This window comes from Paenibacillus sp. J31R98, from assembly GCF_056269245.1.
The window spans coordinates 749,310-864,652 of record NZ_JBWDNO010000001.1; the positions used below are offsets into that span (position 1 = coordinate 749,310).

107 protein-coding genes and 1 riboswitch (2 of these 108 cut by a window edge) are annotated in these 115,343 nt (G+C 52.0%); of the genes, 92 read left to right on the forward strand and 15 right to left on the reverse strand.

What is annotated here, in order from left to right; translation table 11 throughout:
* The 5 genes from AC0YNX_RS03405 to AC0YNX_RS03425 all read left to right on the forward strand — a co-directional run.
* Positions 1–85: the 3' portion of a glutamate synthase subunit beta gene (locus tag AC0YNX_RS03405; protein ID WP_475814225.1), read on the forward strand. Its footprint begins 1,403 nt before the window's first position; the window shows 85 of its 1,488 coding nt (coding positions 1,404–1,488); its start codon lies beyond the left edge, outside the window; the stop codon is at positions 83–85.
* 80 nt (positions 86–165) lie between these two features.
* The gene (locus AC0YNX_RS03410; protein WP_475814226.1) at positions 166–483 is read left to right on the forward strand and encodes a hypothetical protein; all 318 of its coding nucleotides are present in this window, start codon (positions 166–168) and stop codon (positions 481–483) included.
* 62 nt (positions 484–545) lie between these two features.
* Positions 546–1,664 carry a hypothetical protein gene (locus AC0YNX_RS03415; RefSeq protein ID WP_475814227.1) on the forward strand — a complete coding sequence of 373 codons (1,119 nt, stop codon included), beginning with the start codon at positions 546–548 and terminating at the stop codon, positions 1,662–1,664.
* A 19-nt stretch (positions 1,665–1,683) separates the two neighbouring features.
* Positions 1,684–4,029: a DNA topoisomerase 3 gene (locus tag AC0YNX_RS03420; RefSeq protein ID WP_475814228.1), complete on the forward strand. Its 2,346-nt coding sequence runs from the start codon at positions 1,684–1,686 to the stop codon at positions 4,027–4,029.
* Positions 4,030–4,062: 33 nt separating this feature from the next.
* Positions 4,063–5,037, forward strand: coding sequence for an N-acetylglucosamine kinase (locus AC0YNX_RS03425; protein WP_475814229.1), 975 nt, complete (start codon positions 4,063–4,065; stop codon positions 5,035–5,037).
* A gap of 138 nt (positions 5,038–5,175) precedes the next feature.
* Here the strand turns inward: AC0YNX_RS03425 and AC0YNX_RS03430 are convergent, their stop codons facing one another.
* Complete coding sequence (locus AC0YNX_RS03430) at positions 5,176–5,916, reverse strand: HAD family hydrolase (protein WP_475814230.1); 741 nt, start codon at positions 5,914–5,916, stop codon at positions 5,176–5,178.
* A 126-nt stretch (positions 5,917–6,042) separates the two neighbouring features.
* Between AC0YNX_RS03430 and AC0YNX_RS03435 the strand changes: the two genes are divergently transcribed.
* Positions 6,043–6,180 carry a hypothetical protein gene (locus AC0YNX_RS03435; protein WP_475814231.1) on the forward strand — a complete coding sequence of 46 codons (138 nt, stop codon included), beginning with the start codon at positions 6,043–6,045 and terminating at the stop codon, positions 6,178–6,180.
* Between the two features lie 113 nt (positions 6,181–6,293).
* Here the strand turns inward: AC0YNX_RS03435 and AC0YNX_RS03440 are convergent, their stop codons facing one another.
* On the reverse strand, positions 6,294–6,515 hold the full coding sequence (locus AC0YNX_RS03440; RefSeq protein ID WP_475814232.1) for a hypothetical protein: 222 nt from the start codon (positions 6,513–6,515) through the stop codon (positions 6,294–6,296).
* Between the two features lie 175 nt (positions 6,516–6,690).
* Between AC0YNX_RS03440 and AC0YNX_RS03445 the strand changes: the two genes are divergently transcribed.
* The 12 genes from AC0YNX_RS03445 (at position 6,691) to AC0YNX_RS03500 (ending at position 18,494) form a co-directional block, all read left to right on the forward strand.
* Entirely contained in the window at positions 6,691–7,416 is a 726-nt protein-coding gene (locus tag AC0YNX_RS03445; protein WP_475814233.1) for a phosphonate ABC transporter ATP-binding protein, read from the forward strand.
* Positions 7,413–7,934 carry a GNAT family N-acetyltransferase gene (locus AC0YNX_RS03450; protein WP_475814234.1) on the forward strand — a complete coding sequence of 174 codons (522 nt, stop codon included), beginning with the start codon at positions 7,413–7,415 and terminating at the stop codon, positions 7,932–7,934. Before AC0YNX_RS03445 ends, AC0YNX_RS03450 begins: the two co-directional genes overlap by 4 nt.
* Before the next feature lie 49 nt (positions 7,935–7,983).
* Positions 7,984–8,595, forward strand: a complete 612-nt coding sequence (locus AC0YNX_RS03455; RefSeq protein ID WP_475814235.1) for a DUF3298 and DUF4163 domain-containing protein — start codon at positions 7,984–7,986, stop codon at positions 8,593–8,595.
* A 16-nt stretch (positions 8,596–8,611) separates the two neighbouring features.
* Positions 8,612–9,169 (forward strand): response regulator, encoded by a 558-nt coding sequence (locus AC0YNX_RS03460; protein WP_475814236.1) that lies wholly within the window; start codon positions 8,612–8,614, stop codon positions 9,167–9,169.
* 128 nt (positions 9,170–9,297) lie between these two features.
* Positions 9,298–11,001, forward strand: coding sequence for an amino acid permease (locus AC0YNX_RS03465; protein WP_475814237.1), 1,704 nt, complete (start codon positions 9,298–9,300; stop codon positions 10,999–11,001).
* A 221-nt stretch (positions 11,002–11,222) separates the two neighbouring features.
* Positions 11,223–11,885, forward strand: coding sequence for an MOSC domain-containing protein (locus tag AC0YNX_RS03470; protein WP_475814238.1), 663 nt, complete (start codon positions 11,223–11,225; stop codon positions 11,883–11,885).
* Complete coding sequence (locus AC0YNX_RS03475; protein ID WP_475814239.1) at positions 11,878–12,909, forward strand: phosphotransferase; 1,032 nt, start codon at positions 11,878–11,880, stop codon at positions 12,907–12,909. The genes AC0YNX_RS03470 and AC0YNX_RS03475 overlap by 8 nt, the downstream gene beginning before the upstream one ends.
* 113 nt (positions 12,910–13,022) lie before the next feature.
* Entirely contained in the window at positions 13,023–13,940 is a 918-nt protein-coding gene (locus AC0YNX_RS03480; protein WP_475814240.1) for a polysaccharide deacetylase family protein, read from the forward strand.
* 245 nt (positions 13,941–14,185) lie between these two features.
* A complete protein-coding gene (locus tag AC0YNX_RS03485; RefSeq protein WP_475814241.1) occupies positions 14,186–15,196 on the forward strand; it encodes a 2-oxoacid:acceptor oxidoreductase family protein in 1,011 nt (336 codons plus the stop codon).
* A 46-nt stretch (positions 15,197–15,242) separates the two neighbouring features.
* Complete coding sequence (locus AC0YNX_RS03490) at positions 15,243–17,549, forward strand: thiamine pyrophosphate-dependent enzyme (RefSeq protein WP_475814242.1); 2,307 nt, start codon at positions 15,243–15,245, stop codon at positions 17,547–17,549.
* Between the two features lie 98 nt (positions 17,550–17,647).
* A complete protein-coding gene (locus AC0YNX_RS03495; RefSeq protein ID WP_475814243.1) occupies positions 17,648–17,935 on the forward strand; it encodes a hypothetical protein in 288 nt (95 codons plus the stop codon).
* Between the two features lie 31 nt (positions 17,936–17,966).
* Entirely contained in the window at positions 17,967–18,494 is a 528-nt protein-coding gene (locus AC0YNX_RS03500) for a hypothetical protein (protein ID WP_475814244.1), read from the forward strand.
* An 88-nt stretch (positions 18,495–18,582) separates the two neighbouring features.
* Here the strand turns inward: AC0YNX_RS03500 and AC0YNX_RS03505 are convergent, their stop codons facing one another.
* Entirely contained in the window at positions 18,583–19,590 is a 1,008-nt protein-coding gene (locus tag AC0YNX_RS03505) for a YpdA family putative bacillithiol disulfide reductase (protein WP_475814245.1), read from the reverse strand.
* 167 nt (positions 19,591–19,757) lie between these two features.
* Between AC0YNX_RS03505 and AC0YNX_RS03510 the strand changes: the two genes are divergently transcribed.
* The 19 genes from AC0YNX_RS03510 (at position 19,758) to AC0YNX_RS03600 (ending at position 39,743) form a co-directional block, all read left to right on the forward strand.
* A complete protein-coding gene (locus tag AC0YNX_RS03510) occupies positions 19,758–20,291 on the forward strand; it encodes an ADP-heptose synthase (protein ID WP_475814246.1) in 534 nt (177 codons plus the stop codon).
* A 471-nt stretch (positions 20,292–20,762) separates the two neighbouring features.
* Positions 20,763–22,511, forward strand: coding sequence for an ABC transporter ATP-binding protein (locus tag AC0YNX_RS03515; protein ID WP_475814247.1), 1,749 nt, complete (start codon positions 20,763–20,765; stop codon positions 22,509–22,511).
* 78 nt (positions 22,512–22,589) lie between these two features.
* Entirely contained in the window at positions 22,590–24,398 is a 1,809-nt protein-coding gene (locus tag AC0YNX_RS03520) for an ABC transporter ATP-binding protein (protein WP_475814248.1), read from the forward strand.
* 248 nt (positions 24,399–24,646) lie between these two features.
* Complete coding sequence (locus AC0YNX_RS03525) at positions 24,647–24,919, forward strand: hypothetical protein (RefSeq protein ID WP_475814249.1); 273 nt, start codon at positions 24,647–24,649, stop codon at positions 24,917–24,919.
* Between the two features lie 328 nt (positions 24,920–25,247).
* Positions 25,248–26,537, forward strand: a complete 1,290-nt coding sequence (gene serS, locus AC0YNX_RS03530) for a serine--tRNA ligase (RefSeq protein ID WP_475814250.1) — start codon at positions 25,248–25,250, stop codon at positions 26,535–26,537.
* 80 nt (positions 26,538–26,617) lie between these two features.
* On the forward strand, positions 26,618–27,583 hold the full coding sequence (locus AC0YNX_RS03535; RefSeq protein WP_475814251.1) for an AAA family ATPase: 966 nt from the start codon (positions 26,618–26,620) through the stop codon (positions 27,581–27,583).
* Positions 27,584–27,609: 26 nt separating this feature from the next.
* Positions 27,610–28,704 carry a DUF58 domain-containing protein gene (locus AC0YNX_RS03540; protein ID WP_475814252.1) on the forward strand — a complete coding sequence of 365 codons (1,095 nt, stop codon included), beginning with the start codon at positions 27,610–27,612 and terminating at the stop codon, positions 28,702–28,704.
* Positions 28,701–30,020, forward strand: coding sequence for a DUF4129 domain-containing protein (locus tag AC0YNX_RS03545; RefSeq protein ID WP_475814253.1), 1,320 nt, complete (start codon positions 28,701–28,703; stop codon positions 30,018–30,020). Before AC0YNX_RS03540 ends, AC0YNX_RS03545 begins: the two co-directional genes overlap by 4 nt.
* Positions 30,021–30,108: 88 nt before the next feature.
* Positions 30,109–30,435, forward strand: coding sequence for a hypothetical protein (locus AC0YNX_RS03550; RefSeq protein WP_475814254.1), 327 nt, complete (start codon positions 30,109–30,111; stop codon positions 30,433–30,435).
* 223 nt (positions 30,436–30,658) lie between these two features.
* The gene (locus tag AC0YNX_RS03555) at positions 30,659–31,738 is read left to right on the forward strand and encodes an XdhC family protein (RefSeq protein ID WP_475814255.1); all 1,080 of its coding nucleotides are present in this window, start codon (positions 30,659–30,661) and stop codon (positions 31,736–31,738) included.
* The gene (locus AC0YNX_RS03560; RefSeq protein ID WP_475814256.1) at positions 31,671–32,270 is read left to right on the forward strand and encodes a nucleotidyltransferase family protein; all 600 of its coding nucleotides are present in this window, start codon (positions 31,671–31,673) and stop codon (positions 32,268–32,270) included. Before AC0YNX_RS03555 ends, AC0YNX_RS03560 begins: the two co-directional genes overlap by 68 nt.
* Before the next feature lie 19 nt (positions 32,271–32,289).
* The gene (locus AC0YNX_RS03565; protein WP_475814257.1) at positions 32,290–33,189 is read left to right on the forward strand and encodes an FAD binding domain-containing protein; all 900 of its coding nucleotides are present in this window, start codon (positions 32,290–32,292) and stop codon (positions 33,187–33,189) included.
* Positions 33,190–33,191: 2 nt separating this feature from the next.
* Complete coding sequence (gene pucD, locus AC0YNX_RS03570; protein WP_475814258.1) at positions 33,192–35,537, forward strand: xanthine dehydrogenase subunit D; 2,346 nt, start codon at positions 33,192–33,194, stop codon at positions 35,535–35,537.
* A 21-nt stretch (positions 35,538–35,558) separates the two neighbouring features.
* Positions 35,559–36,068, forward strand: coding sequence for a (2Fe-2S)-binding protein (locus AC0YNX_RS03575; RefSeq protein ID WP_475814259.1), 510 nt, complete (start codon positions 35,559–35,561; stop codon positions 36,066–36,068).
* On the forward strand, positions 36,065–36,571 hold the full coding sequence (gene uraD / locus AC0YNX_RS03580) for a 2-oxo-4-hydroxy-4-carboxy-5-ureidoimidazoline decarboxylase (RefSeq protein WP_475814260.1): 507 nt from the start codon (positions 36,065–36,067) through the stop codon (positions 36,569–36,571). The genes AC0YNX_RS03575 and uraD overlap by 4 nt, the downstream gene beginning before the upstream one ends.
* Positions 36,572–36,588: 17 nt before the next feature.
* Complete coding sequence (gene pucL / locus AC0YNX_RS03585; RefSeq protein ID WP_475814261.1) at positions 36,589–37,590, forward strand: factor-independent urate hydroxylase; 1,002 nt, start codon at positions 36,589–36,591, stop codon at positions 37,588–37,590.
* Complete coding sequence (gene uraH, locus AC0YNX_RS03590) at positions 37,587–37,940, forward strand: hydroxyisourate hydrolase (protein WP_475814262.1); 354 nt, start codon at positions 37,587–37,589, stop codon at positions 37,938–37,940. Before pucL ends, uraH begins: the two co-directional genes overlap by 4 nt.
* A 73-nt stretch (positions 37,941–38,013) precedes the next feature.
* Positions 38,014–38,223: a hypothetical protein gene (locus AC0YNX_RS03595; protein WP_475814263.1), complete on the forward strand. Its 210-nt coding sequence runs from the start codon at positions 38,014–38,016 to the stop codon at positions 38,221–38,223.
* A 167-nt stretch (positions 38,224–38,390) separates the two neighbouring features.
* A complete protein-coding gene (locus tag AC0YNX_RS03600; RefSeq protein WP_475814264.1) occupies positions 38,391–39,743 on the forward strand; it encodes a beta-propeller fold lactonase family protein in 1,353 nt (450 codons plus the stop codon).
* A 65-nt stretch (positions 39,744–39,808) separates the two neighbouring features.
* Here AC0YNX_RS03600 and AC0YNX_RS03605 read toward each other — a convergent pair whose 3' ends face one another.
* A complete protein-coding gene (locus AC0YNX_RS03605) occupies positions 39,809–40,594 on the reverse strand; it encodes an alpha/beta hydrolase (RefSeq protein WP_475814265.1) in 786 nt (261 codons plus the stop codon).
* 107 nt (positions 40,595–40,701) lie between these two features.
* Between AC0YNX_RS03605 and AC0YNX_RS03610 the strand changes: the two genes are divergently transcribed.
* The 3 genes from AC0YNX_RS03610 (at position 40,702) to AC0YNX_RS03620 (ending at position 44,368) form a co-directional block, all read left to right on the forward strand.
* Positions 40,702–41,673, forward strand: a complete 972-nt coding sequence (locus AC0YNX_RS03610) for a serine hydrolase domain-containing protein (RefSeq protein WP_475814266.1) — start codon at positions 40,702–40,704, stop codon at positions 41,671–41,673.
* A 50-nt stretch (positions 41,674–41,723) separates the two neighbouring features.
* Positions 41,724–43,481 (forward strand): ABC transporter ATP-binding protein, encoded by a 1,758-nt coding sequence (locus AC0YNX_RS03615; protein ID WP_475814267.1) that lies wholly within the window; start codon positions 41,724–41,726, stop codon positions 43,479–43,481.
* Between the two features lie 83 nt (positions 43,482–43,564).
* Positions 43,565–44,368 carry a sugar phosphate isomerase/epimerase family protein gene (locus AC0YNX_RS03620; protein ID WP_475814268.1) on the forward strand — a complete coding sequence of 268 codons (804 nt, stop codon included), beginning with the start codon at positions 43,565–43,567 and terminating at the stop codon, positions 44,366–44,368.
* Positions 44,369–44,559: 191 nt separating this feature from the next.
* Here AC0YNX_RS03620 and AC0YNX_RS03625 read toward each other — a convergent pair whose 3' ends face one another.
* Positions 44,560–44,715 carry a DUF1540 domain-containing protein gene (locus AC0YNX_RS03625; RefSeq protein WP_475814269.1) on the reverse strand — a complete coding sequence of 52 codons (156 nt, stop codon included), beginning with the start codon at positions 44,713–44,715 and terminating at the stop codon, positions 44,560–44,562.
* Between the two features lie 155 nt (positions 44,716–44,870).
* Between AC0YNX_RS03625 and AC0YNX_RS03630 the strand changes: the two genes are divergently transcribed.
* Entirely contained in the window at positions 44,871–46,154 is a 1,284-nt protein-coding gene (locus tag AC0YNX_RS03630; protein WP_475814270.1) for a chloride channel protein, read from the forward strand.
* A gap of 39 nt (positions 46,155–46,193) precedes the next feature.
* Here AC0YNX_RS03630 and AC0YNX_RS03635 read toward each other — a convergent pair whose 3' ends face one another.
* Positions 46,194–46,664, reverse strand: coding sequence for a C40 family peptidase (locus AC0YNX_RS03635; RefSeq protein WP_475814271.1), 471 nt, complete (start codon positions 46,662–46,664; stop codon positions 46,194–46,196).
* Positions 46,665–46,899: 235 nt separating this feature from the next.
* Between AC0YNX_RS03635 and AC0YNX_RS03640 the strand changes: the two genes are divergently transcribed.
* From AC0YNX_RS03640 to AC0YNX_RS03710, 15 genes are all read left to right on the forward strand, one after another.
* Positions 46,900–47,433 carry a hypothetical protein gene (locus tag AC0YNX_RS03640; RefSeq protein ID WP_475814272.1) on the forward strand — a complete coding sequence of 178 codons (534 nt, stop codon included), beginning with the start codon at positions 46,900–46,902 and terminating at the stop codon, positions 47,431–47,433.
* A 111-nt stretch (positions 47,434–47,544) separates the two neighbouring features.
* Positions 47,545–47,727, forward strand: coding sequence for a hypothetical protein (locus AC0YNX_RS03645; protein ID WP_475814273.1), 183 nt, complete (start codon positions 47,545–47,547; stop codon positions 47,725–47,727).
* Between the two features lie 122 nt (positions 47,728–47,849).
* Positions 47,850–48,185, forward strand: a complete 336-nt coding sequence (locus tag AC0YNX_RS03650) for a metal-sensitive transcriptional regulator (protein ID WP_475814274.1) — start codon at positions 47,850–47,852, stop codon at positions 48,183–48,185.
* A gap of 134 nt (positions 48,186–48,319) precedes the next feature.
* The gene (locus AC0YNX_RS03655; protein WP_475814275.1) at positions 48,320–50,542 is read left to right on the forward strand and encodes a heavy metal translocating P-type ATPase; all 2,223 of its coding nucleotides are present in this window, start codon (positions 48,320–48,322) and stop codon (positions 50,540–50,542) included.
* A gap of 24 nt (positions 50,543–50,566) precedes the next feature.
* Positions 50,567–50,764, forward strand: a complete 198-nt coding sequence (locus AC0YNX_RS03660; RefSeq protein WP_475814276.1) for a copper ion binding protein — start codon at positions 50,567–50,569, stop codon at positions 50,762–50,764.
* Positions 50,765–50,913: 149 nt separating this feature from the next.
* Positions 50,914–52,848, forward strand: a complete 1,935-nt coding sequence (locus AC0YNX_RS03665) for an ATP-dependent DNA helicase (protein WP_475814277.1) — start codon at positions 50,914–50,916, stop codon at positions 52,846–52,848.
* Positions 52,849–52,930: 82 nt separating this feature from the next.
* Complete coding sequence (locus AC0YNX_RS03670; protein WP_475814278.1) at positions 52,931–53,656, forward strand: thioredoxin domain-containing protein; 726 nt, start codon at positions 52,931–52,933, stop codon at positions 53,654–53,656.
* On the forward strand, positions 53,653–54,141 hold the full coding sequence (locus AC0YNX_RS03675; protein WP_475814279.1) for a disulfide oxidoreductase: 489 nt from the start codon (positions 53,653–53,655) through the stop codon (positions 54,139–54,141). Before AC0YNX_RS03670 ends, AC0YNX_RS03675 begins: the two co-directional genes overlap by 4 nt.
* Before the next feature lie 478 nt (positions 54,142–54,619).
* Positions 54,620–57,508, forward strand: coding sequence for a 2-oxoglutarate dehydrogenase E1 component (locus AC0YNX_RS03680; protein ID WP_475814280.1), 2,889 nt, complete (start codon positions 54,620–54,622; stop codon positions 57,506–57,508).
* A 25-nt stretch (positions 57,509–57,533) separates the two neighbouring features.
* Positions 57,534–58,832 (forward strand): 2-oxoglutarate dehydrogenase complex dihydrolipoyllysine-residue succinyltransferase, encoded by a 1,299-nt coding sequence (gene odhB / locus AC0YNX_RS03685; protein ID WP_475814281.1) that lies wholly within the window; start codon positions 57,534–57,536, stop codon positions 58,830–58,832.
* Between the two features lie 129 nt (positions 58,833–58,961).
* Complete coding sequence (locus AC0YNX_RS03690) at positions 58,962–60,302, forward strand: deoxyguanosinetriphosphate triphosphohydrolase family protein (RefSeq protein ID WP_475814282.1); 1,341 nt, start codon at positions 58,962–58,964, stop codon at positions 60,300–60,302.
* 84 nt (positions 60,303–60,386) lie between these two features.
* Entirely contained in the window at positions 60,387–60,920 is a 534-nt protein-coding gene (locus AC0YNX_RS03695) for an RDD family protein (protein ID WP_475814283.1), read from the forward strand.
* Positions 60,921–60,935: 15 nt separating this feature from the next.
* Positions 60,936–61,145, forward strand: coding sequence for a hypothetical protein (locus tag AC0YNX_RS03700; protein ID WP_475814284.1), 210 nt, complete (start codon positions 60,936–60,938; stop codon positions 61,143–61,145).
* A 109-nt stretch (positions 61,146–61,254) separates the two neighbouring features.
* Positions 61,255–62,151, forward strand: a complete 897-nt coding sequence (locus tag AC0YNX_RS03705) for a hypothetical protein (protein ID WP_475814285.1) — start codon at positions 61,255–61,257, stop codon at positions 62,149–62,151.
* Positions 62,152–62,274: 123 nt separating this feature from the next.
* Entirely contained in the window at positions 62,275–62,793 is a 519-nt protein-coding gene (locus AC0YNX_RS03710) for a glutathione peroxidase (protein ID WP_475814286.1), read from the forward strand.
* A 43-nt stretch (positions 62,794–62,836) separates the two neighbouring features.
* On the opposite strand, the gene AC0YNX_RS03715 is transcribed toward AC0YNX_RS03710, so the two are convergent.
* Entirely contained in the window at positions 62,837–64,180 is a 1,344-nt protein-coding gene (locus tag AC0YNX_RS03715; protein ID WP_475814287.1) for an APC family permease, read from the reverse strand.
* A 154-nt stretch (positions 64,181–64,334) separates the two neighbouring features.
* Between AC0YNX_RS03715 and AC0YNX_RS03720 the strand changes: the two genes are divergently transcribed.
* Positions 64,335–64,571, forward strand: a complete 237-nt coding sequence (locus tag AC0YNX_RS03720; protein ID WP_475814288.1) for a cold-inducible protein YdjO-related protein — start codon at positions 64,335–64,337, stop codon at positions 64,569–64,571.
* Positions 64,572–65,131: 560 nt separating this feature from the next.
* Here AC0YNX_RS03720 and AC0YNX_RS03725 read toward each other — a convergent pair.
* Genes AC0YNX_RS03725 through AC0YNX_RS03735 form a run of 3 tightly spaced genes read right to left on the reverse strand, consistent with a single transcriptional unit; the run spans position 65,132 to position 70,059 of the window.
* Positions 65,132–66,733 carry an extracellular solute-binding protein gene (locus AC0YNX_RS03725; protein WP_475814289.1) on the reverse strand — a complete coding sequence of 534 codons (1,602 nt, stop codon included), beginning with the start codon at positions 66,731–66,733 and terminating at the stop codon, positions 65,132–65,134.
* Between the two features lie 4 nt (positions 66,734–66,737).
* A complete protein-coding gene (locus AC0YNX_RS03730; protein ID WP_475814290.1) occupies positions 66,738–68,237 on the reverse strand; it encodes a response regulator transcription factor in 1,500 nt (499 codons plus the stop codon).
* On the reverse strand, positions 68,230–70,059 hold the full coding sequence (locus AC0YNX_RS03735) for a sensor histidine kinase (RefSeq protein ID WP_475814291.1): 1,830 nt from the start codon (positions 70,057–70,059) through the stop codon (positions 68,230–68,232). The genes AC0YNX_RS03730 and AC0YNX_RS03735 overlap by 8 nt, the downstream gene beginning before the upstream one ends.
* 279 nt (positions 70,060–70,338) lie before the next feature.
* Between AC0YNX_RS03735 and AC0YNX_RS03740 the strand changes: the two genes are divergently transcribed.
* The 4 genes from AC0YNX_RS03740 (at position 70,339) to AC0YNX_RS03755 (ending at position 75,723) form a co-directional block, all read left to right on the forward strand.
* A complete protein-coding gene (locus AC0YNX_RS03740; RefSeq protein WP_475814292.1) occupies positions 70,339–71,790 on the forward strand; it encodes an ABC transporter substrate-binding protein in 1,452 nt (483 codons plus the stop codon).
* A 96-nt stretch (positions 71,791–71,886) separates the two neighbouring features.
* Complete coding sequence (locus AC0YNX_RS03745; RefSeq protein WP_475814293.1) at positions 71,887–72,801, forward strand: carbohydrate ABC transporter permease; 915 nt, start codon at positions 71,887–71,889, stop codon at positions 72,799–72,801.
* A gap of 19 nt (positions 72,802–72,820) precedes the next feature.
* On the forward strand, positions 72,821–73,663 hold the full coding sequence (locus AC0YNX_RS03750) for a carbohydrate ABC transporter permease (RefSeq protein ID WP_475814294.1): 843 nt from the start codon (positions 72,821–72,823) through the stop codon (positions 73,661–73,663).
* A gap of 20 nt (positions 73,664–73,683) precedes the next feature.
* The gene (locus AC0YNX_RS03755; RefSeq protein ID WP_475814295.1) at positions 73,684–75,723 is read left to right on the forward strand and encodes a DUF5107 domain-containing protein; all 2,040 of its coding nucleotides are present in this window, start codon (positions 73,684–73,686) and stop codon (positions 75,721–75,723) included.
* A 957-nt stretch (positions 75,724–76,680) separates the two neighbouring features.
* On the opposite strand, the gene AC0YNX_RS03760 is transcribed toward AC0YNX_RS03755, so the two are convergent.
* Positions 76,681–77,595, reverse strand: a complete 915-nt coding sequence (locus AC0YNX_RS03760; RefSeq protein WP_475814296.1) for a DNA-3-methyladenine glycosylase family protein — start codon at positions 77,593–77,595, stop codon at positions 76,681–76,683.
* A gap of 156 nt (positions 77,596–77,751) precedes the next feature.
* Here AC0YNX_RS03760 and AC0YNX_RS03765 point away from each other — a divergent pair, with 156 nt between their 5' ends.
* Genes AC0YNX_RS03765 through AC0YNX_RS03780 form a run of 4 tightly spaced genes read left to right on the forward strand, consistent with a single transcriptional unit; the run spans position 77,752 to position 79,547 of the window.
* Positions 77,752–78,321 (forward strand): bifunctional transcriptional activator/DNA repair enzyme AdaA, encoded by a 570-nt coding sequence (locus AC0YNX_RS03765; RefSeq protein ID WP_475814297.1) that lies wholly within the window; start codon positions 77,752–77,754, stop codon positions 78,319–78,321.
* Positions 78,322–78,338: 17 nt separating this feature from the next.
* Positions 78,339–78,842, forward strand: a complete 504-nt coding sequence (locus AC0YNX_RS03770; protein WP_475814298.1) for a methylated-DNA--[protein]-cysteine S-methyltransferase — start codon at positions 78,339–78,341, stop codon at positions 78,840–78,842.
* Between the two features lie 42 nt (positions 78,843–78,884).
* Positions 78,885–79,181, forward strand: a complete 297-nt coding sequence (locus AC0YNX_RS03775) for a DUF6509 family protein (RefSeq protein ID WP_475814299.1) — start codon at positions 78,885–78,887, stop codon at positions 79,179–79,181.
* A gap of 33 nt (positions 79,182–79,214) precedes the next feature.
* Complete coding sequence (locus AC0YNX_RS03780) at positions 79,215–79,547, forward strand: hypothetical protein (protein WP_475814300.1); 333 nt, start codon at positions 79,215–79,217, stop codon at positions 79,545–79,547.
* An 87-nt stretch (positions 79,548–79,634) separates the two neighbouring features.
* Here the strand turns inward: AC0YNX_RS03780 and AC0YNX_RS03785 are convergent, their stop codons facing one another.
* On the reverse strand, positions 79,635–80,444 hold the full coding sequence (locus tag AC0YNX_RS03785) for an IucA/IucC family C-terminal-domain containing protein (protein ID WP_475814301.1): 810 nt from the start codon (positions 80,442–80,444) through the stop codon (positions 79,635–79,637).
* A 197-nt stretch (positions 80,445–80,641) separates the two neighbouring features.
* Between AC0YNX_RS03785 and AC0YNX_RS03790 the strand changes: the two genes are divergently transcribed.
* The 7 genes from AC0YNX_RS03790 to AC0YNX_RS03820 all read left to right on the forward strand — a co-directional run bounded on the left by AC0YNX_RS03790 (position 80,642) and on the right by AC0YNX_RS03820 (position 91,523).
* Positions 80,642–81,520: a radical SAM/SPASM domain-containing protein gene (locus tag AC0YNX_RS03790; protein WP_475814302.1), complete on the forward strand. Its 879-nt coding sequence runs from the start codon at positions 80,642–80,644 to the stop codon at positions 81,518–81,520.
* Between the two features lie 25 nt (positions 81,521–81,545).
* Entirely contained in the window at positions 81,546–83,480 is a 1,935-nt protein-coding gene (locus AC0YNX_RS03795) for an LTA synthase family protein (protein ID WP_475814303.1), read from the forward strand.
* Positions 83,481–83,692: 212 nt separating this feature from the next.
* Positions 83,693–83,805, forward strand: a riboswitch (guanidine-I (ykkC/yxkD leader).
* Between the two features lie 56 nt (positions 83,806–83,861).
* Positions 83,862–84,584, forward strand: a complete 723-nt coding sequence (locus AC0YNX_RS03800) for an urea amidolyase associated protein UAAP1 (RefSeq protein WP_475814304.1) — start codon at positions 83,862–83,864, stop codon at positions 84,582–84,584.
* Between the two features lie 41 nt (positions 84,585–84,625).
* Entirely contained in the window at positions 84,626–85,282 is a 657-nt protein-coding gene (locus tag AC0YNX_RS03805) for an urea amidolyase associated protein UAAP2 (RefSeq protein WP_475814305.1), read from the forward strand.
* Between the two features lie 49 nt (positions 85,283–85,331).
* Positions 85,332–88,976, forward strand: coding sequence for an urea carboxylase (uca, locus tag AC0YNX_RS03810; RefSeq protein WP_475814306.1), 3,645 nt, complete (start codon positions 85,332–85,334; stop codon positions 88,974–88,976).
* Entirely contained in the window at positions 88,973–90,817 is a 1,845-nt protein-coding gene (gene atzF, locus AC0YNX_RS03815; RefSeq protein WP_475814307.1) for an allophanate hydrolase, read from the forward strand. Before uca ends, atzF begins: the two co-directional genes overlap by 4 nt.
* Before the next feature lie 106 nt (positions 90,818–90,923).
* The gene (locus tag AC0YNX_RS03820; protein ID WP_475814308.1) at positions 90,924–91,523 is read left to right on the forward strand and encodes a hypothetical protein; all 600 of its coding nucleotides are present in this window, start codon (positions 90,924–90,926) and stop codon (positions 91,521–91,523) included.
* Between the two features lie 16 nt (positions 91,524–91,539).
* Here the strand turns inward: AC0YNX_RS03820 and AC0YNX_RS03825 are convergent, their stop codons facing one another.
* Positions 91,540–92,160 (reverse strand): biotin transporter BioY, encoded by a 621-nt coding sequence (locus AC0YNX_RS03825; RefSeq protein ID WP_475814309.1) that lies wholly within the window; start codon positions 92,158–92,160, stop codon positions 91,540–91,542.
* Positions 92,161–92,257: 97 nt separating this feature from the next.
* On the opposite strand from AC0YNX_RS03825, the gene AC0YNX_RS03830 reads away from it, so the two are divergent.
* From AC0YNX_RS03830 to AC0YNX_RS03845, 4 genes are all read left to right on the forward strand, one after another.
* The gene (locus tag AC0YNX_RS03830) at positions 92,258–93,112 is read left to right on the forward strand and encodes an energy-coupling factor ABC transporter ATP-binding protein (RefSeq protein ID WP_475814310.1); all 855 of its coding nucleotides are present in this window, start codon (positions 92,258–92,260) and stop codon (positions 93,110–93,112) included.
* A 2-nt stretch (positions 93,113–93,114) separates the two neighbouring features.
* Entirely contained in the window at positions 93,115–94,845 is a 1,731-nt protein-coding gene (locus tag AC0YNX_RS03835; protein WP_475814311.1) for an ATP-binding cassette domain-containing protein, read from the forward strand.
* 72 nt (positions 94,846–94,917) lie between these two features.
* The gene (locus AC0YNX_RS03840) at positions 94,918–95,982 is read left to right on the forward strand and encodes a M42 family metallopeptidase (protein WP_475814312.1); all 1,065 of its coding nucleotides are present in this window, start codon (positions 94,918–94,920) and stop codon (positions 95,980–95,982) included.
* A 78-nt stretch (positions 95,983–96,060) separates the two neighbouring features.
* The gene (locus tag AC0YNX_RS03845) at positions 96,061–96,693 is read left to right on the forward strand and encodes a hypothetical protein (RefSeq protein ID WP_475814313.1); all 633 of its coding nucleotides are present in this window, start codon (positions 96,061–96,063) and stop codon (positions 96,691–96,693) included.
* A gap of 80 nt (positions 96,694–96,773) precedes the next feature.
* Here AC0YNX_RS03845 and AC0YNX_RS03850 read toward each other — a convergent pair whose 3' ends face one another.
* Complete coding sequence (locus tag AC0YNX_RS03850) at positions 96,774–97,703, reverse strand: DMT family transporter (protein WP_475814314.1); 930 nt, start codon at positions 97,701–97,703, stop codon at positions 96,774–96,776.
* A 204-nt stretch (positions 97,704–97,907) separates the two neighbouring features.
* Between AC0YNX_RS03850 and AC0YNX_RS03855 the strand changes: the two genes are divergently transcribed.
* From AC0YNX_RS03855 to rocF (AC0YNX_RS03915), 13 genes are all read left to right on the forward strand, one after another.
* Positions 97,908–98,051: a hypothetical protein gene (locus tag AC0YNX_RS03855; protein WP_475814315.1), complete on the forward strand. Its 144-nt coding sequence runs from the start codon at positions 97,908–97,910 to the stop codon at positions 98,049–98,051.
* A gap of 123 nt (positions 98,052–98,174) precedes the next feature.
* On the forward strand, positions 98,175–98,594 hold the full coding sequence (locus AC0YNX_RS03860; RefSeq protein WP_475814316.1) for an SRPBCC family protein: 420 nt from the start codon (positions 98,175–98,177) through the stop codon (positions 98,592–98,594).
* 1 nt (position 98,595) lies between these two features.
* Positions 98,596–98,922: an ArsR/SmtB family transcription factor gene (locus tag AC0YNX_RS03865; protein WP_475814317.1), complete on the forward strand. Its 327-nt coding sequence runs from the start codon at positions 98,596–98,598 to the stop codon at positions 98,920–98,922.
* 75 nt (positions 98,923–98,997) lie between these two features.
* Positions 98,998–99,825 carry an MBL fold metallo-hydrolase gene (locus AC0YNX_RS03870; protein ID WP_475814318.1) on the forward strand — a complete coding sequence of 276 codons (828 nt, stop codon included), beginning with the start codon at positions 98,998–99,000 and terminating at the stop codon, positions 99,823–99,825.
* Positions 99,826–99,872: 47 nt separating this feature from the next.
* Positions 99,873–101,099 (forward strand): MGDG synthase family glycosyltransferase, encoded by a 1,227-nt coding sequence (locus AC0YNX_RS03875; RefSeq protein ID WP_475814319.1) that lies wholly within the window; start codon positions 99,873–99,875, stop codon positions 101,097–101,099.
* An 18-nt stretch (positions 101,100–101,117) separates the two neighbouring features.
* A complete protein-coding gene (locus AC0YNX_RS03880; protein WP_475814320.1) occupies positions 101,118–102,038 on the forward strand; it encodes an aldo/keto reductase in 921 nt (306 codons plus the stop codon).
* A gap of 151 nt (positions 102,039–102,189) precedes the next feature.
* Positions 102,190–103,437, forward strand: coding sequence for a D-alanyl-D-alanine carboxypeptidase family protein (locus AC0YNX_RS03885; protein WP_475814321.1), 1,248 nt, complete (start codon positions 102,190–102,192; stop codon positions 103,435–103,437).
* A gap of 92 nt (positions 103,438–103,529) precedes the next feature.
* A complete protein-coding gene (locus AC0YNX_RS03890; RefSeq protein ID WP_475814322.1) occupies positions 103,530–103,817 on the forward strand; it encodes a HesB/YadR/YfhF family protein in 288 nt (95 codons plus the stop codon).
* A 15-nt stretch (positions 103,818–103,832) separates the two neighbouring features.
* Positions 103,833–104,387 (forward strand): DUF6886 family protein, encoded by a 555-nt coding sequence (locus AC0YNX_RS03895; RefSeq protein WP_475814323.1) that lies wholly within the window; start codon positions 103,833–103,835, stop codon positions 104,385–104,387.
* Positions 104,388–104,466: 79 nt separating this feature from the next.
* Complete coding sequence (locus AC0YNX_RS03900; RefSeq protein WP_475814324.1) at positions 104,467–105,342, forward strand: LysR family transcriptional regulator; 876 nt, start codon at positions 104,467–104,469, stop codon at positions 105,340–105,342.
* Positions 105,343–106,714: 1,372 nt separating this feature from the next.
* Positions 106,715–107,626 carry an arginase gene (rocF, locus tag AC0YNX_RS03905; protein ID WP_475814325.1) on the forward strand — a complete coding sequence of 304 codons (912 nt, stop codon included), beginning with the start codon at positions 106,715–106,717 and terminating at the stop codon, positions 107,624–107,626.
* A 42-nt stretch (positions 107,627–107,668) separates the two neighbouring features.
* Positions 107,669–108,859: an ornithine--oxo-acid transaminase gene (locus tag AC0YNX_RS03910; RefSeq protein WP_475814326.1), complete on the forward strand. Its 1,191-nt coding sequence runs from the start codon at positions 107,669–107,671 to the stop codon at positions 108,857–108,859.
* Between the two features lie 27 nt (positions 108,860–108,886).
* On the forward strand, positions 108,887–109,816 hold the full coding sequence (gene rocF, locus AC0YNX_RS03915) for an arginase (RefSeq protein ID WP_475814327.1): 930 nt from the start codon (positions 108,887–108,889) through the stop codon (positions 109,814–109,816).
* Between the two features lie 107 nt (positions 109,817–109,923).
* Here rocF (AC0YNX_RS03915) and AC0YNX_RS03920 read toward each other — a convergent pair whose 3' ends face one another.
* Positions 109,924–111,687: a sigma-54 interaction domain-containing protein gene (locus tag AC0YNX_RS03920; RefSeq protein WP_475814328.1), complete on the reverse strand. Its 1,764-nt coding sequence runs from the start codon at positions 111,685–111,687 to the stop codon at positions 109,924–109,926.
* Between the two features lie 223 nt (positions 111,688–111,910).
* Here AC0YNX_RS03920 and AC0YNX_RS03925 point away from each other — a divergent pair, with 223 nt between their 5' ends.
* The 3 genes from AC0YNX_RS03925 to AC0YNX_RS03935 form a co-directional block, all read left to right on the forward strand.
* Positions 111,911–112,825 carry a proline dehydrogenase family protein gene (locus tag AC0YNX_RS03925; protein WP_475814329.1) on the forward strand — a complete coding sequence of 305 codons (915 nt, stop codon included), beginning with the start codon at positions 111,911–111,913 and terminating at the stop codon, positions 112,823–112,825.
* A gap of 32 nt (positions 112,826–112,857) precedes the next feature.
* Complete coding sequence (gene pruA / locus AC0YNX_RS03930) at positions 112,858–114,432, forward strand: L-glutamate gamma-semialdehyde dehydrogenase (RefSeq protein WP_475814330.1); 1,575 nt, start codon at positions 112,858–112,860, stop codon at positions 114,430–114,432.
* Positions 114,433–114,536: 104 nt separating this feature from the next.
* Positions 114,537–115,343, forward strand: the 5' portion of a protein-coding gene (locus AC0YNX_RS03935; protein WP_475814331.1) for a Glu/Leu/Phe/Val family dehydrogenase. It continues 453 nt past the right edge of the window; 807 of the gene's 1,260 nt are visible here — the first part of the coding sequence; its start codon is at positions 114,537–114,539; its stop codon lies off the right edge, out of view.

Genomic DNA, 115,343 nt, shown 5'->3' on the forward strand with positions numbered 1-115,343 from the left:
CTTGGTTGTTTGGGCAATCAACGAAGGCCGCGAAGCTGCTCGTGAAGTGGATCGTTACTTGATGGGAACAACAATGCTGCCATAAGCTTTAGCTAAATAACAAAAGCGCCTTCGGGCGCTTTTTCTTTCGTTAGGCGAATAGATGAAGAGGGGGCAAATAAAGACATGATTCAATACGGATCGGATACGATAACACAGCTTCGATTTGTTGCATTTAAGCCGCGGTTAGAGCGCCGCGATCATCAGTGGATTGACATTGTATTGCGCGCAGAAGTCGCTGAGGAGACGCCAGTGCCAGAAGGCTTGATGGATATGTCGATTTATGTCATCTGTACGCTGAGCGGTGCAATTGCTCAGATTGTTCCATTAGACGAGGATTGCGATTGCGAGTTTCAGTTTACCTCAGATGAGAAGGAACAGATTCGCGCATTTATAGAAAGTGAAGATATTCAAGGTCAAATCGCAAAACTAGCACTCTCTTAACGCTAGCGGATTGTGGTAAAATGTACCTGATTGTAGTGCTGCGATCAGGAGGAGATAGCCCCGTGACAGGACTAGCTGCAGGTGTGCTCACACGGACAGAGATTCATAATATCCGCCATTATGTTCAGCATAAGTATGGCGACCTGCCAAGTGGGCGGCGTGCAGAGATCGTCGCTGACGCGATGCAGCGCATTGTACAGCGGCAACTGCCGGACTTCCCGGACAAGTACAAACGCCAGATTAGCACGGAACTCTTAAGAAGCATTGCAGCTGGCAAACAATTGCCGCCGATTCAAGAGAAGCATATATTCGCAGCCTGTATGTCTATTTCGTTCGAGGACGAACCGGGGCTTATTGAGGCTCTTCAGCATTGGACGGAGCGGAGTCTTGGCGTGAAGCTCGAACGCGACGTATTCCGTGGCGTTGTCGATGAGGCCAAGCATATTATTAGCCATCCTTCGCTTGCTTTGGAGGCATGGGATGCAGTTATTGGTGTAGCAGGCGTTAGAGCTGAGAATCGCGGATTGCTTGCAGAAGTAATCGAGTTACCGAATGCCTACCCGGCAAGTACATGGTTGAGGGGCCAATCCCGCCAATTTCTAATGATGGCGGTGCTGCTTGGCGCTGCAATTATAGGGTATGCTTCATATTCACTGCCGTTATCCGATTCTGAGGCTAAGCCGAAGAAGGTAATGACAGTAGAGAATAAGGCCAAGCAGCCTGAAACCAAGCAGCTGCAAGCCGGTCTCCCGAAGGAGCTTCGTTATATCGAGGTCGACCGACCGAAGCTCGTCCAATTTCTGCAGAAGAAATCATCGCTGCTTGCAGAAGAACCTTACTTAAGTGCCATACTAAGTGCGGCAAAGGCGAACAATATTCATCCGCTGCTGCTGTTTGCCATCACAGGGCAGGAGCAAGCTTTTGTACCCAAAACCTCGAAGAATGCCCGCGAAATCGCGAATAATCCGTTTAACGTGTTCCATAGCTGGCAAGAGTTTAATACAACGATAGCAGAATCGGCGAGAATCGCATGCAAGACGATTAACCGCATTAGTGCAGATCGTCCTGCGGATAAAGATGCATTCTTATGGTTGAATACGGAATATGCAGAGGATCCGAACTGGTCAAACGGAGTTAGCCGCATTATGGATACGATGGTTCGCCAAATAATGATTGAATGAACGGTAAAGAGGCGATTGGTTGAAGACATTAATTATTGCAGAGAAACCCGATATGGGCCGGACAATTGCCGCTGTTGTAGAACCGCGAGCGCAGAATAAACGATCGTATCTGGAAGGCGAGAACTATATCATTACGTGGGCGATCGGGCATTTGGTCAGCCTCGCGGAGCCGGATCAGTACGACCCGAAATATAAACGGTGGAATGCAGAGGATTTGCCGATCATTCCAGACCGCTTCAAGCTGTGGCCGAACGCGCGCACGAAGGATCAGCTGACGATGATTGCAGAGCTCTCGAAGCGCTGCAACCGTCTTGTTAACGCATGCGATGCAGGGCGCGAGGGACAGCTTATTTTTCATCTAATCAGGCAGTATTTGAAGATGCCGCAGCCGACGGACAGGCTGTGGATCTCCGACTTGACGCCGGAGACGATACGCCGAGGGTTCGATTCCCTCCGCAGCGATCAAGATTACGACCCGCTCACGCGTGCCGCACGCGCCCGTAGTGAAGCAGACTGGCTCGTTGGCATGAATGCGTCGAGAGCGTTCACGATCCGGCATAAGACGCTTCTATCTGTCGGGCGGGTTCAGACTCCGGTACTCGCGCTGCTGTATGATCGGCATAAGGAAATTACGGCTTTTGATAGCGAGACGTATTTTGTCGTGCAGGCGACATTCAGCCAAGAGGATTTCGACTATAAAGGAGTCTGGCAGGGAGATCGGATTACGAAACGCGAGCAAGCGGATCAGCTCGCAGCTAAGGTTGCGAACAAACCGGCGAAGATCATCAGCTATACGGTGAACGAATCGAAGGAGTATCCGTACCGGCTGTACGATCTGACGCTGTTGCAGCGTGAAGCGAATGGGCGATTCGGCTACCCCGCGAAGAAGACGCTGGATATTGCGCAGGCGCTATATGAGAAACATAAGGTGATTTCATACCCGCGGACAAGCTCCAACTATGTGACGGAAGAGAATATTCCAGTCATGGGCAATGTTCTTAACATGCTTAAACAATCGCCTTATGCAGATCTGGCGAATGGTGCCGACCGCAGCAGAGTACATAAAGGGAATAAAGCGGTGTGTAATCCGGCGAAGGTAGAGGATCACCATGCAATTCTGCCGACGCCGAAGCGTCCCGGTGCTCTAAGCAAGGAAGAGCAGAATATTTATGACATGATTGTGCGACGTTTCCTGTCGCATTATTATCCGCCTGCCGTGTACAACAACCATGATGTGCTGACTGAGGTGGAAGGCGAGCAATTCCGTACACGAGCGAAGGAACAGCTCGAAGCAGGTTGGCGAGTTGTGCTTGGCGGTGCGGATGATGGAGATGGTGGGGCTAAAAGCAAAGGAAAAGGCAAGAAGAAGTCTGACGATAGCACCGATGATAGCGATGATGAGCTCGTCGAGACCGACCGGCCGTTCTCTGTAAAAGCTGATGCGCCGGTCCATTGTGACGCCGCTGACGCGCTGGAGAAGGCGACCAAGCCGCCGAAGGCATTCACGGAAGGAACGCTGCTGAAGGCGATGGAGAGCGCCGGCAAGGCGATTGAGGACGAAGAGCTGCGCGATGCGATGAAGCAGACGGGGCTGGGTACGCCTGCGACACGTGCTGCTACGATTGAGCGGCTCAAGCAGGTCGGCTATATCACAACCGCTGGGAAGCGGCTGGATATTACGACAAAGGGCTGCGCGGCGATCGAGCTAATCCGCGGCGCGGGTGTTGAACTGCTCGCTTCGCCGGAGATGACAGGCCGGTGGGAGCAACGGCTCCACCAGATCTCGCGTGGCGAAGCGTCGGATGAGCAGTTCATCGCGAAGGTGAAGCAGTTTGCCGAGATGATCGTCGGCAAAGTGAAGCTGCAGCGGCCTGCGGCTGCAAGTGTCTTCGCGGAGTCTGAGTCTGCCAGAGGCAGCTCGAAGGGAGCCAAAGGCAAGGGACGAAGCGGAGCATCGAGAACGGGCGAGGCAGCAGAGAAGAAGCCTCGCGCTTCGACCAAGGAGAAAGCGAGCAAAGTGAGTGCTTCCGCTTCTACCTCCGCTTCAACAAGCCGTTCGGTGAAGGCAGCTTCTGCGAGCAGCGGTCCAGCTGTAATCGCACCATGTCCGAGGCCGGGCTGTGGCGGTGAGATCGTGGAAGGCAAGCGTGGCTACGGGTGTATGAAGTTCCGCGAAGGCTGCAAGTTTGTCATCTGGAAGGAACACCAAGGCAAGAAGGTGACAGCGGCAATGGCGAAGGCGATAGCGTTAAGTGGAGAGACTCGTAAATCAACATTCAAGCTCGATAATGGAGAGAGTGTCTCAGGGAAGCTCATTCTTGTTAATTCGTCCACTGGCGACATACAGTTTCAGCCTGCTCAATAGCAGATAGCGGCGAATCTGGCATGGGGGAGAACAATGACACGTAGCGTAGTAATTGGAATCGATAGCGGGGGAACGACGACCAGGTTGCTAGCAGTGGATATGATAAGCGGCGATGTATTGGCTTATGTAGAAGATGGCTGCGGCAATCCAAGCAATGATTCGAATGCGAAACATCATGTGCGAAGCGGCATTAATCGTGTTCTGTCAGCTGCTAACGCCAGTATTAATCAGGTTAATGCTATCGCGGCAGGCTTCGCCGGATTAGATGAAGCAAAAGATCACATGTGGGCAGCAGATTTCTTAGATGTCGAGGGTCTCGATTGCACGAAAGTCATCGTGAATGATGCCGTAGTCGCCCATTCCGGTGCCTTAATGAACAAGCCAGGCATCATTGCCATATCCGGTACCGGCTCGATTATCTTCGCTATCAATGAAGCGGGCCGGCAGATTCGCAACTATGATTTCCGACACTATGCGCCTACAGCGTCAAGATTCCTTGCCTTCGACGCGGTGTATCAGATCATTGCTGGCAACGTGACTGCTGAGGACGAAACATTCGTGCAAGAGGTCCTTCACTTCTGGGAATTAGAAGATGTTGCTGCGCTAAGCAAGTTTGGTAGCAACGGATTTATTTCGGACGATGTCGAACTCACGCTTAGGTTCGGTTTGATGGGGCCGCTTGTCACCGCTGCAGCTTCTTATGGAAGCCTACTCGCGCAACGAGTATGCGATAATGCGGTGCAATCGCTCGATACGGGCATTCGGTTGCTCGGCTCTTGTTTCGAAGCAGAGACGATCATCGTAGCTTTCATTGGTAGCGTTATTCGGGATGATTATGTCCGCGAACAGCTTGCACATGCGCTTACGCGCAGCTCCAATCGCAAGTACAGCGTTGTAGAGCCAGCTCTTTCTCCGGCTGCTGGCGCTGTTCTGCTCGCGATGGAGGCAGTAGGGCAAGCTGTAGATGAGAAGATTGTAAATAACTTGAGAACGTATCGCCAGAGCTAGCACTGAAATAAACGAAATAAGGCTTGTCCCTGTTACATGAGAGCAACATGCTCTAGTAAGGGGACAAGCCTTATTGGTGTTCAATATCGCGGTGGAGCGGCCAGCAGCAGCAATCCGATGCGCACCTGAGATGACGCATTAATTGCCGCGCTGCTGCAAATAGCTGTAGATGCTCGTAGGAATGTCTCGCAGCTGATTGAGCGTGAAGAATGCGCCCTTCGGCTCAACATCAATGCCTACAATATTGTACGCCCACTCGGTATCAGCCTTCATATGAATGGCATTGATGCCGGTCGTAAGCGCAGGGATGACGTCCGTACGGATGGAGTTGCCAATCATCCAAGTATTCGGACGGTTAAACTTGCCTTCGTGAAGGATACTCTCCATCGCTTCTGTGTTCTTCATGGAGCGAACATAGATACGCGGTCCGAAGTACCGCTCAAGCTGCATTTGTTGAATCTTCCGCTGTTGGATGAGCAGCTCTCCACCAGTGTATAGATGAAGCTCATGTCCGCGCGAAGCAAGCTCATCGAGTGTCTCCTCCATATGCGGATAAGGCTCCACGTCATGTTCATATACGCTGCGACCAAGCTTCCACAGCTGATCCTCTTCAACAGGCGAAGTGCGTCTGCCGACCAGGTTGGAGAAATGATGGTACGTTTCAACAAACGACTGAGGGAAATGATCGCTCTTAAAGCCGACAACATGAACGCCTGCGATATCAATTTCCGTTTGTTTGTCGCGGATTTCCGCAAGCGTAATGTTATACCCGCGGAACCAATCTGTCATGAGATCGGTGAACTGATCAATAACAAAGTAGAAATATTTGTTGCAATAAATGAGGGTATCATCGAGATCGAATAAAATAGTTTGTTTCATCTTAGGCACGGCTCCTTCTCCAGATGACTTCGATGTAGATACAATCTACCGCATCTTGGGATTCGCCGTCAAATCGAATAGGATTGGAACAATTTACAAATACTGTAGCCGGAGGTGAATGAAGGGATGCCAACGAACCGAAACACGAAGAGTAAAAACCGTGACAGCGAGACCGGAATGAAACAATACTACGCCAGCATTAGCGTAGAGAAACAAGCGAACAGGCCGCCGAGCTTGAACGGAATTAATAAGCAATTGCCATAAAGCGAGCATTAGTTCAGGGGTCAGTCTCTATATGTTCTCGTTAGCGCTTCCTTTGTCAACGGCGAGACCATATAGGGACTGGTACGTAACAGCATAGAGCCCGCCATTATTATTTAAGCATATTTATGAAGTTTCGCAGTCAGATCCTGCTTAATATAAGCGATCCGCTTGCGTACATAGAAATCATAGCTAGCACCTTTCAATTCACGAGGACTGATGACCACATCTGAACTGTTATCAATAATGGTCAATGAGCCGTTCGAAAAAAACTTAAACGTCAAGTCTCTGAAAGGGCGATGCGTCTCGATAAAACGATAATTTTCACAGTTGTTCATGATGGTCAGCCTCCTTATGATTGGCGAGTGGATTAGAACGTTTGTTCTTGTTTTTAGTATAGCAAACATTTGTTCGTATGGAAACTATTTTTTTTTTCCCTTAAACTAGATTCATAGATTGTACTAATTGTTAAATAGATGCAGCAGCAATCGCAATTATAAAGGAGCGCCAATCATGATCAGAGTTAGCCAGTTAACGAAACAAATTCCCGGCGGACCGAAAGTGTTAAAGGGAATCAGCTTTGACATAGAGCCAGGTGAATTCATCGCCATTAAAGGCGCTAGCGGAAGCGGCAAATCCACGCTGCTGCGCTGCCTTGCTATGAGAGAGAGCTGGACGAGTGGTTCTTACCATGTCGATGGCGTTGATATTCTGAAGAAAGGTTTCGTCGGCAAGATGAGAATTCGCCGCGAGATGGCTTACCTCGAAGCGAAGCCGGTTCTAATCCCGAACCGTTCGGCGCTGAAGAATGTCCTTATCGGCGCGGTTGGCCAGACGCCGGCTTGGCGCAGATTGACAGGCATGGTACGCAACGATGATTATATGGGCGCAATGGATATGATTGAGAAAGTTGGGTTGCTCGAAAAAGCGCATCAGAAGGGCAATAAGCTTAGCGGTGGCGAGCAGCAGCGTGTTGCGATAGCCAGAGCACTCGTTCACGGTGCGACGACGCTGCTTGCGGACGAGCCGGTCGCAGGACTTGACCCTCATGCTGCCGAGCAGGTGCTCGCTGACTTGAAGCGGATGTGCAAGATACAACGAATCTCAGTCGTCGCAGTTATGCATCAAGGGGATTGGGCGGAACGGTTTGCCGACCGTATTATCGGACTGAACAACGGCGAGCTCGTGCTTGATATTAAAGGCAGAAGATTGACGGAACGGGAGAAAATGCTGCTGTGATCCTCTCATCGAAGCTGCAAGCGAGCGGCATAGTGCTCAAGCCTATCGAACGAGATGAGCTGGATGCGGCACACGAACTGGAGCTGTCTTGCTACACACCTGAAGCGGCGGCAAGCCGCGAGGCGTTCACGTTTCGTCAGGCGCATTTTCCGCAATACTTCTGGTCTGCTTGGGATCAGAACGAGCAGCTGGTCGGTATTGCTTGCGCAATACGTACATATGCCAGCAGCTGCGAAGAAGATGAAGTCAAAGGCGCGCATAGTGCGGAGACAGGCGGCAATCACCTCTGTGTGCTATCCGTGGCTGTATCACCGTCCGTAAGGTTAAACGGTATTGGAAAGGCGCTCATGGAAGCGCTTCTCCGACAGTCAGAGCTTGATAAGCTAACTTCAGTCATCCTGATGTGCGAGCACCACCTCATACCTTTCTATGAAGGTCTTGGCTTCCGTTATATCGGACCTTCCAAATCAGCGCACGGCGGAATCGCTTGGCATGAGATGAGCAGAATCATCGGGTAGGTGAATGGCATACAATGGAGCATTAACCTATATAGGCAGGTGTTCCGTCATGGCATTTCAGTTTCCGGCCGTCGTCCAAGCGTCGCGGATTACGTTCCCTAAAGCAGAGATTTGGGTTCCCGTAGTCAGCGGGCTGCATAATGCGGCTGCGCGAAACAGCATAAACGGCAAGATCCGGCAAACCGTTCGCGAGCTTGTTGAGAATCAAGGTTCGCTGGCTGATCCAAGAGCAGACATGCAAGGCTACTTTGAAGTGAAGACGAACGAGAAGGACGTGCTCAGCCTGTCATTGTTTAATTATGCGTTTACAGGCGGCGCGCATGGGCTCACGCTTCAGGAGTCGCTCACGTTCGATACGACGACAGGGAAATCTTATTCGCTTGCAGAGCTGTTCAAGCCAGGAAGTAACTACGTGAATCGGCTCTCGGATATCATTAAGACACAGATCGCCACGCGCCAGATAGCGACGCTCGATCCGTTCCAAGCGATCCGTCCGGATCAGCCTTACTACATTGCCGATCGCTCTCTCGTCATCTATTTTGCGCTCTATGAGCTGACTCCGTATGCGTTTGGATTTCCTTTTTTCCCGATCTCGGTGTATGATTTAAGTGATATGATTAATCCGAACGGTCCACTTGGACGCATGGACGTCAACAATTAACGACAGGGAGATTCCTATGATTTATGTCCTCATTCTTCTGCCTATTGCAATTATTCTCTTAGTTGCCAAGTTCATGCAGAAGCAGCGGGAGAATAATAAGCCGGTCATTGAGCGAAGCCCACTCGGCGAGATCAATATGCAGCCCATTTCGGCTCATAGGAATGCTCCACCCGTTCAACCTGTTCTCCATAGTGATGCATCCAGAGGGACAGAGCATTCTATACTTATCGTAGATGATCAATTGGCGATTCGGATTCTGCTGCGGGAGCTCTTCGAGCAAGAGGGACTGCGGGTATACGAAGCGGCCAATGGAACGACGGCGATTGAAGTTGCAAGTAAACATCAAGTGGATTTCATTCTTCTCGATCTGAAAATGCCGGATATGGATGGAATCGAAGCGCTGGAAGAAATACGCCGGTTCAACCAAACGGTGCAAGTCGCGATGATTACCGCCTTCGGCGATCCAGAGAAGCTCGACAAGGCGAGACAGCTGGGCGTGAAGTCCTTCTTCACAAAGCCGTTCGATATTGAGTACTTACGAAGTTATGTGCTAGGGAGCTTGCAGAGTGTATAGGCTATCAGACCGAATAGAAGAGCAATAACCGCCGCAGGCCTCAGGCTATGCCGGCGGTTTTTTTTAATCTCTTGCGCATGTGCTTACGAGTGGCGACAGCTCATAAAGTCAATTAGGGGGTGGCGCTCATGCTATGGCTTGGTGTCGGGTTTATATGCTTCATAGCTCTGTGCGGAATAGCCCTCTTCCTCGCAAGAACGGCAGAGCAGCAGATGAAGCGTTCGCTCCATCAATCGCTACACAATTATTCCGCTTATGTGCGCTACATGCAAGATAAACATGACTTGAACGGAATTGGATACCCGCAGCAGCTCACCAGGCAAATGGGCGGTTTCTCAGCTTTTGGAATGGCTTTCTCGGCTATGGGTCTGATCGGCGGGACAGTGATGCTGCTGGGACCTGCTATTGCGGCTGGCGGTCCGATCACGGTTGGCTTCGGCTGGCCTATTCTCGCGCTGTTCGGTCTTGTAACGGCTTGTTCGCTCGCCTCCTTCGCATCGACGACACCAACGGCAGGGGGATGCTATCATTGGGCGCTCTCCGCAGGTGGACGGAGATTTGGGCTCTGGTCCGGCTGGCTGCATATAGCCGGTTCTCTGCTCATGCTCGTTACTACGAATCTTCTGCTAGCAGATTGGATATATGCTCTCATGGTAGAACACCTTCATTATGCAGGAGGCAAAGAACTGTTCTATATGCTGCTTCTCGCCATCTGCGTCACGCAAGCACTTGTAAATGCAAGAGGGGTTCACGCGATTAGGCGGCTTCTAGGCGGAAGCGCAGTGCTCCAGTTGCTGCTCATCGCTGCAATCATATCGTATCTGGCTTATCTTGTATGGCCTGGGATCTATCCGGTACAGGTGCTTGCAGGTGATCATAATATTTTTAGCGATGTGTCCTCGCTCTCGACATCAGAATCGGGGAGCCACTCGCTAATCATCGGCATGCTGCTGCTTCAGAGGCTCTTCATGGGCGGCGAAAGCACTGGACAGATTGCTGAAGAAACGAATGATCCGCGGGTTAACGTGCCTTGGGCGATTTACTTCTCGGCGGTTGCGACAGGCGTTCTCGGCTTCATCCTGTTCACATTTCTTCTGATGCATTACCCACTTGGCGGTGCGGCAGGTTACAACTCCTATCAAGAGATGTCCACCTGGTTCCTGAGCATGTGGTCAGAATGGGGCTCCTTAATTCAAACTATCTTCTTACTGGCAATAGTCGCGGCGTGCTGGATGAATGGAACCACGATAATGGGGGCAGCCTCTCGTACGCTATTTGCACTTGCGCGCGATGAGTCAACGCCTGGTGCCAAGTGGCTGGCGATGGTTTCGGTTCGATTCCGTGCACCAGTGAATGCCGTTATCGTTGTTTCGAGCTTGGCCGGCTTGTCGATGCTGGCGATCAAATCCGCTTCGCTTGAGATGACTTCGCCCGCTTTGCTCGTTCAGCTGACAGTTCTGTCAGTCGCGGTCATGAATATTGCCTATGCTCTTCCAATCGCTGCACGGTTGAGAGTGGAATTGCGTAGCCTCAGTAGTGGCGGGAGGACGAAACGTCATAGAGGACCATGGCAGCTGGGGAAATATAGCGAGGTCATTGACGTCATCGCTTTCTGTTGGATGGCTGCGAGCAGCGGGATTGCTTTGTTTGTGATGAATACAAGCGTGTTGCTGGGGTTAGGTGCTGCGCTTCTAACGGGCTGCGGTTATATCGAATATAAGTACCGAGCTATGCAGAAGAAGCAGCCGGTGAAGATTGTAGGCTCGACCCGATTTACGCGTAGATCCATTGATGAATGTATCAGAATTGAGAGAAAATTCCCGCAACATTGACAATTCCCCGTGAGCAATAGTTCGGAAATATTTCCTCATTTCCTTCCGATCATTTCCCGGGTAAGCGCACAAAGCAACAGGAAAAGATTGGTTTCGACATCTTTGCAATCGACGGTGTTGTCGAAAAGAGGAGATCAAGGTTAATGGCATTAAGCATTGCCAACCCTTTGTATTACGGCGTATAATTCGCCTAAGGCTTGACATGAATCGGAGGTTGAAATGTGGAACTTGGAACGGTATTGTCAATAAATGTGGGAAATTTGCAGAAGATGCTGCATGGCTCCAAGGAAATCATAACAGGCATCAATAAAGCTGCAGTCGGGAAATTTCCCATCGTATTGTCGCGGTTAGGGCTTGAAGGCGATGCCCAAGGCGACCTTGTCTTTCACGGCGGAGAGGATAAAGCGGTCTGCCTCTATTCTGCGGAGCATTTCCCTTACTGGTCCACCAAATGGCAGAGACCTGTAGAGGCAGGCGCATTCGGCGAGAACTTCACCGTGTCGCAGCTCACCGAAGCTGATCTTCACATCGGCGATATCCTTAGCGTTGGAGGCGCGATCGTTCAGGTCAGCCAGCCGAGGCAGCCGTGCTACAAGCTCGGCATGAAGCATGGCTTGCCGCAGCTAGCGATGGACGTGCAGAAGACAGGCTATACCGGGTTTTATCTGCGCGTATTGAGGGAAGGCAGCGTCCAAGAAGGAGACAAGCTGATTCTGCAGGAGCGCCATCCGGCTGGCATAACCGTTACGGAAGCGAACCGTGTCATGCATACGGATAAGAATGATCTCGCAGGAATCAACAGCTTGCTTGCCATTCCAGAGCTTGCAGTAAGTTGGCAGCAATCATTGAGTAAGAGGAAGGAGGCGCTTCGCACTAATGGCTGATCAGCAGTTGAAGGATGAATTCGCCGTTTATTTGGATGCCTATCCGCTCGGAGCGGGATGGCGTGCCGAGAAAGAAGAAAGCGGCATGAACAATACGACGCGAATGATTTATTCCGGCTACGATAAATACGTGTTGCGCGTCTATGATAATCATCAAGATCAGGCCACCGTTGCTCTCGAGCAATACTTCCTTGAACAGCTTCAAGTTTCGGAGCTGCCGATTAAGGTGCCGAAGCCTGTGCAGAATAAACACGGTGCAACGATTACGGTCGGTCCTGGAGGCAAGCTAGCCGCCATGTTCCGCTATATTCATGGCAGCCGGCCATCGCCGGAATTACCGGCACATCTTATAGGGCTAGGCAATGCGGCAGGAGAGTTATCACGCGCATTTGCGGTATTGGGAGCGAGCACGCCTAGCGAGCTGAAGCCGCTATACGAGCCCTATTATGAGCTTCGCGAAACATACGCTCATATAACTGCAGCAATATTAGAAGAGTTATGCGAGAGCACCGAAACACTTGAGGAAGAAGCTGAAAAGCTCGGATTTATTATGGGTCAGCTTGAACAGTTAACGGGATTAAGGAAGCAGTTCATAGAGCTGCCGCATCAATGGATTCATGGCGACATCGGATACACGAATGCGCTTGCGGATGGCGAGCGGATCGTTGGGATCCTTGATTTTGAATTCTGCTCAATTGACGTGCGAGCCATGGAGCTGGCAATTGTACTTAGCGGGCTGCCTAATGAGGATACCGATGAATCCTTAAATCGAATCGCGCTGTTCGTCCAAGGATACGGCGAAGCAACACGGCTCACAGAAGCGGAATTACTGCTGCTGCCATCGCTCATCAAGCTTAGAATGCTGGATATCTTTTTTCATTTTGCCGGCCGGCTGCATGCTGGTCTTGATGAAGCGGATGTCTGGCGCGATCAAATCAACAGAGTCCAGTTCGTCTGCAAGTGGGTCGACCTGCACGAGGATTCGCTTCAAGCGATCTTACGACAATATCTCTTACTACCATAAATGAGAAGACAAACCCAATCATTTCATCCTTCGTGAAGAAGCATGAACGATTGGGTTTTTCTCATATAGATAAGATTGCAGGCTTACCTTGCAAGAGGCAGGAGGGCATCCCTATGAAGAGTACCGCAGAGCGCCTTGGATATGGCCCGAATGAGAAAGTGCTAATCATTAATGCCGATGATTTCGGCTTATGTCATTCCACGAACAAAGGGATTCAGCTGCTGCTCGACAATCGCGTCGTCTCCTCCGCGTCGCTAATGATGCCTTGCGGCTGGGCGAGGGAAGCGGCGCTCTGGTGTGCCAGGCATTCTCAGATGGATATCGGGGTTCACCTGGCCACGACAAGCGAATGGGATGTCATGAAGTGGGGACCCGTGTACAGAGGCGGTTCGACTGGGTCGCTTGTGACGAGCGAGGGATATTTCCATAGGGATGCGAAGACGTTCGAGCGCCGGGCAGACGGGCAGCAAGTGAAGCAGGAATTGATTGCGCAAGTTGAGATGGCGCTTCAGCTTGGTGTTAATGTGACGCATGCAGACAATCATATGGGCAGTCTGTATGGCTTGCAAACAGGCAGGGATTTCTTGAAAGACGTATTTGATATATGCGCGGGCTTTGGTTTGCCCTTCCGGCTGCCGAGGTTCCTGTTGCTTGAGTCAGGCGACCCTGCTCCTCCCGAGCTTGCCGCGCAAGCGTTGAAGTTCGCGGAAGAAGCAGACGCTCGAGGTGTTGTCGTGCTCGATTACCTCGTTGCGCTGCCGTTTCATTCGCCTAATCCGCATGAGACCTATGTTCAGTTTAAAGCACAGATGATCTCGCTCATTCAGCGCTTAAGACCAGGCGTGACCGAGCTGTTCATCCACCCATCGCTCGTTACGGATGAGCTGACCGCTTTCCATTCGGAACCACTAAGGCGAGGCATGGAGATGGATATATTCCGAGATCCAGAAGTGCTGGAAGCGATGCGGGCCGAGAATATTATTCGCATCGGATGGCGGGAGCTGCGCCATTATCAGCGGAGAAAAGGATAGCTGAGCGCATGTGAATCGGTTGTCCAATGCTGGTAGGCAAGCGTCCTGTGCCATCCTTGTTTTATGCACACCGGACAAGCTGTACTAACACAGGCAATGGCCCGTTTTTCCTGTAATAGTCGTTTCGGAGCTCTGTTTTGGAAAGAAACGCTATTCGGCTTTTACAACTAATGGTATACTGATAGTTGTGAATTTATAAATTATTCAGTCAATTCAGCAGTCAATTCAAGAGGGGAGTGGATCGAGTGTCGGTACTTCCAAAGCAGAATGACCTGGGATTCTTCGAAATTAGACTGGAATCGATCGGCGGATTGGGCGCGAATTTGGCTGGCAAAATGTTGGCTGAAGCAGGCGTTGTTGGAAGCGGATTCAATGGTGTGAGCTTTTCCTCGTATGGTTCGGAGAAGAAAGGCTCGCCGGTAAAGGCGCATATTCGGTTCTGTGATTTGACCACGAATATCCGCGATACGACACCGGTTGAGCGGCCTCATATTGTCGGTGTGTTTCATGAAAACCTATCCAAAACAGTCAATGTCATCAGCGGAATCTACGAGGATAGTGTCGTGCTGGTTAACTCTACGAAATTGCCTGAACAGCTGAAAGAGAAGATGAATTTGTCCGCTGGTACACTTGCTGTGGTTGATGCTACAGGGATCTCCCTCGAGGAGAACAACCGGGTTAACATGGCGATGCTCGGCGGCTTGTTCCGACTCTGTGACTTCCTGGATTTTGAGCATATGAAAGGTATCATCCGCAAATCGCTTGAGAAGAAGTATCCGCAAGCAGTTGAGCCTGCGCTGCGTACGTTCCAGCGGGGCTACGACGAAGTGAAGTTCCAGACGTTCACGCTGCCGGAAGGTGAACAGATGCCGGAGCCGAAGCGCTGGGATATTCCGACGCTTGGATACGAGACACAGCCGATTGGCGGTATGATTGTCAATCCAGGCAACAGTGTGCTGAAGGATATTAGCATCTCGAGACAAGGGATGATGCCGCATTTTGACGATGAGAAATGTATTCACTGCGCCGCATGCGATACAGCATGCCCGGACTTCTGCTTCGTCTGGGATGAACTGCCGGACAAGAAGGGACGTCCGCAGATGTTCCTGCAGGGAATCGATTACCAATATTGCAAGGGCTGCTTGAAATGCGTTGTCGCTTGCCCGACGGAAGCGCTCTCATCCGAGCGTGAGACGGACGGCTATGGGGAAGCGTACCGCGTACCGCACAGATTTGTTTGGGCAAATGCGAATTAATGTCGTTGTAACTCTTACGTAATGCGAAGAGAGGAGCGGATTAGCAATGGCCATCGAGATTAACAAAGAAGTGAGTCAAGGTACTGTCGAGCAGCGAATGGTGTACGAGTCAGGCAACGAAATGGCTGCATACGCCGCGCACCAAATCAATTATCATGTGATGGGTTATTTTCCGATCTCGCCATCAACGGAGGTCGCGCAGTTTCTGGATTTGATGAAAGCGAACGGTCAGCATGACATTAAGCTGATTCCGGCAGATGGCGAGCACGGTTCCGCCGGTATTTGTTACGGCGCATCCGCTGCGGGCGGACGCGTCTTCAACGCGACAAGCTCGAACGGTTACTTGTACATGCTGGAGCAGATGCCGGTGCAGTCGGGTACACGGTTCCCGATGGTTATGAACCTGGTATGCCGCTCGGTATCGGGCCCGCTTGATATTCACGGCGACCATTCCGACCTTTATTACGCGCTGAACACGGGCTGGCCGATTCTGATGTGCCGCGACCCGCAGGCCGTGTACGACATGAATATTATGGCAATAAAGCTGGCGGAAGATCCGGAGGTTAGACTCCCGGTGCTCGTTGCATCCGATGGCTATTTCACGTCCCATCAGAAGCGCCGCGTGCAAACGTTCGCGCATCGTGCTGACGTTCATGCGTTCGTCGGCGAGCATTCGCCGGAAGGGTTCAAGCATGTGCTCGACCGCAACAATCCAGTCACGGTCGGCCCTTACATGAACGAGCCGGATTACATTAACAACTGCTTCCAACAATCCCAAGCGATGTATCGAGCGGGCAAAGTGTTCGACCGTATCCGCCAGGAATACGAGGTGCTGACAGGCCGCGATTATCCGATTCTCGATCTGTACCGGATGGAAGACGCCGAAGTGGCGGTATTCCTGATGAACTCCGCTTCGGAGATTATCAAGGACGTTGTCGACCAGCTGCGTGCCCGCGGCATCAAGGCAGGATCGATCGCGCCGAACATCATTCGTCCGTTCCCGGCACAGGAGATTGCGGAAGCGCTTCGCGGCGTCAAGGCCGTCACGATCGGCGACCGCGCAGACTCCTATGGTGCTCACGGCGGCAATATGACGAATGAGATCAAGGCTGCTCTGTTCACGCAAGGCGTGAAGGATACGCTTGTCATTAGCCGGATATTCGGCCTCGGCGGCAAAGACTTCTACGCGGAAGACGGCCATCATCTGTTCGAGCTGGCAATTGAAGCTGCGGCATCCGGCAAAGTGGATGTTCCGTTCGACTATTGGGGCCATACGCCCGGCGATCCGGACAAAGCGCCGAAGCGCGTGCTTGAACCGCTTGCTTACGAAGACTTGAAGACGGGGTTAATCACTGTTGACCGTGATGAGGCGACTGGCAAACTGAAGGTGAAAGTGCCTCCGATCCGCCAGCTGACGAAGAAGCCGAAGCGTCTTGCTCCGGGTCATGGCGCGTGTCCGGGCTGCGGTATTTTCTCCGGTCTCGAGCTGTTCTTCAAGGGCATCGAAGGCGATATTGTCGCGCTCTATCAAACAGGCTGCGCAATGGTCGTGACGACGGGCTTCCCGTATTCCTCGCACAAAGCGACGTATATTCATAACTTGTTTCAGAACGGAGCGGCAACGCTGTCAGGCGTTGTGGAAATGTTCTGGGAGCGCAAGCGGCGCGGCGAGCTGGATCAGTATGGTCTCAAGGATGACTTTACGTTCGTCATGATTACGGGCGACGGCGGCATGGATATCGGGATGGGTCCTGCAATCGGCAGCGCGCTTCGCAATCACAAGATGATTATCCTCGAGTACGATAACGAGGGCTATATGAATACAGGTGCGCAGCTGTCCTACTCGACGCCGCTCGGTCATCGCACGTCGACGTCGAACGTCGGCAAGCACCAAGGCGGCAAGCTGTTCCACCACAAGGATACGGCGCAAATCATGGCTGCAACGAACATTCCGTACGTCTTCACGGGCTCGGAATCTTTGCCGCAGGATTTGCTCCGCAAGGCGGCGAAAGCGCAGTACTACGCGCAGAACGTCGGTCTTGTATACGGTAAAATTCTCATTACTTGCCCGCTCAACTGGCTGTCCGAGGAGAAGATCGGCCAAACGCTCATTGACGAAGCCGTGAACTCCTGCTTCTTCCCGCTCTATGATGTGGAAGAAGGCGTGACGACTATCACGTACAATCCGGAAGAGAAGGGCAAGCGGATACCGCTCGGCGATTGGCTGAAGAACATGGGCAAGACGAAGCATATGACTCGCCCAGAGTACGCGCCTGCGCTCAAGTCGTTCGAGGACGAGGTCGAGCGCCGCTGGCAACGGCTCAAAGCGAAGCACGAGAACGAGTTTCTGTAAGCTGAGCGATTGATAGTTAAGGCGGAGCGAGGCGCGGGCGGCGAACAGGCGTCTGCGCCTTGTTTTATTCTAATCAGGTTAAGGTGGATGGAGCTAGAATGGCAATCGTATTGAGGCATCGGATAACAGGGGAAATCGCATGCGGCATGCTGCGCAATGTGTATCAGTTTGCATACTACGGTGCGCTCTGGTGGGAAGATATGGAGCAAGCGGAGCCGCTATACGAAGAGGCGCTTGTAAGTGCCGGCTATGCGCAAGATTCGAGCTGGGATTTGCTTGAGGTGAAGGAAGAACGCTTGAAGATATTCAATGTCAAGCTGAACAACGACCCAAGGCGCCAGCTGCTGCTTCAGAATGACGGGAGCATTACGCTGATCAAGGTATAAATTGGAGCTTATACAGGAGGGAGGCGCGAACATGCAGGTGACGGATGAAGCTGGGTTTCAGCAATTAAAGGACTTGCAGGCTGAGGAGGACATTCATTCCTTCGGTCAGCAGTTGCATGGCGGCGGGTTTACGACGCTGCGCCGTTTCCTCGATGATTTCCGGGATTACCTTCGCCAGTATGAGGATGCGGCATGTGAGCAAGCAGCTGAGTTAATGAGGCGTGCGAAGCTTGCAGTACCGGAGCCAGGCCGAACAAGTCCGTCATGGACGTATATTTGGAGCGAGTTCGAGGGCATTATTCGAACGAAACGGGAGGTATTCCAGACCATTCCATTCGCAGAGCGGGATGGTGAGTGGCAGGTGTTGCTTGATAATCCGCATTCGAACCAGAACATCGCGGTATATCCGGGTCTCACGTTCATCGAGGCTGTCTATATGTTCGCTTACTTCAGAACGGGACTGACGAATAGCGAATATATCAGGCTGCAGAAGATTGCAACCGTGATGACGTTCACTGGCGCTGAGGGGGATGGACTGCAGCCGATAACAAGCCTTTAACTGACCATACGAGAGCAGTATAAAAAAAGCTTTGATTCCAGCAACCAGTTAAGGAACGCGGTGCGAGAATCAAAGCTTTTTTTGGTGTTTAGGGCTGCAGCGTCCTGCTGCTTCTGCCCTTCTGCTGTAGATGCGCTGCGATCTTCCGTCCGTGGAATCGGCCGGATTCGATGAAGATCTCGTTCGCCTCGCGCCTTGATGCGACGACGCCAGCCAAGTAGATGCCGGGCACGTTGCTCTCCATGGACTCATCATTGAACGTCGGGTAGCCTTCTTCCTCGATCGTAACGCCGAAGGAAGAGAGGAAGCCGCGGTCGGGGTGGAAGCCGGTAAGCGCAAGGACAAAGTCATTCGGAAGCTCATCACGCTCGCCTGTTTCATTGTTCGAGATTACGACATGGCGTGGGTGGATCTCGACAACTCGCGAAGAGAATCGCATCTGAATACGGCCTTTATTCACGAGGCTTTCGAAGATTGGACGAACCCACGCCTTAATGCTGGATGAATACTGCTCGCCACGGTACACGACTGTAACATGAGCGCCAGCACGTTCCAGTTCAAGCGCCGCGTCAATTGCGGAGTTGCTGCCGCCGATAATCGCCACCTTCATCCCAGTATAAGGATGCGCTTCGCGGAAGAAGTGCGTCACTTTATCGGATTTCTCGCCAGGGATGCCTAGCTCATTCGGATGATCGAAATAACCTGTTGCGACAATAACCGCGGCAGCACGATATTGAGTAAGCCCGCCGTAGCGGTCATGGCTGTCCAGTTCGAAGCCGCCATCCTGCTGCGGACGAATCGCGGTCACTGTTTCATAGGCGTTAATGCGAACGCCATGCCTCAGCGCGACGTTACGATAATACGACAGTGCCTCAACGCGAGACGGCTTATCATTAGCAGTTGTGAATGGAATGCCGCCGATCTCGAGAAGCTCCGGCGTGCTGAAGAAGTGCATATAGGTTGGATATTGGGAGATGGAATGGACGACGTTGCGTTTCTCAATAATGAGCGGCGATACGCCGGTCGCCTGCAGCTCGATAGCAGCTGCAAGACCGCACGGACCGGCGCCGATGATGATAACTTGTTCAGCTTGCATAGTAGACAAATCAGCTCCAATACGGAATCTAGAAATTTTGAACAATCAAGCTCTATTTTATCACAGCTGGCTAGGCAATGGCTTGCTATAAAACAAGCATTTGACTCTGTGTCCTGCGCGTAGATATGTTGTATAATGAGCTAAGCTTGTATGAAGGGGGAGATGGAATGCGACGGCGATTCGTGATTGAAGCCGTAATGGTAGCAACCTATGGACAATTGCTTGTACCAAGCCGGCCTGTCGATTTTGTCTTGCCATATTCGACGATAATGGAACTTTATGACATGAAGGACGGCGCAGAGCCGGTCATGGATGATCCGGATGAAGATGCGCATGTGAAAAGCAAGATTAAAGAGCTGATCGCCTTCTTCGAAGATCCGTTCAACAGGAAGAAGATCGAGCGCGCGCTGCAGATGCCTTGGCGTCAGAGCTCGCCGCTGCTGCTTAATGACCGCATCCAATTTACGGTTGTACATGCCGTTGATAATGCGCAGTACGGGGAGTATTTCGACCCGATCGAAACCGAGCTGCTGCTAACCTCGCAGAAGCTGAGCATCCCGCTGTTATCCGACCAGTTCGAGTTCCAGGATAAGCTGCTCGAAGCGGAAGTACCGGTGCAGGTGTACGATATTGAGGATTACGAATTCGCGGTTGAGCAGGGGATTACCGCCGCAGATTTCGAAACGAGAAGTGATATCTAGCATGTTTGGAGTTGCGGATCACAGCTGGCTCCAATGCTCGTACGAAGCAGTGGCCGATGGTCGCTGCTTTTTTGATGGATACGACTTGTTCGCCTTGGAGTGTACCTATGCCCATGTGGAGAAAAAATAAATTTGCAAAAAGCCTCTTGCGCATCGCAACAAAGGGATGATAAGATTTGGATGTTCCAATTATCGGAAAACCAACTAATGAAAGGAGGGCGATGGATATGACTAACTTGAAATTTGGTGTGCGCAACTTCATGCAAGTTCAGGTCCATCGGCCCGACTTCTTACGCAGAGTGCAGCAGCTGTAACTAGCGCTGCAACCGATTCTGTGTGTAAGGAGACTTTGAGCCATGAGGCTCAGAGTCTCCTTTTTTGTTACGCAGAATGCGTATCCGCCTACTCGCGATAGGCGAAGAATGTTCCGTTGGATCCTCACGCATGTCTGTATAAAGGGGGAAAAAGACTGTGAAAGTGCTAGTTAGATTAATGAAATATATGCGTCCCAGCACCAGATGGGTTGTCTTATCGACAGCGCTAATGCTGCTTGGCACAGTGCTTGATTTGGTTGCGCCATGGCTGCTGAAACAAGTGTTTGATAAAGGGATCGCAGACAGCAACATGAAGATGGTGCTGGCGTTCACCTTGGGGCTCGTCGTGCTGCAAATTGTCAAGAGCATTGGAATGTTCTGGCAGGGCTGGTCTCAAGAGCTCGTAGGCCAGAACGTCGTCTATGCGCTGCGGAGCCAGCTATATAATCATTTGCAGCGACTATCGTTTACTTATTATGACAAGGCTCAGACCGGGCAGCTGATGTCCCGTATGACGGGCGATATCGAATCGGTGAAGAATTTCATCGGCTTCGGAGCGATGGCGATGTTCATGGGCATTGCGACGTTTATCGGAACGATTGTGTTCATGATGTTCATCCAGTGGAAAGTAACCTTGCTCTGTATGGCAACTGTGCCTCTGCTTCTCTTCGCGCTGTATCGATTCAACAAGAAGGTCGGTCCGGCATGGGGCCAAATCCGGGAACAAATGGGGAAGCTTACTACGACGCTGCAGGAGAACATTTCCGGTATCCGTGTCGTGAAGGCGTTTGCACGCGAGAATGTCGAGCAGAACAAGTTCGAATCGCGCAACGATCAGAACTTTGAGACGAACATGGAGCGCGCCAAGCTGGAAGCGAAAGCATTCCCGCTCATGAACTTTTACGGCGGTGTTGTATTCGTCACGATGGCTTGGTTCAGCGCTTTCTTCGTCGCGAAGGGCGAAATGTCGCTAGGTACATTCATGGCATTCCAATGGTATACATGGGGCATTATTTGGCCGCTCAACATGCTTGGCTGGCAAATCAACATTTTGCAGCAAGCACTCAAAGCAGCTCCGCGGGTGTTTGAAGTGCTTGATACGCCCGTCGATATCAATTCGGAGCGCGGAGATAGCCATGACTCGAACAAGATCCGCGGCAATGTTACGTTCGACGGCGTGTCGTTTCACTTCGCGGACCAGAATCCGGAGTCGGACCAGGCCATTCTGGAGGGGATTTCGCTCGGCGTAAAGCAAGGCGAAGTCGTTGCGGTGCTTGGTTCTACCGGCTCTGGCAAGAGCTCGCTGATCGCGCTGCTGTCACGCTTCTACGATGTCAGCAAAGGCAGATTGCTCATTGACGGCATCGATGTTCGTGATTATGAGCTAGAGGGGCTTCGCCGCAAGATCGGCATCGTGCCGCAGGAAACGTTCCTGTTCTCGGCTACCATCCGCGAGAACATCGCATACGGCGTGCCGGAAGCGACGCAGGAACAGATCGAATGGGCGGCGCGCAAAGCCCAGATCCACTCGTTCATCGACACAATGCCGCATGGCTATGACACGATCATCGGCGAGCGCGGCGTAGGGCTCTCCGGCGGTCAGCGCCAGCGTGTTGCGCTTGCGCGTGCGATTCTGATGGATCCGCCGATTCTCGTCCTCGACGAGGCGACGGCAAGTGTGGATACAGCAACGGAGTCGGCGATTCACGAAGAGCTGCTGGAAGTTATGAAAGGACGCACAACTTTCATCATCGCGCAGCGGTTGTCTTCCGTGAAACGTGCAGACCGGATTATCGTGCTTGACGGCGGCAAGATCGTGCAGCAAGGCACGCACCGCGAGCTGTTCGAGGAAGAGGGCTTCTTCCGCAATCTCTTCAAGCAGCAAGAGGCTGCTTCGGCAAGATAATAGGCAAGCAGCCTGCCCGAACAACTAATTAATAACATAAACCAATAATAATTAATGGGGTAAAGGAGGGGGAACGGCATGAGTCAAGTCGAATGGGATCAAGACGATGATTTAGAAGAGAAGCCGTTTAACAGGGCGTACATGAAGCGGCTAATCCGCTATGTACTGCCGTATCGCAAAGTATTGTCCATCGTTCTTGTAATCGTCCTATTAAACATGGCCCTAAGCTTAGCCGAGCCGCTTCTGCTGAGATATATGATCGACGAAGGCATCGTAAAGAAAGACTTCTTCGTCATTAACATGATCGGTTTAGCGCTACTTTCGTTCAAAGCCGTGGGATGGCTGTTCGGTTTCTTGCACACAAGAATGATTAATTTCACCGGACAGCGCATCTTGTTTGATCTTAGACAGCAATTATTTAATCATCTTCAAACCTTATCTTTCCGTTTCTTCGACGGACGGCCTGCGGGCAAGATTATGTCCCGGATCACGAACGATACGAATGCGATTGGAGAGCTGATCAACGGCGGACTCATAACGATGGTGATGGAGTTCACGCATCTTGTCGGGATCATTATCATCCTGCTGTGGATGGACTGGCAACTGGCATTGCTCTCCTTTATATCGCTGCCGCTGCTCTACTTTATTTTTGGACAGATGCAGTCCAAGATTGAGGGCTCCTGGACACGCTCGCGCAAGACGATGTCCGCGATTAACGGCAATTTGAACGAGACGATTCAAGGTATTCGCGTCATTCAGGCATTCTCGCGCCAGTCGGAGAACAACCGCCGGTTCGAGGAACTGAATGCCCGCAACAAATTCGCGTTCATGCGTGCAGTGAAGCTGGAGTCGTTCGTTTGGCCATCAGTCGAGATGATCGGGATGATCGGCACTTGTGTCGTGCTCTGGTTTGGCGCGAAGCAGGTTATGGATAAGGAGCTAACGCTCGGCTTCATTATGGCATTCATCAATTATCTATGGCGTTTCTGGGGACCGCTCAGCGCGCTCTCCAAAGTGTACAGCCAAGTGCTGTCTGCCATGGCTTCGGCGGAGCGGATCTTCGAAGTGCTGGATTCCGAGCCGGAAGTCAAGGATCGTCCGAATGCGAAGCCAATGAAGCAAATCCGCGGCGAAGTCGTATTCGAGAATGTATCGTTCCGTTATGAAGAGGATAAGCCGGATGTGCTGAAAGGCATAAATTTGCGAATTAAGCCAGGTCAACGGGTGGCACTGGTAGGACCGACCGGAGCGGGCAAGAGCACGGTTGTGAACCTGCTCATGCGGTTCTACGATACGACGGGCGGGCGGATTCTGATCGACGGTCAAGACGTGAAGGACGTAACGCTTGCGTCGCTAAGGCGCCAGATGGGCATTGTGCTGCAGGACTCGTTTATTTTCTCCGGTACAATAGAAGAGAATTTGCGTTACGGCAACGAGGATGCGACGGATGAAGCACTGCGCCACGCGGCGGAGAGCGTCCGCGTCGACAAGTTTGCGTTCCAATTCGCTGACGGTTATCAGACGCAAGTGGAAGAGCGCGGCTCGAAGTTATCTGTCGGCCAGCGCCAGCTCCTCGCGTTCGGACGTGTGCTGCTGTCTGATCCGCGGATTCTTATTCTGGATGAAGCAACGTCCAGCGTTGATACCGAAACAGAGCAGCATATCCAAGCAGCGCTGCAGACGATGTTGGAAGGCCGGACAGCGTTCATTATCGCGCACCGGCTGTCAACAATTCGGGATGCGGACGTCATCCTCGTCGTGAAGGATGGCCAGATCGCAGAGCATGGCTCGCATGATGAGCTGATGAAGAATACTGGTCTGTATCATAAGCTCTATATGACGCAATATGAGATGCAGCAATCGCTTGCGATGCAGACTGGCGCGTAATTATCACAGAAGATGCAGTTGGACCTCTTATTCTGTTTCATATGGAATAAGAGGTCTTTTTTACGTAAATGGTAGTTCGTCCATGATCATTTCATAGAGTTGAGCCGGCCGCAGCCGCAGTGAACTTTTCATCTCCTGTAAGTTTGTTTCCATCCTATACGGGCAAACTATATAAATGAATTGACATTAAGGCGCAAATTTAATAAGCTTACAAGGAATTTTCAAATCTACAAAACAGGAGATTGAATATGAAATTCAACATGAAAATTAAAGATTTTGCAGCGGCAGATACAAATGTGGCAGCAGGATTATATCATTTTGTCGTTACGATGTCGGACAACACACAAATCCGACTGATCTTCTCGAAGAATCCGGATTGGAAGCTGATTGGCGTTAATCGTCTTCTGACAGTGCCTTGCCCGATCTGCAGAAGAGATTATTACTGCAACTGTATGTCCAAGTATACAGAAGAGTTTGAACGCGAAGTCCTTGATAAAGAGCTTATTTCATCCGTTCTTTAATGCTACAAGCTGCCCAATTGGGCAATAGCTGCTTGCATAAGCTGCAGCTTATTTGTTACACTTATCCTAAATAAGGGCACAGGCCGATGAAGAGTATCCAACTCGGAGGCGTTGCGTACAGCGTTTGGCTACTTAAGCGACTCGTCGTTGTTATAGCTGAACACTCCAAGCATTCCGGTTCTCGCACCGTTATCTGCGAGCTTAAGGGAGCTAACATGCTGTTAGCTAATTTGGGTGGCACCGCGAACGCGTTCTTCGTCCCATGTCAGGGGACTGGAGGAGCGCGTTTTTTCGTTTATTCAAAAAATGACAACGAGGAGTGTTCACCATGCTAGACATTTATGTTATCCGCCAGCAAGCAGATGAATTTCAAGAGGCAGCTGATCAGAAACGGATTGCGATTAATATCCAGGAGCTGCTCGACATGGATGAGCGCAGGCGGGAGCTGATGCAGCTAACCGAATCGCTTCGCGCAGCGCGCAATCGCCGGTCGAAGGCAATTGAAGGCTTGATGCGCGAAGGGCGCAAAGCGGAAGCACAGGCGGAGCGGGAGGAAGCTACTGCTCAGCAGGAGCAATTGAAGCAAGCAGAGGAGGAGTTCCGTGCGGTCGTAGCCTCGTATGAAGCTCAGATGCTGCTTGTGCCGAACCTGATGTCGCCAGACACGCCGATTGGCAAGAGCGATGAGGACAATGTGGAAGTGAGGCGCGTAGGCGAGGTGAGGGAGTTCGATTTCGCGCCACGCAGCCATATCGAGCTGGGACAGCAGCATGAAATGATTGATTTGGCTCGCGGCGTGAAGATTGGCGGTACTCGTCAGTACGTGCTGCGCAACTACGGGCTCCAGCTCCATCGCGCCGTACAGCAGCTGGCACTTGATCTGCTGCAAGATAAAGGCTTCGATACGCTCGACGTCCCAGTTCTCGTGAAAGAACAGACGCTAGTGGCAACGGGATATTTTCCGGCGAATCGCGATCAGACCTACGCCATTAACGGTGAGGACAAATGGCTAGTAGGGACCTCGGAAGTGCCGCTGGTCGCCTACTTCAGCGATGAAGTGATTGATCTGGCCGAGCCAAAGCGGCTTGCGGCGGTCACGCCATGCTATAGGAGCGAGGTTGGTTCGGGCGGACGTGATGTGCACGGGCTGTACCGGGTGCATCAATTCGCGAAAGTCGAGCAGGTTGTGCTGTGTCGCGCCGACCTGGCAGAATCGCTCGCATGGCTGGAGAAGATGACGGCGAACAGCGAGGAGTTGTTGCAGCTTCTGGAGCTGCCATACCGCGTCGTTGCGGTATGCAGCGGCGACATGTCGCAGAAGAACTACAAACAGTACGATATTGAGACATGGATGCCGAGCCGCGGCAGTTATGGGGAGACGCACTCGGCGTCGCTTCTGCTTGATTTTCAGGCGAGACGCTCGAACATTAGGTACCGCGACGAGGACGGCAAGCTGCAATATGCGTATACGCTTAACAACACTATGGTCGCTTCGCCGCGCATACTCATTCCGCTTCTTGAGAATCATCAGCGGGAAGACGGCTCGATCTACATTCCTCACGCGCTTCGTCCCTACATGCGAGGGCTTGCAGAGCTTTCGACAAGACAGGAAGTCTAGGTCTAGCCTGCCTGCCTAATAGCGAGTATACTGGAATGGATAATCTTCCACGGAATGGAAAACGAGAGGGGAAAGCCTGTATGAGTTTGGGGAAAATCGCACAAGCAGCAGATCGTATTCGTTCTAATGTCAGTAAAGTCATTGTCGGTAAAGAAGATATCGTAGATAAGCTCATTATTGCGATACTCACATCAGGTCATGTGCTTCTGGAGGATGTGCCAGGCACGGGTAAGACCTTGCTCGCGAAGGCGCTTGCGAAGTCGATTGATGGCGAGTTCAAGCGGATTCAGTTTACGCCGGATTTGCTCCCGTCCGACTTGACGGGCATTCATTTCTACAATCAGAAGCTGTCGGAATTTGAATTCCGCCCTGGGCCGCTCTTCGCCAATATTGTGCTGGCTGACGAGATTAACCGTGCTACGCCTCGTACCCAATCGAGCTTGCTGGAGAGCATGGAGGAGCGTCAAGTCAGTATCGACGGGACGACGCACCAGCTCGGCAGGCCGTTCCTTGTCGTTGCAACGCAGAATCCGATTGAGCAGCAGGGAACGTTCCCGCTGCCGGAAGCGCAGCTTGACCGTTTTCTATTTAAATTAAAAATGGGCTATCCGACGAATGAAGAAGGCATCGCCATCATGAAGCGTTTCATGGCGAATAGTCCGCTCGAGCAGCTGGAGCCTGTCATTGGAACCGCTGAGCTAGAAGAAGCGAAGGCGATCTATACGAGTGTAGATGTCAGCGAAGAGCTGCTCAGTTATATGCTTGCGATCGTGGAAGCGACTCGCGTTCATCCGGATGCGGCGCTAGGCGCGAGTCCGCGAAGCTCGCAAGCGCTGCTGCGCGCATGTCAAGCGAGAGCGGCAATAGCAGGACGCCAATACGTGCTTCCTGATGACGTGAAAGCGATGGCGGTTCCTGTGCTTGCGCACCGTATTGCGCTGCGTAGCGTTCAGCGGATGCGCGCCAATGCGGCAGAGCATGTCATTCATGCGATTCTGGCGGCGGTACCGGTGCCGGCAGACGCTCCGCTCGTTTCCCGCTCGTAAACGGAAGTCGGGAGGGAGAGCGAACGATGGGAATTCAATATTATATATTAAGCGCGTTGCTGGTCATTATCGTGCAGCGGTTTATTTTCAAGTATCGTGGGATGCGAGGAGTCAGTTATACGCGTTCCTTCAGCGTGGAGACCTGCTTCGAAGGGGATCGCATCGAGATGGTGGAGCGGCTTGCGAACCGCCGAATCATCCCGGTTCCATGGCTTCGCGTCGAATCGCAAATGCATGCCGGCTTGAAATTTGACAGCGATTCCAATTTCGATGTGAGCAAAGGCCAGTTCTATCAGAATCACCGGAGCTTGTTCAGCTTAATGGGCAATAAGCAGCTGACAAGGCGGCATACGGTGCAAGCGGTTACACGCGGTTGCTACCGAATCTCGAGCGCATCACTTACGTTCGGGGACTTGTTTGGCGCGTTCAGTGCCTATAAGTCTGTGCCGCTTGAGGTGGAGCTGCTCGTCTATCCGCAGCCAGCCGATCCTTCTCTGATTCAGCTTCCGTCGCGCAGCTGGCAGGGGGATATTACGGTGAAACGATGGATCGTCGAAGATCCATTCGCGATTAGCGGCGTGAGGGAATATCGCAATGGCGACTCGCTCAAGTCGATTAACTGGAGTGCGACTGCGCGTGCAGGATCGCTGCAAGTACACCGCCGCGACTACACGGCGGACTACCGCCTCGTCGTGCTGCTGAACGTTGAGGATCACGCAGGCATGTGGGAGGTCGTGAACAATACGGCACTCATAGAGGAAGGCATTCGGTATGCGGCGGCGATTTTGCAATATGCGACGGAGCAGGGGATGGAGACGGCTTTTGCATGTAACGGGCATGAGCTTGATACTCCTGGAACAGCGATGTCCGTAGAACGCGGAAGTGGGGCAGAGCATCTGGTGCATCTGTACAACCAATTGGCAAAGCTCGTTATCGTACGGACAGTGCCGTTTGATGCGATGATTGATAATCTCGCTGAACAGTGGGAAGAACGCTACGATGTCGTCGTGGTCTCGGCATTCATGAGTGAGCCGATTGAACGCGCGATGCGCAAGCTGCGTGATAATGGGCATTCGGTCGATTGGCTGCCTGTTCTGGAACAAGAGGAGGCAGCAGGATGAGAAACAAGCTTACCGGCGCCAATATGCTCCTCCCGACTGCGCTCATAGAACTGGTCTTGCATTTGCCGCTTGTTCTGATTGTTTATGTCTATAGGCCAAGCTTTGCTCCATCGGTTACGGAAATGCTGCTGCTTCTCTTGGTAGGCTACATCATCGGTTATGGCGTGAACTCGCTTGTCAGGTTCGTTCGCGCATTCCCGCGTGTGCTCCTAGCAGCAGTGATTGGCGGAGCCGTCGGCATTGCGCTCTATGGCGTGAATTTCGATGGTATCTACACGGCGCTACTGCTTGCTGCGGCTGCGTACCGAGGCGGAAGATATGTCATTATTCCTGCTTTGAATCGGTTAATGCCGCGGGAGTTTGTACTCGGTCTGATGTATTATTTCATCTGCTCCATCGTATTCAGCTTCAAGACGGAGTTTGATCATTACCGCACGCTGATGCTTGTCTGCGGACTGTTCGCGCTCGTATTAACCTTGTTCCAGACGAACAGAAGCAATGTTAATCGTGAGACGCTCTCAGGTGCTGTTAAACCGCTCGTAGAGCCGACGGTGAGGAGACATAATCGAATCTTCGTGGGCATTATCGCTGCCATCTCTGTGTTAATTGTGTTATCGTATCAGCTTCAAGCTATCTTTGGCGCAATTGGCGACTATATTAGAGAATTGTACCGACAAATGCCGAAAGACAACGGTCAGAATCCACTTCAGTCAGGTGGACAAGATACATCTCCCATCCCGACTGAGCTGCTCGGCGAGCCTACGAGAAAAATGCCGCATTGGGTGGATATTGCGATATACATCTTCGTGGGAATCGTGGTTTGCTTCATCCTCTTCCTATTGCTGCGTCAACTGAAGCATCTGCCGCAGTGGTTCCGATCTCTTCAGATGAAGCTCAGAGATCTGTTTAGCCGGGATAAAGGCGGTGCGTCGTCCAAAGGGTACGTCGATCAGGTGGAGCGGATTCAAAAATCCCGCAAGCTGATCGAGCTATGGCGAGGGCGTTCGAAGGAGCCTCGTATCCGCTGGAAGGACTTGGTGGACAATGAAGCGCGAGTGCGTTACTTGTATCGCCGCTGGATCGGCAGCAGCGTGAAGAAAGGCTATGCTTTCAGCCCATCTCTAACGCCACTTGAGGTCGCTGCTGAATTGCAGTCCCAGAAGCTGCTGAATGTAGGTGCGCAAGCTTCGTCAGAGCTTGTACAAGCCTATCAGCAAGTGCGATATGGCAGCGGCCAATTATCGGATGAACAGATTGGTCGGTTAGCCGACTCGATGGGGCAAGTGGACGGGCGGGCAGACGGACGGAAAAAGTAAACGGTAGCCTGAGTAAACATATTTATCCAGCAGCCGGGGCATCCTACTTGCGGACAACTTGAATAGTGTCGCAAGGGAGGATAAGCGAATGAATATGCAAAATCAACCGCCGGCGAACAGCCAGCAGCTCAGCTATGAACAGTTTCAAGCTCAGGTGAGGCAGCGCGAGCTGCAGGAGCAGGAGCAGGCTCAGCAAGCGCTGAAGCGAGCTGGGCTCGACCCGAAGTCTCAGCAGATGCAGCAGGTGATTCAGCAGCTGCATGGCATTGAGCGGGAGCTGCAGCAAGCGGAGAATCAGCTTCAGATGCAAATGGATGCGCAGCGCCGCCAAATTAAGCAGATCCAGCAGAAAATCCAACATGCTGTGGCGCAATTCCAAGGCGCGAGTGCAAGCTCGAATTCTTACATGCAATAGCGATTGTCTGGTTCTGAAAATAGCCCTTCTCGTGATCCCGTTCGGATCTAGACGAGAGGGGCTTTTATTTTTGATCATAAATGTTATATGTGTGTTAATTAAATTGACACAAAACTCTTGAAAACGAGAACGATCGGAATTATTATGTTATATAATATAACATTTATAGCTGAGCTGCTCTAAGCGATGGACATGTCAGGATCAATCAGGGAGGGAGCCCAGCATGGATATGGTTTCGCTGCTCGTTGTGTTGGATGGCATGAAAGAAGGAACAGTGTCTCCTGTTCTCGCCACAATTGTCCGGACTGCAGGACATTCGTACCGCAAGAAAGGCGCTGCCATGCTGTTCCTTCCCGAAGGAACCAAGGCGGGAAGCATTAGTCCCGGATGCTTGGAAGATGACCTGCAGATGCGAGCAGACTCGATTGCTTCGTCAGGACAGCCGGAGCTAGTCACTTATAACATGAACCCGCATGAGGATGCGATTTGGGGAGAAGCAACTGGCTGCGGCGGTAAAATCACGGTTCTGCTGGAAGCAGTAAGAGGGGAGCTTCTTCGCTTGCTGCAAGCAGCTTCACAGCTGCTGCAGGGCGGAGAGCCTCTTCAGTTATGCAGGGAATGGCACGACTCGAACATCGACTATTCACTCGTCCGACTAACCATCGAGAAAGTCGCTAGGTTTAAGGCGGCCAAGAGAGCGGAGATAGAAGATCTTGATTCCGTATGGTTGCCAAGGCCGAGATTGATTCTGTTCGGTGCAGGTCATGATGCCGAGGCGATAGCCGAACTTGCAGAGAGTGCGGGATTCCAGGCAATTACCGCCGATTGGCGCGAGGAACGATTGATATCTGGCCATAGTGTGATTGGTTCGGCTTCTGAAATTGCAGACACGCTGAAAATGGGGCAAGGCGATTACCTTATTCTTTGCAGCCATCATCAGGTCAAGGATCGAGCAATGCTGGAACAAGCGCTGCCGCTTGGATTGAACTATATCGGCATTCTTGGTTCTAGAGCGAGAATCGCCAAGTTGCTCAATGGCTTGACTATAACTAGCGATAGCAATGTGCTTGCCCCGGTTGGGCTGCCGATTGGAGCTGACGGTCCGAAGCAAATCGCGATTAGTATCGCCGCAGAACTTATTGCCGTTCATTCCCGATCCGTTCGTGCGGCATTGGAGAGGGAGGATAATGATGAGAATCGGGTGTGTATATTTGGCGGCGGGCTCGAGCAGGAGGATGGGCGAGCCGAAGCTGCCGCAGGAGCTGGCGCCAGGCGTCACGGTTGGAGGCCAAGGCTTGCATGAACTGCGATATTGCGGTTTTCATCCGCTAACGGTTGTCGTCAGACCGGAGGATCCGCTGCTCTGGCTATGCGATCGCAATCGGAAGGAGCGGTTTGCCGCACTTCCGAAATTCCGCATAACGCCATGTAAAGAGGCGAGCAACGGGATGTCTTACTCGCTCCGAAGCGGACTTACGGCACTAATGCCGGAGAAGCTGGACGCGGTGCTTATTGCCCTTGCTGATCAGCCCTTTATTACAGCGGCGCTGCTGAAACGGCTTGTGTATGTTTATCGCGAGGACCCTTCAGTCCATTATGTTGCGAGCGGCTACGGGGAGACTGTGGGACCGCCGCTTATCATGAATAAGTCGCTGTTTCCGCAGCTGCTGGGGCTGGATGGAGATCGCGGTGCTAGACATATTTTGAAATCGCCGGATTATGTCGGGAAGGTTGTTCGTTATGCAGCGGAATGGACATTCATGGACATCGATACGCAGGAGGAGCTTGAAGAGGCGCGCCAGCTCTGGTCGCAATTGCAGATGAACGCGAACTAAGGGGGAGGGATCGCCTGTGGTGGCGCATAGCAGCATGGCCGGGGAATACGCGATCGTTTGGCAGCCCCACGATGCGTCAGAGGCATGGCGGATCAAGCAGGCCTACGGTTCAAATAGCGAATATATCGCAGGCGGGACATGGCTATCGGTTCAATGGGAGAATGAAACTTTCCCAATGCCGCATCATCTAATTGATCTTGGGGCAATCCCTGGCGTAAGAGGGATCTCAATGCGCGGACAAAAGGTGTATATCGGTTCATTAACTCCGTTAAACATATTGCGCAGTGATCCTCTTCTAGCAGATGCTTTTCCTCTTGTTACGGAGGCGGTCCGAACAATTGCTGCGCCATCAATCCGTAACTTAGCTACGATAGGCGGCAATGTTGGCTCCAGAACGGGGGATTTGCTGCCTGCGCTTCTCCTCTATGAAGCCGAGCTGCTCTGGCATGACGGTCATAGTACGACATGGGAGCCTGTGTCAGAATGGCTGTCGCAGACGAAGGATATGATTCTCCAGCAAGGGCGGATATTGCTCCAACTCAAGCTGAAACAGCCTCCTCGCGAAGGTCGGTTGCTTGACTATTATGAGAAGGTAGGACGAAGAGAAGCGTTCACGCCATCCGTCGTCACTTGCGGATTTGTTGCGGATCTAGAAGGCGAAGGGGAGTATCGAAAAGTTAGCCGAATCCGGATCGCAGCAGGCGGCGGACTTATGAGAGCGGTGAGACTTCCGAAGTCGGAGGCGCTCCTTGCGAGGAAGAGCCTGCAGCCTCAGCTTATGGAACAGCTCTATGAAAGTCTGCTTGATGAGATTGAGCCAGTCGGCGATCTATTCGTAGATGCAGCCTATCGAAAACAAACGGCCGCTAATCTGATTGCCGCCGGTCTATGGCAGAAGTGGCAACGTTCGGAGGGATGAACATGCTCTTAAACCGGGAATCCAGCAGCACACGCTGGCGCACAAGGCCGGATGGCCGTGAGAAAGTGACGGGGCGGCTATCCTATCTGACTGACCGGATAGCGCCCCATATGCTCATTGGCCGAGTCCTTCGCAGTCCTCATCCTCATGCGAACATTTTGGCGATCCATACAGAGAAGGCGGCGCGGCTGCCGGGCGTACACGCCGTTCTGACTTACAAGGATGTGCCAGGTCTGAACGGATTCGGCATCGCCGTGCAGGATCAGCCTGTGCTGTGCTTCGACAAAGTGCGTTATGTCGGCGATGCCATTGCTGCAGTGGCGGCTGAAACTGCGCTTCTTGCAGAACGAGCGCTCGCGCTCATTGAAGTGGAGTATGAGGTGCTGCCAGTTGTGGATGCCCCATCGACAGCGCTTGCGCCTAACGCTCCGCAGCTGCACGCAAAGGGGAATGTGCTGCACCGTACGGAATTCAAGCGCGGCGATACGGAGCGAGGGTTCGCTTGCTGCAAGCACATCGTAGAGGAGTCCTATCGTTCGCCGAGACAAATGCACACCTATATGGAGACCGAGGGTGGTTTATTCGTCCCGGAAGAGGAAGGGCGATTGACCGTATATGCGCCGACGCAGCACGGGTTCATGGATCGGCTGCAGCTCTCCCGAATTCTGAAGCTGCCCGAGAAGGCGATTCGGATCGTTTCCAGCCCGATCGGCGGCTCCTTCGGCGGCAAAGACGAGCTGAACGTGCAGCCGTATGGCGCGCTTCTTGCACTGCGCACGCAGAGGCCGGTGAAGATTCACAATTCACGCAAAGAGTCGGTTCGAACCGGTCTGAAGCGGCATCCAATGACGATCAAGATGCGTACGGGAATCGACGAAGCTGGCACGATTCTGGCGCATCAAGTGACCATAACCGCAGATACGGGCGCTTATGCGACGCTCGGCGCAGAGGTGCTGAATTTCACTACCGAGCATGTGCTGGGACCTTACCGCTACGAACATGTCGATGTACGGAGCATATCGGTCTATACGAATAATGGGATGTCCGGGGAGTTTCGCGGCTTCGGCGGAAATCAGGCTATTCTTGCGCTAGAAGGGCAGATGGATCGTCTTGCCGAGCTGAGCGGTATGGATCCCTGGGCGTTCCGGCTTCACAATATGCGCAAGAAAGACGATCCCGGTCCGTTCGGCCAGCCGATTGCGCCTTCGGATGGCGCGCAGCTCGTATGGGAAGCGCTAGCGGCATCGCCGCTTTGGGTCGAGAAGCTGCGGCAGCAGCAGTGCAGCGGTGGCGGTGCAGCGGAGTCGATGAAAGCAGGCGATACGTGGCTGCGCACAGGTATCGGCGCTGCCTTCATCATGCACGGCGCCGGGCTCGGCGCAGGCATCCCTGATCCGGCTGGCGGCAGGCTCGTGCTCGCCGAAGACGGGAAGATTGAAGCGCAATTCGGTTACGAAGAATGCGGGCAGGGGCTGCTTGCGACACTTGAGCTGATGATGATGGAGCAATTTGACTTCGCGGCCGAGGACTTGAGGCTCGTCATCGGCGATACAGATGCAGTGCCGGACAGCGGGTCAACGACAGCGTCAAGGGCGACGACGATGATGTGGCAAGCGCTCCAGCAGCTTCATCCTTCCTTTGAACGGTCATTGCTTGAAGGGGCAGCTGCTGCAACCGGCTATCCTGCAGAAGAGTTGCGGCTTGGTGCCGGCGGGGTGTGGCAGAATCAGAAGTTGAAGCAGCCTGAGCAACAAGTGAGGGGGGCGACAGGCGGCGAAGGCGAGCTAGTCATTAGCTATGAACAGCTGGCTGTCCGTACGAGGACAACACAGCCCAATCCGATTTGCGCCGAAACGAAATTTGCTTATCCGACGACATCATTCAATCGTACAGGCGCGCATTACTTATACACCTTCGCCGCCGTCGCCGTGAAAGTCGAAGTGGATATGTTGACCGGACGAGTACATGTCCTAGACCAGTTCCATACGATCGCTGCCGGTCCGGTTATGAACCCGCAAGGTTATCTTGGACAGATCGAAGGCGGCAGCATTATGGCTCTCGGTTATTCGTTGACCGAGGAAGCGCTCATGCATAGCGGGCAATACGTTACCCGAAACTTGGATACGTATCTAATTCCGACCATGAAGGACGCCAGTGGACGCATTGCCGTACACCCGATTGAGCAATTGGCTGAGGGCGACAATTATGGCCCGCGCGGCATTGGAGAAATCGGCTCCGTCGGCTTAGCCCCAGCGATCCTGTCGGCGGTTTATGATGCGGTCCGCAAGCGGCTGAACCAACTCCCGATTGACCCGCAAACGCTTATCGAACGAACTATCTTTACGTAAGAAGGGCGGTGAGTACCCGAGATGAAGAAACAATCGGAGCTGCAGCATTTTCCGCATCCCATACTGAGCTGCATCGTTAATGATGAACCTGTTGCGTTGAACGTGCCCGCAAGCCGAAGATTGCTGTCGATCCTCCGTGAGGATTTAATGCTTACTGGAACGAAAGTGGCATGCGAGATCGGCAGATGCGGAGCTTGCATGGTTCTCATCGACGGCAAGCCGGTGAATGCTTGCTTGACGATGGCTTATCAATGCGCGGGGAAGCTCATTACCACGATTGAAGGTCTTGCAGGCGAGGGAGAGGAGCTGCATGCCGTGCAGCAAGCTTTTCTCCTGGAAGGCGGTTATCAATGCGGCTATTGCACGCCGGGCATGATCGTATCGGTTACTGCGCTGCTTAATGAGAATCCGAATCCGACATCGGCTGAAGTCGAGGAGGCGTTGTCCGGCAACCTGTGCCGGTGTACCGGATACGGAGGGATACGGCGAGCGGTGCAGTACGCAATCGAACAAGGGAGGGATTCGTCATGAACGACAGGCTGCAGCTCTGGCAGCTGAATACGATGAGCCGTGAGCTGTTCACGAAGCAGCTCGGCGGCATATTTGAACATTCGCCTTGGGTAGCGGAGAGGGCGTGGGGCATGAGACCCTTTCATTCGTTATTGGAGCTGCATGAGGCGATGATGCAAGTGGCGAAAGAAGCGCCTGAAGAGCAAATTCATGCGCTGCTTCGCTCGCACCCTGACCTCGCTGCCCGTATTCAGATGACAATGTACTCAGAGGAAGAGCAGGCTGGAGCTGGGCTGCAAGAGCTGTCGCCAGAGGAGTTCAGCAGGTTTACCGAACAGAATGCCGCTTACCTGCAGAAGTTCGGGTTCCCTTTCATAATCGCGGTCTCCGGCAAGAATAAGTCGGAAATCGAAGCGGCGATGGCTGTTCGGCTCGAACATACTGAAGCGCAGGAGCGCAGGCAAGCTTTGCTCGAAATTCAGCGCATCACATGGCTGCGCATTCAGCGAAGCATCGAAGAATAGGAAGGGAGAGGGTCCACATGCTGCAGCTTCGAGACGGCCGTACGCTGTATTACGGCAAAGGCGATGTGCTCACTTACCGCACGTATGCGGCACCGCTAAGCGTGAAGCCGATTCCAGAGTCGGCTTACATCGGGGAGTCCAATGTGATATTCGCGCATAATGTGAAGTTCTCCGTTAGCAGCGAGGAGCTGCTAACCTCGTTCAGTAAAGGCAGTAATTCACTCGTTGTAGCAACAGATTCAATGAAGAACTTCATCCTCAGGCAAGCGGCTAAGTATAGCGGCAGCACAACCGAAGGTTTCCTCGCGTTCGTTAGCGGAGCGTTCCTCGATCAATATCCGCACATCACCACAGTCGAGATCCAGGCGGACAAAATCCATTTCGACCCTGTACGCGCAGGCGGCCGCGAGAGCAGCGGGCTTGTCTTCAAACCATCCCATAATGAGCATGCGCATGCTTCGTTTGTCGTTAACCGTGGTGCTCAAGGAGGCGAGATCGTATCGCATTCGTCGGGCTTGGCTGATTTACAGCTTATTAAGGTGAGCGGAAGCTCGTTCTACGGTTTCATCCGAGATGAATATACGACTTTGCCGGACAGCTACGACAGGCCGCTGTTTATTTACTTGCATGTACATTGGCGTTACATGGATGCCGATGACGCACTCGACAGCTCGAGGGGGCGATACGTTCCGGCAGAGCAAGTGCGGGATCTTGCGCAGCATATCTTTCATTCCATTGCTTCGCCGTCCATACAATATCTCATTTGCCAAATCGGACTTCATTTGCTGGCCCGTTTTCCCCAGCTGGCGGAAGTCTCTTTCGAATCGAACAACCGCACGTGGGAGGCGATAATCGATCACGATCCGCAGGCGCGTCCTTGCGTCTACACGGAACCTAGGCCGCCTTACGGGTTTCAAGGCTTCTCGCTTACACGCTCCGATCTGACGAGCGGCGAATTTGAACTGGCGGACTGCAGTGTTGCTTCTTTCGCTTCGGTCAAGCCGCTCGCAACGCCATGAGAGGGCGGCTTACTACGCATGTGCTGGACACGTCGCAAGGGAAGCCGGCTGCCGGCATGCGAATTGAGCTATGGGTACGTTCATCGCTTGGCAGAGAGCCCCAGTTAGTCAAGTGTGCCGTCACCAATGCCGACGGGCGCGTCGACGAGCCGCTTCTGGGCAGCGGTGAGCTTCACATTGGGGAGTACGAGCTGCTTTTCGCGGTCGGGGATTATTTTGGAGATCTTCAGGAGCCATTTCCTTTTCTCAGAAGTGTCCCGATCCGCTTCACAGTAACGGATTCGAATGCCAATTATCATATTCCGCTGCTCGTTGCCCCTGGTGGATATAGCACTTACCGAGGCAGCTGAGGCAGATTTTGCTTTCCTGCTTGCGGAGTGGTAGAATATTTTACCAACCAACCATGCAGGGAGTGCATAACTTATGTCAGATCAGCCAACTACCGAGGTGCATCCTTACTACCAACATGCGATCGAAGCGTTCAAGCTGCTGCCTGCCGCGACTGACGGGCTCGTCCAGCTGCGGAATGCTTTTGCGGCATCGAATGAAGATTTCCTCGCGATCGAGCTTAAACATATGATTGCAAGACTCGAAGAAATCAAGGCGCTGTTCTCCAGCGGGCCGCAAGGTTAACGAAGTTTCATCAGAATTGGACAAGAGAGTAACCCGCGTGTTATCACGGCGGGTTCTTTGTTTGTTCTAGCTCATCAATCTACCAACTAGATCTAGTGTATTGTCTCGCGCCTTTTACTCTAGCACATCATACGATGTAGTTATGGAAGAGTAGAGGAGGCGTCCCTATGCCGATCTTGGATACAGGGCTGCTCGTGAATCGGGAAGCAAGGCGCACCGTATCGTTAACCATTCATGTCATGAATCGTGGCAGACAGCAAGCGACAGCCGGTATTCAGATCTATTCAGCGGTCTCGCTGCGCAGCAAGCAAGGCGAAACAATGGAAAGAGATAGGGAGAGTGGGCAGAGCGGTGAGTACGGGGAGATACGAATGGAGCGTTCGACGCTTGTCCAACTTCAACCGGAGCAAAAGGCATCTTGTACGTTTATGATGGAGCATGACGTCAGTCATTTGCAGCTGTACGGGGTGCGGATTACGACAACGGGGCTTGCGGCGGGGGAAGTGGCTGCGGCGGTTGCGGAGCGAGATGAAGAAGGCGAGCTTATCATTCAGCAGCAAGTGCCACTCTCAGGAGGCTACATGGATGAAATGATGCATGCTTATGTCGCGAATCATACGCAGCACTCCATAACGGTCATTCAAACAGCTACGCATACCCGGATCGCAACGATTCCGCTTCCGATGGGCAGCAGTCCGAGATCGCTCGATTTCACGCCGGATGGACGCGAGGTATACGTCACCTGCCAAGGGGACAAAACAGTCCGTGTGATAGATACGCTGACCCATGAAGTGTCAGGCGAGTTCATGCTGCCGCAAGGCGCTGTGCCGATTGCTGTTGCAATTGCGAAGCATGGTCAGGTGGCGTATATCACCACGCTGGTCGAAGATTATATGATCATTGTGGACACAGCGACAAGATCACTGGTGAAGCTGGTGCCGCTGCCTAAAGGGAGCGACCCTGTTCAAATGGCAATAGCGCCGGATGGAAAGCGTGTCTATTGTTGTCTTATCAATAAGGCGTCGATCGCCGTATTTGATACGTTGAAGCAGACGCTGCTCCCAATGATTAAGCTGCCGCAAGGGGCGAAGCCGTCGTCGATCGCCATTACGCCAGATGGAGCGCTTGCATATGTGACAGATGTGCAGCATGACCGAGTCTATGTCATCCGGCTTAGCACGAATACGCTGGTGAATTCGCTCAAGCTGGATGCTGGCGCAGATCCGCAGAAGATCGTCATTACGCCAGACGGCGCACTTGCCTACGTGGCAGCGCGAGGCGGGGATGAAGTGACGGTCATTAATTTGTCCCGCAACGAAATCTTGACCAACATCGAGCTGCCGGGCGGCAGCAACGCGAGTGATGTCGTAGTTACACCGGACGGTGCTAAAGTCTATGTGAGCATTCTTACTTTCGGCTATGTAGCGGCAATTGAAGTGGCAAGCCAGCTGCCTATCGCGATTCTGCCTACGGGGAGCTTCCCATCAGGCGTTGCCGTATCGCCGATCTTGCTTCACTAGCGCATAGTAAAGCCGCAGAACTCATCAGTGCGATAAGCACCTGTTCTCTGCGGCTTTGTTTTACTTTATAGAGGCAGCCATTCCAGCACGCGCTGAATTTGCTTATCCCAATAGCCCCACTCATGCTCGCCCGGGCCTTCCTCATAGACGAGCGGCAAGTCTAGCTGCTTCGCATGGTCGCGGAATCGGATGTTATCCTCATAGAGGAAGTCTTCCGTGCCGCAGCATTGGTATAATAAAGGTATAGCTGCACCAGCGCTCGCGCCTGACTCCTGCGCCAAAGTATCCGCGGCAAGGAATAGATTATTCGGCAGCTCATTTACATAATTGTCCGTCCCGAAGACCAGCTTGGCTTCATCCGGCATCCGGTGGATGAAGCTTGCCGCATCGAGCGCGCCGGACAGGCTGGCTGCTGCTGCATATTGCTCGGGCTTATTCAGCGCCAGCTTGAACGCGCCGTAGCCGCCCATGGACAAGCCTGCGACGAAGTTATCTTCTCTGCGGTCCGACAACGGGAAGAAGGAGCGGGCAATCGCCGGCAATTCTTCGCTGATGAAGGTCCAGTACTTGCCGCCAGCTGCCATGTCGGCATAGTAGCTGCGGTGAACGGCTGGCATAACGACGGCAATGCCAAGAGAAGCGACATAGCGCTCGATCGAAGTGCGGCGAAGCCAGATCGAGTGGTCATCGGACATGCCGTGCAGCAGAAATAACGTGCGATGCTTCGTTTGTGCAGCAGCACCTTTCGAATCCATGCCGATTTGGGAAGGGGCAGATTGTGGCAGAATCACATTCATGGATGTGGAAAGTCCGAGTGTTTCCGAGAAGAAATCACATTGAATAAGTGCCATAATGGTCGCAGAGCCTCCTGGACAGATATGTAATCAGTAATCGCTGAAATCTACTCTATTGTACACACAATACAAATAAACTTAAACGAATAAGTGAGGCACGATCTATGAATCAGATTTCATACAGCGCCCCGCAGGGCTTGCTAACAGATGAACTGCAAGAGCAGCTGCGAGCTTGGAAGATAAAAGATGTCATCTTGCTCCAAGGCGGCCAGTTGCTATGGGAATGGCATGACAAAGGCGTTGATCGCATCGGAGCCGTCTATTCCGTTACGAAGAGCATCTTATCGGCACTGATCGGTATCGCTCTTGATCAAGGAGGGATCGAGAGTATCGAGACGCCAATTAGCCGCTATTTTCCGCGAATCGAACGAGATGAGGATGAGCGTAAGCGTGCCATTACAATCAAGCATCTGCTTACCATGACCTCCGGAATCGAATGGCCGGAATTTGATAAACCGTATTGGCAGATGAAGCGCATGGACGACCCTGTATCCTTCATACTCGCTCAGCCGATGGAGCATGAGCCGGGAGCTGCTTTCGCTTACAATTCCGGCGGTTCGCATCTATTATCTGCGATATTGACGCAGGCGAGCGGGATGTCCACGTTCGAATATGCAGATCGAATGCTGTTCAAGAAGCTCGCATTCCGGCGGCCAAGATGGAACAGCGATGCTGCGGGCATCCACGAAGGCGGAGTGGGACTTCATCTGACTGTAGCGGATATGGCGAAGTTCGGTCAGCTGTATCTGCAAGGCGGACGGTGGGAAGGCGAGCAGGTGGTTCCAGAATCGTGGGCAGCCGTATCGACAGCGTCGCATCACAAAGGATTCTCGCATTACGAGCCTCCGATATTCGGGGAGTACGGCTACCACTGGTGGGTATCCTCGCAGGCGCATAACGGGGTGGTCGACTTCTATTTTGCCAAAGGATACGGTGGTCAATATATTGCGATTGTGCCCTCCCTTGAGCTCGTCGCGGCAATACGCAAGGAGCCGGAAGGCAAGAGCAGCGCCATCTACGCCAAGCAGCTGCTGCTGGAGACAATCGTCCCTTTCTGTTCATCTTCCGTTCATTAAACGGTGATAAGCTCTCACTCATAACGCCAATGGAAGGACAGGATGAAGACATGGAAGAGAAAGAATCCCAAGGAAATTGGAAGCAGCTGCTGAGGCTGATCGCGAGGACGAAGCCCTCAAAAGCATTAATTATATTCGCCATTATCATGAGCTTGGCGGGAACGGCTGTCTCGCTCATCATTCCGCTCTTCACGAAGAATCTCGTTGACGGATTCTCGATAAGCAATCTGAGCTGGAAACAGATCGCCGCGTTCGGCGGAATCTTCGTCCTACAGGCAGTTGTCAGCGGCTTCTCCAGTTACATGTTGAACGTAGCGGGCCAGCGCATCGTCGCGAATTTGCGGGATCGGCTGTGGAAGAAGCTGCTGGTGCTTCCGATACCGTACTATGACAGCAATCGGACCGGGGAAACGATCAGCCGCATGACGAACGATACAGGCATTGTGAAGCAGCTGATCGCAGAGAATCTAACGAATTTCTTATCCGGCATCATAAGCGTAATCGGGTCGGTCATTGTTCTGTTCTATATGGATTGGCAGATGACATCAGTCATGCTTGCCGTTATCCCGGTTGCGGCGCTGTTCATGGTTCCGCTCGGCAGGCAGATGTATCTTATCTCCAAAGGGCTGCAGAAGGAGACGGCTTCCTTCACCACGACGCTTACACAGGTGCTCTCCGAAGTGCGTCTTGTGAAGTCGATGAATGCGGAGCGCAGAGAATATGCGGCAGGCAGCAAATGGATTCAGAGCTTGTACCGATTCGGGGTCAAGGAAGCGAAGGTGCAAGCATTAATTGCGCCGCTGATGTACTTTGTCATGATGATGCTGCTAGTCGTCATTATCGGCTACGGCGGCATGCGCGTTGCGTCAGGTGCGCTTAGCGCAGGCGAATTAGTCGCCTTTATCCTGTACTTAATTCAGATCGTGATGCCAATGACGCAGATTACGACGTTCTTCACGCAGTTCAAGAAGACGGTCGGCGCAACAGAGCGGATCAGTACCATCCTCGATTCGCCAGAGGAGGATCACGAGCAAGGGAAACCGGTCAGCATGGCGGCACAACCTATTACGCTGAACAGCCTCGGCTTCGCTTACGGCACTGGTGAGCCCGTATTGACCGATCTTGATTTCCGCGTCGAGCCAGGCACGGTAACGGCGATTGTCGGACCGAGCGGCGGCGGCAAAACAACGCTGTTCTCGCTGCTGGAACGCTATTACGAGCCAACGGGCGGGAGCATCCAATATGGCGGAGAATCGATCGACAATTTCAACCTGCGAGAATGGCGGAGCCAATTCGGGTACGTATCGCAGGAGAGCCCATTAATCGCAGGCACGATTCGGGAAAATATTTGCTACGGCATCGAACATGACGTTAACGATGATAAGCTTATGAAGGCAGCCGAAATGGCTTACGCGCATACATTCATCAGCGAGCTGCCGGAAGGTTATGATACAGAGGTTGGCGAGCGAGGCATTAAATTATCAGGCGGGCAGCGGCAGCGGATTGCCATTGCACGGGCGCTGCTGCGGGATCCGAAGATTCTGATGCTTGACGAAGCAACTTCGGCTCTGGACAGCAAGTCCGAGGTCGTTGTACAGGAGGCGCTCAAGAATCTGATGGCTGGCCGCACGACACTTGTTATCGCTCACAGGCTGTCAACAGTCGTCGATGCAGACCAAATTATTTTTGTCGAGAAGGGTAAGCTGACGGGGAGCGGTACTCATGAGGAGCTGCTGGCAACACACCCGCTATATCGGGAGTTTGCAACGCAACAATTGCGATTACAAAGTGTAGAAATCGTAGAATAAGCGTAGTCACGGTGGACTTGCAGCGTGTATAGTGGTAGCTGCACCAAATTATAACGGTATTAGACTTTAGGAGGAAAAAGCTCTTGCAAACGAAATTTTTGAAACCTCTATGGGGTATGGAAGGCACTTACCGTGAGATGTTTACCCGTATTCAAGCAGCAGGCTTTGACGGGATTGAAACACCAATGCCGGATGTGGCTGAAGAATCGGAGTTTAAAGAGCTTCTTCAAGAGTTCGGTCTTGATTTCGTACCACAGATCTTCACAGGCGGCTCTGATCATGCTGCAAGCTTCCAAGAGCAAGTGGAACGCGCCGTATCGTTCAAACCGCTGTTCGTGAACTCGCATAGCGCACGTGACTTCATGACATTCGAGCAGCAAGTAGACTTCTTCACGAAGGCACTTGCAGTTGAGCGTTCGACAGGCCTGATGGTCGGTCACGAAACACACCGCCAGCGCGCGATGTTCACGCCTTGGACGACAGCTCGTTTGCTCGAAGCTCTGCCTGAGCTGAAGCTGACGGCAGATTTCAGCCACTGGACATGCGTATGTGAATCGCATCTGGAAGACAATCAAGCGGATATCGCGCTTGCCGTTTCCCGCACGCTGCACATCCACGCTCGCGTTGGCTATGCAGAAGGTCCGCAAGTTCCGGATCCATCGGCGCCGGAATATGCAACTGAAGTTGCATTGTTCGAGGGCTGGTGGAAGCAGATGATCCAAGCTCGCGCCGCACAAGGTCAAGAATTCGCTTATGTTGCGCCAGAATTCGGCCCTCCAGGCTACCTGCATACATTGCCGCACACGAATGTGCCGGTTGCAGACCTGTGGGAAGTCAACGATTGGATCTACAGACGTTTCCGTGAAAATGTGAAGCAGTGGGTTTAATCGAATTCGAGATGAAAATCGAAATCGGATAATTCCATTCTCAATGATAATTATTATCACTGTTGGTTATACTACGGTATAGAGACAGGATGAGCCGCCTTTCTCACAAGGCGGCTCATTGTTTTTGAACGAAGCTTTTGCCGTAGGGACGGCGACAACCGTACAGTCACCCTGAAACGAATGTGAACAAGTTAAATTTTCGGCTCGAAGGTTTTGCAATCTGTCTCATCCGAATTCTTCGCGTTCTGACCGCGATTGTTCACGACATAGATGGACGATGCATTGCAGTTGTTGCCTGCAGCCCAGTGCTTGCAGGAATTCACTTCACACAGTACGTCTTTTGCCATAGTTAGATCACCTCCATTCTTAACTAGGATGGACGTTTTAGCATGCCTTTTATACCCTATACGAGAAGTTTATTGCCGATGTCATATTGTAAGGACTATGATGGGAATAACGGTTTCTGGTAGAAAGGTACGAAAGGTAAGAGGGCGAGCATGCAATGCGTACAATTGTAAAATGGGTCTTATATGGTTTGGTAGCCGGGGTATTAACCGGTTCATCGTCTGCGCTGTTCTTAGCTGGGCTTGATGCTGTGACGGATGTGCGAGAGGCGCATGCATGGCTACTGTTTCTTCTCCCGTTGGCCGGAGCGGCGGTCAGCTATTGGTACTTGAAGCGAGGCGGAGCTGCTTCGCGCGGCAACAATCTGATTGTAGAGCAGATTCGAAGTGTGCAATCGGATAAGGCGGAACGCGTACCGCTGCGGATTGCGCCTATGATCTTGCTTGGCACTTGGGTGACGCATCTGTTCGGCGGATCGGCAGGACGCGAAGGAACGGCTGTTCAGATGGGGGGCAGTCTAGCTGATCTTGCTTCACGATTCTTGCGAGCGAATGATGCAGATCGGCGGATTCTATTGTTATGCGGGATCAGCGGCGGCTTCGGAGCCGTATTCGGTACTCCGCTCGCCGGGGCTGTATTCGCGCTTGAAGTGGTTACGATGGGAAGGGCAATCGTCTACAAGGCGATCATCGCTGTCGTCATTGCGGCGTTCGTAGGAGATTGGCTAACGCGTGCACTTGGCATCAAGCATCTGTCTTACAGCATGGGCGGCATTCCGCCATTCTCTCTGCTTCTGCTCTTGAAAGTGGCAGCATCAGCGATCTGTTTCGGCTTGATGAGCTGGCTGTTCGTACTGGGAATCAAGAAGCTGAAGATTGCCTTGGGCTACTTCGTGCCTTATGCTCCTACAAGAAGCTTCATCGGCGGTACTGCCGTGATTGCGCTTGTCTATATTGCTGGAACGCGGACTTATCTGGGATTAAGCTTGCCCTTGCTCGTACAGTCGTTTCATGAGCAGCTGCCTTCTGTTGATTTCGTCTGGAAGAGCGTATTTACCATCGTTACGCTCGGTTCGGGCTATATGGGAGGGGAGGTTACGCCGCTCTTCGTCATCGGAGCCGCGCTCGGCAATGCGCTCGCGCCATTGCTGCATCTAAGCGTTCCGTTCCTCGCCGGGCTCGGCTTGATAGCCGTATTCGCTGGGGCAGCTAACACGCCCTTGGCTTGCGTCGTGCTTGGTTATGAGCTGTTCGGCGGCGCAGGGATCGGTTACATGATCCTTGTTTGCCTGATCAGCTATATGTTCTCCGGCCATGCCGGCATCTACGAATCGCAGCTGCTCGGCGTGCAGAAGCCGCGCTTTCTCATTCGAGTGCCTGGCGCGGGGCTGTTGCTTGATCGCGCCAACGCAAAAAAGAAGGGAAGAACCGCTCCTCAATAGAGCGATTCTTCCCTTCTTTGCATAATTGCATGAATTGCATTAGACGCGGCGTGCAGTTGTATAGTGCTGGCTCCACCAACCGGATTTAAGGCTGGAGACAACAACGCCAGGCTTGCCGTAAGTATGCAGGATTTTACCGTTTCCGATATAGATCGCAACATGGTGAATGGGCTTGTAGAAGAAGACCAAGTCGCCTGGCTTCAGGTTGCTGCGGCTTACAAACGAACCAACCTTGGATTGGTTCTTTGAAGAACGAGGCAGAGTGATGCCATACTTCTTGTACACATATTTCGTAAATGAAGAGCAATCGAATACACGAGTTGTGCTTGTCGAAGCGTCGAATTTATATGGTGTTCCCAAATACTTCTTGCCTGTGCTGATGATGCCTGACGCTTTGGAAGCTGATGTTGCATGTGCCGGCGTTGCTTGCAGCGCCACTGTGCCGCCCATTAATAGTGAAAAACTAAGTGTTACGCTCATTGCAAGTTTGCTCATGTTTGTCTTTTTCATAATTGTTCCCCCATTAGTTGTTTTGCGGTAGGACAAAATGACCTAAAGCCACTATAGCACATGAAATATTCCCATCATTTACTTGGTAAGCGGATTCTTAAGCAATTTCAAGGGGTCCAAGCGTTGTATGAGATTTCGATTAGAAAATTTTCATCGAGCGAATATTGACAGTGGTAGCCGAATACTATCATGGAATGATGTGCAAAGTTAGGCGGATAAAGGAGCGTCTTGTGCGATGGATTACTTCTATTATGGCAGCATTGCCATGATCCTTGGCTTGTCCGGTTATTCCATCGTTCGTACGCGGCAGAGAAGCGCAAAGCTGAGCTGTATGGCGGGCATGATGATTGCGATGACGATTGCGATGATGGCTAGCGTAGCGGTCGGCACGATTATCGGAATCCTCTATCCGCATGACCTGACTTCACCAACCGTGCTTGCAGTCCTGCTTGGCATCGTGTGCGGATATATGGCGGGCAAACCGATCAGCGCGATGGCGGCGCTTGACGGTATGCTTGCTGGCATTATGGGCGGCATGATGGGAGCAATGCTGGGTGTTATGCTTGGCACCCATCCGGAGATGATGGCGGCGTTCATTGACGTGGTCTTTCTGTTCATTCATGTCGTGCTGCAGCAGCTCATTCGCGAAGAATCGCAAGGCGCGGGGGAACAAGCTTCGGCCAAGGTGAAGGAGACGATGCTGTTTCATCCTTATGTATTCGCCTTTGGCATTTTCATACTGGCAGCCGTGTTTCTCTATCAAATCTGAAGGTTTAGGCGAATGTGCCCGAATTAATGTCTCCCGGTCAAACACCCAATCCATCAGCCCCTTCTGTACATAGGTTAAAGAGTATTCAATACTCCAGGAGGTGCAATGCTAATGTCTGGTCATGTAGGTGGAGCTTTCACGAGCGCTGGTGTGATTCTTGTACTTTTCATTCTGCTCGTTATCGTAATCTGTGGCTGCGTCGGCGGAGTAGGCGGAGGTCACGGCGGCTATGGTCCTGGTAATATGCCAGGGAACGTCGCTGGTGTCGCAAGCCCAGGTCCTTACAAATACTAATATGACAAAGCGGGGAGGTGCCTCGCAGGCCTTTGGAGGGTCTGCACGGCACCTCTTCTTTTTGCTTGGTTGTATACCCCCAGGTGGTATGGTATAGTTCGAATCAAAAGGAGGTGCGCGTTATGGAGCATAAGGAAGAAGTCGCTTGTGAAGGCCACCAGCATGGTAGTTCGGATGGGCATCGGAAGAGCGCGCATTCGGACGAGGTCAAGAACAAGCTCATTACGCGGCTTAATCGGATCGAAGGCCAGATTCGCGGGCTGAAAGGGCTGATCGAGAAGGATACGTACTGCGATGATGTGCTCAATCAGATTGCCGCGGCGCAGTCTGCGCTGAACAGCGTAGGGAAGCTGCTGCTGGAGCATCATATGAACAGCTGTGTAGTAGACCGCATTCAGCAGGGCGATCATGATGTCGTGAAAGAGCTGCTGGTTACGATGAACAAGCTGATGAAATAAGATCCTGCGAGCATGCATGCACCTATGTGCGCAGGGTCAATTTTTCGCCTATTGAAATACCCCCGTGGGGTATGTTAAGGTGGTAATAAGATATACCCCTAAGAGGTATATGAAAGGCGAAAGGGATTGAGAGCATGGCGACGACGCAGAAGACGACGCTTCAAATTAGCGGCATGACATGCGCTTCATGTGCATCGCGCATCGAACGAGGACTATCGCGTATGGATGGTGTAACAAGCGCTTCGGTTAACCTGACAATGGAAACCGCGAGCGTAGAATATAATCAGGCGGTCGTTGAGGTGGCAGATGTCATCACGAAGGTCGAGGGGCTTGGATTCCAAGCGGAGGTGAAGCGGGAGTCGAAGTCGCCGGCAGAGCTGCGCCAAGCAGATATCCGCAAGCTGCGTAATCGGCTGTTCATCTCCGCGTTGTTATCCTTACCGCTGCTGCTGGCGATGGCGGGCCACTTCACCTTCACGGATTTCATTCCGCTGCCCGAGTGGCTGATGAACCCATGGTTCCAGCTCGCGCTGGCAACGCCCGTTCAATTCTATATTGGTGGACCGTTCTACATAGGGGCATTCAAAGCAGTGCGTGGACGAAGCGCGAATATGGACGTTCTTGTCGCGATGGGAACGTCCGCTGCTTACTTCTACAGCCTCTATGAAACGGTGGCATCCATCGGCGGCGGCATGCATACGTTGGAACTGTACTATGAAACAGGCGCGCTGCTGATTACTTTCCTGCTGCTTGGGAAGCTGCTTGAGGCCATGGCGAAGGGTCGATCATCGAGAGCGATTAGTGCTCTGATCGGGCTGCGAGCGAAGACGGCTACCGTCATTCGGACAGGAGAGGAGCTCGTTGTTCCGGTTGAATCTGTCTTGCTCGGTGACATCGTGATCGTTAAGCCAGGGGAGCGGATCGCCGTGGACGGAGTCGTTACGGAAGGCAGCTCTTCCGTTGACGAATCGATGTTGACTGGCGAAAGCATTCCAGTCCTGAAGGGCGAAGGCGATCCCGTTATCGGTGCGACTGTGAACGGTACGGGCACTATGCGCGTACGTGCCACGAAAGTGGGTCAAGACACGGTGCTCGCGCAAATCATTCGAATCGTCGAAGAGGCGCAAGGGTCCAAAGCGCCGATTCAGCGCATAGCGGATGTCATCTCCAGCGTGTTCGTTCCGATCGTGATCGGCCTCGCTCTGATTACGTTCCTCAGCTGGCTGTTCTTCATCGAGCCGGGCGAGCTCGGCACGGCGCTGCGCGTTGCCATCGCCGTGCTCGTCATCGCTTGCCCGTGCGCGCTTGGACTGGCAACGCCGACCTCGATTATGGCTGGCTCCGGCCGGGCGGCTGAGCTCGGCATTCTGTTCAAGGGCGGAGAGCATCTCGAACGTGCGCATCGGATCGATGCGGTATTGCTCGACAAGACAGGGACAGTGACCGAGGGAAAGCCGGTGCTCACTGGCTTCAAGGTTGAAGCTGGCTTCGAAGCGAGCCAGAGCCAGCTGCTTAGCTGGATTCGAACGGCCGAGAGCAGCTCGGAGCACCCGCTCGCAGGAGCGATTGTGAGCGGCCTTGCCGAGCAAGGTATCGAGGCGGCGGCTGGCGGAGCTGAGCAATTTCGTGCAGTGCCGGGCTATGGGATTGAAGCCATTGTCGATGGACGTGTGATCGTTATCGGTACACGGCGATATCTTGGGATGCATCAAGTTGAAGTCGAGGCTTCGGCGCTTGCAGAAGTATCCAAGCTTGAAGAGAGCGGCCAGACCGTCGTGCTGGCTGCGGTTGACGGCGTCTATGCGGCTAGCTTGGCTGTCGCCGATACGGTGAAGCCAACCTCGCGAGCAGCAGTCGCCGCATTGAAGCAGCTGGGGCTTAAGGTAATGCTCATCACCGGAGACAATGCCGCTACGGCGCATGCAATTGCGAAGCAAGCAGGGATTGATCAGGTGCTTGCCGAAGTGTTACCCGAAGGCAAGGCGGATCAAGTTAAAGCGCTGCAGCAGCAAGGCATGAAAGTCGCGATGGTCGGCGACGGCATTAACGACGCGCCTGCGCTCGCGACTGCAGACGTCGGGATGGCGATGGGCACGGGCACCGATGTGGCCATGGAGGCAGCAGATATTACGCTGATGCGCGGGGACTTAAGCAGCATTGCAGAAGCCATCGCAATCAGCCGCAAGACGATGGTCAATATTAAACAGAATTTATTCTGGGCGCTTGCCTATAATGCAATTGGCATTCCAATCGCGGCAGCTGGCCTGCTGGCCCCTTGGGTAGCGGGAGCAGCGATGGCGCTCAGCTCCGTATCCGTTGTTCTTAGCTCGCTGCGACTGCAGCGTTTTGGACGATAAATTTCATAAGAGGAGTTGTAACTCATGACAAGCACGATTCAAGTAAAAGGCATGTCCTGCCAGCATTGCGTAAACAGTATTGAAGGCGCTCTGAAGAAGAAGGACGTCAAGGCTACGGTCGATCTTCCAGCGGGCCGCGTGACGGTTGAGTTCCAGGAGAACCGGATTACAATGGCGCAAATTAAAGAAACGATTGAAGACCAAGGCTTCGACGTTGTATAAGCGAGGAGCCTGCCAAGGGGCGAACGTACTGCGTTCGAACTTGCGGCAGGAGCAGGTAAATGCAGGCTAATCCTACGGGGGATTAGCCTTTTTCGATGTGAATATGCTATGATGAAAGCTTGATCATTGCAACTGGAGGCCTAAAATTCGTGAATCCATACCCGTTTGAATTTGACCCAAAACAGCCATTCGTTCAGCAAGCCAGTGACTGGATCGCGGATGTTTTCTATGAGCGATTGCCAGAGGCAGGCTTTGAGCTTCGGGATGAACAAATTTATATGGCGTTTCAGCTGGAACGCGCGTACAACGAGAAACAGACGATTTTTGCAGAAGCGGGCGTAGGGACGGGCAAGACGTTCGTTTATTTGCTTTATGCGATTAACTATGCCAGATATACACGCAAGCCAGCGATTATCGCATGTGCCGATGAGTCGCTGATTGAGCAGCTTGTGAAGCCGGAGGGCGACATTGCCAAGCTCGCGCAGCACCTCGGCCTTACGATTGATGCAAGGCTCGGCAAATCCATGAACCAGTACATCTGCTTGAACAAGCTGGATGAAGCTCGTGCAGGCTTCGAGGATACGGAGCTGTATGATGAGATGTACAAGACGCTTCCTGACTTCGTGAACAATCCCGGCACGATGAAAGCTTTCTACCCTTACGGTAATCGCAAGGATTACGCGCATCTGACCGATGAGCAATGGGAAGGCGCTGCATGGGATGTGTTCCAGGACTGCCTGGTGTGTAACCGCCGACACCGCTGCGGACAGACGCTCTCTCGCGAGCATTATCGTAAAGCAGCCGATATCATTATCTGCTCGCATGATTTCTATATGGAGCATGTTTGGACCTATGAAGCGCGGAAGCGGGAAGGTCAGATGCCTCTCTTGCCAGAGCATAGCTCGGTCGTGTTCGATGAAGGACATTTGCTGGAGACGGCAGCTCAGAAGGCGCTCACTTATAAACTGAAGCATCGTGTATTCGAGTCAATTATTACTCGTTTGCTGCAAGGGGAAATTCGCGAGGAGCTGGCAGTCGTCATTGATGAGGCGATTGACCAGAGTGAGTATCTGTTCAAGCTGCTTGCCGAGAGCAGTCGTGCAATTGTTGCATCGGATCGCAAAGAAGTCGTCATGTCAGATGAGCTTCTGCGAGAAGTGACTAAGTTCGGCTCTGTCCTTGGTGCAATTGAGGAAGAGCTGGTGTTCGAGAGCGGCATGTACACGATTGATCCGTATCAGCTGACCATTGTTGAAGAGCATATTGAGATGCTCCAAATTGCTCTTAATCTGTTCAAGCAGCCGCAAGGCTTGATCTCTTGGGTGGAAGAGGACCATGAGGGAACCACGCTTGTCATCATGCCGAAGCTTGTGAAAGAGATCCTTAGCGAGCGTGTTTTCTCGAAAAATATGCCGATTGTGTTCTCCTCTGCAACATTGTCGGTCGGCGGTTCATTCGACTATATTGCCGAGAGTATTGGCGTTCAGGACGCACTCTCGTTCTCCGTTGCTTCACCTTACGATTACGCGGAGCAGATGAAGGCAGCTGTAGCGATCACGGACGATCGGTCCTTGAAGCATAAGCTGACGCTAGAGAGATTGCAGCAATCGGAGGGACGGGCACTCATCCTGTTCGCTTCTAAGGAAGATCTCCAGCAGTTCCGTACTGACATTGAGCATATTTCCGGTTATAGCTCGTATCGATTCCTGTTCGAAGGCACATCGGAAATTAGCCATCTGATCTCCGCATTCCAGAATGACGAACCGAGTATTCTATGCGCGGTCACGCTCTGGGAAGGGCTTGATATTCCGGGTCCGTCGCTGTCGCATGTCATCATGTGGTCGCTGCCGTTCCCTCCGAACGATCCGGTATTTGCCGCGAAGCGCAGGGATGCCGAGAAGCCTTTTGAAACCGTAGATATGCCTTATATGCTGCTGCGTCTCAAGCAAGGTATTGGTCGCTTGATTCGTGGACGCGATGATTCGGGCATCATAACGATCTATGGGCAGCAGCTGGCCGAGCAGTCTGTCATGGATCAGGTGGAGCGCATTATGCCGGAAGGCGTACAACTGCAGGTGCTCTAAAGGTGTGCGGAATTGACATCTAGTAAAGCGGACTCTACAATTTATTTATAGAATAGGCTTATAGTGAAGGATGGGAATAACGATGACGCAACCGATGAAGAAATCTGCTTACAAAAGCCAGCGTAAAGCTGAGCAGGAGCGGCTTGAGAAGCAGCGGAAGCTGATGCGCAAGCTGATTTGGGCTACTGGAATTATCGTTATATTAGGAATTGTTGCCGCACTAATTTTCACCCCGAAGTCAGACCCGACTGCGTTCGCGTATGACAAGCTGCCAGTTCTTGGCCAGAAGGATGCACCTGTTAAGATCGTTGAATTCGGCGATTACAAATGCCCGTCCTGCCAATATTTCAGCCAGCAAATCAAGCCGCAATTGGAGAAGGAGTATATTGACACAGGCAAAGTGTCGTTCTACTTCATGAACTTCCCGTTCATCGGCGAAGATTCTCAGACAGCTGCGCTTGCCGCACAGTCGGTGTTCCATCAGAACAATGATGCTTTCTGGAAATACTATGATCTCATTTATAAGAATCAGCAGGACGAGCATACCGCTTGGGCGACTCCGGACTTCCTTATGAAGTTGGCGAAGGACAACTCGCTCCCAATTGACTTTGACAAGCTGCAGTCCGATATTTCGAATGCGACGTACGAGAAGGAAGTCAACTCTGACGCATCGACGGCAAGAGCGGCGAAGATTCAATCGACGCCAACGTTGTTCATTAATGGCAAAGAGTATAAAGGCGAGTTCTCAGACTATCCTTCCCTCAAGAAGGCGATTGACGACGCGCTTGCGGCAGGTACAACCAAATGACGTCTGAATCGCGGGTGTTCGCGTTCTTCAGCAGATATGCGCTCTACTTGGCGTGGGTTGTCTCTATCGTTGCGGTTGGCGGAAGCTTGTATCTAAGCGAAATCATGAAGTTCGTGCCGTGCAATCTGTGCTGGTATCAACGGATCTTCATGTACCCGATTGTGATCCTGCTTGGTGTCGCAAGCTACGGGAACGATCGCAAGATCATCAAATACGTGCTGCCGCTCTCGATCATCGGGGGTTCGATCTCGCTGTATCATTACTTGGAGCAGCAAATTCCCGCGCTTGCGAAAATGCTTCCATGTACGGTCGGCGTGCCATGCAGCGAGGACTATCTGGATTGGTTCGGCGGTTATGTGACGATTCCGTTCCTGGCGCTGATTGCTTTTGTGCTCATTACGGTGCTGCTTATCAACGGGCGCAAGCATGAGGAAGTTAGCTATGAGGATGAAGACGAGGCGGAGTTTGAGTCTGCGGTGAACTAGTATAGCGAATCGTAAGGTTATTGAAAGGCGGCCATTTTGGCCGCCTTTTTGTTTTGCCCGTGAAATGGCAAAGAAGCTGGTCTGGTGGACCGAATTGGAAAACTTTTCCTATTTCATAAGTTGCTACCTCGACTACTAGCTTGCGCATACCCCTCATTGGTGATTTGTCACGGAAATCAGCCGAAGAGGAGTACTACGTACCTCTCGAGGGCGATTTACCTCAGCGTCAAGTGTGCGCATCCGATCTGATTACGCAACTTGAGGCAGCAATTTAACTGAATATTGTGGCTTTTGATGGCTTGATTCGCTGGGAAATAGGAATCAGGGCATTACTTTATGAACTTTACATGGACATTTGCCTATCCATTTGTCCCTACTGGTCAATATCTGCTATCATGTATGGATGGATATACTAAAAGTTAAATTAGTCTGAAATCAGATATTTTTCATCAACATGAGTTGGAGGTAACCGGTCAACATGACAGCAGAGAACAATAGCCTGAAGTCACCGTGGGAGTCCTATTACGGGCCCAACATGGGGTACATTGAAGAAATGTACGAAAACTACCTGCGTAATCCTGAACAAGCCGATCCTGCATTCCGCGATCTCATCGCAAAGTGGGGACCGCCAACGTCCGCCGCAGTTGTAAATGTGGCAGCACCGAGTACTGTAACCGGCGTTTCCGGTTCAAATAACGTACGTGCAATGGACCCTTCTTATCTGAAAAAGATCGTTGATGCCGGCAAGCTTGTGCGGAATATCCGCATGTACGGCCATCTTGCTGCAGATAATGATCCGATTGGACTTGCAGCGCCTGCAGATACAAGGCTGCTTGAGCCAGCGACATTCAATCTGTCCGCTGAAGATCTGGAAGCTATCCCAGCTTCGCTGATTTGGGAAGAAGCACCAGAGTCGATCCGCGACGGTAAGCAAGCGATCGCGCATTTGAAAGAATCGTACACGAAGTCGTTCGGCTTCGAGTTCGGCCACATCCATGATCAAGACGAGCGTCTCTGGCTGCAGCGTCAAGCAGAGATCGGCATGGCGAGCAAGCCGCTGAGCGCGAAAGAGCGCATCGCACTGCTCGATCGTCTCATCCAAGTAGAGCAGTTCGAGACATTCCTGCACCGTGCATTCGTCGGTCAGAAACGGTTCTCAATCGAAGGTACAGACGCACTTGTACCGATTCTGGACGAAATCGTCCGTGAGCTAGCGCATGAAGGCGCTCAGCACGTAATGATGGGGATGGCGCATCGCGGCCGTCTGAACGTTCTGACACATGTTCTTGGCAAGCCATACACGGCGATCTTCTCCGAGTTCCACCACTCGCCGAACAAAGAGAAAGACCTGCTGCCGTCCGAAGGCGCGATGGGCATTAACATCGGCTGGACTGGCGACGTGAAATATCACCTAGGCGCACACCGCTCGGTGAAAGAGAACGAGACCGTTGAGACTCGGATCTCGCTTGCAAACAATCCAAGTCACTTGGAATACGTGAATCCAATCGTTGAAGGCTATACGCGTGCCGCACAGGACAACCGTAAAGAGCCTGGCTATCCGAAGCCGAACTTCGACAGTGCTGCTGCGATTCTGATGCACGGCGACGCTGCTTTTGCCGGTGAAGGCATTGTAGCGGAAACGCTCAACTTCAAGAGTCTTGCAGGCTATGAGAACGGCGGTACCATCCACATTATCGTAAATAACCGATTGGGCTTTACAACAGAGAGCCGCGATTCGCGTTCGACGCATTATGCGAGCGACCTTGCGAAGGGCTACGAAATTCCAATCGTTCATGTTAGCGCCGATGATCCAGAGGCGTGTATTGCTGCGGCACGAATTGCTTGTGAATATCGCCAGAAGTTCCACAAGGACTTCCTGATTGACATGATCGGTTACCGCCGTTACGGCCACAATGAGACGGACGATCCGGAAACAACACAGCCGCTTGTTTATCAGAAGCAGCGTAATCATCCGGTTGTTGCCCGTATCTATGGCGGCAAGCTGAAGGAGAAGGGTCTCCTGACTGATGAACAGATCGAAGCAATGCGCCAGGAAGGGCTATCCAGACTGCAAGCTGCGCTCGATGAAGTCAAGCAGAACGATAAGTCGTTCAAGCAGCCTCGCGTTGATGAAGCAAGCAAGCGCCGCAAGAAAGAGATCGTGACGAGCGTGCCTATGCGTAAGCTTAGCGCGATTAACGAGGAGCTCTTGAAGTGGCCAGAAGGCTTCAAAGTCAATGAGAAGCTGGAGCGTATCTTGAAACGCCGTGCAACTGCGCTTGACAAAGACGGCAAGGTCGATTGGGGCTTGGCAGAGACGCTTGCATTCGCAACAATTCTGTCAGATGGCACACCAATCCGTCTAAGCGGACAAGATTCAGAGCGTGCAACATTCGCGTTCCGTAACATCGTTCTTCATGACGTTGAGAACAACAATACGTTCTCGCCACTGCACAAGCTGCCGCAAGCGAACGCTTCGTTCGCGGTGCACAACAGCCCGCTGGCTGAAGCATCCGTACTTGGCTTCGATTATGGATATAACGTGTTTTCGCCGGAAACACTTGTTATTTGGGAGGCACAGTATGGTGACTTTGCCAACTGTGCGCAAGTTATTATTGACCAGTTCATTACAGCAGGCCGTGTAAAATGGTCGCAGAAGTCCGGTCTCATGATGCTTCTGCCGCATGGTTACGAAGGACAAGGTCCAGAGCACTCCAGCGCGCGGTTTGAACGCTTCCTGCAGCTTGCTGCGGAAGATAACCTGACAATCGTGAACCTGAGCTCGGCAGCGCAATACTTCCATTTGCTGCGTCGTCAAGCTGCGATTATCAATACAGATGAAGCTCGTCCGCTTATCGTGATGGCGCCTAAGAGCTTGATCCGTAATCCGTCTGTCGCTTCCGATCCGTCGGAATTCAGCAACGGCAACTTCAAGCTTGTGCTTGAGCAGCCTGGTCTTGGCAAGAAGCCGGAGCAAGTTGAGCGCCTGATCTTCTGTACGGGTAAAGTTTCGATTGACCTCGAGACTGCGCTTGAATTGAAGGAAGGACAAGCACCGGATCAATGGAACTGGCTGCACATCGTTCGACTGGAACAGCTGTATCCGTTCCCGAAAACGGACGTAGAGCAAATCATCAGACGCTTCCCGAACTTGAAAGAAGTGATCTGGGTCCAAGAAGAGCCGCAAAACATGGGCGCTTGGAACTATGTCGAGCCGCGTATCCGCGCTCGCGTAACGAGTCAAACGAATGTCCGCTACATTGGCCGTCCGAAACGGTCGAGCCCAGCGAGCGGCTTCCAATATGTTCATAACATGGAGCAGCAGCGGATTGTTAGCGTCGCGCTGAACCGCAGCACGTTAAACTAGTACATCACAGAACAGGAGAACAGCCATGAGTGAAGTTAAAGTTCCCGAAATGGGCGAATCTATCGTAGAAGGCACGATCTCGAAGTGGCATGTCAAAGTTGGCGACAGCGTAAATGTCGGCGACGTATTGGCAGAGCTTGAAACAGATAAAGTCAACATTGAAATTAGCGCAGAGCAAGCAGGTGCGGTTGAGCAATTGCTTCGCGGCGAAGGAGAAACAGTAGCCGTTGGCGAGACGATCGCGACGATCGGCAGCGGTTCAGGTGCAGCAGCACCTGCAGCACCTGCGGCAGCGCCTGCAGAAGCTCCGGCACCTGCAGCGGCAGCTCCAATGTCACCATTCAATGATCCAGCGGCAGCGCCTGCTCCTGCGGCACCTGTAGCGCCTGTTGTTCCACCTGCGCCAGCGTCGACGTCTGCTGTTGATGTTTCGGCTACGCCGGCTGCTCGCAAACTTGCGAGAGAGCGCGGCATTGACCTCACTCAAGTGCAAACACTTGATCCGATGGGTCGCGTTAACCAAGGCGATATTCAAGCACACGCTACGGGCGCCGTGAAAGCACCAGCAGCACCAAGCGCAGCTCCAGCAGCGGCACCAGCGGCTGCAGCTACGGAGTTCGGCAAGCCTGTTGACCGCCGCAAAATGTCTCGCCGTCGCGCGACAATTGCGAAACGTCTCGTGGAAGCACAGCAAACAGCGGCGATGCTGACAACGTTCAACGAAGTTGACATGACGGCGATTCTGGAAGTTAGAAAGCGCCGGAAAGATGCTTTCAAAGAGAAGCATGACATCGGTCTTGGCTTCATGTCCTTCTTCACGAAGGCAGTAATCGGCGCGCTCAAAGCATTCCCGCTGCTGAACGCTGAGATCCAAGGCGACGAAATCGTCGTGAAGCAGTTCTACGACATCGGTATCGCAGTATCCGCGAAGGAAGGTCTCGTAGTTCCTGTCGTGCGTGACGCGGATCGTATGAGCTTCGCTCAAATTGAGAAATCCATTGCTGATGTGGCTGGCAAAGCGCGTGCGAACACGCTTGGCCTGAATGATCTGCAAGGCGGAACATTCACGATTACGAACGGCGGCGTCTTCGGCTCCTTGCTGTCAACGCCTATCTTGAATGCGCCGCAAGTCGGCATTCTCGGCATGCACAAGATTCAAGTGCGCCCTGTCGCAATCGACGATACACGCATGGAGAACCGTCCGATGATGTACATCGCGCTTTCATACGATCACCGTATCGTTGACGGCTCTGAGGCAGTACGCTTCCTCGTAACGGTGAAAGCATTGCTCGAAGATCCGGAAGCGCTCCTTCTAGAGGGTTAATCCTTATGACTGAAACCTTACTTGCTCACGTTAGGACTTATGTCCCGATACGTCAGCTCGTAAGGTTTTTTATTTGCGAAAGCCGAACATTCACCATAGAATAAGGGTAAGACCGAGCAAACGGAGGGGATGCAGATGCAGAATAACGTTCGAAAAATGCGGCTGTTTGATCATGAGAATATCCACTCTAGCGATGATCGGGATGAGTATGAGAAGGATTATGCGCGCCTTATCCAGTCACCGGCTTTCCGGCGTCTGCAGGGCAAATCGCAAGTGTTCGGCGCTGGATCGGGCGATTATTACCGGACACGATTGACTCATTCGCTTGAAGTGTCCCAAATTGCGCGAGAGGTTGCGCGCAAGCTAGGGAAGAGTTACGCGTTTCTGGCGAAGAAGGAGCATCCCGGCTTGATGCTGGACCCGGAAGTGGTCGAGTGCGCATCACTTGCGCATGACCTTGGTCATCCTCCTTTTGGCCATAAAGGGGAAGAAGTGCTCAATGAGCTGCTCCAAGCAGATTGCGGCTTGAAATACGAAGGGAATGCGCAGAATTATCGCATTCTGATGTTTCTGGAGAAACGCGCAGGCAGCGACAGCGGTCTTGATCTGACGGCAGCCGTGCTCCTAGCGATTAATAAATATCCGTTCTGCATCGAAGATCCAGGCAGGCTGAAGGGCGTCTACAGCATGGAGTGGGAAGGCATTCTCTCCCTGCGCCAGAAGTGGGGCATGCCGGAGGGCTGCGCAACGCTAGAAGCGCAGCTCATGGATCTGTGCGACGACATCGCGTACTCCACGCATGACATTGAAGATGGTATTCGGGCTGGCAAGATCCAGATGAATACGAACTTGTTCGAGGATGATCGGCTCGTCGCGAACATCATGCAGGAGATCGAGAATGACCCTGGGAACGCAGTGATGCGCTGGGACCAAGTTGATCTGAAGCAGATGGTGAAGCAAGCGCTCCATCATTATTTGCAGCAATGGGAATCCATCTACGTGGAATGCGGCAGGGAGCCATCGCGCACACGCCGAGAGATGAAAGCACGGTGGGTACGCAAGTTCGTGAGCGGCGTAGGCATTATCGACGATCCTGCGACGGGCTGGAAGCGAGTCACGTTCATTCGCGACGGCTCGCAGGATATGGAGCTTCTGCGCACAATGGAGATTCTGAAGAAGCTGGCCTGGGTGACGCTGATCAAGGATTTTCGCGTTCAGCGGCTGCACAAGCGCAGTGAGATTATGATCACTCGGCTCTGGGACAGCTTCAAGCACCCGGACTCAGGACGGCTTATACTGCCCCCAGACTGGCTCGAGAGCTATGAGCGGCAGAAAGGCAAGTGGCGGTGGGAGCGAATGGTGTCCGACTATATTGCAGGCATGACGGATGCGTATGCGGAGAAGGTGTATGCAGAGTTTTATGCAGGCGGGTCGGGTACCAAATGGGGAAGTTTGTATGATCGAGATTAGCAACATGAGGCAGTCGACCAGCAACGATCGACTGCCTTTCTTTATCATTCCTATGTTCCAGATTCAACCAAGTGGGGGAGTGTTATGCAGAAGCATGGAGAGTTAACACGCGTTTCGTTAGGCACGCGAATAATCGCCTTTTTATGGGATTATGTCATCATTTCGGGCTATATCATCCTGCTCATCGGCTTATCTTTTCTACTTCGCCCTATGCTGATTCCGATGTTTACGACTAGTCCATTATTGGCAGAGGGGAGTGGATTTCTATTCATTACTCTTCCTGTACTTCTATATTTTTCTATATGTGAGGGCTCGAACGCACACGCGACTTGGGGAAAGCGAAGGATGGGAATTGTAGTGAATGGCATTTCCGGTCGAGCAATCAGCTTCAGATCCGCACTGCTTCGATCTGCCCTTAAATTTCTTCCTTGGGAGCTAGCGCATTTCACCATTTGGCATATGGTCATTCCATCTAACTACCCTGATTCACTCATTTATTCATTATTGGCGGCTGTCTACGGCTTGGTATTCATCTACATGATAAGTCCATTATTTAATAAAAATAAACAAACGCTGTATGACGTTCTTGCAGGAACCGTTGTGAGGTATATTGACTAGCGGGGAGTTTTTTGGATGGATAATATTAACGAAGCAAATACTGTAAAATGTACCGTAATCCGGCTCGGCGTGGTGATGACCATTGGCGAGCAAAGCGCGGTTATTCAGGTGAACGGCAAGCAGATTGAGATCGCACGGGACAAAATCGCGCAGGGCGCGGCGATTGGCGATGAGGTGCGGTGGGATGGGCAGCAGTGGAGCGTTCACGAGAGCCGCAAAGCCTAGTCAGCATCCGTAGCGGGCGAAACATGAGAAAAGCTTAATCCCCTCTGCACCCTCTTACGCGCGAAGGATTACGAATCTTTCAGTGAGAGGTGATGAAGGGATGGAACATATGGAATCGAAACGTTGTTTATTTTGCGATGAGCTCGTACAAGTGAAGCGAAAGGGAGCAAGCGAGTGGTATATCGGCTGTATCTGCGCGCCTGGCGGCGCCTATGGACTGCGTGAGGGCAGCTATGAGCCGTTCCGTCAGCTATCCTATACAGAGAAGCGCAGCACGTTTCCGTTGCTCTCCGCTTATATCCGCGAGCAGAATGATAACGAAGAAGAGGTCGTTCTTGATTTTGAAGACCGCATCAATATACTGCAATCGCCACAAATTCCGGTCACGAGCGAGGATAAGGGCAATCGTCTGCTTCGTTACTTGCACCGTCATACGAGCGGGCCGAATGAACCGCTTGTCATCAGTCAATTTGCGCAAAGCTATAATTTGACCTATTCGCCGAACTTGCAAGAGTTCGTCTATATTACAGAGAAGCTCAAGGAAGAAGGCTTCATCGAACGCATTGGATCGACGCTCAAGCTGACAGAGAAGGGCTGGCTTGAAGCGGCGGCCAACGCCACTGGCAAGGTGCTCAAACAATGCCTTGTTGTGCTCTCCAGAGACGAGGAGCAGGAAATGCATGAATGGATGGAGACCGTCTTCCCAAGGCTGATCCAGCTCGGCTATGCACCGAAGCTGCTTGAAGAGGATCGGAGCGCGAAGCTCGAGATGAAACCGATTGAGTCTGTGCTGCAGCCGTTGGCGAAAGTGAAGCTGCTCATTGCGGATGTTTCGGAGGCTAACAGAGAGCTGTGGCTGCGAATCGGTTATGCGCTTGGGAGCGAAGTTCCAGTCATTCTGACGAGTAAGATGAGCAGTGAAGATGACCTGCCGACAGGCGTCCGGCCGCTGCGCTATGAGGATGTTAATGAGTTGACAGAGCTGCTGCAGAAGCAGCTGTGCTAGTGTGCAAGCCGTCTGCATGAATGTTTTTGGGGTTGCTCCTGTTACGCTCATAGGCTACAATGATTTTATACAATTAAATTAGATGCAAAATACTATGAACGTATTTTAGGAGGTAACCTACTGATGAGCATTTATGATTTCACGGTTCGGACGATTACCGGCGAAGAGCAATCGCTGGCAGCTTACAAAGGCAAAACATTGCTGATCGTCAACACGGCGAGCGCGTGCGGTTTGACGCCTCACTACAAAGGGCTTCAGCACATTTATGATGCGTACAAGGCAGAGGATGTCGTCGTACTCGGCTTCCCTTGCAACCAATTCGGCCTGCAGGAGCCTGGCTCGAATGAAGAGATTGCAGAATTCTGCGATTTGAACTACTCGGTGACTTTCCCGATGTTTGCTAAGATTGATGTGAAGGGCGAAGATGCTCATCCATTGTACAAGTATTTGGTAGATGCGGTTCCGGCTCCATATCGCACAGGCGATATCGAATGGAACTTCGTGAAGTTTCTTGTGGATGCGAATGGCGAAGTCGTGAAGCAGTATTCTGCTCGGACAGAACCGTCGGCAATCGAGCCGGATATTCGCAGCTTGATCGATAATGGCAGCATCGGCGCTGCCCCAAACACGGTGAATGACTAAGCTTTCACTTGACCATAGAACATAGAACGTACAAGAGCGCCCTCTAGAGGGCGCTCTTTGATCTTTCAAGCCGTATTTTGCGCGTGATGATTGCTTTGAGGTTACTGCCTTGCGTCCGGTAGGCGTGATACAGAATGCCGAAGAGCAGCCAACCGAAGCCCATAAGAAGTGCGTCTTTGCTGAGTAAAGCGAAGAGCCACAAGATGATAATGGCGCCAACGCCTGGGAGAATCAAATACTTGAAGGTTTCGACTGTCGATCTGTGTCGTAATTTGATATAATAGTGCCCTATGACTGCTAAGTTAACAAAGAAGAAGGCGGTCAGAGCTCCAAAGTTAACGAATTTGACAGCAGCATCAAGCGAGATCAAGAGGGCGAGCAGAGACACCATGCCGACGATTAAGATATTGATGATCGGCGTTTTGAGCTTGGGATGTACATAGGCAAAGCAGCGGCTTGGGAGAATGGATTCCCGGCCCATGACATACATCAATCTCGATACACTGGAGACGGAAGAGATTCCTTGTGTAAAGATGGCGAATAAGAGCACAATGATGAAGATCGCTCCAAGCGCTGCCCCGCCGACCTTTTGCGCGATTTCAAGGCCTGCCGCATCGATATTGGCGAATGCAATCGCATTGGGGAATGCGAGCTGAGTCAGATAGGATGGCGTCACATATAATACGCTCGCAACAGCAATAATAATGCCGATTGCTCTAGGGATGTTCTTGTGCGCGTCTTTCGTTTCTTCCGTCATGGTCGTAATGGAGTCAAAGCCAAGGAATGAAAAACAGATGATGGAGGCGCCTGTGAGTATCGTGGTGATGGGGATCTGTGTCTGTAGAAGCGGCTCTAAAGGTGAAGTATGCATCGAAAAGTTCCGAAACAGCAGTATACAAAACAGCGCAATGAAGCACATTTGAAGAAGGACGAACAGCTTGGATAGATTCGCCGAGAATGAAGCGCCTCTCATATTAACCACCGTCATAAGCAAGTTGATTCCGATCATCCATATATAAGCAGGTATGGCCGGGAATTGCGCATGCATATAGATACCGAAAGTGAGACACGCGATAATCGGCGAGAAGAGATAATCCAGCAGCAGCGCCCAGCCGACAAGAAACCCGAGATAGGGGTGAATCGCTTTCTTCACGTAGGAATATGCAGAGCCGGAAGATGAATGTGCTCTTGCCATCATACTGTAGCTGTAAGCCGTGAACATAATGGCGACGAAGGCGAGCAGATAAGCTTGTGTCAGCATCCCTCCCGCAGCGTTGTATGCGATACCGTAAATGGAGAAGTAGATCATCGGAGTCATCCAGGCGAGACCTAGAAAAACAATGTGGTGAAGGGATAAATTTTGTTGAAGCTTCGCTTGTTCTTTCATAGGCAGCATTCCTTTGCGTGTACTATTGGCCTGATCTAGTTAGCTATTCTATCATCAACATGTAATTAAATCTTACATGTTAGATAATATAACACGGTTGGCCTTGTGGTCAATCAAAAAAGTTTTGCACCAAGATGAGCATGGGATGGAAAGGATGAACGACAAGTTGTCAATCGCAGAAGAAGAGAAACCGAAACTAATTGCAACAAAGATTTGGAAATGTAAAAATGCGGAGTGTAAAGCGTGGGTACGTGAGGAATTTGCGAATCAAGGCGAGCAAGCTTGTCCGATCTGCAAAGGTCCGATGCATCGCAGCATGAGGCACTTGCCTGCTGTTCAGAATAAGATCAAGAAGCAGCCGCGCAAGCCGAAAGGCGAATTTGATATTTAAGGCATTAGGTACAGAATGAGCAAGGGGAGTAAGGGCTGTCAAGAAAGTAAATGAGGGGACAGATTCAAGCAGTAAAACCGCAAAGATCCAAGTTGGGCAGGCTAGATCTGCATCATCTTGGATTTTTTGCATTGACCGCTGCAGTGGGCAGCATAAGCCAAAAGTATGACCCGTAGGGATACACATTGTCGTGAGATGGGGCGAAGTGCTGAAAGAGTGACCCGTGGGGATACACATTGTCGTGTGATGAGGCGAAATGGTGAAAGTGTGACCCGTGGGGATACACATTGGTGGAAAATCGCGTTAAAAGTTGAAAGAGAGTACCGTAAGTATCTACATTGATTGGAAATCGGTAGACTGCTGAAAGAAAGTGCCGTAGGTATCTACATTGTTGGGGAATCGGTTGATGTAGCAGAAAGAAGCTGGTCTGGTGGACCACATCGGCTGAAATAATGTGGGGCTACATTTTCAATACTGGTAAAGTGAAGAGGCTGTCCCTATAGTCATGATGACTCTAGGACAGCCCCTTCTTTTTAGCTCAAGTTAGAGTTGCTAAGTGGTTATTTGATCCCCATCGCTTTCGCTTGCTCGTTCACCTCGCGAATCATCTGATCCAGTCCTTTGGACTTATAGCCGTCCAGAATGGATTGCCAGATGACGTTCACGGGCAGCTTGCTGATCATAACGCGAATCATATCGTCATTGTCGAAGATCGTGAACGTGTTCTTCGTAGGAGTGGACAAGTTCGTCAGACGAGGCTCGTATGCTTGCTTGCTCGTCTTCTTCAGTGCATTAGAGAGCAGTTCTTGCTGTGCTTCATATGCTTCGGGTGAAATGCCTGAATAATTCGGGTCCAGTGCGAACATCCCGTCCCAATTCGCCAGATTGGCGAAGGAAGAGAAGGAAGGGTATTTGAGCAAGATATTCACAGATGGCTCCGTCTTCGCAATGGTATCTCCGCTTTTCTTGTAGTCGACTCCCTCTAGGCCGTAATGCCGCATCTCCAGAAATTCAGGCGAGTTCATATAATCGAACAGCTGCAGAATACGATCCATCTTCGCATCCGATACGTTCGACGAGATATAACTCTCGGACCAGAACGTTTTGAAGACAGGGCTATATCGCTTGCCGTCCAGGCTTGGGAGCGGTTTAAGAAACTTTACTTTGTCGTAGAAATCATTCTTGCCGGGATATAGCTTCTGCCATCTGTTCTTGTTCATGTTGGCGTCGACGGAGCGGAACATGCCGGATGTAATGATTGCCGCCGCTTTGCCCTCAGTGAACTTATCTAACCCCATGTTGCCCTTCGTGAGCGGCAAGTCTGGATCGATCAAGCCGGATGTATAGAAGTCCCGAAGCAGCTGCAAGGACGCGGTGGAATGCTTCGAGAATACCGCTGGTATGAAGCGGCCGTCTTCCTTGATCCATTTGTAGTCGCTGCCGCTGCCATCGCTCGTTGCCGCAGGAGAGCCGTACAGCCAGAACAAGCCGCCTATCATCAGCTTGGATACAGAAGTCAGGCCGGTGATATGCTTGTTCTCAGGGTCCTTGTCGACAATCGCCTTCAACATGGTGCGGAATTCATCCCATGTCTCCGGCTCCTTGGTAATGCCGGCTGCTTGCGCCAAATCCCATCTATAGGCGACGAGCCGATCAAGCACATTATAATCCGTGCTGTCGTAAGTCTTGCGAGGGATGAAGTAGAGCTTCCCGTTATCTTTGAGATCTTCGAATTCCGGCATCGCCAGATATTGTTCCAGGTACGGATATTTGCTCAAGTCGCCAGGCAGCGGACGAATGACTCCTTGATCCCGCCAATTGCGGTAATATTGCGAATTGACGGCATCGACGGCGAATATGTCCGGCAGCTGGCCGGTGGATGCCCACATCTGGAACTGCTGCACGTAATTCGCGACCGCGATAGGTACTGGTTTGATCGTAATGTTCAGCTTCTCCTCCAAGCGGCGGATAAGCGGATCGTCTTCTAGCGAGCTGTCCGGCAAATCCCAAATCGCAACCGAAATGTCCATATGCTCGGATGAGGCGATGGAAGCGGGTTGAGATGGCTGCCGCTGCTGACTCGAGTCTTCGCACCCCGAGAGAATAGAAGTCAAGAGGAGGATAGCAGTTAAAGGTGCGGTGAGACGCCTCATGATGTTCATTGCTTCACTCCTCGCCGAGCCCGTTATAGGTCATCCGATATTGTTTAGGGGTTTGCTGCGTATTCTTCTTGAACAAACGGGTGAAGTAGAAGTAATCGCGAAAACCGATGCGATCCGCAACTTCTCCAATTGGCAAATTCGTCGTGCGCAGTAGGTGTTTCGCTTCCTTCAGGCGTACGTCTGTCAAATACTCGGTGAAGGTCACTTTGATCTCGCGTTTGAACAGCTGGCTGAGATAATTGGGATGCAGATAAAATTTCTTCGAGATGCTCTGAATCGAGATCTGGTTATGATAGTTATCGTTCAAATAAAGAATGATTTCTTTGAGATTGGCATGCTCCGTCGTGCCCTTCGCTCCGCGACTAACGTTTGCGGCCGAGGCTTGCGAGGACTGCAAGCCTGGGGAAGGATCGCTCGACTGATCATTCCAGCTCTCGTTCATATACGTCTTCAAGCTCCCGATCATCTGATTGAAGCTCGCATGCAGATGATACAACTGTTCAATGTTAAAAATATATTCCTCTTCGGGCAGCCTGGCTGCAAAGTGGAAGTAAACGATGTTGTAGATCTTAAGCGCGTGGCGAATCGTAAGGCTGGCGCGAAGGGAGCGCGTCTCATCCAACAATTCATTAACGAGAGCATTGGATTTCGAGTATGCGGCTTGCTCTAACTGGCGAATGAGCTTTGCTGCCACAGCATCATGCTGCTGGCGCTCAGGTGATTCGATGTAAAAGCCATTTTGACCTGACATGAAATAATTCCATGCCAGCACGGTGCCTTGTTCGATTCGCTCCTGCAAGCCTTCCAAGCTGCGATTCGTAGGTATGATTCCAATGCCAAGAATGCCCTCAGGCAATGCTTGGTCCGTGTTCAACCCGGATAACCAAGCTTCCTGATCGGAAGCAGAGAGCTGAGCTACATAAACGGAGCGGGATTTGCCAAGATTGATGCCTATCCACCTAGAGTCAGGGCTGAACGTAAGGCGTCCATCGCCAATTGCAACAAGCAGATGCAGTTGAGTTGTCGTAATGCCAGCCCCAGTCAATATGCGGTGGAAGGCATCTTCTGTCATTGTCGTGCTTCTGCCCTCAAGCATATCGAGCAGCTTGTTTGCGCGCTTCTGTGCAATCTCGTTCAAGTTTATGGCGGCAGTTTGAAGCAGCTTGCGGATTTCATGATCGTCGAATGGTTTCAGGCAATAGCCGAGCACGCCGTAATTCAGCGATTTCTGCACATAGGCGAATTCGGCATAACCGCTGATCACGATAACTTGAATATCCGGGTCAAGCTCCTTGATCTGCTTAATGAGCTCAAGGCCTGATAATCCGGGCATCCTAATGTCGGTAAAAACGACATGGGGCTTTAACTCCTGTACGTATTGCATCGCTATTGAGGCATTGCTTGCCTTGCCTACGACGCTGAACCCGGATGCTTCCCAATCCAAACCTGCTGCAAGACTCTTCAACACCAGCTTCTCATCATCTACCAGAAGCACTCTAAACATGGGCCATTCCCCCCGGTTGTATCGCTATCGTCGCTTGAATGGGCATCGTTAGCAGGATGCTTGTTCCTTGGTCAAGCGCGCTTGTGATTTGAAGTCCATATTGGTGTCCGAAGGCGAGCCGGAGCCGGTTGTTCACGTTCAATACGCCGATTCCTTCCTCCGTATCCGTAAAGGATGCTTGTTGCTGGTCGTCGGCGCTTCGAGATGATGGTTTCTCCTGAAGCCTTCTCTGGATATGCTGTAGCCGTTGCGGCTCAATGCCTACGCCGTCATCGGTGATGCGAAGTACGAGCGTTGATCCGTCCTCAAGCTCACCGCTAATATGCAGCGTACCCTTCGTCAGCTTAGGCTCGAGTCCGTGGAAGATAGCGTTCTCTACGATTGGCTGAAGGATCATTTTTGGAACCGTTGCATGCAGTGCTTCATCTGTAAAATGATAGGAAACCTCGAAACGATCCTCGAACCTGATCTCTTGCAAATACACATACGATTTCACCGCATTCAACTCTTGTGAGAGCGTGACGGAATCGGAGCCTTTGATGCTGTAATGAAACAGCTTACCGAGCGCCTTGGTCATCTCTACGATTTGCGGCGCTTCCGCTTCGAGAGCAGCACCCTTGATCGATTCCAGCGTGTTATAGAGGAAGTGCGGATTGATCTGGCTGCGCAAATAGGCGGAAGCCGCTTTCTCTTTCTCAATCTCAGCTTCGAGCAGATTGGTGCTCGTCTCGACGAGTCGGCTCGTTAGATTGTCGATCTCACTGAGCATCCCATTCAAATTCTCCGCGACCACATTCATCTCGACATTGCCTTGCAGATGAATAGTTGATTTCAGATGCTGGATGCTGCCGGACTTAATGGCGTTGATGAATCGCACGAGCCGCTGAATGGGTTGTACGATATTGTTCGCGATAACTGCGAAGGGAATCATCATTAAGAGAATGGCTGCAATGACGATGAAGATGCTTCGGTTGCGAACGATACCGAGATCGGCGAGCAGCGCTTCCTGCGGAACGAAGCTGAGCACAGAGCCGCCAATGCTATCGAGCGGCTCGATCTGAATCGCGCCTTTGACGCCGCCGATGGAATCGGTCAGCTTCTCGCCGCCGCTGCTAGCATGCGCGCTGCTCAATCCACTGATGCTACGCGTAATATCAGGTGAGTGGGTTTCCGGATAGACGCTGCCGTGCCTGTCGATAAGGTAGAAGTCAACACCGGGCTCTTCACCGCTGCTGACATCATTCGAGAAGAACATGGCATCCACGTCGATGATGACCGCGATGTAGCCAATCCGTTTGCCGCTTGCTCCGTTGCCTGGCTCGTTCGAATAGATATTCTGAGCGAATAGCATGCTGTTCTTCGCAGGGTTGCTATAATCGACAGCTTCCAAGCCGCTGACGAAGATCTTCTTACTATTGATAATTTGTTCATTCGACTTCTGAACATAATCGATACTGCCGTTAAGACTGTACCGCATTCCGCTAGTGCCAATCAGGACGATATCCCGGAAGCCTTTTCTGCCGGCTTGAAGCGAAATGATTTTGCGATCCAGCTCATTGCTCATCTCGTACAGCAAGCTGGGGTCGTTCTGCGTCATGAATTTCTGCACGAAAGGATCGAAGCCTAAGCTTAGGATGATTTGGCTGATCTCATCCGTCTTCTGCGATAGATTGAGTTGGAATTTCCGAATCATATCCTCGGTATATTGATTGTTGTTTTTAATGACGAGGTTAGAAGTTTGCGAGTATAACGAATAGATAATCGACAGCATGATGATTGCAATGAGGGATACGGCAAGCTTTAGCTGCGTTCTGATGCGCATTCTCGTCAATATTTCCATGAACAGCACCTGCACTTCTCTCGTGGTATGTGAATTAGTATAACATGATTGTTTTCTGTGAGAATCAGATTATGTGCAAGCGCTAACATATATCCATATTTGTATAACTGGAGTACATACAAACCCATCCATGGAATCGCTTATAGAGCAGAGGAGAGGCATGAGAAAAGTCCAGTTTTATCTTAGTTCCCGCCATACGAGCGATTGTCGAATGATCCTATACTGAGCCTTGTAAGCAAATCACGCAAGGGGGTCATTCATTTGAAAAGAAAAAAAACGCTTGCCGCTTTGACGCTCACAAGTTTACTGGCCGTATCCGCTCTGTCGGGCTGTGGATCGTCTAATAATGACACAGCTTCGCAAACGAATGCTTCAACAGAAGGTGCATCGAACGCAAACACAAGCAAGAATACGAATTCGAACACAGCCACCAATTCTTCTACAGACACGGCTGCTGCGACGAACGAAGGGAAGACAGCTAACCTGGAAGGGAAAGTCGTCTTCTGGTCCATGTGGAGCAACGCGGAGCCGCAAGCTAAAGTCATCGACGAAGCCGTCAAAGAGTTTGAGGCTGCGAACCCGAAAGTGGATGTTGAAGTCAAATATAATGGCCGCGATATTAATAAGCTCCTGAAACCGGCGCTTGAGAGCGGCGAGCAAATTGATATCTTTGAACAGGACCCGGAGAAGGCGCTTAGCACCTTGAAGGATCATGTGCTGAAGCTGGACGATCTGCTCGCGCAGCCGGCGATTGGCAGTGAAGGCAAGACCGTGAAGGATTCGCTTATTCCTTCCTTGATGGATTGGGTCAAGACGCTATCTGTTTCGGCGGGCCTCGATGAAGGCTATTATGCAATTCCGCAGCAGCCGTACGCGGTTCTCTTCTTCTATAACAAAGCGTTGTTCGCCAAAGCAGGCATCACAGCAGTTCCTCAAACATGGGAAGAGTTCTTGGCAGATTGCGAGCTTCTGAAGCAATCAGGCGTTGAGCCGGTAACGTTCGACGACGCATACCGCGATCTGTTCATTGGCGGATACTTAGGCAGCGCGATGGGCAGCGAGTGGACGGACAGCCTGGTCAAAGACAAGACTGGCGAACTGTGGAAGGATCCAATCGTACTTCAATTCGCGAAAGACATGCAAACATTGGACGAGAAAGGCTACTTCTCCAAAAAAATCGGAGGCAACAAGTATCCGGCTGGCCAGCAAGACCTTGCAATCGGGAAAGCAGCGATGTACCTCAACGGAACTTGGCTCCCGAACGAAGTAGCGGCGACGGCTGGACCTGACTTCCAGTGGGGTTCCTTCCAATTCCCGGTTGTTCCGAATGGCAACGGCAAGGGTGGTCTGCAAGGTCTATCGTTCGGCGCGCAAGGATTGCTTATCAATAAGGACAGCAAGAACGCCAATGCAGCATTCGAGCTGGTGAAATATCTTGTCGGCAAAAAAGCTCAAGACGGCATGTCCGATCAAGCGCTCGCGATTCCGGCGACAACCGATTCCAAATGGCCTGCGCCTCTGGCTGAAGCTGCAGTTGCCTTCAGCAATGCGAAATTCAACATGCCATGGGGCTTCGGCATCGACAATGCAGGCGACTTCTCAACAGGCACTGTCATTCCTACGTTCATGGAGCTTGCAACCGGCAAACTGAAGCCAGAGGCGTACGTAGCCAAGATGGCTTCTGAGGCGAAGAAGTTCTACGACGGTAAATAAGGAGCAGGTGTGAACGAAAGAGCGCGGCGTTGCTTAGGGAACGCCGCGCTCGATGATTTTTGGTAGAGGCAGACTCCTTACGAAAGGTGTGCTCACATGAGATTAAGCAAATCAATGATCGCGTTGTTCCTTGGACCTGCTGTCCTGATCTATCTGGCGATCTTCCTATATCCGACATTGCGAACGCTTGCAATGAGCTTCTTCACCATTCCGACTCTGTCGAGCAAGATGGGCGAATGGAAGTTTGTTGGCTTCAAGAACTATTTAGATATGTTTGACAGCGGTTATTTCATCGGGTCCGTTAAAAATGTGCTCGGTATCTGGATCATCGGCGGCGTGCTTATCTTCTTCTTTGCATTTCTGTATGCTGTCATCTTAAGTTCGAGCGTACGGGGCAAACAGTTCTGGAGATCGTTGATTTTCCTGCCGAACACTGTTTCCGTGGTCGTCTTGTCCGTCGTATGGCTCCAATATATTTACAATCCAAGCTTCGGCTTGCTTACTTCGGTATTTAACCGTCTTGGACTAACGAAGCTCGCCGAGATCCAGTGGACGGATAACGAGCATATTTACTACGGCATGATTATTGCCTTCAGCTTCGGCTCCATCGGCTACTTCATGCTCATCTTGAATGCCGGCATCAACCGGATTCCTGCTGATTATTACGAGGTGGCCACGATTGAAGGGGCGAATCCGTGGGTCAAATTTTACAAGATTACGCTGCCGCTTCTTCGGGACGTCTTCCGGACGACGCTTGTTTTATGGACGATAACCGCCTTTAATTTCTTCGTCTGGTCCGCGACCTTCGGTCTCGACGATCCGCATACGGTTACGCCGGGCTATTACATGTACCAGAAGGTGTTCGGTATATCTAAGGCTAGCTCCATGCTTGGCGATGGTGCGTTCAACGTGGGCGCCGGCGCGAGCGTCGGTATTCTGATCACGCTTGCGACGTTGATTGCCTCCGCGCTAATTAACAAGCTTTTCCCGAAAGACCGGTTGGAATATTAGGAAGGAGGGCATACATCTCATGCAAAATAGTGCTGTCAAAAAGAAACTGCAAATGATTCCTGCCTACGTGCCGCTATATGGCTGGCTGTTGTTCTCCGTCATCCTGTTCGGCTGGGTCATCCTGGCTTCGCTTAGCTCGACGAGGGATATATTCACGAACTCGCTGCTGAAGAGCGGCGTTCAATTCTCCAACTATGTCAACTTATTCAAAGAACAGGATATCGGCAGGTATTTTTCCAATAGTGTGATATACACCGTTACTGCCTGTATCGGAATCATCCTCGTTGCTGCTCCTGCGGCTTATATCTTGGGGCGCGCCAAATTTAGGGGGCGGGGTCTCGCGAACATGATGTTTATGTCCGCGCTGGCGATTCCGAGCATCCTCATCTCAATCCCGCTATTCTCCATCTTCGTAGAGCTGAAGCTTACCGGCTCTATCTTGACGTTGATCCTGGTCTACATTTGTACGAATGTGCCATTCGCGGTCTTCTTCCTGACAGGTTTCTTCGCATCTGTGCCTAGAGAATTCGAAGAGTCTGCAGCTATTGACGGATGCGGCCCGATCCGGACTTTCGTCAGCATCATTATGCCAGTGGCTCAGCCTGGCATCATTACGCTGTCGGTGTTCAACTTTCTCGGCGTGTGGAACGAATACTTCTTCGCGCTGATTTTCTCCAATGACGCCAATTCGCGGACGCTTGCGCTAGCGTTGCAATCCATTGTGAATGGCTATGCGAATTCTGGCAATTACGGTGGCATCTTCGCAGCGTGTATGATTATTTTTCTACCAAGCTTTATCGTCTATTTATTCGTTTCTAAACGAATTATTGCAGGCTTGACCGTCGGAGCAGTCAAAGGATAAGCAGGAAGGGAATGTGCGGCATGAGAGTGACAACTGGAAGTTTGATCATAGAAGGAGCGGGGCTTGAGGGAGAGAATCCGCTGCCGATGTTTCGCAGCAAGCAGCAGCATCGTGAAGTCACCGACAATGGCAGTTTGACGCCGGAATTGAAGTTGCAAATGGGCGAGAATACGGGGGAGCGGTATTTGCCATACCGCATGCAGGATCGGTATTCGAGGAAGCGCGGTACGATGGAGCTGAAGACGATTGAGCTCGAGAATGATGTGCTGAGAGCGGTCTTCCTGCCTGAGTACGGCGGAAGGCTGTATTCGCTGCAGGAGAAGTCGACGGGCAGAGAGCTTCTGTATCGCAATCCTGTGTTCCAACCGGCGAATCTGGCGATTCTGAACGCATGGTTCTCAGGCGGAATTGAATGGAATATTGGGCAGCTGGGACATACGTTTACGACCAGTTCTTCGGTTCATGCAGCAAAGCTTAACGACGATGATGGAAACGAGTTTCTGCGTATATATGAGTACGAACGATGCAAGAACTTGTTCTGGCATATCGATTTCCATCTGCCGCCGGGCGCCAAGCAGCTCGGCGTCTATGTGCGGATTGTGAATGATCAGGCAGCTGCGGTTCCGATGTACTGGTGGACGAACATTGCGGTCGAAGAAACGGAGAAGTCGCGAGTGTTCTCGGGAACGGGAGATGTCATCTATATAGATCCTTCTCAGAAAGGCTACGGCGCTGATCGCTTGCCGTATTTGCCAGCGGTGCCGAATGCGGATGTATCGTATCCATTGGCATTCCCCTATGCGAGCGAATATTTCTACCAGACACCAGTCGAAGCGCGCTCGCCTTGGGAAGCGGTTGCTTACGAGGACGGTCGGATGTTCTTCGAGCGTTCAACGTCTATGCTGCGCTATCGGAAAATGTTCTGCTGGGGCGCGCACGCCGGCGGCAGACGCTGGTGCGACTTCCTCGCCAAGCCGGGAGAAGGTAACTATATCGAGGTGCAAGCGGGTCTTGCGCCGACGCAGCTGCATGGCATAGAGATGCCTGCGGGTACGGTATGGGATTTCACTCAGCTTATTGGCGGGCTGAGAGATGCGGACTTGGTGCGCGTCTATCAAGAGGATTGGGAGCAAGCCCGCCAGTATATAGAAGCGCAGATTGACGAAGTGCTCAGCGAAGAAGAAGTGTATGCCGCGCATGCGAAGCATCAGGCGCTCGCTGGCAAAGCGCCGGAATCGATGCTGCATATTGGATCGGGATGGGGTGCGTTGGAGCGTATTCGCAGACAGAGCGAGAGCGACGGTGGCTCGATTCCGAGCGGGTTTATTTTCGCAGATGAGACGTTAGGTGCACAGCAGAAGCCGTGGCTGGACCTGCTCCGAGAAGGAGAGCTGACGGCTCATGAAGTAAGTGAGGTTCCGCCATCTTGGATGATTCAAGAAGAGTGGCTGGACAGGCTTAGCGCCAGTATTCGGAATCCGAAGGGCGAAGTTTCTCCGACATGGAACGCATATTTGCACTATGGCGTGATGCTCTATGAGAGCGGACGGGAAGCTGAAGCCATTGAAGCTTGGGAGGCATCGCTTCGATTGGCTCCATCGGCGTGGGCCTATCGGAATTTAGCTGTGGCGAAGCGTCAGGATGGGGAATATGAGCAAGCGCTGAGCTATTATGAGCAAGCGTATGCCGTATCTGGTTCATTCCCGGATCGCGCATTCGTGGAAGAATATCTGGGGCTGCTTATTCAGCACCGATCGTTCGAACGGGCTTGGAGCGTGTATGAATCACTCCCGCAGCAGTTCTATGACAGCGACCGTATCCAGATTATTGTGGGCGCAGCCGCGCTGGAGCTTGGTCACGATGCGTTCATGGAGAGGCTGTTCGAAACGGAATTCGCGGTCATTCGTGAAGGGGAGACGCTGATTATCGAGCTCTGGTATGCGTATAATGCGAAGAAGTTAGCGTTGCAGCAAGGCGTTGAGTTGACGCCGGAGCGAATCGAAGAGGCGAAGGAGTTGTTTCCTCCGCCGCTCGGGATTGATTTTCGCACGATTGGTTGAGGATGGTTGGCGGGAGAAATGGCATACGAGAGAATTAGCTTACTAAAGAAATGGTGATACAGCATTCCGCTGTGTCGCCATTTTGTCGTGTACAGATTGCTGAACACCGGCTTTCTTGCTTTACGCTAACTGACCGCCATATTTGAACTCGTTTACTTTCACGTTGTCACCTCCGCTAACGGAACACACACGCGTTATTGAGTCGAATCCGGTTGCTTAGAAAATGTAACGGAACACAGAAACCTTATTGCCAGCTAATTAGCCCATTTCAGGGTAATTAGCTGGCAATAACTTCTCTGTGTACCGTTAGAGCACCAGATGCGTGAAAAAACGACGAATAAGCGCTGTGCGTTCCGTTAGACTAGCAGACGGTTGGCTGGTTGAGTAAATTTTCGTGTATTGCTTGATGTTTGTTGGTCGCCGACAGTCGCTCTGATCGCTAACGGAACACACACGCGTTATTGAGGTGAATTTGGCAGCTAGGAAAATGTAACGGAGCACAGAAACCTTATTGCCAACATTTTAGCCCATTTCAGGGCAATATCGAGGCAATAACTTCTCTGAGTTTCGTTAGAGTGGAGAATGCGCGAAAAACCGATGAATAAGCGCTGTACGTTCCGTTAGAGTGGCAGGTCGTTGGTTGGTTGAGTAAATTTTCGTGTACTGCTGATGTTTGTTGGACACCGACTGCCGCTCTGATCACTAACGGAACACACACGCGTTATTGAGGCAAAATCGGCAGCTAGGAAAATGTAACGGAACACAGAGACCTTATTGCCAGCATTTTAGCCCATTTCAGGGCAATATCAAGGCAATAGCTTCTCTGTGTACCGTTAGAGCGCCAGATGCGTGAAAAACCGACGAATAAACGCTGTACGTTCCGTTAGTGTGGCGGACGGTTGGCTGGTTGATTAAGCGCTGTACGTTCCGCTAAGCTGATTGGCTGTTAGGCAATCCTTAATAAAGCAATCGCCACAAGTAAAACGTCGCGTATGCTTTCCAGTCGCCCCAGCCGGCTGATAGCTCCTTGATCTCGGCGATGGACGGTTTGTCGGCTCTACCGAGCAGCAGCTTGAGCGCATTATGGAGCCCGACATCTGCGATCGGGAACGCCGCGGGCACGCGAAGGCAGCGCATGAGCACATAATTGGCGGTCCAGGGGCCGATGCCGCGGATGCTCGTCAGCGCTTTCTCGATCATGGCCAGATCTCCATGCGCGAGCAGCTGCTCCTTGGACAATCGGCCTTCGATCATCTCATTCGCTGTTCCGATGATGTACTCAGCTTTGCGAGTCGTAAGCTGCAGCGGCGTCAGGTCTTCAACATGGAGGCGCGCGATTGCCTCCGGCGTGGGGAAAGTGAAGTAGCGCCTGCCTTCATAATCCAGATAGGTGCCGAATTGTTCGACGAAACGCCGCTTCAGCGTGTACGCGAATGGCAGATTGATTTGCTGTCCCATAATGCCCCAGCACATCGCTTCGAACAGATCGTCGATGCCCACAATACGCAAGCCGTAGAATGTCTTCGCACAATCTCGAAGCAGCTCGTCTTGTTCGGCTAATGCGAAGAAGGGAGACAGATCGCGGTCCAGATCGAACCATTCTCGAACATAAGCCTCGGCTTCGGCGAGGATGTCTTCCGATAGATCGAAGCTGCCGTCTTCTGTCTCTAGAGGGAACTCGAGCTGAATACTGCCGTCAGAGGTCGATGACAGCCGGATCAGGACGGGACCGGATGAAGTGGTGATGAGTCTTGTTACCATGCGGTTCTCCACATGGAACATGCACTCCTTGTCGGAGCGGCTTAAATAGTCAACCGTGCGATCATAGCTGAACGCGGACGGCGGTTTGATTAAGATGGAATGAACGCCCATGATGCGATGAAACACCTCCTAGATTCATGCAGCTTCTGTATATAGAGAGTATCATACTATGGCTGACGAGGGCTTTTCTAATCTTGCTGTTTCATCTGGCGCCACTTACAATCAGATAGGTTCAGCGGGTATACTTGGCTAAGAGGTGAAGCGAACATGATGAACGATGAGCGCTGGAACGCGATCGTCAATTGTGATGCATCTTATGACGGCCAATTCTATTATGGCGTGACGACGACGGGCATCTTCTGCCGGCCATCGTGCAAGTCCAGAACGCCGCTCCAAGCACATGTGCGGCTGTATGAATCAGCGGCGGACGCGCTGGCTGACCGGCTGCGGCCGTGCAAAAGATGCAAGCCGGACGGCATGCGGCTGCCCGATGAAGAATGGGTTGCTGCGATTAAGGAAGTGATCGCAGCTCGCTATCAAGAGCCGCTTACGCTGCCGGTGCTGGCAGAGCTGATGCATGTGAGCCCTTATCACATGCACCGCACCTTCAAGCGGCTGGCTGGCGAATCGCCGGCTGCGATGCTAAGCCGCACGCGAATTACAGCCGCGAAGCAGCTGCTTCGCACTTCTGCTCTGCCGATCCGCGAAGTTGCGGAGCGGGTCGGATTCCCGAACGCGGCGCACTTCGCGACGGTGTTTCAGAAGGCGGAAGGTTGCTCGCCGACAGTTTATAGACAGCAGCATAGGGCACGGGCATGCGACGTTATAGATAAATGAAGGATAGGTGATTGCTTTTGAACCGTATACATTGGACGATATTTCACCATGGTGCTTGGAAGCTCTACATGGCTGCAACGGAAGAGGGGCTATGTTACGTTGGCACGCCGAATGCGCCATTCGCAGAGCTGACCGCATGGGTACAGAAACGATTCCCGGGACTCCCGCTTGAGCAGAATGATACCATTATGACTCCTTACTGCGAGGAGCTCCGTCAGTATCTGAGTGGAGAGCTGCAGCAGTTCGGACAACCATTGCATTTGATCGGTACGCCGTTCCAAATGTCAGTATGGGAAGAGCTGAAGCACATTCCGCATGGGCGAACATGCTCGTATTCTGATGTTGCTGCGCAGCTCGGCAAAGAGAAAGCGGTTCGTGCTGTGGGCACGGCAATCGGAGCGAATCCGGTGCTGTTCGTCGTCCCATGTCACCGTGTTGTCGGCAAGGACGGCTCCTTAACCGGGTATCGCGGAGGCATGGATGTGAAGGAAATGCTGCTGAAGCTGGAAGGCGTGCTATAATAGAGCGATACCAGAGGCTTTTAGCAGCGAAAGGATGACAGTATGATTACGATTACAGAGTTTGAAGTGAATAAAATTAAAGACCCGTTCGGCATAGTCGCTGGCGACCGATATGAGTTCCGGCTGGACCTCGATATTGAAGAGGATGACGAGCTTTATTCGGAGAGCGGCGTATATGTGAGGGTTATTTTCCGAGTGGAGGGCGAAGAGTCCGGCGTTGTGAAGTATGAGCTTCATGAGCGCGGCAACGACCGCTATATGGACTTTGATCTGGAGGAAGAGGAAGAGCAGCTCATTGAAAGCTTCTGTAAAGAGCATTTCTCCGAATGGGGGGAATAGACTAGAAGCAAAGTGAGCGAAGGCGGTGAATGCATGACAGTCCATTACCTACTGAACTGCTACACGAATCAGATTCTGGTGAAGCAGGAGGATGGGGACGACGGACTCTATTATGTCGACATTCAAAGCAGCAGCAATCCCAAACGATCGAGCAATAAGCTATATACGGCGGAGTCCAAAGCGGAAGCGGTCCGCATCGCGAACCAGCTATGCGCGTTCTATTCGATGGCGAGAGTAAACGGTTACTACCTGGATGGCAGATGGTTCAAGCAAGAGGACAGCAAGTCAGCTATTTCGGTCGAACATGTGCTGAGGCGTGTGCGTTCGAAAGGTGAAATGCATGCGATGCTAACAAAGTCGAGATAGCACTACTGCACGATTGCACGAACGCACGACCCAAGCAGTTTAACCAAAAAGGACCTTTCGCTCAATCAAAGCGAAAGGTCCTTTTATTTAAGAAGCGTTAATGATCTTCAACCTGCGCTCCTCACGCTGTTCTTCCGTCATCTTCGGACAAGTGTAGCACATGTCGCCATTCTCACGGCAATAGTACATGCAGCAGCCGGAACGAATGATTAGCTTGCCGCCTTGCTGGTAAGGACTATCAATGTAGCGCGGCTTGTGCGCGAACGGATTGCGCCGGGTGCCAAACAGCTCCCCGCCGAGCTGCTCCGTCAACACGGTATGGTAGTGTTGGAATCTTGCAAGCGCGTCAGCATCGGATTCCTTGCTCGTCAAGGAGCTATTGAAGCCGATCAATAAACTTCCGGCTTGCTGCCAGATCAATGCAGGCTTGATGCCCGCAGCAGCGGCAATGCCTTGAACAGCAGGCGTAATAGTCCGCTCAAACAGCTGTGTCAGAGTATCATGTATGAATGTCTCGTGCGAATCATCATCAACAGGGATTGGGGTTGCAATCACCTCGCGAATTCGGTAGCCGAAGCTTGCCCACTCACCTTGATTCGTAATTTGCAGCTCAAGATTATCGAGGGACAAGTCGAGTGCGAGACCGTTTCTCGCCATAATAACGACCGTACCTGCACATAATCGGAACAGCGACGTGCCGAGCATCGAGGCTGCAAGCTCTGAACCAATGGACTTATAGATATTTCCGGTGATTTGTAACGCTTCATTTACAGCATCTGGCATTAGGAAGTCGCTAGCGGGCATGACGAAAGATGGCGATGCAGCGCCTTCCGGCGACAGATGGATGTAGAACGACTCCAGCGCTTTGAAATCAATCGCTTCATAATTCATGGACATATGCGCTCACCTCTTTGATAACCGTTCTCAAGTAGCTTGAAATGCAATTATAGAACGAACAGTTCAAAAGTGTCAACGCTTTCTTAAGTGTCTTCCAATGCTATGAAGTGGACAGTCTTAGCCTGAGCCGCTTATAATGAAGGGATGTTATCAGATGGAAAGTTTGAATTGATCGTCATGAACGGGGCGTAACGCGAATGAAAAAATTCAAGAAGTTTTATATCGAAATTACGAGCGTATGCAATTTGGCTTGCTCCTTCTGTCCACCGACGAAGCGGCAGGCGAACTTTATCAAGATTGACGCTTTTACGAAGATACTCGATGAGATTAGGCCTCATACCGAATTTATCTACTTTCACTTAAAAGGCGAGCCGCTGCTGCATCCGAAGATCGACGAGTTGCTGGATCTGAGTCATGAGCGCGGGTTCAAGGTTAATATTACGTCGAACGGCACGCTGCTTCATAAAGCGAAGCATAAGATTCTCGGCAAGCCAGCGCTTCGGCAGATGAATTTCTCACTGCACAGCTTTGACGGCCATGAAGGCTCGGTCGATAAAGAAGGCTATGTCGGCAGCGTGCTTTCTTTTGTCAAAGAGGCTGTTGCGACTTCGAACATGCTCGTCTCCCTTAGATTATGGAATTTGACCGAGGATAATACGACGAACGCCGAACGCAGCCGTAATCAGGTCATTCTTGATCAGATCGAGCGCGAGTTCAACCTCGATTTCAAGATTCAGGACCAATTCAAGCGGGGCAGCGGCATCAAGATTGCTGACCGCATCTATTTGAATCATGATCATGAGTTCCAGTGGCCGGATTTGAAGGAGAAGGAAGACGAAGGAAAAGGCTTCTGTCACGCGCTTCGCAATCAAGCGGGCATTCTTGTAGACGGAACGGTTGTGCCTTGCTGTCTTGACGGAGAAGGCGTCATTAATCTAGGCAATATTCACGAGAAGCCGTTCGGCGAGATCATTGAAGGGGAGCGAGCGAACAACCTTTACGACGGTTTCTCGCGCAGAGAAGTGGTCGAAGAGTTGTGCCGCAAGTGCGGATACCGCCAGCGCTTCAGTATGTAACAGAAAGAAGGTAAAGCGAACAATCATGAGTTATTTACCGCTCGGGAACAGGCGGGAGCTGCTTGCTCTGAATCAGAGTAACAAGTCGCGAATCCCGCTGTTCTATGTTGCCATTGTTGTTTTTGCCCTGAAAATGGCGCTGCTGCGTCATTTTCTATTTAGCGGCATTGAATGGAGCCGCATTGCTGCGGATCTATCGGCTGTGCTCGTCATCCTGTCATTAGTCGAACTCATTACACCTGCACGGCTGAAGAAGTATGCGTACGGCGGCGTGAATCTAATCTACTCGCTGATCCTGTTCTCCTCTGCGGTTTACTTCGAGCATTTTGGCTCGGTGCCGACTTATACGGCGCTATACGAGCTGCACCAAGTAACGAAGATCAAGTCAAGCGTCGAGTCGACCATTCAGTACAGTCATTATCTGTTCTTTACCGACATCGCTGTGGCGCTGATTATTTGGATTGCTGCGATTGTAATGCGTTTGCGTGGAAGAGGAATTGTAAGGCGCCGTAATGCCGCTGTTCCGGCGGCCCCGATGTACCGTGTGGTCCTCACCGTTCTATTCATCGTCAGTATTGCGTTGTCTGCGCGATTCATCCAGCTTGGCATGCCGATTCAGAATGAATTGGTCGAAGCAGAGCAGGAAGGCTTCCTGAACTATCAAGTGTCGGCTGTTATCAAGGCGGAGCGGGATGATAGTATCGCGTCTGAAGGCAATACGGATGAGATTGTGAAAGAGGTCAATGACCTCCAGGCGACTTATCCGTATAAGGACAAGCCGCAGAACGGCACTCCTGCTTACTTCGGAACGGCTAAGGGGAAGAATGTCATCATCATCCAGATGGAGGCGTTCCAGAACTTCCCGATCCATCTGAAGCTTGGCGGTCAAGAAGTGACTCCTGTGCTCAATAAGCTAGCAGGCGAGAGCTTGTACTTCCCGCACATCTTCCAGCAGATCGGTCAAGGCAACACGTCGGATGCCGAGTTTATGTCGAATACGTCGATCTATCCGACGGCGAAGATCGCAATGTCGACCGGATACGGTAATCGTGTCATTCCGAGCTTGCCGAGATTGCTGCAGAAATTCGGCTATAACGCGAACACGTTCCACGTCAATGATGTGACGTTCTGGGACCGCAACAAGCTGTATGCGGCGCTGAACTTCGATCATTATTACGACAAGCCGTTTTATAAGAACGATAACTTCAACAGCTTCGGCGCATCAGACGAAGAGCTGTATCGGGTAGCGACGGAGAAGCTGACTGCCGACAAACAGCCGTTCTACGGGCAATTCATTACCGTATCCAGCCACTTCCCGTTCGATGTGCCGCAGGACAAAATGAAGATGAAGCTGCCGGATGAGCTCGAAGGAACGCAGCTTGGCAATTATCTGCTTGCTGTCAATTACACGGACTATGCCATCGGCACGCTTATCGACCGACTGAAAGCGGACGGGCTGTGGGACAATACAGTACTTGTATTGTACGGCGATCACTTCGGCTTGCAGCCGAATGACAATGATCCCGGACAAGTGAGCAAATCGCTCGGAATTAAGTATGATCCGAAGGTAAGCCGGTTTAATATCCCGCTCATCATTCACGTACCTGGAGAGGAAGAAGGCAAGGTGGTTCAGCAGGTCGGCGGTCAATTGGACATTATGCCAACTGTCTCGAACTTGCTCGGCATCTCGCTCACGCAGGAGAAATTTACTGCGTTCGGGCATGACTTGCTGAACATTGATCACAATGTGTTCGGCATGCGCTACTACTTGCCGACGGGCTCGTTCTTCAACAATGATATTCTGTTCGTGCCGGGACAAGGCTTCGATGACGGAACAGCGATCAACATTAAGACGCTGGAGCCGGTGACGGATCTGACGCCTTATCGCAAAGACTACGACTACATCATGAAGCTCATGACGTTGTCAGACCGTTATGTGAAGTCATTGCCTAAACGGTAGGTAATGGTAGGAATGCACGCTTAATAAAGCCTCTCTCGCTTGATTGCGAGGGAGGTTTTTTGCTTGGAACAAGAACAACTAACGAACGCTAATGTAATATTACCTGACATAAGTGTTGACACTTTCCTTCCGCCGCCCCTATAATACGAATCAATAGCAGGTTTTAACAATTGCATATCGGTTCTCATGTCAGCTATTCAATCATTGAGAACGACAAAGCTATCTAGGGTTCCGTTGATGAACATTGCATTCATCAAGCTGGTCCGAGAGATAGTGTGCGGCGTGCGAGCGCTGTATAACACGGAAGGACAAAAGCCTGGGAGATCATCTCCTTGGCTTTTTTTATTTTTTATAGCCATTCATTCGAGGGAGGTCATTAGGATGACAACGGTATGGAGCAAGACAATAATTCCAGGCGATAAATGGTCCGGCACGATCAGCAAAGGACGGCTGTTGCGATTTACGGCTCTGCAAGACGACGCTAATCTGGCGACGATGCTCTTTAACGCTCACGACTTGGCGGAGCGTTACAATATGCCCGATACGCTCAAAGCGCAATATACGGCACATCTAACCCGTGGCAACGTGCTCATGAGCGACAACGGCCGCGCACTCGCAAGCCTTGTAGAAGATGAGCTTGGCTGGCATGACACGATCAGCGGACTGACGACAAGGGCAAGCACAGATGCGAAGTACGGCGCTACGAATTATCAGCAGCTTCGGAATGAATGGCTGCACAGCGGCTACGAGAATATGGTTGTAGAGCTTGTCCGCTGCGGACTTGGGGTCCGTGATCTGGGGCCGGTTGTCAATCTTTTTGCCAAAGTGTACTGCGATGACATTGGACGGATGATCTATGATGCTAGCCATTGCAAGGAAGGCGCAACCGTTACGCTTCGCACGGACATGGACGTACTCATCGTCCTTTCCAATACGCCGAACCCGCTCAATCAGGCGACAAGCTATCCTGCCGCAGCCATCCAATTGGAAGTGTTAGAAGCTCCGCCACTCGTTCCGGCCACGGATTACTGCTACAACTTCCGCGGCGAGAACCGCAGAGCGTTCGAGAATACTGCGGAATATCATCTGCTCGCAGGTCGTTAGAAACCCATTGCATCCGCCATTATTCGAAGGAGGAATTTGAAATGAGCGCATTTGTGAGATATGAAAGCAAGCTGGAAGCTGAAACAGCTAGTATAGATGAAATTGTTCTCGCAGGAGACGGTTGGATGAAAGAACTGCTGCCAGGCCAAGTGATCCGCATCGTGGATCTAGAGGGAAACCAAGCAGCAGATACGTTGTTCTTCGATGCAGAGAATCCGGACGATCACTATAGCGCCGTTGCGACGATTGCCGGCCAAGGCAATATCTACTTGACGACAGGGTCCGTGCTGCGAGCCGAGTCCGGCAAAGAACTGCTAAAGATCGTTGCTGATACATGCGGCAGGCACGATACAGTCGGCGGCTCGTGCTCGGCGCAAAGCAACACGGTTCGTTACTCGCACGATAAACTGCATATGCACAATTGCCGCGATACCTTCATGCTTCAGCTTGCCCAGCATGAAGGAGGTTACAACTACACGAAGCGCGATCTTGCGCCGAACGTGAACTTCTTCATGAACGTGCCGGTTACTCCTGAAGGCGGACTCCGTTTCGCGGATGGTGTATCAGCACCTGGCTGCTATGTCGAATTGGAGTCGCTGTGCCGTACGACGGTGCTCATCAGCAACTGTCCGCAGCTGAACAATCCGTGCAACGCTTATAATCCAACCCCGATTCGGGTACTGGTGTGGAATCCATAGCTTAAACGTCGCCTAAGTCCATAGAGAAGAGAATCCGGGAGGGAACCTTATGTTTACGAAAGTTCTAATCGCGAATCGCGGCGCAATCGCCGTTCGAATTGAACGTACACTCCGCAAGCTCGGCATTAAATCGGTCGCTGTGTATACAACTGCCGACCAAGACAGCCTTCATGTCGACGGCGCCGATGAAGCGGTATGGATCGGTGCAGGCGCAGCGAAGGAAAGCTACCTGGATATGGATCGTATCCTTCAGACGGCGATTGATACCGGCGCGCAGGCGATTCATCCGGGATATGGCTTCCTGAGCGAGAATGCCGCTTTCGCCCGTGCTTGCCGCGAGCGAGGCATCGTGTTCATCGGTCCTACGCCAGAGCAGATGGAGATGTTCGGACTCAAGCATTCCGCACGCGAAATCGCGGAGCGTGCCGGTGTGCCGATGCTACCCGGAACTGCACTTATTACGGATCTGGATGAAGCGATTGCTGAGGCGGAAGAGATTGGCTATCCGGTTATTCTGAAGAGCACTGCCGGCGGCGGCGGGATCGGAATGCGAGTGTGTAACGATGGCGAAGCGCTGCGCGCAGCGTTCGATGGCGTCCGCCACTTGGCGGAGACGAACTTCAAGAACGGCGGTATTTTCCTGGAGAAATATATTGCCCGCGCACGTCATGTCGAAGTGCAAATCTTCGGCAATCGATTCGGCGAAGTTGCTGCTCTTGGTGAGCGCGACTGCTCGATTCAGCGGCGTAATCAGAAGGTCATTGAAGAGAGCCCTGCACCGAATCTATCGGAGGAAGTACGGCAGGAGATGTTCGCTTCAGCGAAGCGCCTCGCCGCAGAGGTTGGCTATCGCAGTGCTGGTACGGTTGAGTATCTCTATGATCCGGAGTCTTGCAAGTTCTACTTCCTTGAGGTGAATACGCGACTTCAAGTCGAGCACGGCGTGACGGAAGAAGTGCTCGGCGTCGACCTCGTGGAATGGATGGTTCGAGAAGCGGCGGATGAGCTTACTTCCATTGAGTCGCTCGTGAAGCCAGCGAAAGGACATAGCATTCAAGCTCGGATCTACGCGGAGGATTGCTTGCAGAACTTCCGTCCAAGTGCGGGGAAGGTGGATAAAGCGAATTTCACCGAGCATGCCCGAATCGAAACGTGGATTCGTGACGGCATTACGGTGACGACGCTCTACGATCCGATGCTCGCGAAGATCATCGTTCATGGCGATAACCGTATGGATGCGATCGCGAAGCTTATTCAAGCACTCGATGATACGAGGCTTTATGGCATTACGACGAATTTACAGTACGTGAAGGCACTGCTCGGTGAAGAGGAATGTTTGAGCGGCAATGTATATACACAGCTGCTGAACGGCTTCGAGCCGGCTGAGCATGCGATTGAAGTGGTTGACGGAGGCGTACAAACGACGGTTCAGGATTTCCCTGGGCGGATCGGACACTGGGATGTCGGCGTGCCGCCATGCGGGCCCATGGATCCGCTGTCGTTCCGAATGGGCAACAAGCTGCTTGGCAATGCGGATGACGCTTCTGGATTAGAGCTGACGCTGCGCGGTGGATCGTACCGTTTCCGCAATGACATGTGGATCTGCCTGACTGGTGCGGATATGGAAGCGGCACTTGATGATGTCAAGGCTCCGCTGTATCAGCCGATCTTTGTACGTAAGGGCCAGTTGTTGACCTACGGCGAAGCGGCAAGCGGCATGCGCAGCTACTTGCTAATTGGCGGCGGTCTTGATATGCCGCGAACGCTCGGCAGCGCAGCAACGTTCACGCTTGGAGGCTTCGGCGGGCACGGCGGTCGCGCGCTGCGTGCCGGCGATGTGCTCGGCGTGAACCGGAGCGGCAGCAATCCGCCGTCCGATATCCAGCTGCATGAGCTGGACCGTCCGGGGATGACACGTTCATGGACGATCGGCGTCATACCTGGTCCTCACTGCACGGGCGAGTATTTGAAGCCATCGTATTTGAAGGAGCTTGCCAATACGCGCTATGAGGTGCATTTCAACAGCTCTCGTACCGGCGTTCGTCTTATCGGACCTGCACCGCATTGGGCTCGCGAAGATGGCGGGCAAGCGGGATTGCATCCGTCCAATATTCACGATAACGCATACGCGGTTGGCACGCTTGATCTGACCGGCGACATGCCGATTCTGCTCGGTCCTGACGGCCCAAGTCTGGGAGGCTTCGTCTGCCCGGTAACGACAGCATCCGCTGAATTCTGGAAGCTTGGCCAATTGAAGCCTGGAGACAGCGTTCGGTTTCAGCTGTTGACGCTCGAGGAAGCAGATCAGCTTCGCCAGCAACAAGAGCGCAACCTCGAAGCCATCGGGCTTGCACAATGGCATCGGTTGACGACCGTATCGCTGCCCCAACCGGTGCGTGAGCCGGAGCCGTCGTATCCGATTCTCGCGCAAGAATCAGAGGGCCGTAGATTCCCTATCACAGTTCGCTGCAGTGGGGATGAGAATATCCTCGTCGAGTATGGCGAGATGGAGCTTGATCTGCTTCTGCGGTTCCAAGTGCACGCGCTCATGCAAGCAATCGAAGCGAGCGGCGAGATTCCAGTGCTCGATCTAACGCCTGGCATCCGTTCCTTGCAAGTTCATATTGATCCGAAGCTAACGAATGTCCTTGAGGCATGCGAGCGAATTCTCGAGCTCGATAACAGCTTGCCTCCGCTTGCGTCTATCTCTGTACCATCGCGGATCGTGCGGCTTCCGCTCTCATGGGATGATCCAGCAACGCAGCTCGCTATTGACCGTTATCAGAAAAATGTCCGTCCCGACGCGCCATGGTGCCCGAGCAACCTCGAGTTCATTCGCCGGATCAACGGGCTGGACAGCATTGACGATGTGCAGCGAATCGTATACGACGCGAATTACCTCGTGCTTGGTCTCGGTGACGTTTATCTCGGCGCTCCGGTTGCGACGCCTGTTGATCCTCGTCATCGTCTTGTGACGACGAAGTACAACCCGGCGCGTACTTGGACGCCTGAGAATGCCGTAGGCATCGGCGGCGCATATATGTGTATCTATGGAATGGAAGGTCCCGGCGGTTATCAATTCGTCGGCCGTACCATTCAGATGTGGAACCATCTGAACCGCGAATCGGCAAGCTTCGAGACTGGCAAGCCGTGGCTGCTTCGCTTCTTCGATCAAATTCAGTTCTATCCGGTTAGTGCGGATGAGCTGCTGCAATTGAGGGAGGACTTTACACGCGGACGGTTCGAAGCGGATATTACGGAGACGACGTTCCGATTAGGTGATTATCTCGCGTTCATAAATTCTATTGAAGAGAGTGCGGAGGAGTTCCGTGTGGTGCAACAAGCAGCGTTCACGGCTGAGCGCGAGAGCTGGAAGGCGCAAGGTTTGGCAGAATATGTGTCAGAAGCAGATACGGCTAAAGAGACAGTCGAAGACGAGCTGCCTGAAGGCACAATAGCCGTGCGCTGCACAATGCCGGGCAGTGTATGGAAGGTGCTTGTAGAGCCAGGCCAAGAAGTGAAGAAGGGCGAGACGCTCATTATAGAGGAAAGCATGAAGATGGAGTTCTCGCAGACGGCCCCTTGTGACGGCGTTGTTGCTTCCATCTTCGTTAAACCTGGTGACGAGGTGCATGCCGGACAGCTGATCGTCGGTCTGGTGAAAGAAACGGCAAGAGAGGTGACGCCAGTATGATAGGAAATGTTGGTTTTCCAGAGACATTGACGATTGAATGGCTACGAGAGCAATATGCTGCGAAGCGAATCACGCCGATCGAAGTGGTGGGAGAAGTGATTCGCCGAGCTTCCAGAGACGAAGCGATGAATATATGGATAACGCCGCCTTCTGCGGAACTTATCCAGCCTTATCTGGATCGGTTAACGCGCGTGGATTCGGCGAGCTTACCGCTGTGGGGAATCCCATTCGCCATTAAAGATAATATTGACCTGACTGGCGTTCCTACGACAGCTGGTTGTGAGACGTTCGCCTACACACCGGATTCGAGTGCTGTCGTTGTTCAGCGGCTCATCGATGCAGGCGCAATTCCAATCGGCAAAACGAATCTCGACCAGTTCGCCACTGGATTGGTCGGGACACGCAGCCCGTACGGAGAAACGCATAATGCGCTTCGCGAAGAGCTCATTAGCGGCGGTTCCAGCTCAGGTTCCGCGGTTGCTGTTGCTCGCGGTCAGGCTGCATTCTCGCTGGGCACGGACACGGCGGGCTCCGGTCGTGTGCCGGCTGCGCTGAACGGCTTGGTTGGTTACAAGCCGAGCCTCGGCGCGTGGCCGACCAAGGGCGTTGTGCCCGCTTGCGCCAGCTTGGACTGTGTGACCGTATTCGCACACAGCTTGGATGACGCGCTGGCCGTTGATCATATCGTACGCGGACCAGAGGCGACTGACCCTTGGTCGCGGAATATTTCGCCGCCGCAACTGACGAATCAGTTGCCCACTAAGCTGTGCGTGCCAAGCGAAGCGCCGGCGTTCTATGGTCCGTTCGCTTCACAGTATCGCGAAGCATGGGATCGGGCGCTGGAACGCGTGAGAGGACTCGGCTTACCGCTTGTCGAGATCGAACTTGATCTGTTCAATGAAGCAGCCTCGATTCTGTATGGCGGTCCATGGGTTGCGGAGCGATGGGCAGATCTTGGCGCATTCGTCGAAGCGCATCCGGGCGACGTGTTCCCGGTGACGGAACAGGTGCTTCGCTCTGGAGCTTCGCCTGACTATACAGCGGCTTCTGTGTTCCGAGCGGCTCATCGCTTGCAGGCACTTAAGCTCGCAGCGCACCAGCTGCTGGAGGATGCGGTGCTTGTCCTGCCGACTTGCGGAGGTACATGGTCGCGCGATGAAGTACGAGACAATCCGGTCGCAACGAACAGCGATATGGGGCGTTACACGAATCACTGCAACTTGCTTGATATGTGCGCGGTTGCACTGCAAGCAGGGGAGGCGGACGCAGATCTGCCATTCGGCATTACCATGTTCGCGACAGCTGCGAACGAGACGCTGCTGTGCAGCACGGCGAAGCGGTTTGTTGAAGCGGAAGCGCACGCTGAGACGTCGTCGGCCGAAGCCAAAAAAGCCAAAGCCTCAGAAGCTGCTTCCAATGAAGCTGTTGGAAGCCGGCCTGCTGTTTCTTCAAACATCGCAGAGACGATGCTCGTCGCAGTATGCGGTCTGCATATGCGAGGCTTCCCGCTGGAGAAGCAAATGCAAGCCTGCGGCGCAGTATTCGTGCGCGAGACCGAGAGTGCGCCGAGATATAAGCTCGTCAAGCTCCCGACAACTCCTGCGAAGCCAGGTATGATTAAGCAGGAGCAGGGCGGATCTGCGATTATGCTTGAAGTGTGGGAGATGCCGGTAGCTTCATTCGGAGGCTTCGTCGCAGGAATCCCGGCTCCGCTTGGGATTGGCAAAGTCGAGCTTGCCGACGGGACGGAAGTGTCTGGTTTCATCTGCGAAGCTTACATTGCCGGCCAATCGGAAGATATTACAGCAGCCGGTTCCTGGCGTAATTTCGTTCATCAATAGATCATTGATTTCACAAGCCGTTTCCTGTCCATTCATGGCGGGGGCGGCTTGTTCTCGTTTGGCAGAATCGGCGCTATAATAAGGGAATCAGGAAGGAGAATCGCTTGTGATTCGCAAAACGCTGATTACGATTATCGTGCTGGTTCTGCTCGTTGCAGGCGCAGGTGCATTTGCAATCTGGTACGTGAAGCCAGAAGAAGACTTGAATTTAAACTACGATGCGGTCCCGATCATGGAGCGGGCGATTACGATGATTCGCCATCTCGATTCGGAATTCGTGCTCACTGAAGCAGATATCAATAACATTGGCAAAGCGGCTATTCGCCTGCATCCCGATTATAGTCCTGACATCCGAATAACCGGAGCAAGATTTGAGCTGCAGGATAGCAAGCTTGTCGCGCATTTGAATGTGATATACAAGAAACGGATTCCGGCAGGGCTTGTCCTAACATATGGGCTGAAGTGGAGCGAACCGAATGTAGTGGCCGTTGTGGAAGAGGCGAAGTTGAAGGGGATCACGCTGAAGAAGAAGGATTTTGACAATATGGTTATTCCGCTTGCCAGTGAGCTGCCGAAATTCGTTCATATTCAGAAGATGGATGTACAGGGGAAAAGCGTGGTCATCACCATCCGCAAGCCGACACTGCGGGATCTTCGAAGTCTGCTTGAGCAGGAATTGAAGAAGCAGGTCGGTTTGACAGATTAGCGAGAGCATACGGAGATTAACGGAGTTTAGGCAGCATCGGGCGAAGCGTGCGGATGAGGAATGTCGCTACAATGGCTTTCGTAAAGTCTCCTGTAAGGTACGGATAACAACCGGCTACCATGGCTTCACGGAATGATAAGTGAGCTTTATAGGCAAGCCATGGCACGCCTCCGAGATAAGCAAGGACTACGCTGAATAAGACAAGGCTAATGAACAGCAGGATCACTCGGTTTCGGGACAACGATTTCGTGTGAGCGAACAAGCGGTCACTAGCAAGACCGATCAATAGGGCAGAGAGCGGGAACATCCAAATATAACCGCCGGTGTTGCCGAAGATCAAAGACAGACCGCCATTACCATGGATAAGCGGCAAGCCTGCAGCGCTCAGCAAGACGACGATGGCGATGCTCCAGAAGCCGTACCTGGCACCGAGCAAACCGCCTGCAAGCATGACGGCGAACGTCTGGAGCGTAATTGGAACAGGTGTGAATCCGAGGTTGATGCTAACATAACCGAAGCCGATGAAGAGCGCTGCGAAAAGGGCGGTAAACACAATGCCGCGAATCCAGTATGTAGTTTCAGATTGTTTGCTGGCCGATATCGGAGTCTGGCCTAAAGTTGCTTTCGATGATTCCATTGTCAATTCTCCTCTCGAATGTTAACCTTGTTATCTAGTTGTGGTTAACAATTAGAATGTATCACGTGAATCCAATTTTGGGAAGAGGGAGTTTTTTGTGATCTTGCAGGTATCGGGGGAACGCTTGGTTCTAACAGGCGTCAATATCGAGCGTATACTTGAATCCGGCGAGGTTTCCCCTCGTCTGGATCATATTGATTTCACCATCTTAAGTGGTGAATGGGTAAGTATAGTAGGGACAAACGGAAGCGGAAAGTCGACTTTGGCAAGGCTGCTTGCGGGGTTAACAATTGACGGCGTTCAAGGGACTTGGAATCGAGGGTTTGCTGGCAATCGTCCGATGCCCTACGTCATGCAGCATCCGGATTCGCAGCTGTTTGCAGAGACGCCAAGTGAAGAGATTCGCTTCGCGCTGGAGTGGCAGGGGATCGCAGCGGATGAAATTTTACGGCGTACGGAACATATTCTGACGCAAACAGGGCTGATCGTGATTGGCGATGTTCCGTGGAATCGCTTGTCTGGCGGGCAGCGTCAGCTCGCTGCCGTTGCAGCTGCTACGGCTGCCAGTGCTCCGTTGATCGTCTTCGACGAAGCGACCTCCATGCTGGACGAGCAATCATGCGCGGAGGTTATGCGGCTAGCGAAGGCGCTGAACCAAGAAGGAACAGCTGTCGTGTGGGTGACACAGCGGCTGCAGGAGCTCGAAGGCAGTTCGCGGGTTGTGGCGATGAGAGATGGTCGCATCGTTTACGATGGAATAGGCAGGGATTTTCTCTATGGTACGGAAGGGCATGAGAAGCTTCATCCGACCCCGTTAACTCCCTGCCAAGCTTGCGGCTTGCGGCTGCCTTACTTGCCCGCGTTGGCGCTTGAGCTCGGAAGGCAAGGAAAGCTGGCTCGACCCTATCCCGAGACAGCGGCGGAATGGGAGCAGGTGCTTACAAGGCTATGAACATGGCAGACAAGAACGTGGCGAATCTTACGATTCAAGGATTGAGATTGTCCCATGCTGGGGTACATATAGAGATGGAACGATCAAGCGGCGATTCGCCGTCTTCGAACCCAATTGTTCTATCACAAGGTGAAATTACGGTGCTCCTCGGCGCTAATGGCGTCGGCAAAACAAGGCTGATGGAGATCATCGCTGGTTTGCGGGAGCGGGGCGAACTGGCCGTAAGATATGGTAGTACAGAGTTATGGACAGAATCGACACGATCATTACTCGGCTCGCGACAGAAACGCAACCCGCAAGCGCTGCTGGCATACAGCTATTCTTGCCAGTCGCCGGAAGAGCAGCTCTTCGCGCGGTCGGTCAAGGACGAGCTGCTCTATACGCTGCGGCCATATAAGCTCAGCGAAGCCGAGCAGGCGGAGCGAATGACAGTCGCGCTCGCAGCCGTTGGCTGGGACGAGTCATGGCTTACGCGCGATCCGTATTTCATGAGCGGCGGCGAACGACGAAGAACCGCGCTCGCTTGTCTATTCGCGCCTCCGGCATCATGGCTGCTGCTCGATGAACCGACCGCCGGGCTGGATGCCGACGGTCAGGAGCAGCTCAGCGTACAGCTTAGGCGCTTCGCAGAAGCGGGGCAAGGCGTGCTGCTGATCTCGCACGAGAGCGACTGGGCGCTTCAGCTGGCAAGCCGCATCCTGCTGATGCAGCAGGACGGCAGCGCCGTGCTTTGCACGAGAGAGGCGCTGCTGATAGACCCTGACTTGCTGATTGCAGCCGGAATGGACGTGCCGGATTGGCTGCGGATTGCGCATCGGCTGAATCGAATGGGCATGCCGAGTGAAGCGGTGTGGAGCCCGGCTGAGCTTGCGGGCGCATTGCCGAGGCTGCAAGAGCAGTCACCTACTCTTGCTCCTGCTCCTAGCAACATAACGACGAACAATCGTTTAACGCCAACAGCGCAAGCAAGCAGAACACCTTTTCAAGCACGGAGCACTACAGAAAAGACGTCGCCCCTAACGAAGTTCGATCCGCGTTCGGTATGGCTGAGTTACATTCTTGTGTCCGCAGCTATCTTAATTCAATCGACGTGGCTTGGGATAGGCGTCATGAGCCTTCTAACTATTATCTGTATCTACGTAGGCCGAATTCCGCTGAGACGCTGGCGCAGCGCGATTATTATGATTGCAGGCTTCACGCTAACGCTGTCAATATTCGCAGGTGTAGGTCCGAATGGGCAAGGAGGCTATTTCAACGCCAGCAGCTTCTTGCAATCGCTGCAGTCTCTCATTCGGCCGTTCATCGCGATGCTGCTGGGCTTTGGTCTGCCGCTTGCGGTCACCCCGCTGCGCCTTCGCAGGTCACTCGATCAATTGCTTGGCATAAGGGGCAGGGTACCGCTCTGGGCGACCAAAATGATCCTGACCGTCACGCTCCTTCTCCGGTTCATTCCAGTACTCTTAGCTGAATGGGAGCGTTTCAGCCGCATCACAATGGCAAGAGGCAAGGAGATTCGCCGATCGGGCCGCGGTGCGATTCGTCAATTGCGTGAAACAACCGTTCCGTTCATGCTTGCGCTGTTTCGACTAGGGGAACAGGTATCGGATGCGCTTGAGAGCCGCGGCGTCGGTTTGAAACGACAGCCGACGTTGCTGATCACGGAGAAATGGAAGCTGCGCGATACATTGCTTGCCGCGTGCGGGCTGGCAGTGCTGCTCTTTGTGCGTTTGTAGAAAATAGGATTTTGCCATAGAATCAGCTATGATAGAGGTATTGTGATTTCATAAAGGAGTGCATGGTTAGCTATGAGTACACCGCTTAAACCGAATTTAGACCGTCATTATACGATTCAATTGCTTGAACAGCTGCTCTCTACTCCTAGCCCAAGCGGCTTCTGTATGCAGATCATGCGCCTGATTCACGAGGAGGCGTCGAAACTTGGGCTTACGCTGGAGTTTACGCCGAAGGGGAACGGAATCATTACGATCCCCGGTTCTGATCCGAGAGAAGATGAAGTGATTGCTTTAACCGCACATGTCGACACGCTCGGGGCAATGGTTCGCTCCATTAAGAGCAATGGCACCATCCGGTTTACTCCGGTTGGCGGTTACGCGATGCATTCCGTTGAAGGGGAGTACTGCCTCATTCATACGCGGGATGGCCGTTCATACGATGGCACAGTCCTGACGACGAAGCCATCCGTTCACGTCTTCACAGATGCACGCGATCTGAAACGCGAAGAAGCCAATATGGAAATTCGCATTGACGAGACGGTTAAATCGAAGGACGATGTCCTGAAGCTTGGTATCGGCGTGGGAGATTTCATTTCGTGGGATGCAAGGACTCGTGTGCTGCCAAGCGGTTTCATCAAGTCGCGTCATCTGGACGATAAAGCAAGCGTAGCTGCGATCTTCGGTCTACTGAAATGGCTGAAGGATGAAGGGAAGCAACCTGTCCGCACGGTCAAAATCATTATTTCGACATACGAAGAAGTGGGACACGGCAGTTCTTACATTCCGCAGGATATTACGGAGATGATTGCAGTCGATATGGGAGCGATGGGCGATGACCTCTCTACAACCGAATACGATGTGTCGATCTGTGCCAAGGATTCTACGGGGCCATATGATTACTTAATGACTTCTGCGCTTATTGATCTTGCGAAGCGCGAAGAAATTCCTCACGCGGTTGATATCTATCCGCATTACGGCTCAGATGCGTCCGCAGCGATGCATGGCGGCAGCAACATTAAAGCGGCTCTGATCGGCCCTGGCGTCCATGCTTCACACAGCATGGAACGTACGCATAGCGATGCGGTGATGAACACGGCGGCGCTGCTGCTCGCGTACATTATGGAGCCTCGCGCATAGCGGAAACTGCAATTTTGGAAAAATTACGAGTAGACAACGCGGAAAAGATCATTATATGATGAATGATGGGTGATTAATATGACAACGAATAATGTAGACAATACAAATGAGTTGGAACAACAAGCAATCCCAGAAGAGGAATTGCAACGACTTATTCAAGCCTTGTTAGATAACGGGCTTAAAGCACTCCGTTTCAAGTTCGAAGAAGAAGATGTCGATGGACAAGTTATGATGCATGACGTTTACGGACCTATCTTCGTGTACAAGGTTCAGCAAAATGAGGGTCCGACGAATGTATGCGGATTTTTCATGCGTGAGCTCTTGAATGTATTCCAAAACAATGAAGATCCATCCTTGTGGCTCGCTTCTTTCTTCTTGGATCTAATGGACAAAGGCGGCGATCACTTGCTGCCGACGCCTCCACTTAACGAAGAGCAAGCTAAAGCGGTAATCGACGTTTACCTCGTTCCGACTTGCGCGAAAGCGATTCGCGAAGAGTTCCCGGATGAGCAAGTGTATGTCGATCTTGACCTCAACGAGGAGCATGGTCCGGTGCTTGAAGCCGGTTTCCCATCCATCAGCGACGGCAACAATATTTGTGCGCTTCCGCTGCACATGCTGATGGCTCACTTCTTGCTTAACCGCGATCCGGCTGAGCCGATCATTCAAGGCTTGTACCGTATTCGCGAAGAGCACGGCTTGGAATCATAATTGGCAACACAAAAAAGCCTGAGCAATGAATTGCACCCTCCAGGGGTCAGTTCACTATCAGGCTTTTTTTGTTGCCGTTATTACGCGCTAACGGGCTGCTCAGTGTCCTGTTCCACAATTGGCTGCTTCTCGGCACGCATGTAGAGGATTAACCCGATGATGATAAAAGCGCCGCTGACGAGCTGGAACCCGCTGATCATCTCGCTAAACAGCATCATGCCCAGAAGGCTCGCACCGATAGGCTCAGCCAGCACAGACATGGAGATCGTCGTAGGCTTCACATACGTAAGCAGCCAATTGAAGATTAGATGGCCGAACACCGTCGGCACGATGGCGAGCAGCAAGAAGACGATCCATTCGCGCTGCGCATAATCCGTCATGGAGATGCCCATCGTAACATTGTAGATGAAGAAGCAGATCGTTGTAATTCCGAACACGATGCAGCTGTATAAGTAAGAGGAGACGCGCTTCATAATTTGCTTCGCAAGCAGCATATTTACGGATACAGCGAGCGCGCCGAGGAACGACAGCATGTCGCCGAAGAAAGCGCGCGATGACAGTACAATATCGCCTGAGCCGATGCCCATGGCGCCAATAAGCGCGATAATCATACCGATGATGGCGAGCTTGTTCGCTCTGTCACGGAACAGGAAGTACGCCCCGACCATAACGAAAACAGGCTCTAGTGCGAGCAGAATAGTCGAACTCGCAATGGATGTGTACGTGAGTGAAGCCATCCATAGCAGGAAATGAAGGGCCAGGAAGATGCCGGCAAGAACGAGCAGAACCCAATCTTTCTTCGAGATATGCTTCATATTGCCGAACTGCTTGGTGCCGAAGGGCAGCATGAGCAAGAAGGTGAACAGCATACGGTACATCCCTTGAACAGATACCGGTGCGTGTGAGTAACGGACAAGGATCGGCGCGAATGAAATCGCAAGCATGCCGACCAGCAGCGGGATGGCGGGAGAGACGGACAGTTTGGATGATGATGTTGAGACTAGCTTCAAGTTCTGGTTTCCTTTCTTACAGGGGATCATGCAGCTTTATATCTATAAATACGTATAAAACGACCTTCATCATTATGCACTCTTAGCCCATCTGCTGCAATAGTGGGAAAAAGTCAAAATGTGTTCATTTGTCGAAACCAAATGACATCTGTTATGCTTTTGAAGAAGAGGCAAGCATCCCTGCAGGTAAAGGAGAGAGAATAAATGGGTGTACCGACAGGAGTTTGGATTTCGGCTGCAATTATAGCGATATTAGTGACTTGGATAACCATTTGGGTGACGAATAAAGCCTATTCGAGAAGATGGGAAGACCACGGCATGGAGAATGAGCAGAAGAACAAGCAATAAGCGTCGTTTGACATGAAACCAAATGGTGTCATATAATCAAAAGCGAAACCAAACGGGTTCGCTTTTTTTCTCAAATAGCAATGAATCCGCAATCCGCACCAAGAAAGAGGAGACGACACCTACATGGAAACTCAGCATTCACTTCCGGATATTAATCAGACCCTTACATTCAAAGCGCCGATTCTCAAAGTGTGGGACGCTGTCTCGACCTCGAAAGGGCTTAGCGCCTGGTTTATGCCCAATGACCTTGAAGCGGTTGTCGGCCACGAGTTCAAGATTGATGCAGGTCCATTCGGCATTCAGTCTTGCCTGGTGAAAGAGGTTGAAGCGCCGAACCGTATATCCTTCGGTTGGGGGAAGGATTGGACGATTACGTTCATTTTGAAAGATCTTGCTGACAACCAGACCGAATGCACGCTCATTCATGCCGGCTGGAGAACGGACATTATCGAGCACGGTATGCCGCATGCCCTTATCCGCGATCGGATGAACGATGGCTGGACAGGCTTGCACCGCGCGCTCGGCAATTACGTCGAAGCTTAATATGGCGCTGCCATCCGGGAAGCATGATGTCTTCCAAGCGATTGCGGACCCTACCCGCCGCGAGGTGCTGAAGCTTCTTGTGGATCATGAAATGCCTGTAACTGCGATATCGGGCCATTTTACCATTACCCGTACAGCTGTTTCGAAGCACCTCCGTATCTTAGCGGAAGCGGGGCTTGTGAAGGAACGGAAGGTTGGGCGCGAGACGCGCTACCGGCTTGAGACTCAGCCTTTACAGGAACTTAAGAACTGGCTGAACTACTATGAACGGTACTGGGAAAATAAGCTTTCTGCCTTGCAAAGATTCGTTGAAGCCGATGAAGAATAGTCATAATAAGGAAACCCGCGATTTACGTATCGCGGGTTTTTCTGTTACGCTTAAAGGGAGAGGAGCGTGCTTGCCATGAATTTGAATATGAATGTTGAAACAGCCGCAATTCAGTATATTGGTCAAGTTGGCGTCATTATTCGCCGCAATGGATTCACAGTTGCGATCGATCCTTATTTGAGCGATTCGGTGGACCGTCTGGTCACAGAGCCGGCTAATTTCTGGATTCGCAATTATCCGCCACCGGTACAGCCTGGCAGCTTAACAGACATCGATCTCATCCTCATCACGCATGAACATTTGGATCATATGGATCCGGAGACGCTGCTTGCTATTGCAGAAGCTTCGCCTCGCTGCAAGATTGCAACGCCTCGTATTTGCGCGCCGATGCTTCGGGAAGCGGGCATTGAGGAACATCGCTTGGTGCAGCTCAAGCATGGCGCGCCTATGCTGTGCGAAGCCGGGCTTATTATTCGTCCGATTCCGGCATGGCATGAAGAGCGTGAGGTCGACAGCGAAGGCTGGGACCGGTATTTGGGTTATATGCTCGAATGGGACGGGCTTACCATCTATCATGCTGGGGATACGCTTGTAACTGAACAGCTCATTACGATATTAAAGACGTTTGACATTGATGTTGGCATGCTGCCGATTAACGGAAGAGACCTCTTTCGGGAACGGGCTGGCGTCGTCGGGAATATGAATGCCCGTGAAGCGGCAGCGCTCGCGTGGGAAGTGAAGATGGATATGGTCGTGCCCCTGCACTTCGATATGTATCCGAACAACAGTGAAGGCATCAGCGGATTCGTGGAGGAGCTGTACCAGAAATACCGCGGGCAGAAATATCATATTGCTCAACCGGGAGAGACTTGGATCGTCTGTCGTCCCCGTCGTATATCGTGAGGATTAGAATTTCGTAAAGGGTACAGTATGACGCATTTCCCGCTTGAATGATACGTATATTGAATGTACGGCATTGGCTTGGCTGCTCGCAGATTATGTGGAGAGAAGGAGCGAAGCAGATGGAACGGGGACCGATACTCATCCTTACCGGCGACTACGGATCCGGACATATTCAAGCGGCAGGAGCGCTGCGAAATGCATTAAAGACGACTCATCCCGAGCTCGCCACGATGGTGATGGATTATATGGCGCAGGCGCATCCCCTTGTGCATCCGTTTAGCAAATATATGTATTTGAACGGAGTGCAATCGTTTCCGCGCACTTATGGTTATATATACAGTAAGACGCGAGGGCAGAATCGGCTGTCCAGCAGTCTCAAGTATATGCACGGATTCGGGCTAGGCAAATTTCTTGCGATGCTGGAACGAGTAAAGCCGTCGGCCATTGTTGCAACTTTCCCTTTAGCGGCCGGCGCTGCATCGCTCATGAAGGTAGGCGGATATTGCGATGCACCGCTTATTACCGTCATTACGGACTTTACGGATCACAGCTACTGGCTTCATCCGCAGACGGACCTCTATATCGTCGGCTCTCAGGAAGTCGCCCATCGGTTAATTAGAGTTGGCGTCGATCCGGGAAGTATCGCAGTCACGGGCATTCCAATCCGCAGCGAATACAGTCGAGCCTACGACAAGCAAGCGATTCGGTCAGAACTGGGATTACGACGCGAGTTGCCGACATTGCTTATTATGGGCGGCGGGAATGGCCTGATGGGGCAGGAAGTGACGGAATCGCTATGCAGTTGGGTAGAGAGCAGCGAGCGACCGGATTTGCAGCTTATCATCGTTTGCGGGCATAATGAGAAATTAAAGCAGCAGCTTACCCGGCTTCGTGATGTTTCGCGCGTGCCGCTTGTTGTCACAGGGTTCACGGATCGTATTCCGGAGCTGATGGCAGCTTCTGACATGCTCATTACGAAGTCGGGAGGGTTAACGTCCTCAGAGGCTCTTGCCTCGGGACTGCCGATGCTGATCTACAAACCGCTGCCGGGTCAGGAAATCGACAACGCGAATTTCTTGCGTCATTCTGGCGCGGCCATGCATCTGTCTGGTCTTGATGAGCTGAAGCACGCTGTCCGGATGCTGCTTAATAACCCTTCTCACTTGGAGACAATGCGCCGCCATACTCAGCGCATCAGTAAGCCTTACGCTGCGGAATCAGCAGCACATATCGCAGCAGCACTTGTCTATCAGACGAACAAAATCACCGTATAAAAGGAGTAGTGGCGATCTATGAAATACCGGAGGCTCGGCAAGACGGACCTGAATGTATCGGTAATCGGTATCGGAACTTGGCAGTTTGGAGGCGAATGGGGTCAGGATTACACGCAGGATGAAGCAGATGCGATTCTTGACCGTGCCGCAGAGCTTGGCATTAACTTGATCGACACGGCGGAATGCTACGGCGATCATCTGTCGGAAGCGTTCATCGGAGACTATCTTGCCCGCCGGAAGCGGGAGGACTGGGTTGTCGCAACGAAATTCGGTCATCACTTCCACGAGCGTTTCACGCGGACAGATAAGTTCGCGCCAGAGGATGTCGTGCACCAGCTTGATGCCTCGCTGAAAGCGCTGCGGACAGATTACATAGATCTCTATCAGTTCCACTCCGGTCCGGATGCTGTGTTCGATAACGATGAGCTATGGACCGTGCTTGATAAGCAAGTATCCGCAGGAAAAATCAGACATCTCGGCACATCCATCGGCAGCAACAGCAACGTCCATCAAGTCGATGCGTCCACGAAGGTCGGCTCGAAAGTGATCCAAGTGGTGTACAACCGTCTGGATCAAGCTCCTGAGCAAGATGTATTCCCATCCTGCATCAGGCAGGATCTTGGCGTATTGGCTCGTGTGCCGCTTGCAAGCGGCTATCTCAGCGGCAAGTACAAGCCGGGCGCGGTGTTCGACACGACAGATGTCCGTCACCGGCACGATCGCGAGAGCACGCAGCTTAAGCTGCAGGAAGTGGAGCGCATCGCGAAGGAAGAGGTACCGGCAGGCGTCGATATGGCGGCTTGGGCACTTGCATGGTGCTTGAAGCATCCAGCCGTAACTGCTGTAATTCCAGGCTGCAAGAACCCTGCGCAGGTCGATTCCAACGCGAGCGTCATTGCGCTGCTCGATGATTCTCATCCGCAGGATATGAAGCAATAATAGGAACAAGGCTGTTCTCGTGAAGCTGATCCGCTTCCTGGGGCAGCCTTTATTTTGTCCCATAAAATAATATTTGAAGTGCAACCCGTCCAGATGGTACGTTTATAGTGGATTATGCTTGCTGTGGAAGGCTCTGGGAGGTTTGACACTTATGCTAAGACTGCGCCGAACAATCTGCTTCAGTGCATGTTTATTACTTATTCAATTATGTTTGGCAGTATCGACCTCGCATGCGGAAGCGCCAACGAATGATGAACCTCATATTGTTTCTGAATCAGCCGTGCTCATGGATGCCAAGACGGGGACCGTACTGTTTGCGCAGAACGCGGAGAAGGAACAATTTCCAGCTAGCATCACGAAGATTGTGACTGGCATAATAGCCTTAGAGGATGAAAGCGCTTTATCGAACCTGGTAACCGTCTCGAAAGAAGCGCGAGGCGAAGACGGCACGCGTATCTATCTGGCGGAAGGCGAGCAAGTGACGCTGGAGAAGCTGCTATATGGCATGCTGATGAATTCGGGCAATGATGCGGCGACAGCGATCGCTGAATATATAGATGGTACGAAAGCAAAGTTTGCTGAGCGGATGAACGCTTGGGTAAGGGAGAAGGCTGGCGCGACGCATACGACATTCGTTAATCCGAGCGGTCTGCCGGATAAGGCTCAGGTGACAACGGCGCTCGATATGGCTAATATATCGAGGTATGCCATGCAGAATGAGACGTTCCGACAGATCGTCGCGACGAAGCGGATGCCTTGGGTGGGCAAAGAATGGACGTCCACGCTCATCAATCATAATGAGCTGCTCAGGGACTATGAAGGAGCAACCGGAATTAAGAATGGCTATACGGAAGCGGCAGGCTTTACGCTGGTTGCCTCGGCGAAGCGAGACGGGATGGAGCTGATCGGCGTCCTTCTGAAGTCGCCGTCTAAGGCTGTCGTGTATGACGATATGCGTAATTTGCTCGACTATGGTTTTGCGAATTTTGAGCTTCAGCAGGTGATAAGCGCGGATCAAGCTTACCCGTTCATGAGCGAGGAGCCTGCGCGTTTTATCGCGAAGGAGCCAATGTGGGCGGTGCTGCACAAAGGCGAGATGCCGAGCGTGGACGTGACGCCTGAGGGAGATGTGATGGTTACCAGCTCGCTTGGTTCTGTGAAGGCAGGTACGATGGAGCCTGTGAAGCCAACGATTGAATCAATCATATCTGAGACGCCGGAAGTGGCTGCGGAAATAGCGGCTGCTGCGACAGTTGAATCCGTTGAGGCGGCTGCAGTGCCAACTCACGGGCAGAAGCTGTCGATCTTCTTTGTATGGATGGGCTTGCTTGTTTATTTGGCGATCCTCGCGTATATTCGATTGAAGCGCCAGCAGCAGGAGCGCGGGCGTGAATTATAGTTCTGTTTATCAAATATTGACAAAGAGGTAATTTGGTGTTCGGTGGCGTATATATTACATGTAACCGTATCCAAAACGAGGAGATGGGCGCGATGAGAATTGTGGTGGAACAGTCGGCTGCACGCTGGTACATGAGAGAGATGGATTTAACGAGTGGCGATCATTTGCGGATATTCGTTCGGTTAGGTGGCAGCGGCAGTGTTCAACCTGGCTTTTCGCTCGGAGTGATGAAGGATACACCTCGGAATCCAGGCCTTCATCAGGTTGTGGAAGGGATTACGTTCTACATGGAAGAAGACAATTTGTGGTACCTGGAAGAGAAGGATCTGTACCTGAGGTTTAATGATCATGAAGACGATATCCTGATGGAGATTGGTTAGTAGGGTAAGAAGATATTGACCTGGTCATACTCGACCAATAAATGGGATGGTGCGCGGCACTTGTTGTATCATTTTAGCGAAGACCCGAATATTAAGGTGTTTACGCCGAGACAGCTGGAATATCGGCTCGACGAACCGGCGATGGTATGGGCTATTGAAGCTTTCCACTCATTGCATTATTACTTTCCACGGGATTGTCCTCGGATCTGCTTGTGGACTATGGAAGGGACAACAGCTGAGGACACAGAGCGCTTCTTCGGAATGACGAGCACAGAGCGATTAATGGCGATTGAGTCTGCTTGGCTGGAGCGTTTGCGGTCGACAGTGTTGTATCGGTACGCGTTTGATGATGCGGATTTCGAATTGTACGAAGCAAGCGCAGGGTACTATACGGCTACGAAGGAAGTGAAGCCGGTCTCGGTCGAGCGGATGGATGATCTGCTTCAGTGGATTGTAGGTGCTGGCGTGGAGCTTCGCGTTATGCCGAGTCTGCAGCGGCTTCGAGGCGCGGTGCTGGCATCGACAGTTAATTTCTCCATGATACGGATGAAAAATGCGATTCTTACTTAAGGGCGGGCTGCCACAGCTTGCCCTTCTGTTATTTGGCAGGCTATAATGATTCATCATATGTTTACAGGGCGTGAGTTCAATGGATTTCAAGAAATATAAGACGTTCCAGGTTGTTGCCGATACGCTTAACTTAACGAGGGCGGCCGATCAGCTCGGTTATACGCAGCCAACTATTACGCTGCAGCTCCAGTCATTGGAGAGCGAGCTCGGCGTGACGCTGCTTGAGCGAGTAGGGAAGAAGACGTATCTAACCCCCGCAGGCAAAGTGGTCAAGCAGTATGTGGATCAGACATTTGCGCTCATGGATGAAATGGAAGCCGAGCTGCGCAAGCTTGAGGACCCGCATGGCCTGCTCACCGTTGCAGCGCCTGAAATTTATTGCACGCAGTATTTGTCGCTCATCATCCATTCCTATATTTCGGAGAATCCGAAAGTAAAGCTGCAGCTGTTCTCCTGTGACAGCAACGATGCGATGAAGAAGGTCGCGATGGGCGAAGCGGATTTGGCCATCATCGCGGGACCATGCGATTCCCCGCAGATGGAGACGATGCCGCTCGGCAAAGAAGACCTTGTGCTCGTGACGACGAAGGAGCTCTTCGAGCAACATGATACGCGCGAGCTGCTGGAGTCGTATCCGTTCATCACCTACAAGTCGGGCTCCAACATCCAGCGGCTAGTCAACGAGTGCTTGCAGGATTACGGCATCACGCCGGACAAGTACATCGAATGCGTGTCTGACGAGACGATCAAGCGGACCGTGATGTACCACACGGGAACAGCCCTCCTCGGATCGGCGCTCGTCGAAGAAGAGCTTCGCAAAGGCACACTCATCGAAATCCACCGCTTCCCCGGTGTTATCGAAACATCCATGGTCATCGTCAAGAAACGTGCCGACGAGCAAAACATCCGTTCCTTCTCCGAGATCGTTCAGCGGATCTGGAAGGAATGGGGATAATCAGCTTGGCGCGGCAGTTAAGTTTGTAATAGCCTCCATTTCTCGCTAGTTTGCGGGGAGTGGAGGTTTTTTTGTGCTGCAAGGCTTCCGCTCCGCACACCTCCGCGCAAAGACCGCCCGGCAAACACCGCCCCCAAACGCTGCACGTACACATCGCCACACACATCGCCGGGAACATACCGCCTCTGGTTCGGACCTTCTGCGTGCTAACTAATGAGACCCTTCGACTGCGGCGCAAGGGAGGCGCTGTGTACGGGTTCCGACCGTTTCTTGTAATCGTGTAATTTGAATTAGATATCAGATGTGATTACACGCTTACAAATACGGACGCTCTCGCTTCTCCACTCCGTACACACCGCCTCTGGTTCGACTTTGGGAGGACCTTCGACGTAAACCAACTTCCTCAACCTGAGAGCACACATACGTTCTCTCAGAAGAAAAAACGTACAAAATCCCGGCCGAGAGCACACATACGTTCTCTCAGCAGCCAAAAAGACTCGAAATGATCCCAAATGAACGCTGAGAGGACACATACGTTCTCTCAGCAGGAAAAACCAATCAAAATCCCCGCCGAGAGCACACATATGTTCTCTCAGCAAGATTTATAGTGGGCAGGAACAGGCAACTACTATACTCATAAACATGCGAGAGAGGCTTTTCCCTCTCTCGCATCAGGTTTCGGCTATATTCAGGTGCTGAGAGAGGGTTTTCTCGCTCTCGGAGGGCGAAGTGAAGCATGTTTAGCACTTTCTTGATGCTGAAAGAGGCTTTTCGCTCTCTCGCATCAGGTTTCGGCTATATTCAGGTGCTGAGAGAGGCTTTTCCCGCTATTGGAGGGTGAAGTGAAGCATGTTTAGCACTTTCTTGATGCTGAGAGAGACTTTTTCCTCTCTCGCATCAAACTTTGGTTATATTCGCTTCTGGGAGAGGGTTTTCCCGCTCTCAGGAAAACGCTGCTGCCCTCCCGAGCGCCGAACTTGAGGATTGGCGAGTCCATCAATGTTCGTACGAGCTTCTTCATTTTAAAGGTGGCAGTCAGCACGAAAGCAGAACAAAAGAGGGAAGCAGTGCGGAGTGGAGAAGCGGCAGCGTCCGTATTTGTAATCGTAAGATAACCAATCGGTTATTGTTCAAAAGCTTACGATTACAAGAAACGGTCGGAACCCGCACTGCGGCCCTCCCACGCGCCGAAGTCGAGTCGAAGTAAGAGTGTGTTTTGTTCAATCGAGCTGAATTCGAGGTAGTTTTCACATTTCATATGACCTTGCAAGCATAAGCATTTCCAATCGTAATCATTGATTTATTCAATTTTTTCGCCAAAACAGGCTATGTTACAATATATGTACACGAAAAGGTGGAAGGAGTGCATCATATGAACGCGGTGAAGAATAACAACATTTCCATTATTGGTGTACCGCTGCAATACGGTGCAGACCGCAAAGGTGTCGATCTCGGGCCGGATGCGATCCGCGGCGCGAATTTACATGAACGACTGAAAGCGCTTGGCTTTAACATAAATGATTTAGGCGACGTTAATGTTCAGCGGATGCTCACTGCTCCTCAAGAAGGCGAGAAGCTGAAGCATCTCGGCGAAATTACAAGAGTCAACCAAGAGCTCTGCGATCGAGTCGCAAGCGAAATGGCCAAAGGACAATTCCCGCTCGTGCTGGGCGGTGACCATAGCATTGCAATCGGAACGATCAAGGGCGTGCTGCAGCACGTGAAGCGGCTCGGCGTGATCTGGTTTGACGCGCACACGGACGTGAACACGCATGAGACAACGGGCTCTGGCAACATTCACGGCATGTCGCTCGCTGCGGCGCTTGGATATGGTCATCCCGATCTCGTGAACATTGGGGGGGCTGAGAACAAGCTGCGTCCGGAAAATGTCGTTATTATCGGCGCGCGCTCTATCGATCCAGGTGAGCGTACGTTCCTGAAGGAGAAGGGTATCAAAGTCTTCACGATGCACGACATCGACCGCAATGGCATGAAACAGGTGATGGAAGAAGCGATCGAGATCGTCACGAACGGTACCGACGGCGTCCATCTGAGCCTCGACCTCGATGGCATGGACCCAGGCGTGGCGCCTGGAGTAGGTACTCCGGTAAACGGAGGCATGTCGTATCGGGAGAGCCATTTTGCGATGGAGCTGTTGTTTGAACGCAATATTCTTGTATCTGCGGAGTTTGTGGAAGTGAACCCGATGCTCGATCAGCACAACATTACAGCCGTTGCGGCGGTTGAATTGATCGGCTCTGTTTTTGGCGAACGTATCCTGTAGGTGCATACGATACAGGAGATCAGTATAGAGGAGAGTGGCAGTATGGAAACAACAACTAGCCGGATTATCGAACAAACGGAGCGTTTCGGTGCGCATAACTATCATCCTCTGCCGATTGTCATCTCGAAGGCGGAAGGCGTATGGGTCGAGGATCCGGAAGGCAACAAGTTCATGGATATGCTAAGTGCATATTCGGCGCTTAATCACGGTCACCGACATCCGCGTATCATTGCGGCCCTCAAGGAACAGGCGGACAAAGTAACCCTCACATCGCGCGCGTTCCATAACGACCAGCTGGGACTGTTCTACGAGAAGCTGACCAAGCTTACGGGCAAAAGCATGATTTTGCCGATGAACACTGGCGCGGAAGCGGTTGAAACGGCACTGAAGGCTGTTCGTCGCTGGGCTTACAGCGTGAAGCAGGTGCCGGAGAATCAAGCGGAAATTATCGTCTGCGAAGGCAATTTCCACGGACGGACCATAACGGTCACTTCGTTCTCCTCCTCGGATGAATATAAGCAAGGCTTCGGCCCATTCACACCTGGGTTCCGAATTATACCTTACGGCGATATCGAAGCACTCAAGGCAGCAATTACGCCGAACACGGCTGCTTTTCTGATCGAGCCGATTCAAGGGGAAGCAGGCATCGTCATGCCTCCGGACGGCTTCCTCAAACAAGCGTCAGAGCTTTGTAAGTCGAACAATGTACTGCTGGTAGCGGATGAAATTCAAACCGGCTTCGGACGCACGGGCAAAATGTTCGCAAGCGACTGGGAGTCCATCGTTCCTGATATGTACATTATGGGCAAAGCGCTCGGCGGCGGCGTGTTCCCCATTTCGGCGGTTGCTGCAAATGATGATATTCTTGGCGTGTTTAGTCCAGGCTCGCATGGGTCGACATTCGGCGGCAATCCGCTCGGCTGTGCGGTTGCGATCGCGGCGCTCGACGTGCTGGAGGACGAAGAGCTGGTGAAGCGCTCGAATGAGCTTGGGAATTATTTTATCGAAGAGCTGCGTCAAATTAACAGCCCAGCGATTAAGGAAGTCCGCGGCCGTGGTTTGTTCATAGGCGTTGAATTGCACGGAGAAGCGCGTCCCTATTGCGAGAAGCTGAAGGAACTTGGTATTCTATGCAAAGAAACGCATGAGACGACCATCCGTTTCGCGCCTCCGCTAACGATTACGAAGGACCAGCTCGATTGGGCGATCTTGCGCATTAAACAGCTATTCTAATAATCTAAGCAGAGGACGGTGCAGAATATGACACATACGACAAACACAACTAGCCAAACGAAGAAGCTAAGCTTGATTGCAGTGCCTTTCGGCCTTGGAGCCGGCCGTCCGGGAACGGAAGAAGGACCGGAGAGCATGATTCAGATCGGACTCATGCGCCAGCTTCGCAAAACCGCTTACGATGTGGTGAGCGAGCATAAAGTGAAAGCAGCGTCTCAAACAGCTGCTGGGGAACAAAGCGGCGTGAAGCATCTCGCCGAAGTGAAAGAGATGGCCACGCTCGTCGCGGAGCAAGTGTCGCTTGAAGCGAGCAAAGGGCATCTGCCGCTCGTGCTTGGCGGTGACCACAGCGTAACGATTGGTGTACTTGCCGGCATGGCGACGCAAGTAGGGAAGCTCGGCGTCATTTACTTCGATGCGCATCCAGGCTTGCAGACGGAAGAGTCGCATCCGAATGGCCGCTTGGGTAGCATGTCGCTTGCTGTAGCGCTTGGCAAAGCTAAGCTGAAGCTGGCTGAGCTGAACCGGGACGCGCGCGAGAATGCTATCGACAAAGCGAACGTTGTCTTGATCGGCGTGCGCGATGTGGAGCCGGAAGAGCGTGAGCTTATAAAGGCTGAGGGTATCACCGTGTTCACCATGCATGAGATTGACCGCATGGGCATCGAGAAAGTGATCTCGAAAGCGATGGAGATCGCTGGTAACGGCACGGACGGCATTCATGTCAGCTTCTCGGCGGACTGTCTTGATCCGATTGAAGCGCCAGGTGTTGATATGCAGGTTCCGGGCGGGTTAACATATCGGGAAGCACATTTTGCATGCGAACTGCTCGCAGAGACGGGTCTTATTCGTTCCATCGACGTTGTCGAAGTGAACTCCAAGCTGGATGAGAGCAGACGGACAGCTCGGCTCGCTATTGGACTTATCGCATCGCTACTGGGCAAACGTATTCTGTAATGGAAACATGAACAAACAAAGCCGTTACGGTGAGAATCCCGCGTTGTCGCGAGGTTATCACCGGTAACGGCTTTTTTACTTGGCTTGGATTTGGTGCGTACTTGATGCTATTCGAGTCCGAATTCCTTCATCTTGTTGTATAAGGTACCTCGCGAGACGCCAAGCAGCTTCGCTGCCGCGCTCTTGTTGCCAGCGGTCTTCGCTAACGCATCATGAATGAGCGTTTGCTCATCCGCTTCTGTGTCTACAGCTGTAAGCAGCCGCTTCTCGAAACCGCTCGCAGCGGCGGATTCCGCATCGTTCACTTGCTGCAGCGCTAAGCTTGGTTGCTTCGCCTGCAAGATAGGAGGCAGATGATCGAGCGTGATCATGTCATCATCGCATAGAATGACACAGCGCTCCAGCACATTGCGAAGCTCCAGGATGTTGCCTGGCCAGCTGTAGTTCGCAAAAGCGAGCATCACTTCAGGTGACAGCGAAGGGAGCGGCTTCTGATACTGCAGCGAGAATTGCTTCAAGTACATTTGAATCATGGCCGGAATATCTTCGATGCGTTCGCGCAGCGGCGGGATCGCAATGGAAACGACGTTGAGCGCGTAATAGAGATCAGCGCGGAACGTGCCTTTCTCGACCTTCGCGGCGAGATCCTGCGTCGATGCCGCAATAATTCGCGTGCGAAGCTCGATTGGCTTGCTGCCGCCGGAACGCACGATGGTCTGCTGCGACAGATAATGATACAGCTTCGCTTGCAGCTCGAGCGACAGCCGGTCGATCTCATTCATGAACAAAGTGCCGTCCTTCGCTTGCTCCAGCTTGCCGGCTTGTCCAGCTTCGCTGCCAGTGAACGCGCCGCCTTGGAAGCCGAACAATTCGGACTCGAGCAGTCCCATCGGCACGATGCCGCAGTTGACGGAGAGGAAGGCCTGCTCCGCGCGCGGGCTTGAGTTATGAATGATCTGGGCAAGCTGCTCCTTGCCGACTCCGCCTTCTCCGATAAGCAGAACGGGAGTGTCCGCCGCCGCAACTTTGCGCGCCCATTGGATGACGCGGAAGATAGCAGGACCTTTTCCTTTAACAAGCGAGAACAGTTCAGTATTCGCCGAGCGATGCTGATGGGCGTAGGTATGAGCGCTTGTCAGCTGCTCATTGAGTTTCACCAGCTGCGTAATGTCCTGCTCAGCCGCGATTCCGCCGATAATCATCCCATCGGCATCGCGAACAGGGGATGCATTGATAAGCACATGCGTGTCAGAACGCGGACGATGATACGTATTGCGAATGAGTCTGCCCTCATCGAGGATTTTGAGTACCATTAAAGTTTCTTTCTCGAAGTGTTCTCCGATTCGACGACCCAGAATATCCGCCTTCGGCAAGTGATAAATATCTTCCGCAACCGGATTCCAGCAAATCACCTCGCCGCTCCGATCTACGACCGTAACCGCCTCTGTAACCGTCTCCGCCAATGCCCAGAAATAGGCTGACCAACGCTGCTGTTCTTTCATGCTGTGGGACAAAAGCTTATGAAGCGGCACATAGCCTACAATCGTATCGCTGTTATCGGCTCTAACGATTAATGGACGATCATTCTGCAGCTGCAAGTCCTCTTGCAAATCTGCAGAGCTGTTGCAGATAGTCGCGTAATAAGGGAAGTCACGAAGTGCTTCAGCCGCATTGATATCGTGATGCGTGAAGCAGCGTTCAATTAGATGGCGTTCCTCAGACAACACGAGGATGGCGCGATCGGCTTGACCTGCAAGCTCGATGATTGCTGCAGACTTGTCGGCAAGTACATGAACAACTTGTTCAATTGTTGCGTCAGAGCTAAGCAAGATAAAGTTGGTGTACAAGTATTGCTGTTCAATTTTGAACATAGATGTCCTCTCCGCTTGCAGTGATTTGCATCAAATTTACCATATCTATATTGCTCAGAGCAATCATTGTCTCATTAATCTGTCAATTACGTTTGAATAATTGTTCAAACCAGTGGATAAACATGAATTTTGAACATATACTGTTCAAATAGTTGATCATATTGTATAATCCGATTAGAGATGTTGAACAACATTGTACAACACCAACGGGGGAATATAGAAAATGGAAATGATGCTACGCAATATGTTTCAAGCGCTGGGCAAGAGCCGGTCAGCGAACCGACTTGCCAAGAAATATGGCCTGCGCTTTGGCGCAGCACGTTTCGTTGCAGGCGAGACGATTAAACAATCCATCGAAGCTATTCGCAAATTAAATGACGATGGCCGCGTTGCCACGTTGGACCATCTTGGTGAATTCGTATTTAGTGAAGCGGAAGCGGCCGAATCCGCAGACATGTGCATTCAGACGCTGGATGCAATCGCAAGCTCAGGCGTGCAATCGAATCTGTCACTGAAGATGACATCGCTTGGCCTCGATATTAGCAAAGAGCTGTGCGTAAACAATATGAAGCGTATCCTGAACAGGGCAAAGCTGCACAATAACTTCGTGCGGATCGACATGGAAGATTACGCGCACTGCCAAATATCGCTTGATATTTACCGCGAGCTTCGCCTCGAATTCGATAATGTCGGTATCGTTATACAAGCTTACTTATTCCGCACGGAGCAAGATATTGCGGATTTGAATGAGCTGAACGCGAACCTGCGTCTGGTCAAAGGCGCATATAAAGAATCGCCTGAGGTTGCTTTTCCAGAGAAGAAACATGTCGATGAGAATCTCAAGCTTATCATCAAACAGCACCTTATGAATGGCAATTATGCAGCGGTTGCTTCCCACGATGAAGCAATCATTAATTATACGAAGACGCTTGTGAAGGAGCACGGTATCGCGAAGGATCGCTTCGAATTCCAGATGCTGTTTGGCATTTGCGAAGATCTGCAGAAACAGCTTACTGGGGAAGGGTACAAAGTACGCGTCTATGTTCCTTACGGCGTCGATTGGTTCGGGTATTTCATGCGCCGCCTTGCGGAGCGTCCGGCCAATGTGTGGTTCGTGCTGAAGAATATGTTTAAATAATAATATCCGGATATACGGAGAGGAGCCCTACCATGACAACAACACCTTACACACAAGTGAAACCATATGCGAATGAGCCGTTTACGAACTTCACGCAAGACGAGAACAAGCAGGCACTGCAAGCTGCAATTGCGAAATTGAAGACAGAGCTTGGCCGTAACTATCCGCTTACAATCGGCGGCAAGAAGATCGAGACTGAAGCGAAAATCACGTCGATCAACCCAGGTAACGTTGACGAAGTTATCGGATATGTGAGTAAAGCGGATCAGCCGCTGGCTGAGCAAGCCATGCAGGCAGCGCTCACCACATTCGAGACTTGGAAAAAGGTGCCGGCTCGCGAGCGTGCAGAATATCTGTTCCAAGCTGCGAAGCTGATGCGCGAGCGCAAGCATGAATTCTCCGCACTCATGATGCTCGAATCCGGCAAGAACTATGTAGAGGCTGACGTTGATACAGCGGAAGCGATCGACTTCTTGGAGTTCTATGCTCGCGAAGCGATCCGACTGAGCAAAGTCGATGAAACGTTGCCGCTAGCGAAGATTCCTGGCGAAGACAACCATGTTACGTACATTCCGCTGGGCGTTGGCGTTATTATCCCGCCGTGGAATTTCCCGCTTGCGATCTGTGTTGGCATGACAGCTGCTGCAGTTGTATCGGGTAACACCGTATTGCTGAAACCAGCTTCGACAACTCCGGTTATTGCGCATAAATTTATGGCTCTGATGGAAGAAGTGGGCTTGCCAGCAGGCGTGATCAACTTCATTCCAGGCAGCGGCGCAGAAGTAGGCGACTACTTGACGACGCATCCGAAGACGCGTTTCATCAGCTTCACAGGCTCCAAGGAAGTTGGTCTTCGCATCAACAAGCTCGCGGCTGACACGGTTCCAGGCCAAATCTGGATCAAACGCGTGATCGCTGAGATGGGCGGTAAAGACGGTATCGTTGTCGACGAAACGGCGGATCTGGAAGCAGCGGCTACAGCAATCGTAGCATCGGCATTCGGTTTCCAAGGCCAGAAGTGCTCCGCGGGTTCCCGTGCGATCATCGTTGAATCGGTGTACGATCAAGTGGCTGAGCGTGTTGCAGAATTAACGAAACAGATTCAAGTTGGACCGCAAGAAGAGAATTTTGCAGCGGGTCCGGTAATTGACAAGACGTCGTATGAGCGCATTCTTGACTATATCGAAGTCGGCAAGCAAGAAGGTACGCTACTTGCAGGCGGCAGTAAAGCAGAAGGCAACGGCTATTACATTCAGCCAACTGTGTTCGGAGATGTTAGCGGTAAAGCACGCATCATGCAGGAAGAAATCTTCGGACCTGTTCTCGCGCTCGCGAAAGCGAAGGATTGGCAAGAAGCAATCGCGATGTACAACGATACCGAGTTCGGCCTGACAGGTTCGTACTTCTCGACAGATGAAGCGCGTATCGCAGAAGCGCTTGAGACTGTACACTGCGGCAACCTGTACATTAACCGTAAGTGCACAGGCGCGCTCGTAGGCGTGCATCCGTTCGGCGGCTTCAATATGTCCGGTACGGACTCCAAAGCCGGCGGTTATGACTACCTGCTTCTCTTCTCGCAAGCGAAAATGACTTCCCGCAAATTGTAATGAGCTTTGCGGCCCTCTACCCAGTTGGTTAGAGGGCCTTCTCTATGCATAGATAACACTAGCTGACGCAGCACGTTTCTTCACTTACCAAGGGGGATAACAAGATGCCAGAAGTCAAAGAAAAAGAGAATGTCGATGTACTCGCTAGAACTCAGCAGGTCATTGAAACAGCGTTAACGAAACTCGGTTATGACAGCGCTTACTACGAGCTGCTGAAGGAGCCGCTGCGACTTTTGACAGTTCGAATCCCAGTGAAGATGGACGATGGCAAAGTGAAAGTGTTTACCGGTTACCGTGCTCAGCATAATGATGCCGTAGGCCCTACGAAGGGAGGCGTCCGGTTCCATCCCGATGTCACTTTGGAAGAAGTGAAAGCGCTGTCGATGTGGATGAGCATCAAATGCGGCATAACGAATCTGCCCTATGGCGGCGGCAAAGGCGGCATTCAATGCGATCCGCGAACGATGTCCCTTGGCGAGCTTGAACGGCTTAGCCGCGGTTATGTGCGTGCGATCAGCCAGCTCGTCGGACCGACCAAAGATATACCAGCTCCTGACGTGTTCACGAATGCGCAGATTATGGCGTGGATGATGGACGAGTATAGCCGCATTCGCGAGTTCGACTCCCCGGGCTTCATTACAGGCAAACCGCTCGTGCTTGGCGGTTCGATTGGCCGTGAATCCTCAACGGCTCAAGGCGTAAGCATTGTATTGCATGAAGCGGCAGCGAAGCTCGGGATTCCGATTCAAGGCGCTCGCGTTATCATTCAAGGGTTCGGCAACGCAGGCAGCTACTTGGCGAAGTTCCTTCATGATGCAGGTGCTCGCGTAGTAGGAATCTCGGATGCGGAGGGAGCACTGTACAATCCGAATGGATTGGACATCGAATATTTGATGGATCGCAGAGATTCC

Coding starts and splice junctions, on each gene's coding strand:
- AC0YNX_RS03410 (WP_475814226.1), top strand. CDS start 166: ATGATTCAATACGGATCGGATACGATAACACAGCTTCGATTTGTTGCA.
- AC0YNX_RS03425 (WP_475814229.1), top strand. CDS start 4,063: ATGACACGTAGCGTAGTAATTGGAATCGATAGCGGGGGAACGACGACC.
- AC0YNX_RS03430 (WP_475814230.1), bottom strand. CDS start 5,916: ATGAAACAAACTATTTTATTCGATCTCGATGATACCCTCATTTATTGC.
- AC0YNX_RS03435 (WP_475814231.1), top strand. CDS start 6,043: ATGCCAACGAACCGAAACACGAAGAGTAAAAACCGTGACAGCGAGACC.
- AC0YNX_RS03440 (WP_475814232.1), bottom strand. CDS start 6,515: ATGAACAACTGTGAAAATTATCGTTTTATCGAGACGCATCGCCCTTTC.
- AC0YNX_RS03445 (WP_475814233.1), top strand. CDS start 6,691: ATGATCAGAGTTAGCCAGTTAACGAAACAAATTCCCGGCGGACCGAAA.
- AC0YNX_RS03455 (WP_475814235.1), top strand. CDS start 7,984: ATGGCATTTCAGTTTCCGGCCGTCGTCCAAGCGTCGCGGATTACGTTC.
- AC0YNX_RS03460 (WP_475814236.1), top strand. CDS start 8,612: ATGATTTATGTCCTCATTCTTCTGCCTATTGCAATTATTCTCTTAGTT.
- AC0YNX_RS03465 (WP_475814237.1), top strand. CDS start 9,298: ATGCTATGGCTTGGTGTCGGGTTTATATGCTTCATAGCTCTGTGCGGA.
- AC0YNX_RS03475 (WP_475814239.1), top strand. CDS start 11,878: ATGGCTGATCAGCAGTTGAAGGATGAATTCGCCGTTTATTTGGATGCC.
- AC0YNX_RS03480 (WP_475814240.1), top strand. CDS start 13,023: ATGAAGAGTACCGCAGAGCGCCTTGGATATGGCCCGAATGAGAAAGTG.
- AC0YNX_RS03490 (WP_475814242.1), top strand. CDS start 15,243: ATGGCCATCGAGATTAACAAAGAAGTGAGTCAAGGTACTGTCGAGCAG.
- AC0YNX_RS03495 (WP_475814243.1), top strand. CDS start 17,648: ATGGCAATCGTATTGAGGCATCGGATAACAGGGGAAATCGCATGCGGC.
- AC0YNX_RS03500 (WP_475814244.1), top strand. CDS start 17,967: ATGCAGGTGACGGATGAAGCTGGGTTTCAGCAATTAAAGGACTTGCAG.
- AC0YNX_RS03505 (WP_475814245.1), bottom strand. CDS start 19,590: ATGCAAGCTGAACAAGTTATCATCATCGGCGCCGGTCCGTGCGGTCTT.
- AC0YNX_RS03510 (WP_475814246.1), top strand. CDS start 19,758: ATGCGACGGCGATTCGTGATTGAAGCCGTAATGGTAGCAACCTATGGA.
- AC0YNX_RS03520 (WP_475814248.1), top strand. CDS start 22,590: ATGAGTCAAGTCGAATGGGATCAAGACGATGATTTAGAAGAGAAGCCG.
- AC0YNX_RS03525 (WP_475814249.1), top strand. CDS start 24,647: ATGAAATTCAACATGAAAATTAAAGATTTTGCAGCGGCAGATACAAAT.
- serS (WP_475814250.1), top strand. CDS start 25,248: ATGCTAGACATTTATGTTATCCGCCAGCAAGCAGATGAATTTCAAGAG.
- AC0YNX_RS03535 (WP_475814251.1), top strand. CDS start 26,618: ATGAGTTTGGGGAAAATCGCACAAGCAGCAGATCGTATTCGTTCTAAT.
- AC0YNX_RS03540 (WP_475814252.1), top strand. CDS start 27,610: ATGGGAATTCAATATTATATATTAAGCGCGTTGCTGGTCATTATCGTG.
- AC0YNX_RS03545 (WP_475814253.1), top strand. CDS start 28,701: ATGAGAAACAAGCTTACCGGCGCCAATATGCTCCTCCCGACTGCGCTC.
- AC0YNX_RS03550 (WP_475814254.1), top strand. CDS start 30,109: ATGAATATGCAAAATCAACCGCCGGCGAACAGCCAGCAGCTCAGCTAT.
- AC0YNX_RS03555 (WP_475814255.1), top strand. CDS start 30,659: ATGGATATGGTTTCGCTGCTCGTTGTGTTGGATGGCATGAAAGAAGGA.
- AC0YNX_RS03560 (WP_475814256.1), top strand. CDS start 31,671: ATGGGCGAGCCGAAGCTGCCGCAGGAGCTGGCGCCAGGCGTCACGGTT.
- pucD (WP_475814258.1), top strand. CDS start 33,192: ATGCTCTTAAACCGGGAATCCAGCAGCACACGCTGGCGCACAAGGCCG.
- AC0YNX_RS03575 (WP_475814259.1), top strand. CDS start 35,559: ATGAAGAAACAATCGGAGCTGCAGCATTTTCCGCATCCCATACTGAGC.
- uraD (WP_475814260.1), top strand. CDS start 36,065: ATGAACGACAGGCTGCAGCTCTGGCAGCTGAATACGATGAGCCGTGAG.
- pucL (WP_475814261.1), top strand. CDS start 36,589: ATGCTGCAGCTTCGAGACGGCCGTACGCTGTATTACGGCAAAGGCGAT.
- uraH (WP_475814262.1), top strand. CDS start 37,587: ATGAGAGGGCGGCTTACTACGCATGTGCTGGACACGTCGCAAGGGAAG.
- AC0YNX_RS03595 (WP_475814263.1), top strand. CDS start 38,014: ATGTCAGATCAGCCAACTACCGAGGTGCATCCTTACTACCAACATGCG.
- AC0YNX_RS03600 (WP_475814264.1), top strand. CDS start 38,391: ATGCCGATCTTGGATACAGGGCTGCTCGTGAATCGGGAAGCAAGGCGC.
- AC0YNX_RS03605 (WP_475814265.1), bottom strand. CDS start 40,594: ATGGCACTTATTCAATGTGATTTCTTCTCGGAAACACTCGGACTTTCC.
- AC0YNX_RS03610 (WP_475814266.1), top strand. CDS start 40,702: ATGAATCAGATTTCATACAGCGCCCCGCAGGGCTTGCTAACAGATGAA.
- AC0YNX_RS03615 (WP_475814267.1), top strand. CDS start 41,724: ATGGAAGAGAAAGAATCCCAAGGAAATTGGAAGCAGCTGCTGAGGCTG.
- AC0YNX_RS03625 (WP_475814269.1), bottom strand. CDS start 44,715: ATGGCAAAAGACGTACTGTGTGAAGTGAATTCCTGCAAGCACTGGGCT.
- AC0YNX_RS03630 (WP_475814270.1), top strand. CDS start 44,871: ATGCGTACAATTGTAAAATGGGTCTTATATGGTTTGGTAGCCGGGGTA.
- AC0YNX_RS03635 (WP_475814271.1), bottom strand. CDS start 46,664: ATGAAAAAGACAAACATGAGCAAACTTGCAATGAGCGTAACACTTAGT.
- AC0YNX_RS03640 (WP_475814272.1), top strand. CDS start 46,900: ATGGATTACTTCTATTATGGCAGCATTGCCATGATCCTTGGCTTGTCC.
- AC0YNX_RS03645 (WP_475814273.1), top strand. CDS start 47,545: ATGTCTGGTCATGTAGGTGGAGCTTTCACGAGCGCTGGTGTGATTCTT.
- AC0YNX_RS03650 (WP_475814274.1), top strand. CDS start 47,850: ATGGAGCATAAGGAAGAAGTCGCTTGTGAAGGCCACCAGCATGGTAGT.
- AC0YNX_RS03655 (WP_475814275.1), top strand. CDS start 48,320: ATGGCGACGACGCAGAAGACGACGCTTCAAATTAGCGGCATGACATGC.
- AC0YNX_RS03660 (WP_475814276.1), top strand. CDS start 50,567: ATGACAAGCACGATTCAAGTAAAAGGCATGTCCTGCCAGCATTGCGTA.
- AC0YNX_RS03670 (WP_475814278.1), top strand. CDS start 52,931: ATGACGCAACCGATGAAGAAATCTGCTTACAAAAGCCAGCGTAAAGCT.
- AC0YNX_RS03675 (WP_475814279.1), top strand. CDS start 53,653: ATGACGTCTGAATCGCGGGTGTTCGCGTTCTTCAGCAGATATGCGCTC.
- AC0YNX_RS03680 (WP_475814280.1), top strand. CDS start 54,620: ATGACAGCAGAGAACAATAGCCTGAAGTCACCGTGGGAGTCCTATTAC.
- odhB (WP_475814281.1), top strand. CDS start 57,534: ATGAGTGAAGTTAAAGTTCCCGAAATGGGCGAATCTATCGTAGAAGGC.
- AC0YNX_RS03690 (WP_475814282.1), top strand. CDS start 58,962: ATGCAGATGCAGAATAACGTTCGAAAAATGCGGCTGTTTGATCATGAG.
- AC0YNX_RS03695 (WP_475814283.1), top strand. CDS start 60,387: ATGCAGAAGCATGGAGAGTTAACACGCGTTTCGTTAGGCACGCGAATA.
- AC0YNX_RS03700 (WP_475814284.1), top strand. CDS start 60,936: ATGGATAATATTAACGAAGCAAATACTGTAAAATGTACCGTAATCCGG.
- AC0YNX_RS03705 (WP_475814285.1), top strand. CDS start 61,255: ATGGAATCGAAACGTTGTTTATTTTGCGATGAGCTCGTACAAGTGAAG.
- AC0YNX_RS03710 (WP_475814286.1), top strand. CDS start 62,275: ATGAGCATTTATGATTTCACGGTTCGGACGATTACCGGCGAAGAGCAA.
- AC0YNX_RS03715 (WP_475814287.1), bottom strand. CDS start 64,180: ATGAAAGAACAAGCGAAGCTTCAACAAAATTTATCCCTTCACCACATT.
- AC0YNX_RS03720 (WP_475814288.1), top strand. CDS start 64,335: ATGAACGACAAGTTGTCAATCGCAGAAGAAGAGAAACCGAAACTAATT.
- AC0YNX_RS03725 (WP_475814289.1), bottom strand. CDS start 66,733: ATGAACATCATGAGGCGTCTCACCGCACCTTTAACTGCTATCCTCCTC.
- AC0YNX_RS03730 (WP_475814290.1), bottom strand. CDS start 68,237: ATGTTTAGAGTGCTTCTGGTAGATGATGAGAAGCTGGTGTTGAAGAGT.
- AC0YNX_RS03735 (WP_475814291.1), bottom strand. CDS start 70,059: ATGCGCATCAGAACGCAGCTAAAGCTTGCCGTATCCCTCATTGCAATC.
- AC0YNX_RS03745 (WP_475814293.1), top strand. CDS start 71,887: ATGAGATTAAGCAAATCAATGATCGCGTTGTTCCTTGGACCTGCTGTC.
- AC0YNX_RS03750 (WP_475814294.1), top strand. CDS start 72,821: ATGCAAAATAGTGCTGTCAAAAAGAAACTGCAAATGATTCCTGCCTAC.
- AC0YNX_RS03755 (WP_475814295.1), top strand. CDS start 73,684: ATGAGAGTGACAACTGGAAGTTTGATCATAGAAGGAGCGGGGCTTGAG.
- AC0YNX_RS03760 (WP_475814296.1), bottom strand. CDS start 77,595: ATGGGCGTTCATTCCATCTTAATCAAACCGCCGTCCGCGTTCAGCTAT.
- AC0YNX_RS03765 (WP_475814297.1), top strand. CDS start 77,752: ATGATGAACGATGAGCGCTGGAACGCGATCGTCAATTGTGATGCATCT.
- AC0YNX_RS03775 (WP_475814299.1), top strand. CDS start 78,885: ATGATTACGATTACAGAGTTTGAAGTGAATAAAATTAAAGACCCGTTC.
- AC0YNX_RS03780 (WP_475814300.1), top strand. CDS start 79,215: ATGACAGTCCATTACCTACTGAACTGCTACACGAATCAGATTCTGGTG.
- AC0YNX_RS03785 (WP_475814301.1), bottom strand. CDS start 80,444: ATGTCCATGAATTATGAAGCGATTGATTTCAAAGCGCTGGAGTCGTTC.
- AC0YNX_RS03790 (WP_475814302.1), top strand. CDS start 80,642: ATGAAAAAATTCAAGAAGTTTTATATCGAAATTACGAGCGTATGCAAT.
- AC0YNX_RS03795 (WP_475814303.1), top strand. CDS start 81,546: ATGAGTTATTTACCGCTCGGGAACAGGCGGGAGCTGCTTGCTCTGAAT.
- AC0YNX_RS03800 (WP_475814304.1), top strand. CDS start 83,862: ATGACAACGGTATGGAGCAAGACAATAATTCCAGGCGATAAATGGTCC.
- AC0YNX_RS03805 (WP_475814305.1), top strand. CDS start 84,626: ATGAGCGCATTTGTGAGATATGAAAGCAAGCTGGAAGCTGAAACAGCT.
- uca (WP_475814306.1), top strand. CDS start 85,332: ATGTTTACGAAAGTTCTAATCGCGAATCGCGGCGCAATCGCCGTTCGA.
- atzF (WP_475814307.1), top strand. CDS start 88,973: ATGATAGGAAATGTTGGTTTTCCAGAGACATTGACGATTGAATGGCTA.
- AC0YNX_RS03825 (WP_475814309.1), bottom strand. CDS start 92,160: ATGGAATCATCGAAAGCAACTTTAGGCCAGACTCCGATATCGGCCAGC.
- AC0YNX_RS03835 (WP_475814311.1), top strand. CDS start 93,115: ATGGCAGACAAGAACGTGGCGAATCTTACGATTCAAGGATTGAGATTG.
- AC0YNX_RS03840 (WP_475814312.1), top strand. CDS start 94,918: ATGAGTACACCGCTTAAACCGAATTTAGACCGTCATTATACGATTCAA.
- AC0YNX_RS03845 (WP_475814313.1), top strand. CDS start 96,061: ATGACAACGAATAATGTAGACAATACAAATGAGTTGGAACAACAAGCA.
- AC0YNX_RS03855 (WP_475814315.1), top strand. CDS start 97,908: ATGGGTGTACCGACAGGAGTTTGGATTTCGGCTGCAATTATAGCGATA.
- AC0YNX_RS03860 (WP_475814316.1), top strand. CDS start 98,175: ATGGAAACTCAGCATTCACTTCCGGATATTAATCAGACCCTTACATTC.
- AC0YNX_RS03865 (WP_475814317.1), top strand. CDS start 98,596: ATGGCGCTGCCATCCGGGAAGCATGATGTCTTCCAAGCGATTGCGGAC.
- AC0YNX_RS03870 (WP_475814318.1), top strand. CDS start 98,998: ATGAATTTGAATATGAATGTTGAAACAGCCGCAATTCAGTATATTGGT.
- AC0YNX_RS03875 (WP_475814319.1), top strand. CDS start 99,873: ATGATACGTATATTGAATGTACGGCATTGGCTTGGCTGCTCGCAGATT.
- AC0YNX_RS03880 (WP_475814320.1), top strand. CDS start 101,118: ATGAAATACCGGAGGCTCGGCAAGACGGACCTGAATGTATCGGTAATC.
- AC0YNX_RS03885 (WP_475814321.1), top strand. CDS start 102,190: ATGCTAAGACTGCGCCGAACAATCTGCTTCAGTGCATGTTTATTACTT.
- AC0YNX_RS03890 (WP_475814322.1), top strand. CDS start 103,530: ATGAGAATTGTGGTGGAACAGTCGGCTGCACGCTGGTACATGAGAGAG.
- AC0YNX_RS03900 (WP_475814324.1), top strand. CDS start 104,467: ATGGATTTCAAGAAATATAAGACGTTCCAGGTTGTTGCCGATACGCTT.
- rocF (WP_475814325.1), top strand. CDS start 106,715: ATGAACGCGGTGAAGAATAACAACATTTCCATTATTGGTGTACCGCTG.
- AC0YNX_RS03910 (WP_475814326.1), top strand. CDS start 107,669: ATGGAAACAACAACTAGCCGGATTATCGAACAAACGGAGCGTTTCGGT.
- rocF (WP_475814327.1), top strand. CDS start 108,887: ATGACACATACGACAAACACAACTAGCCAAACGAAGAAGCTAAGCTTG.
- AC0YNX_RS03920 (WP_475814328.1), bottom strand. CDS start 111,687: ATGTTCAAAATTGAACAGCAATACTTGTACACCAACTTTATCTTGCTT.
- AC0YNX_RS03925 (WP_475814329.1), top strand. CDS start 111,911: ATGGAAATGATGCTACGCAATATGTTTCAAGCGCTGGGCAAGAGCCGG.
- pruA (WP_475814330.1), top strand. CDS start 112,858: ATGACAACAACACCTTACACACAAGTGAAACCATATGCGAATGAGCCG.